Origin of the sequence: Aquipuribacter aurantiacus (genome assembly GCF_051216895.1) — a bacterium.
Classification (GTDB): Bacteria; Actinomycetota; Actinomycetes; order Actinomycetales; family JBBAYJ01; genus Aquipuribacter.
Map to the genome: position 1 here is coordinate 263360 of NZ_JBPKAO010000002.1, position 115343 is coordinate 378702.

Genomic DNA, 115343 nt, shown 5'->3' on the forward strand with positions numbered 1-115343 from the left:
CCTGGAACCGGGGGTGCTGCGGGTCGAGGCCGCCGACCCGGGCGCCGGGGTGAGCCTGGCCAGCGAGCTGCGGCTGGACCCCGCCGGGGTGCTGCAGGTCCGCCACACCCTCACCAACACCGGCCCGGACGTGCTCGACGTGGCCTCCCTGCTGGCCGTCGTGCCGCTGCCGGTGGCGGCCACCGAGACCCTCGACCTGACCGGGCGCTGGTGCCGGGAGCGCTCCCCGCAGCGGCTGCCCCTGGTCCACGGCGGCCGGGTCCGGGAGTCCCGACGCGGCCGGACCGGTCACGACGCGACCCTGCTGCTGCTGGCCGGTGAGACGGGGTTCGGCTTCGGTCACGGGGAGGTGGCGGCGGTCCACGTGGCCTGGAGCGGGGACCACGTGCACCTGGTGGACCGGCTGCCCGAGGGCGCCGGACGTCACGGCGGCGTGCTCGGCGGGGGCGAGCTGCTGCGGGCCGGGGAGGTCCGGCTGGGCGAGGGGGAGGCCTACACCGCCCCACCGGTGCTGTTCACCCACGCGGGCGACGGCCTCGACGGCGTCAGCGCCCGGATGCACGACCACGTCCGCGCCCGCGCGGCCCACCCGCGCACCGAGCGCCCGGTCACCCTCAACGTCTGGGAGGCCGTCTACTTCGACCACGACCACGAGCGGCTGGCGGCCCTCGTCGACGTCGCGGCCCGCCTCGGCGTGGAGCGCGTCGTGCTGGACGACGGCTGGTTCCTGGGTCGTCGGGACGACACGGCCGGGCTGGGGGACTGGGAGGTCGACCCCCAGGTCTGGCCCGGTGGCCTGCACCCGTTCGCCGACCGGGTCCGCGGTCACGGCATGCAGGTGGGGCTGTGGTTCGAGCCCGAGATGGTCAACGTCGACTCCGACCTCGTCCGGGCCCACCCCGACTGGCTGCTGGGGGCCCGGCCGGGCCCCGACGGCACCGGGGGCGGGACCCGGCCCTGGCGCACGCAGCAGGTGCTGGACCTCACACGCGCCGACGCCTACGACCACGTCCTGTCCCAGCTGGACGCCGTGATCACCGCCGAGCGGCCCGACTACCTGAAGTGGGACCACAACCGGGACCTGCACGAGGCGCTGGACGCCGACGGCTCGCCCGCCGTCCACCGGCAGACCCGGGCCGCCTACCGGCTGATGGCCGAGCTGCAGGCCCGGCACCCGGGTCTGGAGATCGAGTCCTGCTCCTCCGGGGGCGCCCGCGTTGACCTGGGGGTGCTCGAGCACACCCAGCGGGTCTGGGCCAGCGACTGCAACGACGCGCTGGAGCGGCAGTCCATCCAGCGCTGGACCGCGATGCTGCTGCCGCCCGAGCTGGTGGGCACCCACGTCGGCCCGCCCCACTCGCACACCACCGGTCGGGTGGCCGACCTGGACCTGCGCTGCCTGACCGCGTTGTTCGGGCACGCCGGCATCGAGTGGGACGTGACGTCGTGCTCGGAGCAGGAGCTGGAGCGGCTGGCCGGCTGGATCGCCCTGCACAAGCGGCTGCGCCCGCTGCTGCACGCCGGGCGGACCGTCCGCACCGAGGAACGGGACGGGGCGTGGGCGCACGGGGTGGTGGCGCCCGACCGGCGTCACGCCGTCTTCGCCTTCGTCCGTCTCACGACGGGTGCCGACGTCGTGCCCGGCCTGCTGCGCCTGCCCGGCCTGGACCCCGCGACGCGGTACCGGGTCCGCGCGGTGGACGTGACCGGGCGCGAGGAGCTGCGCGTGCTGGGCTCGGGGATCAGCCTGCCGCCGTGGTGCGACGCCGACGGCGTCCTGCTCACCGGCGCCGCGCTGGCCCGCCACGGCCTGGCCATGCCGGTGCTCGACCCGGAGGCGGGGCTGCTGATCGAGGTCACCGCCGTCGGCTGACATGATGGTCGGGTGAGCCTCGCACCCTCTCCGGAGCCGGAGACCACCACCACGACGGGGCAGCGGCCCCGTGTCCTGTCGGGCATGCAGCCCACCTCGGACTCGCTGCACCTGGGCAACTACCTGGGCGCGCTGGTGCAGTGGGTGGCGCTGCAGGACACGCACGAGGCGTTCTACTGCGTCGTGGACCTGCACGCGATCACCGTGGAGACCGACCCGGCCGTGCTGCGGGAGCGGACCCGCCGGACGGCGGCGCAGTACCTGGCGGCCGGGGTCGACCCCACCCGCAGCACGCTGTTCGTGCAGAGCCACGTGCCCGAGCACGCGCAGCTGGCCTGGGTGCTGGGCTGCATGACCGGCTTCGGCGAGGCCAGCCGGATGACGCAGTTCAAGGACAAGTCGGCCCGGGGCAGCAACGTCAGCGTGGGCCTGTTCACCTACCCCGTGCTGCAGGCGGCCGACATCCTGCTGTACGGCGCCGACCGCGTCCCGGTGGGCGAGGACCAGCGCCAGCACCTGGAGCTGACCCGGGACCTGGCCCAGCGCTTCAACGCCCGCCACGGCGACACCCTCGTCGTGCCGGAGCCCCACATCGTGTCCGGCACGGCCAAGATCATGGACCTGCAGGACCCCACGTCGAAGATGAGCAAGTCGGCGGCCTCGCCGACCGGGCTGATCGACCTGCTCGACGAGGAGAAGGTGGTCGTGAAGCGGATCCGCTCCGCCGTCACCGACACCGAGCGGGAGATCCGCTTCGACCGCGAGGCCAAGCCGGGGGTGTCGAACCTGCTGGCCGTCCTGGCCGCCTTCACCGGCACCACCCCGGAGGCGGCCGCCGCCGGGTACGAGGGCAAGGGCTACGGCGACCTGAAGGCCGACGTGGCCGAGGCGGTGCTCGACGGGCTGCGCCCGTTCCGCACCCGGGCCCACGAGCTGCTGGACGACCCCGCCGAGCTGGACCGCGTCCTGGCCGACGGGGCCACCCGGGCCCGGGCCGTCGCCTCGGGCACGCTCGCCCGCGTCTACGACCGGGTCGGGTTCCTGCCGGCCCGGCCGGTCTGAGGTCCCCGTGACCGCCTCCTGGGACGACGCGGTCCTCGACGCGGACGGCCTCGAGCACGCCGAGAGCGTGACGCTGGGCGTGGCCGTCGCCGTCCCCGAGCCGTTCGCGACCGCGCTCCGGGACAGCCGCGCCGCCACCGGTGACCCCGTGGCCCTGGCCGTGCCGCCCCACGTCACGATCGTCCCGCCCGTGGTCGTCGACCCCGCCGCCGTGCCCGACATCGTCGAGCACGTCCGGCGCGTCGTCGCAGAGGTGCCGCGGTTCGCGGTGGTGCTGTCCGGCACCGACACGTTCCGGCCCGTCTCCGACGTCGTCTTCGTCCGGGTCGTGGACGGCGCGCAGGCCTGCGACCGGCTGCAGCAGCGCGTGCGCACCGGCCCGCTCGGACGACGGCTGGGCTTCCCGTACCACCCGCACGTCACGGTGGCCCACGACGTCCCGGCCGACGCGATGGACCGGGTGCAGGGCGACCTGTCCGGCTTCCACGCCGCGTTCGACGTCGACGAGGTCGCCGTGTTCCGCTGCGACTCCGACGGGGTGTGGCGCTCGCTGGCCCCGGCCCCGCTGGCCGGCGCGCCCGCGCCGGTGGAGCAGCTGCGGTGAGCGGGTCGACGGTCGCCGCCGAGCAGGCGGACCCGACGTCCCGGGGTCTCGGGGCCAGGCTGAAGGGCCTCCTCGGGTGGGTGATGCGGAGCCGGCCGTACCGCGCGAACGAGCGGCTCGGGCAGGCCCGCGGCGGCATCCTGGCCGCAGGCATCGCGTTCTACGGCGTCTTCTCGCTCTTCCCGCTGCTGACCCTCGGCTTCACGGCCATGGGCCTGTGGCTGGGCAACAACGTGGCCGTGCAGCAGCAGCTCATCGAGTTCGTCGAGACGTCGCTGCCCGGTCTGGTCGGCGAGGGCGACAGCGCCATCGTCGCCCCGGACACGCTGCTGGCGGGCGCCACCGACACCACGGTGCTCGGCATCTCGGCGGTCGTCGGCGTCCTCACCCTGCTCTACACCGGTCTGGGCTGGATCGCCGCGCTGCGCGAGGGGATCCGCGGGGTGTTCCGGCTGCCCACCATGCGCCTGGACCCGGTGCGGGCCAAGCTGTTCGACCTGGCGGTCATGCTCAGCCTGGGCTCGCTCATCGTCGCGTCGGCGCTGGCCAACGTGGCCGCCCAGTCCTTCACCGAGCAGCTCCTGGACCTGCTGGGCCTGGACCGGACGCCGGTGGGCAACGTCGTGGTCAGCGCCGTGGTGCTCACCGGGGCCGTGCTGCTCAACACCGCCCTGTTCACCATGCTGTACCGGGTGCTGGCCCACACCGACGCCCGGCTGCGCTCCGTCGTCCCGGGCGCGTTGCTGGCCGCTCTGGGCGTGGCTGCGCTGCAGCTGGCCGTCGGCGCGGTGCTCGGCAACGTCGGGGCCAACGCCGGGTTCCTGGCCAGCGCCGCCATCCCGATCCTCACGCTGTTCGTGTGGCTCAACCTCAACGCCCGCGTGATGCTGTTCGGTGCGGCCTGGGTGGCCGTCGGTCGTCACCCGGACCCCCCGGTGCTCGACGACGAGGTGCCGCCGCGCGTCCCGCTGCCCCGACCGAGCCCGCCCGTGCTGCCGCGGCGCTGGTCCGACCGGGCGCTGCTCGGCGCCGGTGTGGTGCTGGGCGCGACCGCCCTGGGCATCGTCCGGGTGGCCAACGGCGCGGCCAAGGCCGCCGGGGACGGCGTCCGCACCCTCGTCCGCGGCGACTGACCGACAGACCGGCAGACCGTCCGCGGCGCCCGTCCGCGGCGCTCCGCTCGCGGTTCACCGCACGCGCCGCTCCGCCCCCAGGGCTCCGTCCGCGGCGCCGCCCGGACCTCGCGGGCGCTGGCCGGCCGTACCGGCCAGCGACACGACACGCGGCCTCGACGGCCACAACCCCCGCCGAGCGCCTCGAGCGTCGCTCGTCGGTACCGCCGACGTCGCCGGTCCCGGCGGTGTCTTGTGCGCCGGTGGCGGCCCGAGGGCATCGCGCCGCTGCGCCGCGCTGCGCCGCGCTGCCCCGCGCTGCCCCGCGCCGCGCTGCCCCGCGCTGCCCCGCGCTGCCCCGCGCTGCCCCGCCTCGCCCCGCGCCGCGCCCCCCGAGCTGGGCCCCTCGAGCTGGGCGCTAGACGTCCTCGCCACGGCGCCGCGCGCCGGTGAGCCGGGCCAGGGCGACCGAGGGCCCCACGAACCGGCTGGGGCGCGAGCGGCCCCGCGGGTGCGTCGGCTCGACCGGCTGCCCGTCGGCGCCGGTCTCGACGGCGACGGGGACCCGGGCCGGCTCGCGGTCCCACAGCCGTCGCAGCCGCCGGAGCCGGCGGGCCGCGAGGTCGCCCAGCACCACGCCGGACGCCAGTGCGGTGACGATGCCGATGGCGCCCAGCACGGTCGCGATGCCCACCGCGGTGTCACCCTGCACGATCCGGAACATCCCCCGGTACAGCGCGAGCCCCGGCAGCAGCGGCATGAAGCCCGCCACCGCCGGCACCAGGGCCGGGACGTCGTAGCGACCGGCCACCACGACGGCCACCGTGCCCGCGACCACGGCGGCCGCGGCCGTGGCGTACAGCGGCTGCACCCCCAGGGCCGCTCCGCCGGCGAACACCAGGCCCGACGTGGTGCCGATGGCGGCGGCGGGCACCAGCAGGCGGGGCGGTGCGTACACGCTGAGCAGGAAGAAGGCGCTGGCCAGGGCCCCGCCCGTCAGGCGCATCCACAGCGGGGCGACGCCCGGCTCCGCGGATATCTCGCGCAGCGGCACCCCGAGCGGGACGGCCACCGCCAGCACCAGCCCCACGCCGCTCGCGATGCCGGCGAGCAGCACGAACACCTCGACGACCCGACCGGCCGCGGTCACCACGTACCCGGCCAGCGCGTCCTGCACCGCCGACAGCATGGCCACCGAGGGCAGCAGCGCCACGATGCCTCCCGCCACCACCAGGGACGGCCGGACCGGCAGGCCGACCGCGTAGGCGCCCGTCGCGACCGCGGTCACCAGCGCCGCGCCGGCCGCGTTGCCGAAGAACACGGGCAGACCCCGGCTGCTCGTCCACCGGCCGACCACGAGCACCACGTAGGTGACCGCCCCGGCCAGCAGGATCCCCAGCGGGCCGCCGCCCAGCAGCAGCACCACGGCGCCGGCCAGCGCGGCGGACCCGGCCTCGGCGGTGCGCCGACCGTACGGGTAGTCCAGGTCGCGGATCCGGGCCATCCCGGCCATGGCCGCCGACACCGACACCCCGCCGTTGACGAGCTGTCCCAGCAACCGGTGCACCCGGATGAGCCGGGTGTAGTCGAGGTCCCGCTGCAGCACCATCCGGCGCCGGGTCCAGGGCTGGGTGTCCCGGTCGGCCGCCCACGTCACCGACAGGGACGTGAAGTTCACGTCGACGTCGATGTCCCGCAGCCCGGCGGCCAGCGCCACGGCCTGCATGGTCGCCGCCGCGTCCGCGGACCCCGCGCCCGCCGCCAGGACCTCCTCGCCCGCGTCCAGCGCCAGGTACAGGATCCGGCCGATGTCGTCCCCGGGCGGGGTGGCAGCAGTCATCGGCCCCAGCGTGTCAGACCGAGGGGGGTGGTCCGTCCTGCCCGACCCGGCCGGCGCGTCCTCTCGCCGCCAGCACGGCCGCCGTGGCGGCCAGCGCGAGCACCGCGCCCAGCACCCCGAGCTGCAGCAGCAGGCCCGAGGAGGCCCCGGCGGTCGTCGCGGCCTGCTCCGGTGCGGACCGTCGACCCGTGATGGCGGCGAGGGGGTCCGTGGTCGGGGCCGTGCCCGTCCCGTCCTCGTCGCCGCCGGCGCCCGGCTCGACCGCGCCCGGCTCGACCGGGTCCGCCGAGGGAGCCGGGTCGGCCGAGGGAGCCGGGGACGACGACGGGGCCGGGGAGGCCTGCGCGTCGCCCGCGTCCTGGCGGGAGCGCGAGACCTGCGGCAGCTCGCCGGGCACGGCCAGCGTCCCCACCGACCCGCCCACGCCCCCGGTGGCGAACGCCCAGTCCAGCAGGGTGGCGGACTGGCGCCAGGCGCCGCTCTGGGCCCGCATCACGGTGGCCACGTACCGGCGCCCGTCCCGCTCGGCGGTGCCGACGTAGGCGCCGCCCGCGGCCCGGGTGAACCCGCTCTTGAGCCCGGTGGCCCCGTCGTAGTTGCGCAGCAGCCGGGACGAGGTCTGGATCTCGTAGGTCTCCCGCGCGGGGTCGCCCACCGTGCCGGAGGCGGGGAAGTCGTAGCGCAGGGTCGCCGCGGGGCCGGCGACGCGGGGCTCGGCCAGGGCGGCGCGGGCCAGGACGGCCAGGTCGTGCGCCGTGCTCACCTGGCCGTCGGCGTCGAGGCCGTTGGTGGTCCGCGGCACGGTGCTCCAGGCGCCCACCGCCCGTGCGACCTGCGTCATCCGGTCCAGGGCGACCTGCGGGCCGACGAGCTCGCCCAGCGCGACCGCGGCGTCGTTGCCGCTGCTCAGCATCAGCCCGTGGGCCAGGTCCTCCACGGTGTACTCCGAGCCCTGGACCAGACCGACCCGGCTCCCCACCGCCTGCGCGGACGCCGGCCCGGCGGTGTGCACCGTGGCCGGGTCGAGACCGGGCAGCAGGGCGAGCGCCGTCAGGACCTTGATGGTCGACGCCGGGGCGAACGGCACGTGGGCGTTGCAGGCGGCCAGCACCTCACCGGTGTCCAGGTCCGCGACGAGCCAGGACGTCACCGGGACCGGCGGGGGAGCGGGGACGCCGGCCGGGACGAGCAGCCCGGGCCCGGACAGCTCGTCCCCGGCCACCGCGTCGCTGGGGGCCGGCAGCGGGGCGCGCGGCGCGTCGGGCTCGTCGGCCGCGTCCCCCAGCGGCAGCTGGGCGGCGGGGCACGGCTCCACGACGGGCGGGACCACGGCGGCCGCCGACGCGGTACCCGGCAGCACGGAGCCGCCGACGCACACGGCGACGGCGGCCAGGCACGCACCCACCCGGCGGGCGGTGGTGCGGTCGGGCGACCTCACGAGGAGCGGCTCACACGCTGCGCGCGATGAGCGCCCGCTTGACCTCCTGGATCGCCTTCGTGACCTCGATGCCGCGAGGGCACGCCTCGGTGCAGTTGAAGGTGGTCCGGCAGCGCCAGACGCCCTCCTTGGAGTTGAGGATCTCCAGGCGCAGGTCGGACCCGGCGTCGCGGCTGTCGAAGATGAACCGGTGCGCGCCGACGATGGCCTGCGGGCCGAAGTACTGCCCGTCGGTCCAGAACACGGGGCACGAGCTGGTGCAGGCCGCGCACATGATGCACTTGGTGGTGTCGTCGAACCGGTCGCGGTCGGCCTGGGACTGCACCCGCTCGCGCGTCGGCTCGGCCCCGGTGGTGATGAGGAACGGCATGACCTCGCGGTAGGCCGCGAAGAACGGCTCCATGTCGACGACGAGGTCCTTCTCCACCGGCAGGCCCTTGATCGGCTCGACCGTGATGGGCTTGGCCGGGTTGAGGTCCTTGAGCAGCGTCTTGCAGGCCAGGCGGTTGCGGCCGTTGATGCGCATGGCGTCGGAGCCGCAGATGCCGTGGGCGCAGGAGCGACGGAACGTCAGGGACCCGTCGGTGTCCCACTTGATCTTGTGCAGCGCGTCCAGCAGCCGGTCGGTGCCGTAGGCCGTGACCGTGTACTCCTCCCAGTGCGCCTCCTCGTCGCGCTCCGGGTCGTAGCGGCGGATCTTGAGCGTGACGTCGAAGCTCGGGATCGCGTCGGCACCGGCGGAGTCGGTGCGCTCGGCCGTGCCGGTGCTCTGCGCGGTGTCGTCGCGCCGTTCGGTGTCGGAGGAGGCCAGGCCGTTCGTGTCGCCGGCCGAGGTCTCGGTGGTCGTCATCAGTACTTGCGCTCCATCGGCTCGTATCGGGTCTGCACCACGGGCTTGTAACCGAGGCGGATCTTCGCAGCACCGGTGTCGTCCACGTCGCGGTAGGCCATCGTGTGCTGCATGAAGTTGACGTCGTCGCGCGTGGGGTAGTCCTCGCGGAAGTGGCCCCCGCGGGACTCGTTGCGGGCCTTGGCGCTGGCGACGAGGACCTCGGCGAGCTCCAGCAGGAACCCGAGCTCGACGGCCTCGAGCAGGTCGGTGTTGAACCGCTTGCCCTTGTCCATCACGCCGACGCGGGTGTAGCGCTCCTTGAGCCGGGCGATGTCGACCTCGGCCTGCTTGAGCGTGCCCTCGGTCCGGTACACCTGGGCGTTGGCGTCCATCGTCTCCTGCAGCGCGGTGCGGATCGCCGCCACGTTCTCGGTGGGGGCACCGTCGGAGCCGCGGCTGCGCAGCTCCTCCAGCATCGTCACCACGGTCGCCTCGGGCGCCTCGGGCAGGTCCACCAGGTCGGCGGTCTGCGCGTACTCCGCCGCGGCGATGCCGGCGCGCTTGCCGAACACGTTGATGTCCAGCAGCGAGTTGGTGCCGAGCCGGTTGGCCCCGTGCACCGACACGCACGCCACCTCGCCGGCCGCGTACAGCCCGCCCACGGTGGTGTCGTTGTCGGCCAGGACCTCGGTGGCGACGTTGGTCGGCACCCCGCCCATGGCGTAGTGCGCCGTCGGGTACACCGGGACCGGCTCGGTGTAGGGCTCGACGCCCAGGTAGGTGCGGGCGAACTCGGTGATGTCCGGCAGCTTGGCGTCGATGTGCGCCGGCTCCAGGTGGGTGAGGTCGAGCAGCACGTAGTCCTTGTTGGGGCCGGCACCGCGACCCTCGCGGACCTCGGTGGACATGGCCCGGGCGACCATGTCGCGCGGGGCCAGGTCCTTGATCGTCGGGGCGTAGCGCTCCATGAAGCGCTCGCCCTCGCTGTTGCGGAGGATGCCGCCCTCGCCGCGCGCGGCCTCGCTCAGCAGGATGCCGAGCCCGGCCAGGCCGGTGGGGTGAAACTGGTAGAACTCCATGTCCTCCAGCGGCAGGCCCCGGCGCCACGCCACACCCATGCCGTCACCGGTGAGGGTGTGCGCGTTGGAGGTGGTCTTGAACACCTTGCCGAAGCCACCCGTGGCCAGCACGACGGACTTGGCGTGCACGACGTGGATGGTCCCGGTCGCGAGCTCGTAGGCCACGACGCCGCTGGCGTGGCGGCGGCCGTCGGCGCCGTCGCTCATCAGCAGGTCGAGGACGTAGAACTCGTTGAAGAACTCGACCTCGTGCTTGACGCACTGCTGGTACAGCGTCTGAAGGATCATGTGGCCGGTGCGGTCGGCGGCGAAGCAGCTGCGGCGCACGGCGGCCTCGCCGTGGTTGCGGGTGTGCCCGCCGAAGCGGCGCTGGTCGATCCGGCCCTCGGGGGTGCGGTTGAAGGGCAGCCCCATCTTCTCCAGGTCGAGGACGGCGTCGATGGCCTCCTTGCACATCACCTCGGCCGCGTCCTGGTCGACGAGGTAGTCGCCGCCCTTGACGGTGTCGAAGGTGTGCCACTCCCAGTTGTCCTCCTCGACGTTGGCCAGGGCGGCGCACATGCCGCCCTGAGCCGCGCCGGTGTGGGAGCGGGTCGGGTAGAGCTTGGTGAGCACGGCGGTGCGGGACCGCTTGCCTGCCTCGAGGGCGGCGCGCATGCCCGCACCTCCGGCGCCGACGATGACGACGTCGAAGCGGTGGTGCTCCACCTTGGCGCCCGTCCGGGCGGTCCTGGGGGCGGGGGTCGGGGTGCTCATGGGTGCTCCTCCTCGTGCCGTGCTCAGCAGCTGCGTGGTCGACAGCCGTTCCGGGTGCGGCCGGGACTCAGCCGGTGCAGACCGACAGCGTCGACGCGGGGTCGATGCAGGGGTCGAAGGTGGTGATGGTGTACGTGCCGATCACGAGGGTCACCAGGACCCCGACGACCAGCGCGCCGGTCAGCCACAGCCGCGTGGAGTCCTTCTCGGAGTAGTCGGCGATGATCGTCCGCATCCCGTTGCCGCCGTGGATGAGCGCCAGCCACAGCATGGCCAGGTCCCACAGCTGCCAGAACGGGCTGGCCCACTTGCCGGCGACGAACGCGAAGTCGATCTGCTTGATGCCCTCGCCCAGCACCAGGTTGACGAACAGGTGCCCGGTGACGAGGACGACGAGGACGACGCCCGACAGGCGCATGAACACCCAGCCGTACAGCTCGCCGTTGCCGCTGCGCGGGGCACGGGAGCGGGGGGCCACCAGGGCCGGGGCGGTGTTGGCCATCAGAAGTCTCCGAACACGAAGCCGAGGTGGCGGATCGTGAAGGGGACCATGAGGACCACCCACACCCCGATCACGCCGTAGAGCATCTGCTTGTGGAACCGCGGCCCGTTGCGCCAGAAGTCGACGAGGATCACGCGCAGCCCGTTGAGGGCGTGGAACAGGAACGCCCCGACCAGCCCCAGCTCGGCCAGTCCCACGACCGGGTTCTGGTACGTCGCCATGACCGTGTCGTAGGCCTCGGGGGAGATCCGTACGAGGCCGGTGTCGAGGACGTGCACCAGCAGGAAGAAGAAGAGCACGACGCCGGTGATGCGGTGCAGCACCCACGACCACATGCCCTCGTTGCCCCGGTACAGCGTCCCCTGGGGCCTCTTGCGGCCCGTGGGGGCGTTGACGGCGGTGGACGCCACTGTGCGGTCCTTCCTGCAGTCCGTGTCACGGTCACCGGACAGGCGCCCCGGAGCGGGGGGCCGGGGTGCACCGACCCCGCCAGCATACGTGCGACCTGCGGCGGACGACGGATCGGGCCGACGTCGCGTGGGTCACAACGTCACGGGGCGTGACCCCCGACGGGGCCGGGGGCGTGACCGGGGGCGTGACGGGGGGCGTGACGGGGGGCGTGGCCTCAGCGGGCGAAGAGGTCGGGACCGGCCACGGTCGACAGGTCGAGCACCGTGCGCCGCGGGGTGCCCGGGTGCGCCCGCACGGCCTCGTCGTAGTAGCCGAGCAGCTGGGAGCAGACCGCGTCCCAGGAGCGCGACAGCACGGCCCGGCGTCCGGCCTCCCCCATCTTCTCCCGCAGCGCGGCGTCGCGGACCAGCACACCGACCTGGCGGCGCATGGCCTTGTCGTCCTCGCCGCCGTATCGGTAGCCGGTGATGCCGTGCTGGACGATGTCGCGGGGACCGCCGACGTCCGGGGCCACCACGGGCAGCCGGGTGGCCATGGCCTCCTGGAGCGTCTGGCCGAACGTCTCCTCGGTGCCCGTGTGGACGAATACGTCCAGCGCCGCGTAGGCGTCGGACAGGTCGTCGCCGTCCAGGTGCCCCAGGAACGTGGCCGGCAGGCCCGCGTCGGCCAGGTGCCGTTCCAGCCCGGCCCGGCTGGGGCCGTCGCCCCCGACCACGAGCCGGATGCCGGGCATCCCGGCCAGCGCGGCCAGCCGCTCGACCCGCTTCTCGGGGAACAGCCGGCCGATGTAGCCGACGACGACCTCGCCGTCGGGGGACAGCCGGCGCCGCAGCGCCTGGGCCGAGGCGGTGTCCCGCCGGGCGGGGGCGAAGCGCTCGGTGTCCACCCCGCGGCCCCACAGCCGGACCCGGGGGACCCGGTGCGCGCGCAGGTCCGCCGCCGCCGCGCGCGAGGGCGCCAGGGTCATGTCGGCCATCTCGTGGACCCGGCGCACCCAGCGCCACACCCCGCGGGAGGCCATCTTGAACCCGTGCCGGGCCGCGAAGCCGGCCATGTCGGTCTGGTAGACCGCGACCGTGGGCAGGTCGAGCCGCTCGCAGGCCGTCAGCCCGTACGCGCCCAGGACGAACGGGGCCGCGACGTGGACGACGTCGGGCCGGAAGTCCTCCAGCGCCTGGGTGACGTGGGCGGTGGGGAGGCCGACGGGGAACTGCCGGTAGCTGAACGCCGTGACCTCGCGCACCGGCGCCCCGGCGTAGGACTCCGGGGCGGGACCCGGGCAGATGACGAGGCCGTCGTGGCCGTTGCGCTCCAGGTGCTCCAGCACGCGGCAGACGCTGTTGGTCACCCCGTTGACGGTGGGGAGGAAGGACTCCGCCACCACAGCGACCCGCATGCGCGCCACTGTAGTGCCCCCACCGTTACCGTCCGGGGCATGAATCGCTGGCGTCCCGCAGACCCGTCCGAGCGTCTGCCCGGCTTCCACGCCGTCGTCCCCGCAGGTGGTGCGGGCACCCGTTTGTGGCCGCTGTCGCGCTCGGCGCGCCCGAAGTTCCTGCACGACCTGACCGGGTCCGGGCGCACCCTGATCCAGGCCACGTGGGACCGGCTGGTGCCGCTGGCGGGCGAGGACGGCATGGTCGTGGTGACCGGCGCCCAGCACGCGGTCGCCGTGGCCCGGCAGCTGCCGGGGCTGCACGACGAGGACCTGGTCGTCGAGCCCGCCCCCCGCAACTCCGCGGCCGCCATCGGCCTGGCGGCCGCGGTGCTGGCCGTCCGCGACCCCGACGCCGTGCTGGGCTCGTTCGCCGCGGACCACGTCATCACCGACGACCGCGCGTTCCGGGCCGCCGTCACCGAGGCCGTCGCGGCGGCCCGCGAGGGCTGGCTGGTGACCATCGGGATCGACCCCACGGCCCCGTCGACGGGGTTCGGCTACATCCACCCCGGCGAGGACCTCCCGGTCGCGGGCGCACCGTCGTTGCGGCGGGTGGAGCAGTTCGTCGAGAAACCCGACGAGGACACCGCCCGCTCCTACGTGGAGGCGGGCTGGCGCTGGAACGCCGGCATGTTCGTGGTGCGGGCGCAGGTGCTGATGGACCTGCTGGCCGAGCACGAGCCCGCCCTGGCCGCCGGGCTGCAGCGGATCGCCGCCGCCTGGGGCGGGGAGGACCGCGAGGAGGTGCTGGCCTCGACCTGGCCCAGCCTGCCGTCGGTCCCGATTGACACCGCGGTGGCCGAGCCCGCGGCCGCCGCGGGGCGGGTGGCCGTGGTGCCCGGCCCGTTCCGCTGGGACGACGTGGGCGACTGGACCTCCCTGGGCGACCTGCTCGCCTCGGACCTGGCCCAGACCGTGCCCGCGGGCGACGGCGCCGACGGCCTGCGCGTCCTGGGGGACGCGAGCAAGGTGGTGGGCAACGACGCGACCGGGGTCGTGGTGCCGAACGGGGGACGGCTCGTGGTCGTCGCCGGGATCCAGGACGTGGTCGTCGTCGACACCCTCGACGCGGTCCTGGTCACCACGCGCGAGCGCGCCCAGGAGGTCAAGCACATCGTCGACATCCTCAAGCGGGAGGGCCGCAGCGACCTGGTGTGAGGAGGGCGACGGCGCCACGACGACCCCGATGCCGCGCGGGCGACCTACGATCGCCCGCATGACGACGGAGTCGACGACAGGGTCCGAGACCGAGTCCGGCCTGCCCCTGCCGGCGGTGGCGACCGCCGCCGACGTCGCCGCCGGGCTCGACGAGCGCCTGGGGGAGCCGGGCCGGTTCCCCTACACCCGCGGTGTCCACCCCGGGATGTACACGACCCGGCCGTGGACGATGCGGCAGTACGCCGGGTTCGGCAGCGCGGCGGAGTCCAACGCGCGCTACCACCAGCTCGTCGCGGCGGGCACGGGCGGGCTGAGCGTCGCCTTCGACCTGCCCACCCAGATGGGACTGGACTCCGACGACCCCCTGGCCGGCGGCGAGGTGGGCAAGGTCGGCGTGGCGATCGACTCCCTCGACGACATGCGCACGCTGTTCGACGGGCTGCCGCTGGACGAGGTGTCGACCTCGATGACCATCAACGCCCCGGCCTCGGTCCTCCTGCTGCTCTACCAGCTCGTCGCGGAGGAGAACGGCATCGACCCCGCCCGGCTGCGGGGGACGGTGCAGAACGACGTCCTCAAGGAGTACATCGCCCGCGGGACGTACATCTTCCCGCCCGCGCCGTCGCTGCGGCTGGTCAGCGACACCTTCGCCTACTGCGCCGAGCACCTGCCCAGCTGGAACACCATCTCGGTCTCCGGCTACCACATGGCCGAGGCCGGGGCCACGCCCGCGCAGGAGGTCGCGTTCACCCTGAGCGACGGCATCGCCTACCTGGAGGCGGCGCAGGCCGCCGGCCTGGCCGTGGAGCAGGTGGCGCCCCGGTTGTCGTTCTTCTTCGTGGCCCGCACCACGCTGCTGGAGGAGGTCGCCAAGTTCCGCGCCGCCCGCCGCGTCTGGGCCCACGTCGTGCGCGACCGGTTCGGCTGCGACGACCCGCGCTCGCAGATGCTGCGCTTCCACACCCAGACCGCCGGGGTGCAGCTGACCGCCCAGCAGCCGGAGGTCAACCTGGTGCGGGTCGCCCTGCAGGCGCTCGGCGCGGTGCTGGGCGGGACCCAGAGCCTGCACACCAACTCCTACGACGAGGCGATCGCCCTGCCGACGGAGAAGGCGGCCCGCCTCGCGCTGCGGACCCAGCAGGTCATCGCGTTCGAGACCGACGTCACCCAGGTGGTCGACCCGTTCGCCGGGTCCTACGCCGTGGAGGCGATGACCGACGCGCTGCAGGCCGAGGTCGAGCGGCTGATGGCGGCCGTCGAGGAGCGCGGGGGAGCGGTGGACGCCATCGAGGCCGGCTTCCAGAAGGGCGAGATCGAGCGCTCGGCGTACTCGTTCGCGCAGCAGGTCGACGACGGCTCCCGGGTGGTGGTCGGGGTCAACCGGTTCCGGACCGAGACCGAGGAGCCGTACGAGCCGCTGCGGCCCGACCCCGACCTCGAGCGGGCGCAGGTGCAGCGCCTCGCCGACCTGCGGGCGCGTCGTGACGGCGACGCGGTCGAGCGGGCCCTGGCCGACCTGCGCCGGGCCGCCGCCGGTACCGACAACGTCCTGGTCCCGATGAAGGTCGCCCTCGCGGCCCTCGCCACCGTCGGTGAGGTCTGCGGCGTCCTGCGTGACCAGTGGGGCCGGTACGAGCCGTCAGAGCGCTTCTGACCCTTCGTGACCTTCGTGCCCCCGCGGGCGGTACCGGCCCGCACCCGCGCTGACCTGCTGCTCCGGGGGCATCACGGGATCGTCACGACCTGGTCACGACCTGACGGGACCGTCGTGGTGCGACCGGCCCGACAGGTATGTTCCCCCTCGACCGTGCGGGGGCCCATCGGCTGCCGTCACCGGCACCACCCGACGGTCCATCGGCCCCACCATCAGGAGGAAATTGTGAAGCAGTGGACGCGTGTGACCGCGGTCCTGGGTCTGTCGGCCCTCGCCCTAGCGGCGTGCGGCGAGGCGCCCGACGAGGCAGCCCCCGCCGCGAGCGACGCGGCGGGCGCGGGCGGCAGCGAGGCCGCGGCCGAGCCGATGGACTTCACGGGCTGCATGGTCACCGACGCCGGCGGCGTCGACGACCGGTCCTTCAACGAGGCCGCCGACCGTGGTCTGACCCAGGCCGTCGACGAGCTCGGCATCGAGAAGAACGTCGTCGAGTCCGCCTCGGAGACCGACTACACCCCCAACGTCGAGCAGCTCGTCGCCGGCGAGTGCGACCTGATCGTCGGTGTCGGCTTCCTGCTGGCGGGCGCGATCGGCGAGGCCGCCACGGCCAACCCGGAGGAGACCTTCGCGCTCATCGACTCCACGCTCGAGGAGCCCGCGGACAACGTCAAGCCGCTGCTGTTCAACACGGCCGAGGCCGCGTTCCTGGGTGGCTACCTGGCCGCCGGCATGAGCGAGAGCGGCACGGTCGCCACCTTCGGCGGCATCCCGATCCCGCCCGTCACCATCTTCATGGACGGCTTCGTCGACGGCGTGGCCTACCACAACGAGGAGAAGGGGACCGACGTCCAGGTCCTCGGCTGGGACAAGGAGTCCCAGGAGGGCACCTTCACCGGTGACTTCGAGAACCAGGCCAACGGCCAGACCACCACGGAGAACTTCATCTCCCAGGGCGCGGACATCATCCTGCCCGTCGCCGGGCCGGTCGGCCTGGGTGCGGCTGCGGCCGCCGAGGCCGCCGACGGCGTCAACCTGATCTGGGTCGACTCCGACGGCTACGAGTCCGCCTCGCAGTACGGCTCGCTGTTCATCTCCTCGGTGCTCAAGAACATCGACGCCGCGGTCTTCACGACCACGCAGGAGACCATCGACGGCGCGTTCACCAGCGAGCCCTACGTCGGCACCCTCGAGAACGGTGGCGTCGGGCTGGCCCCGTTCCACGACTTCGAGGAGACCGTCCCGCAGGAGCTCAAGGACGAGCTCACCGCGATCCAGGAGGGCATCGTCTCCGGCGACGTCGTCGTGGAGTCGCCGGCGTCCCCGTGACGTCGACTCGTTGACACGGCTCCAGCTGCGGGGGCGTACCGGTCCGGTGCGCCCCCGCAGTACGTTCTGAGCAGGTACCCACACGAGGAGGTGGCGGTGAAGCTCGAGCTCCAGGGCATCACCAAGCGGTTCGGTTCCTTCACCGCCAACGACGGCATCGACCTGGTGGTCGAACCCGGCGAGATCCACGCCCTGCTGGGCGAGAACGGCGCCGGCAAGTCGACCCTGATGAACGTGCTGTTCGGCCTGCTGCGCGCCGACGAGGGCCGCGTGCTCGTCGACGGTGAGCCCGTCGCGTTCACCGGGCCCCGCGACGCCATGGCCGCCGGCATCGGGATGGTCCACCAGCACTTCATGCTCGTCCCCGTCTTCACGGTGGCCGAGAACGTCGTCCTGGGTGACGAGCCGGTCAAGGGCGGCGGGTTCCTCGACCGCGCCGGGGCCGCGGAGCGCGTCCGGGAGACGGCGGCGCGCTTCGGCTTCCACCTGGACCCGGACGCCCTGGTGGGCGACCTCCCGGTCGGCGTGCAGCAGCGGGTCGAGATCGTCAAGGCGCTGGTCCGTGACGCCGAGGTCCTCATCCTCGACGAGCCGACCGCCGTCCTGACGCCGCAGGAGACCGACGAGCTCCTGACGATCATGCGTGAGCTGGCCGACTCCGGGAAGGCCATCGTCTTCATCACGCACAAGCTGCGCGAGGTCAAGGCCGTCGCCGACCGGATCACCGTGATCCGCCGCGGCAAGGTGGTCGGCACCGCCGAGCCGTCCGCGTCGGCCACCGAGCTCGCCTCGCTCATGGTCGGGCGCGCCGTCGACCTGACCGTCGACAAGCAGGACCAGGAGCCGGGCGAGGTCCGCTTCAGCGTGCGGGGACTCACCCTGGTGGAGGACTCCGGCGTCACCAGCCTGGCCGGGGTCGACCTGGACGTGCGCAGCGGCGAGATCGTCGCGCTCGCCGGGGTCCAGGGCAACGGCCAGACCGAGCTCACCGAGGTCGTCCTCGGCCTGCACCGACCGACCACGGGCTCGGTGATGCTGGACGGGCAGGAGCTGGGCGGCCGCTCGGTCCGGCAGGTGCTCGACGCCGGGGTCGGGTTCGTGCCGGAGGACCGGTCGACCGACGGCCTGATCGGCGGCTTCACCGTCGCCGAGAACCTCGTCCTGGACCTGTTCCACGACGCGCCCTACGGCTCGGGCCTGTCCTACCGGCCCGCGGCCGTCGCCGAGAACGCGCACCACCGCATCGAGGAGTTCGACATCCGGGCCGGCGGGCCCGAGTCCTCCGCCGGGTCGCTGTCGGGCGGCAACCAGCAGAAGGTCGTCCTGGCCCGGGAGATGTCCCGCCCGTTGCGCCTGCTGATCGCCAGCCAGCCCACCCGGGGCCTGGACGTCGGGTCGATCGAGTTCGTCCACAGCCGGATCGTGCGGGAGCGGGACAACGGCACCGCCGTGCTCATCGTGTCGACCGAGCTGGACGAGGTCGTCGCCCTGGCCGACCGGATCGCGGTCATGTACTCCGGCCGGATCGTGGGCGTCGTCCCGTCCGACACCCCGCGCGAGGTCCTGGGGCTGATGATGGCCGGGATGAGCGCCGAGGAAGCCGCCCACGCGCACCGCAGCGAGACCGGGCACCTGCCCGTCCCCGGCGAGGTCCCGCCGGAGGCCGTCAGCGGTCCCGACGCCGCACCGTCCGGAGGAGAGCGATGAGCGCACCCGTCGTCGAGAAGCCGGCGCCCACCCCGCAGCCGGACTCCGCGCCCCCGCCCGCCACGAGCTTCTGGCGCTCGACCGTCCTGCCGTCGCTGCTGTCGGTGGTGATGGCGCTGGTCGTCGGCGCCGTCCTGATCGCGTTCAGCGACGACGACGTCCGGGCGGCGGCGCAGTACTTCTTCCAGCGACCGACCGACACCTTCGTCGCGATCTGGCAGAGCGTCACGCAGGCCTACGGCGCCCTGTTCCGCGGTTCGATCATCAACCTGTCGGCCGACAGCGTGGCCGGGGTGCTCGGCCCCCTGGCCAACACCCTGCTCTTCGCCACGCCGCTGATCGCCGGCGGCCTCGCGGTGGCCATCCCGTTCCGGGCCGGCATGTTCAACATCGGCACCGAGGGACAGATCACCGTGGCCGCGGTGTTCGCGGCCTACGTCGGCTTCGCGTTCGACCTGCCGCCCGTGGTGCACCTGGTCGCGGCCGTCCTGGCCGGGCTGCTCGGCGGTGCGCTGTGGGGATCCATCCCCGGTGTGCTCAAGGCGACCACCGGCGCGCACGAGGTCATCACCACGATCATGCTCAACTACGTCGCCCGGTTCGGGATCCTGTTCGCGCTGGGGACCACGTACTTCCAGCGCGAGGGCCGGGCCGACCCCATCAGCCCCCCCATCGCCGACACCGCGGCCCTGCCCGCCCTGCTGCCGTTCGGCCGCCTCAACTGGGCCTTCGTCATCGCGCTGATCGCGGCCGCGCTGGCCTGGTGGCTCATCAACCGCAGCACGGTCGGGTTCCGGCTGCGGGCCGTGGGCGCCAACCCCGAGGCCGCCCGCACGGCCGGGATGTCCGTGCCCCGCACGTACATCACGGCCATGGTCCTGGCCGGGACGTTCGCCGGCGTCGCCGGTGTCTCGCAGGTCCTGGGCAGCGAGAAGGTCCTCACCTCGGGGATCAGCGCCGGTCTGGGCTTCGACGCCATCACGGTGGCCCTGCTGGGCCGGGCCAACCCGCTCGGTGTCGTCGCCGCCGGCCTGCTGTTCGGCGGGCTCAAGGCCGGTGGCCTCACCATGCAGGCCACCACGGGCACCTCGCTGGACATCGTCGTCGTCCTCCAGGCCCTCATCGTGCTGTTCATCGCGGCGCCGGCACTCATCTCGGCCGTGTTCCGCCTCAAGTCCACCGGCGCAGGCGTCGGCCAGCTCTCGAAGGGGTGGAACGGATGAGCGCGACCGCCACCGCTCCCGCACCGCGCGCCGACGCCCCGCAGGGCCCGCCCGTCGTCGCCCCGCGCCGCTCGTGGCGCCAACCGGTGGTGCTGTGGGTGATGGGCCTGCTGGCCCTGCTCGGCTTCGGGCTGGGTTCGCCGGCCGGGACCACGAGCGGGTTCCGGCTCTCCGTCGATTCCCAGGCCATCCAGCTGCCCGCGATCGTCGTGCCGACGCAGACGACGGCCCTGCTGCTGTCCGTCCTGGGCCTGGCCACGGCCGGGGTCGTCACCTGGCTCGTGGCCTCCCGACGTCCGGTGTCGACGTGGTGGTCGGTGGCCTTCGGCGTCTCGTTCGCGCTGGCGTTCCTGGTGTGGGCCATCGCCGACAACGAGATCTCGTTCGTCAGCCTGCTCCAGGGCTCGTTGTTCCTGGCCACCCCGCTGGTGTTCGGCGCCCTGGGTGGCGTGCTGTGCGAGCGCGCGGGCGTCATCAACATCTCGATCGAGGGGCAGCTGCTGGCCGGGGCGTTCGCGTCGGCCGTCGTGGCCAGCCTCACCGGCAACCTCTACGTGGGTCTGCTCGCCGCCCCGGTGGCCGGGCTCTTCTTCGGCTGGCTGCTCGCGGTGTTCTCGATCCGCTACCTCGTCGACCAGATCGTGCTCGGGGTCGTGCTCAACGTCCTGGTGATCGGGCTGACGAGCTTCCTGTACGGCCAGGTGCTGGTGAGCAACGCCGACGTCTGGAACCAGCCCGGCCGCTTCTCGCGCATCCCCGTGCCGGGGCTGGTGGAGATCCCGGTCCTGGGGCCGGTGCTCTTCAACCAGTCGATCATCGTCTACCTGATGTACGTGGCCGTGGCCGTGCTGCACGTGATGCTCTTCCGCAGCCGCTGGGGCCTTCGGGTCCGGGCCGTGGGCGAGCACCCCAAGGCCGCCGACACCGCCGGCATCGACGTCAACAAGGTGCGCTACCGCAACGTCCTCATGGGTGGCGCGATGGCCGGCCTGGGCGGGGCGTTCTTCACGCTGGGCTCGGTCGGGGCGTTCGGCGAGGAGATGACGGCCGGGCAGGGGTTCATCGCCCTGGCGGCCCTGATCTTCGGCCGGTGGTCCCCGATCGGTGCGCTGGTGGCGGCCCTGATCTTCGGCTTCGCGCTCAACCTGCAGTCGATCCTGTCCATCATCGGCACGCCCATCCCGGGCGAGCTCCTGCTGATGGCGCCGTACCTGGTGACGATCTTCGCCGTGGCCGGGGTGGTGGGCAAGGTGCGCGCTCCCGCCGCCGACGGCGTGCCGTACAAGCCATGAGCAGCGACGAGGTGACGCCCGAGGTCGACTGGCCGCGGCTTCGGCGGGCCGCGGTCGACGTCATGCGGCGGGCCTACGCGCCGTACAGCGAGTTCAGCGTCGGCGCGGCCGGGCTGGTCGACGACGGCCGGGTCGTCGTCGGGTGCAACGTGGAGAACGCCGCCTACGGGGTCACGCTGTGCGCGGAGTGCGGCCTGGTCTCCTCGCTGCACGCCACCGGTGGCGGCCGCCTCGTCGCGGTCAGCGTGGTCGACGCGACGGAGGGGCCGTGCCCGCCGTGCGGGCGCTGCCGCCAGCTGCTGTGGGAGGCGGGTGGGCCGGACTGCCTGCTGGACACCGGGGACGGCTCCCGTCCGGTCCCGATGACCGAGGTGCTCCCCGGGGCGTTCGTCCTGCCCGAGGCCGGCTCCGGGGCCAGCAGCGGGTCCGGGTTCCCCGGCACGACCGCGGGCTGAGACCCGGACGGGTTTCTCAGGTGGGACGACGGGTCCGTCGGGTGGGACGCAGCGCGTCGGTCGTGGGACCCTGCCGGGCGTGACGACACCGACCGAGGCGTACGACGCCGTCGACATCATCCGGACCAAGCGTGACGGGGGGGTGCTCAGCGCCCCGCAGATCGACTGGGTGATCGACGCGTACACCCGGGGCGCCGTGGCCGACGAGCAGATGTCCGCCCTGGCCATGGCGATCCTGCTGCGCGGCATGGACCGCGACGAGATCTCCCGCTGGACGACGGCGATGATCGCCTCGGGCGAGCGGATGGACTTCACCGACCTGCCCCGGCCGAGCGTCGACAAGCACTCCACGGGCGGGGTGGGCGACAAGATCACGCTGCCGCTGGCACCGTTGGTCGCCGCCTGCGGGGCCGCGGTGCCGCAGCTGTCGGGACGCGGTCTCGGCCACACGGGCGGCACGCTGGACAAGCTGGAGTCGATCCCCGGCTGGCAGGCCGGGCTCGACAACGACCGGATGCGTCAGATCCTCGTCGACGTGGGCGCCGTCATCTGCGCGGCAGGCTCAGGCCTTGCGCCTGCCGACCGTAAGCTCTACGCCTTGCGTGATGTCACGGGCACGGTGGAGGCGGTCCCGCTCATCGCCAGCTCGATCATGAGCAAGAAGATCGCCGAGGGCACCGGCGGCCTGGTCCTGGACGTCAAGGTCGGCAGCGGCGCGTTCATGAAGACCGTCGAGGACGCCCGGACCCTGGCCGGCACCATGGTCGGCCTCGGGGCCGACGCGGGGGTGCCCACCGTCGCCCTCCTCACCGACATGTCCACCCCGCTCGGCCTGACCGTCGGCAACGCGCTCGAGGTCCGTGAGTCGGTCGAGGTGCTCGCGGGTGGCGGGCCGGCCGACGTGGTCGACCTCACCCTGGCCCTGGCCCGGGAGATGCTCGCGCTGGCCGGCATCGACACCGACCCCGCGGACGCGCTGGCCGACGGCCGGGCGATGGACTCCTGGAAGGCCATGATCCGGGCCCAGGGCGGGGACCCGGACGCGGCGCTGCCGACCGCGCGCGAGACCCACGTGGTCACCGCCGGGACGGACGGCGTCCTCACCCGGCTCGACGCCCTGTCGGTCGGGGTCGCCTCGTGGCGGCTGGGGGCCGGTCGCGCCCGCAAGGAGGACGTGGTGCAGGACGGTGCCGGCATCGAGCTGCACGCCAAGCCCGGCGACACCGTCCGGGCCGGCGAGCCGCTCATGACCCTGCACACCGACACCGCTGAGCGGTTCGCCCGGGCGCTGGAGTCGCTCGAGGGGTCCTACGACGTCGTCCCCGGTGGCACCGCGGACACCCGAGACGTGGTGCTGGAACGGGTCGACCGCCCGCTCGCCTGACTGCGGCGCCGGTCGACGCGGGGCGGCGCGGGAGCCCGGCACGGTCCTCACCGGGACCGGCCGGGGTACTACCGTGACCGGGTGACTGCCTCCGCTGCCCCCGTCGACCTCGCCGCCGCCCCCAAGGTCCTGCTCCACGACCACCTGGACGGCGGTCTGCGCCCGGCCACGCTCGTGGAGCTGGCCGACGGCATCGGCCACGCGCTGCCCAGCACCGACCCCGACGAGCTGGCGGCCTGGTTCGTCGCGTCGGCCGAGTCCGGCTCGCTGGTGCGCTACCTGGAGACGTTCGCCCACACGGTCGCCGTCCTGCAGACCGCCGAGGCCGTCGAGCGGGTCGCCGCCGAGGCCGTCCTCGACCTGGCCGCCGACGGGGTGGTCCACGCCGAGATCCGGTACGCGCCCGAGCTGTGCACCTCCGGCGGGCTGTCCCTGGAGGCCGTGGTCGAGGCCGGGCAGGCCGGTTTCGCCCGCGGGGTCCGCGAGGCGGCCGCAGCCGGGCACCGGATCAGCGTCGGCACCCTGATCGACGCCATGCGCCAGACCGACAACCACGTCGCCGCGGCGCGGCTCGCCGTGCGGTACCGCGACTCCGGCGTGGTCGGCTTCGACATCGCCGGTCCCGAGGCGGGCTTCCCCGCCAGCCGTCAGGCCGAGGCGTTCGACCTGCTGCGCGCCGAGCACGTCCCGTTCACCGTGCACGCGGGCGAGGCCGCCGGCCTGGACAGCGTGGAGGACGCCCTGTCGGTGGGTGCGCTGCGCCTGGGCCACGGCGTCCGGGTCGCCGACGACGTCGTCGCCGCGGACGCCCCGGGCGGCACCCCGCAGCTGGGCCGGGTCGCGACCTGGATCCGTGACCGCCGCATCCCGCTCGAGGCCAGCCCCACGTCCAACGTGCAGACCGGCGCCGCCCCGAGCATCGCCGCCCACCCGTCGACCCTGCTCAAGGACCTCGGCTTCGCGGTCACCGTCAACACCGACAACCGGCTGGTGTCCGGGACGACGATGACCAAGGAGATGACCCTGCTGCGGGAGCAGGCCGGCTGGAGCGACGCCGACCTGGCCCTGGCCAGCGTCGCCGCGGCGGAGGCCACGTTCCTGCCCCTGCCGGTGCGCGAGGAGCTCGTGCTGCGCGTCCGCGACGGCTGGGCGGCCCTGGCCGGCTGAGCCCTCGCGCCGCCGGCGGAGGGCACCACGCCCGTCGGTCGCATCACGGTCGCCCCTGCGCGTGGTCCGGGGTCCTGCCGCAGGCGATCTCGACGGCGACCGCCGGGACGTGCTGCTCCTCGCCGTCCGGGGCCGAGGGGACGGGGTCGGCGGTGAACCGGGCGGACAGGCCCGACGCCGACACCTCGACCCGGCCCTGCTGCTCGACCTGCTCGTAGGGGGACCCCGGTCCCTGCTGGAACGACCCGGTCATGACGGCGTCCAGCACCCGGTCGCCGTCGGTGCCCGGGGCGCCGGCCGTCGCCCCGGGCGCGGTGACGACGTCCAGGACGGTCCACACGAGCCCGTCGTCGTCCCCGGCCGCGGTCACCGCTCCCGTGCCCAGGCCAGCCCGCCACGAGGCGCCCCCGGACCAGCCGCACGTGCCGGCGTCCGTCGCGGTCCGCGCGGACGAGCCGCGGCCCGCCGCGTCGACGAGCAGCGTGACCGGACGTGTCCGGTACGCCTCGGGCTCGTCGACCGGCACGTGGGCCCGGGTCGACGCGTCCGCGACCAGGGCCTCGTCACCGGGATCGGACAGGGCGCGGTCGAGGGCACCGCAGGCGGAGGTGAGGGCCCCCAGGGCCAGGGCCACGACGGCGGTGAGCGCTCGGGTCCCGGTGCTCACGCCCCCGTCCACCCTGGTCGCTCGTCGTCGGTGCACTGCTCGTGCCCCCCAGGTGCGTCCGTGTCCCACGGTTCCCCCTCCACGCCCTCGCGACCCCCCACGGGCCGTCCCCCTCCGGGACGCTACCTCGGCCCCGCCCCACCACGGTGGAGCGGGGCCGGCGCCCGGTGTGCCGCCCTCAGCCGAGCCGGCGCACCGCTACGCCGTGCGGGTCGGCGCGCTCCACGCCGTCCACCACGTTGCTGATCCCCACCTGGGTGCGGACCACCGGCTGGGCGCCGTCGTCCCGGGCTTCCAGGACGAGGAGACCGGGGGCGTCGCCGACCGCCGCGTGGGCGCCGCTGAGCGGGTTCGGGCCCCGCGTGGCCACGTAGACGGCGCGCCCGTCCGGCGAGACGTCCGCGATGTCGGCCGCGGGGGTGGCCGAGCGGTCGGTGCGCAGGTCGACGGTCGTGACCGGGGCGGCGTCCTCGCCCCGCCACACCTGCACGACGTGCGCGGCCCGGTCGAAGCCCCAGACGTGCTCGCCGACCGTGGCGACGCCGTGGGCGTCGCGGGGGCCGCGGGTGTCGCGGTCGACGACCTGCACGGCCGGGGTGCCGGGCGGGTTGTCGGCGGAGTAGGTGTCCCGGTCGCCGACGGGGACCCGGTAGTGGAACCAGCCGCCCAGGTTGTTCGGGTTGCTGCCGCCGTTGCCGTAGACCCAGCCCGCCGACTCGGTGAAGCCGCAGCCGTCGCGGGCCACCTCGGTCGCGGGCCACTCGCCGACGACCGTCATCGGGGTCGCGTACGGGTCGACGGTGAGCAGCCCGCCACCGCGGAGCGAGACGTAGGCCGGGAACCCGGTGGAGGGCACGAACGGGCAGATCGGGGCGTTGTCGGGCCGGACCCGGGGGTCGTCGGGCGTCTGCAGCGGGACGCCGTTGGGCGTCGACCCGGCGGTGAGGTCGAGGGTGGCCTCGGGCTCGGCCCGGAACACGCCCCGGGCGTAGTCGGTGCTGATCCGCTCGAGCTTCTTGCCGTTCTGGTTGGCCACGACGACGTAGCGGTCGTCGGGGGTGGGGACGGAGGCGTGGGCCTGCCGGGCACCCCCGGCCCCGACCTCGGAGCGGAAGCACGCCAGCGCGCGTCGTCGCTCGGCGTCGAGGATGACCGTGTGGCCGCTGACCACGAAGGCCAGGACCGCGTGGGTGTCGTCGGCGGCGAAGGAGAGCATGTGGGGGCGCACGGGGTAGGACCCGGTCGAGGTCAGGCACAGCTCGGCCGTCTGCCCCGACAGGTCGACGACCTGGGCCCGGGCGATGCCCGACCGGCCGCGGAGCGCGTCGCCGCGGTAGACGTGCAGCCGCCCGCCGTACCCGGCGCCGGCCGGGGTGCGGGCGGTGTCGGACTGGTCGACGAGCCAGACCTCGTGGCGCGAGCCGGCGGGGACCTGACGGAACGCGCTGCTGACGGCGGGCGTCGCCCGGTCGGCCTGCGGGGGGAGGTACATCCCCTCGTAGGTGCGGTGGCCGCCGCCGTGCCCGGACGGGCCGGAGGCGCTGGCGGGGACGAGGACGACCGACACGGCGACCACGGCACCGAGCAGCAGCGAGGCCGCGGCCACGAGGTCCCGGGACAGGCGTGGGCGGGGCGGACGAGCGGGGGCAGGGGGCGGCGGGGTCACGGCGGGGCTCCTGACGGGGTGGCTGGGTACCTGACGCACGCCTCGCGGACCGCGGGCGTGGGGGCGCTGCTGGTCCCGCTCGCCGGTCGGACCGGTCGAGCGGACGTGGTCAGCCCTGGCGACAGGAGGTGTCGAAGAGGTACAGCCGACGGCTCACCCAGAACGGGTCGAGCATCACGTCGGTCTGCGGCACGGGACGATTGATACCCCGACGCGGGCCGCGACCACAAGACCCGGTCCGCCTGTCGGACGGTCGGGTGCCTCATGGGGGGTCGTCGACGAAGCGGAAGCGCACCCGCGCCTCGTCCATGGGGACCGCGTACGTCGACCCCGAGCTGGACCACCGTTCCGGCACGAGGAACAGCCGGCCGTCGCCCTCGGCCAGCAGCCGCAGCCCCCGGTACCGGTACCGGTAGGTCTGCTCCACCTGGGTCGGGAACGTCGACTCCACGACGGCCTCGTCGCCGGGGAACAGCGGGTCGGTGGTGTCGACCACGACGGCGGGGAGCGTGGTCAGGTCCCTGGCCAGGGTCTTGGCGGCCCCCGTGCCGGACCACTGGGCCAGGGTCGCCGTGGTCCAGAACACCGACGCGACGACCACGACGACCAGGAGCACGACGACCGTCCGCCCGGGACCCGCCGGCCCGCCCGCCCAGCCCCGGACGAGGGCGAGCAGGCCCGCGCCGACGCCGAGCAGGACGGGGACGACCAGCGGGTAGGGCGGCCACGAGCCCAGCCACGAGAAACCGAGCAGCAGCAGGACGCCGGCGGCGGTGAGCAGGGCGCCGGCCCAGGTGACGGCGTGCCGGGTCCTGCGTGCGGTGTCGCCGGAGACCGCGCCGAGCCGGCGACGGAGCACGCCGTTGCCCCAGGTCAGGGCGGCCGCACCGAGCAGCAGGACCAGCGCGGGGACCAGCAGCGGCTGCGGGGCCCGCATGACGAAGTCCTGCGTGCTGAACCCGAGGGTGTCGACGTCCACCCCGAAGTACCGGAACTGCGCCCGGGCCGAGACGTAGCCGAAGTAGAACAGCACGGCGCTGACCAGGGTGGCCGGCGCCACGACGCTGCCGGCGAGGCTCCAGACGTGCGCCAGCGTGGACCCGGTGGCCACCGCCGGGTGCTGCCCGGGCGGGGGCCCGTGGGCCTGGTGCTGCTCGTGGGCCTGGTGCCTCCCGTGGCCCGGGGGCCCGTCGGTCGGCGGCCCGTCGGTCGGGGGCCCGGGGGTGCCGGGCCCGCCGGGTGCCGGTCCGCCGTCGTCCACGGACGCTCAGCCGGTGCTGTCGACGGTCGGCCGGTCCTGGTCCGGCTGCTCGCCGGCGGGCTGCTCGTCGTCCGGCTGCTCGTCGTCGGGCTGGTCCTCGGCCGGCTGGACGTCGGTCGGGGGCCCGTCCCCGGTCGGTGCGACGTCGGCGGGCTCCCCGGAGCCCTCCGGGAACGGCGCGGAGATCGACGTCCACGCCTGGGCGAGGGCGATGTCGACCGCGTCGCACGTGGCCCGGTCCGGGCAGAGCAGCCGACCCTCCAGGCGGACGCGGAGCTGCTCGGCGCCCGGCGGCGGCTCGACCCTGAGGACGCACGCGACGGTCTCCCCGGCGGCGAAGGTCGCGCCCTCGCACACCGGCCCGCCGTCGCAGGCGGTGCCGAGCACCCTGGCGCCGGCCTCCTGCACGTGGACCGTGACCACCTGCACCTGCACGCCCGCCGGGACCGGGTCGCCGAACAGGGGCTTGCACCAGGCGCCGTCGACGACAGACCCCGCGTTCTCGCCCACCGGGAGGCCCGCCAGCTCGACGCTCACCTGGCCCGCACCCCCTGCCGCGGGCGGCTCGGGCCCGCCCTCCTCCTCGGCCGGGGGTGGGCCGCCCTCCTCCACGCGCGGGCCCTCGCCGGACGCCTCGTCCCCGCCCTCGTCCCCGCCGTCCCCACCGGCGGCTGCGTCCGTCGTCGCCGGGCCCGGGCCCGGGGCGACCTGGGACGCCGCGTCGTCGGGCACGGGGCCGTCACCCGAGCACCCGGCGAGCACCGTGACGGCCAGCAGGACAGCAGCGGCCACGGCGTGCGATCGGGGCGGTAGCAGCATGGTCGTCTCCCGGTGGGCGGTCCTGCCGGCAGGAGGAGCCCCGGGTGCACCTGATACCCGGCCGCGGTGCCCCGCGAGCCCCGGGACCCGGTCGGGGCGTGGCCTCGACGAGCCGTCCGGCGACGGCTCAGGCCGGTCGGACGACCTGGGCCAGGTGGGCCGCGACGCTCGTCTCGACCTGCGCCTTGGTGGCCGGTCGCATGCCCTGCCGGCGCCACCGCCGCAGCAGCACCGGCTCCGCGCGCGCCAGGGCGAGACCCCGGCGCAGCAGCGTCAGCGGGGGCTTGCGGCGACCGGCGAGGTCACGGGCCAGACGCCGCACGAACGTGACGGGCGGGTGCGACCGCAGGTGCACCGCGTCCAGCAGCAGGCCGGAGTCCCGCAGCTGACCGACGATCTCGGGCGCGAACAGCCCCTCGGCGACGACCACGCCACCGTCGCCGGTGAGCGAGACCGGCCGGGAGCCGGTGATGCTGGAGGTGGGGATGTCGTAGACGGGCACCTCGCAGCGGCCCGACGTGCACAGCCGCTGCAGGGCGTCGTGGGCGGCCTCGGCGTGCCAGGAGGCGGGGTCGTCCCAGTCGACGATGCCACCCCACGCGGGCAGGCCCGGGTCGGTGCCCTCGCGGTAGAAGTCGTCCAGCTGGACGACCGTGACCTCGGGGTGGCGGTGCCGCAGCCGCTCGACGAGCGTCGACTTGCCCGACCCGCTGGCCCCGGCCAGCAGCAGCACCTGGGCCCGGACCGGTGCGTCCGGTGGTGACGGCGGGTTCATCGGCCCTTCGGGTGCCAGACGGTCTTGGTCTCCATGAACGTCAGCATCCGGCGCGGGTCGGGGACCGGGGTCCAGTCCGGCTCGGCACCGTCGGGCAGGTCCTCCGGGCGCAGGACGCGGGTCAGGGTGTCCGACGCCGCTGCCTCGAGGTCCCCCCAGGTGGGCTCGGTCAGCGCCGCCGCCCCCGTGAGGTCGATGGCGTCCACGTCACGGTGCGAGGCCAGCCAGGGCCCCAGCTCGGCGGCCGAGCCGGTGAGCAGGTTGACCACCCCGCCGGGGAGGTCGGAGGTGGCGAGCACCTCGCCGAGGGCGACCGCCGGCAGCGGGCGGTCGAAGGAGGTGACGACCACGCAGGTGTTGCCGGTGGCGATCACCGGGGCGACGACGCTGGTCAGGCCCAGCAACGAGGAACCCTGCGGCGCCAGGACGGCGACGACGCCGGTCGGCTCGGGCACCGACAGGTTGAAGTACGGGCCCGCGACGGGGTTGGCGTTGCCCGCGACCTGGCTGATCTTGTCCGTCCAGCCGGCGTACCAGACCCACCGGTCCACGGCCGCGGTCACCTGCTGGTGCGCGTCCTCCAGGCTCACGCCCTCGGCGTCGGCGATCAGCTCGACGAACTGCGCGGCGCGGCCCTCGAGCATCTCGGCCACCCGGTAGAGGACCTGCCCCCGGTTGTAGGCGGTCGCCCCGGACCACGCCGGGACCGCGGAGCGGGCGGCGACGACGGCGTCGCGGGCGTCCTTGCGCGAGGCCTGGGCCGCCTGGGCGAGCAGGGTGCCGTCGCCGGAGTGCACGGCGTACGTGCGGCCGGACTCGCTGCGGGGGAACTTCCCGCCGACGTACAGCTTGTACGTCTTGCGGACGTCGAGCCGGGGCGCGGCGGGCTCGGGGGTCTTCTTCTTCACGCTCTTCGAGCGGCCGGTGGTGGGGGTGCTCATCGGACGTAGGCCTCCAGACCGTGGCGGCCGCCCTCGCGGCCGTACCCGGACTCCTTGAACCCGCCGAACGGGCTGGTCGGGTCGAACTTGTTGAACGTGTTGGCCCACACCACACCGGCCTTGAGCCGGTCGGCGGTCCACAGGATCTTGGAGCCCTTGTCGGTCCAGACCCCGGCCGACAACCCGTACGGGGTGTTGTTGGCCTTGGCGACGGCCTCCTCGGGCGTGCGGAAGGTCAGCACCGACAGCACCGGGCCGAAGATCTCCTCCCGGGCCACGCGGTGGCTGGTCTGCACCCCGGTGAACAGGGTCGGGGTGAACCAGTAGCCCTTCTCGGGCAGCTCGCAGTCCAGGCTCCAGCGGGTGGCGCCCTCGTCCTCGCCGGCCTGCGCCAGCTCGGTGATGCGACCCAGCTGGGCGGCGGAGTTGATGGCGCCCAGGTCGGTGTTCTTGTCCATCGGGTCACCCACGCGCAGCGAGGCCAGGCGGCGCTTGAGCCGGTCGACGACCTCCTCGGCCACGGCCTCCTGGACCAGCAGCCGGGAGCCCGCGCAGCAGACGTGGCCCTGGTTGAAGAAGATCCCGTCGACGATGCCCTCGACGGTCGCGTCCATCGGGGCGTCGTCGTAGACGATGTTGGCTGCCTTGCCGCCCAGCTCCAGGGTGGCCTTCTTCCGGGTCCCGGCGATGCTGCGGGCGATGGCCCGGCCCACCCCGGTCGAACCGGTGAACGCGACCTTGTCGACGTCGTCGTGGGTGACCAGCTGCTGCCCGGTGTCACCGGCGCCGGTGATGATGTTGACCACGCCCGGCGGCAGGTCGGCCTCCTGGCAGATCTCGGCGAACAGCAGGGCCGACAGCGGCGTCGTCTCCGCCGGCTTGAGGACCACGGTGTTGCCGGTGGCCAGCGCCGGGGCGATCTTCCAGGCCAGCATGAGCAGCGGGAAGTTCCAGGGGATGACCTGGCCCACGACGCCGTGCGGCTGCGGGTCGGCGCCCAGCCCGGCCCACTGCAGCTTGTCCGCCCAGCCGGCGTAGTAGAAGAAGTGGTTCGCGACCAGGGGGATGTCGACGTCGCGGGTCTCGCGGATCGGCTTGCCGTTGTCCAGGGTCTCGACGACGGCGAGCTCGCGGGCACGCTCGGCGACCAGGCGGGCGATCCGGAACAGGTACTTGCCCCGCTCCGCCGGCGCCATCGGGCCCCAGACCCTGGTGTGCGCGCGGCGGGCGGCGGCCACGGCCCGGTCGACGTCGGCCTGCCCCGCGTGGGCGACCGTGGACAGCCGCTGCTCGGTGGCCGGGTTGACGGTGTCCAGGGTGCGTCCGTCCGCGGCGTCGCCGAACGCGCCGTCGACGAACAGGCCGTAGCGATCGGCGATCCGCGCGATGGACGCGGACTCCGGCGCGGGGGAGTAGCGGAACGGGGTGTCGGTCAGGTCGGTCAGGCTGCCCGTCCGGGTCAGGTCGGTCACTGGCGCTCCTGGAGGTGGTGGGGGACGAAGGGGGCGGCCGTCACGGTCAGTCGACGCTGACGTGGTCCGGGCCGGAGTAGGCGCCGGTGCGCGCCTTCTGCCGCTGCATGAGGACGTCGTTGAGCAGGCTGGAGGCGCCGAACCGGAACCGGTCCGGGTGCAGCCAGTCCGGGCCGAGGGTCTCCTGCACCATCACCAGGTAGCGCAGCGCGTCCTTGGCGGTGCGGATGCCGCCGGCCGGCTTCATGCCCACGACGTGGCCGGTGGCCAGGTGGAAGTCGCGGATGGCCTCGAGCATCACCAGCGTGACGGGCATGGTGGCCGCGGGGCTCACCTTGCCCGTGCTGGTCTTGATGGTGTCGGCCCCGGCGAGCATGGCCAGCCAGGAGGCACGGCGGACGTTGTCGTAGGTGGCGAGCTCGCCGGTCTCGAGGATGACCTTGAGCTTGGCGCGGGTGCCGTCGGTGCGGGCGCAGGCGGCCTTGACCGCGACGACGTCGTCGAACACCTGCAGCCAGCGCCCGGACAGGAAGGCCCCGCGGTCGATGACCATGTCGATCTCGTGGGCGCCGGCGGCGACCGCGTCGGCGGTGTCGGCGAGCCGGACGGCGCTGGAGGCCCGCCCGGACGGGAACGCGGTCGCGACGGCGGCGATCTTGACGCCCGGTCGCTGCCCCGGCGCGGGGGCGGAGCGCCACAGCGAGCCGGCCTGCTCCAGGCCGGCGGCGACCTCGGTCACCAGGTCGCCGTACACGCAGACGGCCGCGACGGGCGGGCAGTCGGTGGCCGGGTCGGGGTGGGCGGCCTTGGCGGCGAGGGTGCGGACCTTGCCGGGGGTGTCGGCCCCCTCCAGCGTCGTGAGGTCGATCATCGACACCACGGCGTCCAGGGCCCAGGCCTTGGCGTCGGTCTTGATCGAGCGGGTGCCGAACATGGCCGCCCGGGCGTTCGTGCCCACCTCGTCGACGCCCGGCAGCCCGCGCAGGAAGCGCCGCAGCCCGGCCTCGTCCACCCGGGGCCCGACCAGCGCGTCGACGGCAGCGCTGCCCGACCCGGCGGAGGCGGTGCCCGCCGTGCTGTCGGCGGGCGGAGCGGCGGGGGAGGCGAGGTCGGTCACGTCGAGAGCCTAACGCCGGGGCAGGATGGGGCGGTGACCTCGCAGCGACCGCCCGAGCCCGCCGGGACCGGCAGCGACGACCGCGTCGTCTTCCGGCCCGGTGCCGTCCGGCTGCTGGCGGCGGGCTGGTGGGTGCTCGCCGCGGTCCTGGCCGCCGACGTGCTGTGGCGGGGCCAGGGCAGCTCGGCGCTGCTCCTCGTGCCGTTGCTGGCGTTCTCGTGCGCGGTGGTCCACGCGCTGTTCTGGTACCCGGCGGTGGTCGTGGACGACGACGCCGTCGAGCTGGTCAACGTCCTGCGCCGGGTCAGGCTGCCGTGGCGCACGGTGGAGGACCTGGACACCCGCTGGGCCCTGACCATCGACTCCGGGCAGCGGCGCTGGACCTCGTGGGCGGCGCCGTCGTCGGGACGGCGGATCCGGCCGGTGTCCCGCCGCGAGACGCCGTGGGCCGAGCCGGGGGCCGAGGGGATCGCCGGCAGCCGGGCCCCGGGCAGCAGCGCGGGCGAGGCCGCCGTGCTGGTGGGGATCCGGTGGCAGGTGTGGCAGGACGACCCCGCCCGCGGGGGCGCGGCGCGCGCGACCGGGGCCGGGGCGGGGGCCGGGGGCGAGCCGCAGGTCGCCTGGAACGCACCCGTCCTCGCCGCGCTGGGCGGGACCGGGGTCCTCGCGCTGGTGGCCCTGCTGAGCGTCCTGGCCGGCTGAGCCCGCGACCGGGCCTGGTCGGGGGGGCGCCGCGTCGGGGCGTCGGTCCGGCTACCCCTGCTGCAGCAGCGCCCGGACCTGCTCCTGCAGGGCCGCCATCTGCTGCGCCGCCGCGACGCGGGCCGCCGGCAGGTCCTCCCCGGCGGGCACGACGACCTCCAGGTAGGCCTTGAGCTTGGGCTCGGTTCCGGAGGGGCGCACGACCACCCGGGCGGCCTCGCCGGCGCGCAGCCGCACGCCCGTGGTGGGTGGGAGCCCGTCGACACCCACGGACAGGTCCTCGACGGACTCCGTGGCCGCGCCGGCCAGGTCCGCGGGCGGCTGCTCCAGCAGGCGGGCGAGCACGGGTCCCACCACCGACATGTCGGCCAGGCGCAGCGTCACGGGGGCGGTGACGTGGACCCCGTGCCGCAGGGCCAGGTCGTCCAGGGCGTCCAGCAGGGTGCGCCCCGTCGCGCGCAGCCCGGCCGCGAGCTCGGCCACGAGCAGGGACGCCGTCAGGCCGTCCTTGTCCCGGACCACGGCGGGGGCGACGCAGTAGCCGATGGCCTCCTCGTAGCCCATCACCAGCCCGGGCGCCCGCGCGATCCACTTGAAGCCCGTGAGCGTGGCCCGCGAGCGGACGCCGTGGTGCTCGGCGACCCGGTGCAGCAGCGAGCCGGACACCAGCGAGGCCGCCAGCGTCACGGGCTCGTCGGCGTCGGGCGAGGTCGGCGCGGGAGCACGGGTCAGGACGTGCTCGGCCAGCAGGGCGCCCACGTCGTCGCCGGTCAGCTGCCGCCACCCGGCGGGGCTGTCGGCCGGCCCGCGGGCCGGGTCGGGCACCGCGACGCTGCAGCGGTCGGCGTCCGGGTCGAGCGCCAGGACGAGGTCGGCGCCGGAGCGCGCCGCCAGGCCCAGCGCCAGGTCGAGCGCACCCTGCTCCTCCGGGTTGGGGAACGGCACCGTCGGGAAGTCGGGGTCCGGGTCGGCCTGCTCGGCGACGGTGCTGACGTCGGTGAACCCGGCCCCGGTGAGCACCCGTCGCAGGACGTCGTCGCCCACGCCGTGCATGGCCGTGGTGACGACGCCCAGCTCGCGGGGGCCGGGGGGGAGCAGGCCGACGGCGGCGGCCACGTACCCGTCGACGAGGTCCTGGTCGGCCACCTGCCAGCCGGCGCTCGCGCGGGCCACGTCCTTCGCCGGCGGGGCGAGCTCGATGGCCGCGGCGATGCCGCTGTCCGCGGGCGGCACGATCTGCACGCCCGAGCCCGGGCCGGGCGACACCCGCCCGCCCAGGTAGACCTTGTAGCCGTTGTCGTCCTTGGGGTTGTGGCTGGCCGTCACCATGACGCCCGCGTCGGCACCCAGTCGCAGGACCGCGTGGGCCAGGACCGGGGTCGGCAGCGGCTCGGGGAGCAGGACGGCCCGGCAGCCCGCGGCCGTGACGACGGCGGCGGTGTCCTCGGCGAACCGGCGCGACCCGCGGCGGGCGTCGAACCCCACGACGACGAGCGGCGCGGCGTCGGGCTGGTCGGGCTCATCGGGCCGGCCGAGCTGGTCGAGGAGGTAGGCCGCCAGCCCGGCGGCCGCACGGACCACGACGGCGCGGTTCATCCGGTTGGGCCCGGGGCCCATCGCGCCGCGCAGACCCGCCGTGCCGAAGGCCAGGGCCCCGGTGAACGCGTCCCGGGCCGCCTCGAGCTCGTCGTCACCACCGGACGCGAGGGCACGGGCCCTGCCGGCGTCCTCGGCGTCGACGTCGTGCTCGGCCCACCGCAGGACGGCCTCCCGCAGCACGGTCGTGGCGTCGCCGGAGGTCCGGTCGCCGTCGGTCACGCGGCGGCCACGCGGTCGACCACGTCGGCCAGCAGGCGGCCGCAGCGCTCCGCGGCGTCCCGACCGGCCTGCAGGACCTCCTGGTGGTCCAGGGCCTCGCCGGTGGTCCCGGCCGCGAGGTTGGTCACCAGGGACAGCCCGAGCACCTCCAGGCCGAGCGCGCGGGCCGCGATGGTCTCCAGGGCCGTCGACATGCCGACGAGCTGGCCGCCCAGCACGCCCACCATGGCGACCTCGGCGGGGGTCTCGTACTGCGGGCCGTGCAGCTGGGCGTAGACGCCCTCGGGCAGGTCGGGGTCGACCTCGTGGGCCAGCGCACGCAACCGTTGGGAGTACGCGTCGGTCAGGTCGACGAACGTCGCCCCGCGCAGCGGGGTGGTGCCGGTCAGGTTGAGGTGGTCGCGCAGCAGCACCGCGGTCCCGGGCCCCCAGTCGGCGACCAGGCTGCCGCAGCCGTTGGTCAGCACGACGCTGCGGGCGCCGAGCGCGGCCGCGGTGCGCACGCCGTGGGCGACGGCGTCGGTGCCGTGCCCCTCGTACAGGTGCGTGCGGGCGGCGATCAGGAGCACGCGCCGACCCGTCGCGGTGCGGACCACCCGGAGCCGGCCGTGGTGGCCCGCGACCGCCGACGCCCGGAAGCCGGGCACCTCGTCGGCGGGCAGGTCGACGACGACCTCGCCGAGCAGCTCGGCCGCCTGGCCCCAGCCGGAGCCCAGGACGACGGCGGTGTCGACGGCGGGTGGCGCCTCGCCCCCGGCGTCCGGGGCCGGTGCGCCGGAGCGCTGCCGGACGACGTCGGCCGCCGCGGCGGCCGTCTCCTGCCAGGTGCCGGGCTGCCCGGTGGTCGTCTGCACGGCGCGAGACTAGCGCCGTGGTGCGACCATCGACCGTGACCACCACCGGGCGCCCGCGGCACGCGGCATTGGACGCCACCCGGGGGCTGGCCCTGCTCGGCAGCGCCGTGGGCACGGCGCTGCTCTGGTTGGGGGGGCGCCAGCTCGGGGCCGGCTACCGCCCGGTGGGCGGCTCGGACCTGGACCGCGTCGCGGACCTGGTGACGGCGCTGCTGGTCGACAACCGGGTCCTGGCCGTGTTCGCCCTGCTGCTGGGGCACGGTCTCGCGGTGCAGCTGCACCGGGCGCGACGGTCGGGCCCCGACCCCGACGTGGCCCACGACGCCGCATCGGCGGTGGCGTTGCGACGTGCCGCGGGCCTGGTCCTCCTGGGGGCGGCCCACGCGGCACTGGTGCTGGACGCCGACGTCCTGTCCACCCTCGGGGTCCTCCTGGTGCTCACGCTGCCGCTGGTCCGGGCGCGGACCCGGACCCACGTGGTGGTGGGGCTGCTCGTCGTGCCGGCCCTGCTGGTCCACGGGGTCGCCGACGGCCTGGGCGGCACGGTGGGCCTCCCGGACCCGCCGACCGACTACCTGCTGTCCGTGGTGGACCGCGTGGGGACCTGGCTGCTCGCGCTGGTCCTGCTGCCGTTCAGCCAGGTGGGGCTGCTGCTGGCCGTCGTCGCGGGGGTGCGGCTGGCGCGCGGTGGCTGGCTGCTCGAGCCCGACCTGCACCGGCGCGGGCTGCTGGTGCTGGGTGCGGTGTCCTCGGTCGTCGGGCTGCTGGGGGCGTGGCCGTACGCCCAGGTCGTCACGGCCGGCTTCCCCGTGGACGTCGCGGTGTCCGTGCCGGCGGGGGTGCTGTCGGCGGTCACGGGTCCGGCCGGGGCGCTGGGGGCGGTGTGCCTGGGCGTGCTGCTGGTGGACCGGCTCACCGGTCCCGGCACGGGCACCGTGATCGGCACCGGCGCGGCGGCGGCTCGGCGGCCGCTCGTCGCCCTCCGCGACGGCGTGGCCGCGACCGGTCGCTGCAGCCTGCCCGTCTACCTGGCCCACTCCGTCCTGCTGGCCGCCGTGCTCGCCCCGTGGGCGGGTGGGGCCGGCACGCGGTGGGGCAGCGCCGCGGTCGCCGCCCTGGCGGTCGGGCTGTGGGTGCTCACCGTGGTCGTCGCCGCCGTGGTCGTCGCCGCCGTGGCTCAGCACCGCGGTGACGCCCGGGGTGGTGACGCCCGGGGTGGTGACGCCCGGGGTGGTGACGCCCGGGGCGACGGCTCAGGGGGCGGGCGGGGCTACGGGCCGACGGACCGGCAGGGCCTCGCGCGCAGCTCGGCCACGTAGTCGGCCGGCGCGCCGCCGGCCTCCGCCGCGTCGGCGATCAGGCCGATCGTCATCGCGCTGGGCAGCCCCCCCTCGTAGGCCTGCAGCACGTAGACGAAGGCGGGCAGCTCGCCGTCGAGGGTGTGCACGCGCACCGTGATGCGGGCGTACAGGTCCGTGGACGCGCCCTCCCACTCGTCGAGCATGTGCTCGTCCTCGGGTGCGACCTCGTAGAGCACGACGTACACCGTGTCGGTCGGGGAGTCCGGGGACTCCACGACCGTGGCGAGCGGGCCGTCCCAGCCGTGCTCCTCGCCCCCGAAGGTGAGCCGCCAGCCGGGGAGCCAGCCCGAGTCCCGCATCGGCGAGCGCGGGGCGCGCTCCGCCATCCGCTCGGGGTCGAGGTTGCCCGCGTAGGCCGCGTACAGCACCCGCGGAGCCTAGCGGGCGGCCCGGCCCCCGGCGGGCCTGGAACACTGACGGACGTGACCGACATGCCGCACCGCCCTCAGCAGCGTCTCGTCGTCGTCGGAGGTGGGCCCGGAGGGTACGAGGCCGCCCTGGTGGCCGCCCAGCTGGGGGCCGACGTGACCGTCGTCGACACCGACGGGCTGGGGGGCTCCGCGGTGCTCACCGACTGCGTGCCGAGCAAGACCCTGATCGCCACCAGCGAGGTGATGACGCAGGTGGACGGCTCCGCGGAGCTCGGCGTCCGCTACGCCAGCACCCAGCAGTCCGGCGAGGTCGTCGGCGTCGACCTGCGGGTGGTCAACAACCGGGTCAAGCAGCTGGCCCACGCCCAGTCCGGGGACATCCGGACCGCGCTCGCCGCCGCCGGGGTGCGCCTCGTGGCCGGCCTGGGACGCCTCGTGGGTGGCGGCGTCGAGGTGACCGGCGACTCCGGGGTGAGGACGCTGCCCGCGGACGCGATCCTGCTGGCCCTCGGCGCGACGCCCCGTCGGCTGGAGTCGGCGATGCCCGACGGCGAGCGGATCCTGGACTGGCGGCAGCTGTACGACCTGCGCGAGCTGCCCGAACGGCTCGTGGTGGTCGGCTCCGGCGTGACGGGAGCCGAGTTCGCGTCGGCGTACCTGGCCCTGGGCAGCGAGGTCGTGCTCATCTCCAGCCGGGACCGGGTGCTGCCCGGCGAGGACGCCGACGCGGCCACGGTGCTCGAGGACGCGTTCCGCCGTCGCGGCATGAAGGTGCTGTCCCAGTCGCGCGCCGAGAACGTCCGCCGCGACGGCGCGGGCGTGGTCGTGACCCTGAGCGACGGGTCGACCGTCACCGGCAGCCACTGCCTGATGGCGGTCGGGTCGATCCCCAACACCGCGGGCATCGGCCTGGAGGAGGCGGGCGTCGAGCTGTCGCCGTCCGGGCACGTGGTCACCGACCGGGTGTCGCGCACGTCGGTCCCCGGCGTCTACGCGGCCGGCGACTGCACGGGTGTGCTGGCGCTGGCGTCGGTGGCGGCCATGCAGGGCCGCATCGCCATGCGGCACCTGCTGGGCGACAGCGTCCGACCGCTGTCGTTGAAGACCGTGTCCAGCAACATCTTCACCGCGCCCGAGATCGCGACCGTCGGCTGGACGCAGGCGCAGCTGGACTCGGGCGAGGCCCAGGGCGTGGCGGTCATGCTCCCGCTGGCGACCAACCCGCGGGCCAAGATGCAGGGCGTCACCGAGGGCTTCGTCAAGCTGTTCGCGCGCACCGGGTCGGGCACCGTGATCGGCGGGGTCGTCGTCGGCCCGCGGGCCAGCGAGCTGATCTTCCCCGTGACGCTGGCCGTGGAGCACCGCCTCACGGTCGACGACGTGGCGCGCTCGTTCACGGTCTACCCGAGCCTGTCGGGGTCGATCGCCGAGGCCGCCCGGCAGCTGCACCCCACGCCCCTCGCCTGACGCGGGCCGGTTCCGCCGCGACCCCGCGCGGCGCGAACCCGGCCCGCAGCACGCAGCAGGGCCCCTGCCCCGGCGTCACCGGTGCAGGGGCCCTGACGTGCGTGGGCGGGTGCCTCAGAACCTGACGTCGCGCAGGTAGTCGATGCCCGTCCGGGCGAACTCGAGCGGGTCCGCCGGCTGGTCGTTCTCGACGATGTACTCGATGACGCCGGACAGGCGCTGCTCGCTGAAGATGGACGGGAAGTCGATCGTGCCCTCACCCGGGTCGGCGAAGAACCCGACCTCGTCACGGTCCTTGACGTGGAACTGCATGAACCGGCGCGGGTCGCGACGGAACACCTCGACCGGGTCCTGGCCGCCGGTGACGGCCCAGTACAGGTCGAGCTGCATGTGGACCAGGCGGTCGTCGGTCTCGGTGAGCAGCACGTCGTAGGCCTGGACGCCGTTCTCCTCGACCTCGAACTCCAGCGCGTGGTTGTGGTAGCCGTAGCGGATGCCGTAGGCCTGGCAGGCCTCGCCGACCCGGTTGAGCCCGTCGGCCAGGACGCGCCACGGCTCGAGGGTGGTGTACGCCGCGTACGGGAAGTTGACGAAGCGGGCGCCCAGCGTGGCGGCCTCCTGGGCCACGGCCTCGGGGTTGCCCACGCCGCCGATGTGCGCGCTGGTCGCCCGCAGCCCGACCCGGTCGAGCATCGCGCGGTAGACCGCCGGGGACATCCCGTAGGTGCCGGCCGTCTCGACGTTGACGAAGCCCATCTCGGCGAGGGTCTCCAGCGCGACCTCGGCCGTCGTGGGGTTGGTCATGATGCTGCGCAGGCTGTACAGCTGGATGGAGATCGCACCGCGCGGCACCCCGTGGCGCCCACGGGTGGTGGCGGCCGCCGGGGAGGCGACGGCGCCGGCGGCGCCGAGCCCGCTGATGGCGGCGACGGTGGCGGCGCGCAGGAACGCGCGACGGTCCGGGGTCATGGTCATGAGGGTCAGCTCTCTGCCGTGCGGTCGGGCGCCGCTGGACCGGCCGTCGGTGACACCTGCGTCACCGACCGTCGACGCGAGTAGGAGGCAGGGCGCCCTCGCGACGACCGAGATGGACGCTATATGCCTTTCGTCGCATCGTCCACATCTTCCGCAGTCGACCGTCGGAAGTGGTGGACGGCCCCGGGGGCCGCTGCGCTCAGGCGATCTCGCAGACCACGGCGCCCGCGGTGACGGTGCCGCCGACGGTGACCACCAGGCCCCGGACGGTGCCCGAACGGTGGGCCAGGAGGGGCTGCTCCATCTTCATCGCCTCCAGCACGGCGACCAGGTCGCCCTCGGCGACGTCGTCGCCGTCGGCCACGACGACCTTGACGACGGTGGCCTGCATCGGGCTGGTCAGCGCCTCGCCGGACACCGCGGCGGCACCGGAGCCCTTGCGGCTGCGTCGGGGCGCGCGGCCGAGCCCTCCGGCCGCCGCGGCGGGGGCCACCGCGAGCGAGGCCGGCAGGACGAGCTCGACCCTGCGGCCGTCGACCTCCACCACCACGCGCTGGCGGGCCTCGGCCGGCTCGGCGGCGGCCGGGTCGGTGGGCGGCGTCCACGCGGGGATCGTGTTGTCGAACTCGGTCTCGATCCAGCGGGTGTGCACGACGAACGGCTGGTCGGCCGCCTCCGGCGCGAACGCGGGGTCGGACACCACGGCGCGGTGGAACGGCAGCACGGTGGGCAGGCCCTCGACCACGAACTCGGCCAGCGCGCGCCGGGAGCGCTCGAGCGCCTGCTGCCGGGTGGCCCCGGTGACGACCAGCTTGGCCAGCATCGAGTCGAAGCCGCCGTCGACCACGCTGCCGGCGACGACGCCGGAGTCCAGGCGCACACCGGGCCCGCTGGGCGGCTGCCAGACGTCGACCGGACCGGGCTGGGGGAGGAACCCGCGACCGGCGTCCTCGCCGTTGATGCGGAACTCGATCGAGTGCCCGCGGACCTCCGGGTCGTCGTAGCCCAGCGCCTCGCCCGCGGCGATCCGCAGCTGCTCGCGGACCAGGTCGATGCCGGTGACCTCCTCGGACACGCAGTGCTCGACCTGGAGCCGGGTGTTCACCTCGAGGAAGCTGATGGTGCCGTCCTGGCCGACGAGGAACTCGCAGGTGCCGGCGCCGACGTAGCCGGCCTCGCGGAGGATGGCCTTGCTGGAGGCGTACAGCTGCTCGATCTGCGCGTCGGTGAGGAACGGCGCGGGGGCCTCCTCGACGAGCTTCTGGTGACGCCGCTGCAGCGAGCAGTCGCGGGTGGACACCACGACCACGGCGCCGTGGCTGTCGGCCAGGCACTGCGTCTCCACGTGCCGGGGCCGGTCCAGGTACCGCTCGACGAAGCACTCGCCCCGACCGAACGCCCCGACCGCCTCGCGGGTGGCCGACTCGAACAGCTCTGGCACCTCCTCCAGCGTCCGCGCGACCTTGAGGCCGCGCCCGCCGCCGCCGAAGGCCGCCTTGATGGCGACGGGCAGGCCGTGCTCCCGGGCGAACGCGAGCACCTCGTCGGCGTCGGCCACGGGGTCGGCGGTGCCGGCGACCAGGGGGGCACCGGCGCGGGCCGCGATGTGTCGGGCCGACACCTTGTCGCCCAGGTCGCGGATGGCCTGCGGGGGCGGGCCGATCCAGGTCAGGCCGGCGTCGATCACGGCCTGCGCGAAGTCGGCGTTCTCGGCCAGGAAGCCGTAGCCGGGGTGCACGGCGTCGGCGTCGGCCTTGGCCGCCACGGCCAGCAGCTTGGCGATGTCGAGGTAGGTCTCGGCCGACGTGGAGCCGCCGAGCGCGAACGCCTCGTCCGCGGCGCGCACGTGGACCGCGTCCGCGTCGGGGTCGGCGTACACGGCCACGGAGCGCAGCCCGTGGTCGGCGCACGCCCGGGCGACCCGGACGGCGATCTCGCCTCGGTTCGCGATCAGGACGGTGCGCAGCGGGCGGGGGGACTCGGCGGAGGTGGACATCGTCGTAGACATCGCTGGGGAGCCTAGTCCTCACCGGGAGCGGGACCGCCCTCGCACCGTCCGGCGCGGCCCCGCGGGTCGCCGGGACCGTCACGGCCAGGGGGGCCGGGGACGACCTCACCCGGGCCGGAGCCGGCTCGGGGGGTCAGCCCCGGAGCAGGTCGACCGCCTGCCGGGCGATCTCGCCCTCCTCGTCGGTCGGCACCACGAGGGCCGCGACCGGGCTGTCGTCGGTGCTCACCGGCTGGACCGGCCCGCCGTCACGGAGGACCCCCTCGTTGCGGTCGGGGTCCATCCGGACGCCGAGCACGTCGAGCCCCAGCAGGACGCTCGCCCGTATCCCCGTGTCGTGCTCACCCACCCCTGCGGTCAGCACGACCGCGTCCAGACCGCCGAGGGCGACGGCGTAGGCCCCGACGTAGGCCCGGATCCGGTAGGCGTACAGCTCGAGCGCCTCGGCCGCGGCGACGTCCCCGGCCTCGGCGAGGCGCCGGACGTCGCGCAGGTCGGACTCCCCGGTGAGGCCCAGCAGCCCGGAGGACCGGTTGAGCTGTTCCTCCACCACGTCCCCGGCCAGGTCGGCGACCCGGTGCAGGTGCCCGGCCAGGGCCGGGTCCACGTCACCGCTGCGGGTGCCCATCACCAGGCCCGCCAGCGGGGTCAGCCCCATCGAGGTGTCGATGCTGCGTCCGCCCAGGACCGCGCACGCGCTGGCGCCGTTGCCCAGGTGCAGCACGACCACCCGCGACGCCGAGGGCTCGACGTCGCGCTCGGCCTGCAGCCACGCCGCGGCCGTGCGCGACACGTACGCGTGCGACGTGCCGTGGAACCCGTAGCGACGTACCCCGTGGTCCTCGCGCCACTCCCGGGGGACGGCGTAGGTCCGGGCCACGGCGGGCAGGTCGGCGTGGAACGCCGTGTCGAAGACGGCCACGTGGGGCACGTCGCCGAAGCGCTCCTGCGCCGCGCGGATGCCGGCCACGTTGACGGGGTTGTGCAGCGGGGCCAGGACCGACAGCCGGTCGACCTCCGTCAGCACGTCCTCGTCGACGACGACCGGGCCGGAGAACGACTCACCGCCGTGCACCACCCGGTGGCCGACGGCCTGCAGCGACGCCCGGACGTCGGGGCCGTGCTCGTCGAAGGCGTTCGCGACCGCGGCCAGGGCCTGGGTGTGGTCGTCGGCGTCGACGGCCGACTCGTGGGTCCCGCCGTCCACCACGTGGCGCAGGGTCGCGGAGCTCGAGCCGACCCGCTCGACCACCCCGTGGGCGAGCACCGTCGCCGGGCCGTCGCCGTGCGGCTCGACCAGCGCGTACTTGACCGACGACGAGCCGGCGTTGATGACGAGCACGGTCATGAGGACTCCTCGGCGGCGCGTACCTGCGCCTGGACGGCGGTGACGGCCACCGTGGTGGCGATGTCGTCGACGGTGGCACCCCGGGACAGGTCGTTGACGGGTTTGTTGAGGCCCTGCAGCACGGGGCCGACCGCGGTCGCCCCCGCCGAGCGCTGCACGGCCTTGTAGGTGTTGTTGCCGGTGTTGAGGTCGGGGAACACCAGCACGGTCGCGCGACCGGCGACGTCCGAGCCGGGCAGCTTGCTGGCCGCCACGGCCGGGTCCACGGCCGCGTCGTACTGCAGCGGCCCCTCGACGAGCAGGTCGGGGCGTCGCTCGCGGACCAGCGCGGTGGCCTCGCGCACCCGGTCGACGTCGGCGCCGCTGCCGGAGCTGCCGGTGGAGTACGACAGCATCGCGACGCGGGCCTGGACGCCGAACGCCTCGGCCGTCCCGGCGGAGCTGATGGCGATGTCCGCCAGCTGCTCGGCGTCGGGGCTGGGCACCACGGCGCAGTCGCCGTAGACCAGCACCTTGTCCGGCAGCAGCATGAAGAACACGCTCGACACCACCGAGGTGTCGGGACGGGTGCGGATGATCTCGAACGCCGGACGGATGGTGTGGGCCGTGGTGTGCACGGCGCCGGACACCATGCCGTCGGCCTCGTCCAGGTGCACCATCAGGGTGCCGAAGTACGACACGTCCGCGACGGTGTCGTGGGCCATCGCCGGCGTGACGCCACGGTGGGCACGGAGCCCGGCGTAGACCTCGGCGTAGCGGTCGCGGCGCTCGTCGGTGGCCGGGTCGACGACCTCGGCCGCGCTGATGTCGGCCCCGGCCGCCGCGGCGGCGACCGCGACCTCGTCGACGTCGCCGAGCAGCACGACGTCGGCCACCCCGAGCCGCAGCACCCTGGCTGCCGCACGCAGCACGCGCAGGTCGGTGCCCTCGGGCAGCACGATCCGACGGCGGTCGGCCTTGGCGCGCTCGTACAGGTCGTGGGTGAACATCACGGGGGTCACGATGTCGGTGGGGGACAGCGCGAGCCGGTCCAACCACGCCTCGGCCGGCACGTGCTCGGCCGCCAGGTGCAGGGCCGCCTCGATCTTGCGGTGCGAGCCGGCCCGCATCCGCCCACGCAGACCGGCCGCGACCGTGGCGACCTCGAACGTGGAGGCCTGGGCCAGCACGACCGGGGGGGCGGGGCTGAACCCGGCCATCAGGCGGGCGGTCACCGGGTCGGGGGCGAACCCGCCGGTCAGCACCAGCCCGCACGGGCTGGGGAACGTGTCCGCCCGTGCCGCGGCCAGGGTGCCCACCAGCACGTCGGAGCGGTCGCCGGGGACGATCACCACGGCCTGGTCGAGGAGCCGCTCGAGCATGTGGGGCAGCGTCATGGCGGCCACCATCACGTCCACGGCTGCCCGGTCCAGGTCCTCGTCGGCCCCGCTCAGCAGGCGCGCACCGACCGCGTCGGCGATCTGGCGCAGCGTGGGCGCGGCCAGCAGCGGCAGCTCCGGCACGACCGCGACGGGGACGTCGAGCTCACGGGAGGCGACGACGTCGTCGGCCACCGCCCGGACCGCGTCCAGGTCCCCGGGGTCGCAGCGGTTCGCCACCAGACCGATGACCGGGGTGTGCCGGGCGAGCAGCGAGTCCAGCGCGTGCTCTGCCGCGGCGCGCACGGCCTCGACCGGGCGCACGCCGTCGCGGTCGCGACCGGTGACCACGGCGACGACCGGGGCCGCCAGGTCCTGGGCCAGGTCGATGTTGCGGGCCAGCTCGCTGGCGGCGCCGACGTCGGTGAAGTCGCTGCCGACCACGAGCACCGCGTCGTGCTCGGCCGCCAACCGGCGGAAGCGCCCCACGATGGTGGCGCGGGTGGCGTCCGGGTCGGCGTGGTGCTCGTCGTAGGTCACGCCCACGCAGTCGCTCGCGGCGGGCCGCGAGCCCTCGGGCAGGCGGGACAGCAGCAGGTCGACGATGAAGTCGCTCTCGCCGTCGCGGGTGACCGGGCGGAAGACCGCCGGGCGGGGGACGCGTCGGGCCATGGCGTCGAAGAGGGCGAGCGCCAGCGCGGACTTGCCGCTGTCGGCCTCGGTGCTCATGAGGAACAGGGCGCTGGACATGCCCCCACGCTAACGACTGGCGCGCCGAGGGGGTCGGATCGTGCGGTCCTGGCGCCCGTGACGGTCCCGTCCGGCCTCCGCGGGCACGGTCGGGGTGCAGGGGGCGGGAGGCAGGGGGGCCGGTTAGGCTCCCTGGCGGAGCGGCCACCACCCCTCGGCCGTCCAGGAGGAGCGACCGATGACGTTCGCGCTTGCAGATCACCACGAGGATCTGCGTGCAGTCGTCCGAGACTTCGCAGCGGCCGAGATCGCGCCGCACATCGCGAAGTGGGACGAGACCCACCACTTCCCTGCCCACCTCGTCCCCAAGATGGGTGAGCTGGGCCTGTTCGGGCTCGTCGTGCCCGAGGCCTACGGCGGCGCCGGCGGTGACTTCACCAGCCTGTGCGTCGCGATCGAGGAGCTGGGCTACGTCGACCAGTCCGCCGGCATCACGCTGAGCGCGGGCGTCGGCCTGGGCATCAACCCGATCCTCACCTACGGCACCGACGCGCAGCGCGAGCGGTGGCTGCCCGACCTGGTCGAGGGGCGGGCCCTGGCCGCCTTCGGCCTGACCGAGCCCGAGGCCGGCTCCGACGCGGGTGCCACGCGCACCAAGGCGCAGCTGGTCGACGGCGAGTGGGTCGTCGACGGGGCCAAGAGCTACATCACGAACTCCGGCACCGAGCTGACCAGTGTGGTCACGGTGACCGCGCGCACGGGCACCCGCGAGGACGGCAGCGCCGAGATCAGCGCCATCACGATCCCGGCCGGCACCGAGGGGTTCGTGGTCGAGCAGGCGTACCGCAAGCTCGGCTGGAACTCCTCCGACACCCACGGCCTGGCCTTCAAGGGCTGCCGCGTGCCCGAGGACCACCTGCTCGGCGAGCGGGGGGCGGGGTTCAAGCAGTTCCTCGCCATCCTCGACGACGGCCGGATCGCCATCAGCGCCCTGGCGCTCGGGTCCGCCCGCGCCTGCCTGGACCTGGCGACCGAGTACGCGAAGACCCGCGTCGCCTTCGGCTCGCCCATCGGTCGCAACCAGGGTGTCGCCTTCCCGCTGGCGGACCTGTCGGTGGCGGTCGAGGCAGGCCACCTGCTGACCTACCGGGCCGCGTGGCTCAAGGACGAGCAGAGCGCCGGCCGCGCCACGGCCAAGCAGGTCAAGGCCGCTGCGGCCAAGGCCAAGCTGTACACCTCGACCGTGGCGATGGACGCCGCGCGGGTCGCGACCCAGGTGTTCGGCGGCGCAGGCTTCATGGAGGAGTACCCGGTGGCCAGGTTCTACCGCGACGCCAAGATCCTCGAGATCGGGGAGGGCACCAGCGAGGTCCAGCGCCTCGTGCTGGCCCGCGGCCTCGGCCTCCCCGTGGCATGAGCGGGGGACACGACCGCCCGACCACCCCGCCGGCCCTCGTCCCCGTGGCCGGCTTCTCCGACTGGCTCGCCCAGGCCGACGCGGCGACCGCCGCCCCCGACGACAAGGGGGCGGCGCGCCTGGCCGCGGCGGGCAAGCTCGCCGTCCGCGAACGGGTCGACCTGCTGTGCGACGCCGGGTCGTTCGTCGAGGACGGGCGGCTGGCCAACGCGGTCGCCACGGTGGCCGAGCGCGAGGCGGGCGGCAGCGGTCTGCCCGCCGACGGCGTGGTCACCGGGCGCGGCGCGGTCGACGGCCGTCCCGTGGTCGTGGTGGCCAACGACCCCACGGTCAAGGCGGGGTCCTGGGGCGCGAGGACCGTGGAGAAGATGGTCCGCGCCACGGAGACCGCGCTGCGCGAGGAGCTGCCGATCGTCTGGCTGGTCGACTCCGCCGGGGCCCGCATCACCGACCAGGTCGAGCTGTTCCCGGGCCGGCGCGGCGCGGGTCGGATCTTCCACAACCAGGTGGCCCTGTCCGGCCGGGTGCCCCAGGTCTGCTGCCTGTTCGGTCCGTCCGCGGCGGGCGGGGCGTACGTGCCGTCGTTCTGCGACATCGTGATCATGGTCGAGGGCAACGCCAGCATGTACCTGGGCTCGCCCCGGATGGCCGAGATGGTCGTCGGTGAGAAGGTGGACCTGGAGCAGATGGGCGGCGCCCGGATGCACTGCACGGTGTCCGGGTGCGGCGACGTGCTCGCCTCCGACGACGCCGACGCCGTCGAGCAGGCCCGCCTGTACCTGTCCTACCTCCCTCGCACCTGGCGCGAGGACCCGCCCACCTACGCCCCCGAGCCGCCGGTGCGCCCGCTCGTGACCGGGGACGTGCCGGCGCGGGAGTCCGAGCCGTTCGACGTGCACGGCGTCATCGACGCGCTCGTCGACGGGGACAGCTTCTTCGAGGTGAAGCAGCTGTTCGCCCCCGAGCTCGTCGTCGGGTTCGGACGGCTCGAGGGCCGGAGCGTCGGCATCGTGGCCAACAACAGCGCCGTCAAGGGCGGGGTGCTGTTCGGCGACAGCGCCGACAAGGCGGCGCGCTTCATCCTGCTGTGCGACGCGTTCAACGTGCCGCTGGTCTACCTGGCCGACGTCCCCGGCTTCATGATCGGCAGCGACGTCGAACGCGCCGGCATCATCCGCCACGGCGCCAAGATGGTGGCGGCGGTGTCCGAGGCGACGGTGCCGCAGGTCAGCGTGGTGCTGCGCAAGGCCTACGGGGCCGGGCTGTACGCCATGGCCGGGCCGGGGTTCGCCCCCAACGCCTGCGTCGCGCTGCCGACGGCGGCCATCGCCGTGATGGGCCCGGAGGCCGCGGTCAACGCCGTGTACGCCAACCGGATCGCGGCCATCGAGGACGAGGCGGAGCGCGAGGCCTTCGTCGCCCGCAAGCGGGCGGAGTACCTGGCCGACGTCGACCTGCGCCGGCTCGCGTCCGACCTGGTCATCGACGCCGTGGTGCAGCCGGAGGACCTGCGCGACGACCTGGTCCGGCGGCTGCGGTACGCCTCGCGGACCCGACGGGAGTTCTCGGACCGTCGCCACGCCGTCTGGCCGGTCTGAGGGCGGTCAGCCGGCCGCGGCGTAGGTCGGCGCCCCCGCCCATGACTTCCGGGCGTGCCTGCGGTGGGGACCGCATGACGTTCTCGTACGTGCTCGCCGGCTCGGTCGTCTCCGACCTGGCCACCGCCGCACCCCGGTACCTGTCGCTGTTCGGCCGCCCGAGTGGCGGGTGCGGGCCTGGACCACGATGGCCCTGAGCCCGGGGGCGGGGCCCGTCTGCTCCGGCTGGTCGACCCCGACGGCAACAGCGCCGTCCTGCTGGGGGCGTAGCGGCAGGCCGGAGCGGTGATCGGGGAGGGCTCGCGTCGCTCAGGCTGCGCGGCGGGTGCGTCGGGCGCGCTGGTGCCAGGCGGGTCTGGGTTGTCGTAGCGGGTCGACGAAGCGTGGCGGTGTGACCCAGACCTGGCCCTCGTGGTCCACCGAGACGGCCCAAGTGCCGGCGTGGACGGCAGTGTGGTGCGCCGGGCACATGAGGCAGAGGTTGCCGACGTCGGTGGGGCCGCCGTCCGCCCAGTGGGTGACGTGGTGGGCGTCGCAGGTGGTGGGTGGGGCGGTGCAGCCGGGGATGACGCAGCCACCGTCGCGGACGGCGAGGGCGCGGCGCTGGGCGAGGGTGGCGAGCCGGACGGCGCGTCCGAGGTCGAGGGGGGCCTCGGCGGGGGACAGGAGCACGCGTTGCAGGACGGCGTCGCAGGCGAGGGTCCTCGCGGCCCAGGTCGGGATGGGGCCGCCGCCCTCGATCTCGGGGAGACCGACGAGGGCGGGGCCGTCGTCCTGCGTGCCGGGGCGGAAGGCCTGCTGTCGGTGCTGCTGGGTCTGCTCCAGCTGTTGGAGCTGGTCCAGGGTCAGGGTGAGGACGACGCGGGGTCGTTCGCCGCGGTGCGGTGCTTCGACGCCGAGGGCGACCTGGAGGAGGTGTCCGAGGGCGTCGGCACGGCGCTGGCGGGGTTGGCGGCGGTCGGGTTGCCCGGGGGCGGCGCAGTCCGCGCCCCAGCCGTCGGTCTGCTCGCCGCGGAGCAGGCCCAGGTCGGGGTTCTCGCCCGTGGTGGTGCCGGCGGTGTCGGGCGCGGACCAGCGTTGCAGGGCGGTGCGTAGGGCGGCGCCGGTGACGGGGTCGAGCTGGAACTTGCCGGTGGTCATGCCGGTGGCGTCGGTGGTGAGGTCGAGGAAGCGTCGTTCGAAGGACCTCTCGTCGAGGCGGTCTGCGCGGTCGGGGACCAGGGATGCGAGCAGGTGCTTGGCGGCGACGTCCACGTCGGTGGGTGTGCCGCCCCCGGCGGCGAGCAGCAGGTAGGAGACGGCTTCCTCGGCGAAGCCGGGCTGCTTCTGGACGGTGGTGGGGATCGTGTCGAGGCAGCGGACGGCGGCGTCGACGTGGTGGCGGGACACGGTGCCCCGGGCCAGCAGGACCCCGAACGGGTGCAGGGGCGCCTCCGGTGCGGTGGCGCGGGCGGCGGCGACGTCCTGGCGGGCCTGCCCGGCGCTCAACAGGCACGCGGTGCGGAGGAACCCCTCGGGCGTGGTGGCGACGGGGGAGGCCTCGGCCACGCCGCGGGTGTCGACCTCACGGACCAGGCGCAGGTGGGTCTCCTCCAGCGCGGCCCGGACCCGCGCGAGGTCACCCACTGCGGCCAGCACGGTCCGGTCCGTGCTCTGCCAGACGACGTCGTCGCCGAGCTGGGACCGCAGGTGCGACACGGCGTCCCTGACGGCCTCGATCGCCTGCAGCAGCGGCGGGTCGGAGACGTCCGTCCGGTCGTCTGCTGCCTCGCCGGCCCCCCAGGTCATGCCGGCAGTCTATCGAACAGGTGTTCGAGCCACAACCCCTGACCAGCAGGTTCCCGAGGCTATCGACGTCCCTGCACCACGGCCTCGAGCTCGTCCGACGTGGCGGTCATGCCCGTCGCGGCCCGGGCGACCTCGTCGGAGACCTGGGTGGTCCGCACGGCCAGGTCGGCCACGGCGTCCACCTCGGCCGCGATCCGGTCGGACGCGTGCGCGATGCGCGCGGCGGCCTCGGCGACATGGGCCATGGCGGTGGACTGCTCGGACAGGGCGGCGTCCACGGCCCGCTGGCTGTCGCTGAGCTCGTGCGTCCCCTCGGCCTGCTCGTGCGTGGCGGACGTGATGACCTGCTGCAGCTCGCGGATCCGGCCGACGGTCTCCTGGATGCGGGCCATGGAGTCCTTGGCCTCGAGCATCTCGGCCCGCATCGCCTCGACGCTGCTCTGGATGCTCAGGCTGGCCGAGCCCGACTGCTCGGCGAGCTGCTTGACGTCGGTGGCGACGACGGCGAACCCGCGGCCTGCCTCACCGGCCCGGGCGGCCTCGATACCGGCGTTCAGGGCCAGCAGCTTGGTCTGGGCGGCGATGCCGGAGATCGCGTCGACGCTGGCCGCCACCTGGTCCCCGGCGCGGTCGAGCCGGTCGACGACCTCGCTGGTGGCGCGGGCGGCGGCGTCTGCCGCCTCGGCGATCGTGCTGACCTCCACCGCGGAGCGGCGGACCTCCTCGACGTTGCTCGACAGGCGTCGGACCACGTCGGCCAGCGGGGTGCGGGCGCGGGTGATCTCGGCGTTGGCGCTGGTGAGCTCCTCGACGGCAGCCGCGGTGGCCTCGGCGTCGCCGCGCACCTCGCCCGCGGAGCCGGACACGGTACGGGCCCGGTCGGCGGTGTCCCGGGCGGCCCCGGCCAGGTCGCGGCTGGCCCCGGTCATGCCGCCGCGGTGAGGCGCGCCGGCAGCCGCGGCCCGACCGGCCGCGCCGTCCTCCCCGTGGGCCAGGCGAGCCACGGCACGGGCCGCCTCGGCGACCGGGCGGGTGGCGCGGCCGGCCAGGTGGGCGCCCACGCCGACGGCCACCAACGCCGACACCAGGGCGGCCAGCGCGACGGCGACGAACGTCTGCCGCTGGACGGCCGCGAGGCGCTGCGCCGTGGCCGCGAAGTCGTCGTGGCTGACGACGCTGACCACGGTCCAGTCCCACGGCTCGTAGTAGGAGTACCCCACGGTCACGGTCTCGGTCGCGTCGGCGGCGGCCTCGGCGGGCCGTTCGAGCGTCACCACACCGGCCTCGCCCGGCTCCAGCCCGGGGGCCTGCTCGAGCACGGGGGCCAGCCAGGGGCGGCCGTCGGCGTCGAGCTCCGACTCCAGCGCCGACGTCCCGACGAGCGCGGTGTCCGCGGCCAGGTCGTAGACCCCGGCCCGCGTCCCGGCCGTCCCGACGACGAACGTCTCGCCCTGCTCGCCCAGGGCCGCGGACAGGACGGCGTCGGACAGCTCGGGCACCGCCTGCTGCTGGATGCCGACGTACAGCGCACCCACGACCTCGCCGTCCTGGAGGATCGGCTGGTACGCGGACTCGAACCACGCGTTCACCACGAAGGCGTTGCCGAGGTAGGTCTCACCGCCCAGCAGGGACGCCACGACGGCGTTGGGTGCGCCGTCCGCGCCGACGGCGGGGATGTAGGTCCCGATGGCGCGCGTGTCGTCCGCGGTGCGCACGCTGGTGGCCACCCGCAGCATGTCGCCCTCGTCGTTCATCCGCTGGAACACCGTGACGGTGGCGCCGGTCAGGTCGAACACGTCGTCGATCAGCGGCACCCGGTCGTCGAAGCTGGTCGTGGCCTGCAGCCACGTGTCACCCAGGAGCAGCTGGGGCAGCTCGACCGCGGTCTCCTCCCGCGACAGCTGGTCGACCGCCGTCCACGGCACCGGCGTGGTCCCGATGCTGACGCCGCCGGAGCGGGCCAGCTGGTCGTCGGCGACACCGAGCGCCGTCCCGATCTCGCCGCTGGTCTTGCGACCGACCGCGCTGACCGTGCCGTACAGGGCCTCCGCGCTGGCCTGCGCGCGCTCGACGATGAAGGCCTCGCCCTCCTGGACGGCGACGTCGGACGCCCTCGCGGACTGCGTGACGGTCACCGCCGCCACGGAACCGGTCGACACCGCCACCGACACCAGGCAGATGACGACGACACGGGAGCGGAGGGAACGACGACGGGCGGGTCGGGAGGCCATTGCCCAGGGATCGGCCGAAGCGGACCGGGACCTTAGACCGGCCCGTCCGCCTGCCACATGTCGCTCCAGCGGACGCCGACCTGGCCCAGCAGCCGACGCAGCGTGGGCAGCCCGACGCCCACCACGGCGTGCGGGTCCCCTTCCACGCCGTCCACGTACGCGCCGCCAAGGCCGTCGAGCGTGAACGCGCCCGCGACCCGCAGCGGCTCGCCCGTGGCCACGTACGCCTCGACCTCGTGGTCGTCGAGGTCGGCGAACCTGACCCCGGTGCTGCTGAGCTCGCCCACGCTCGCGCCGCTGCCGCCGTCCTCCGGTGCGCGGGTGTCGACCAGCCAGTGCCCCGTCCGCAGCACCCCCTGCCGCCCCCGCATCGCCCGCCAGCGGCGGACGGCGTCCGCGGCGTCCGAGGGACGTCCGTAGGCCACGCCGTCCAGGTCGAGGACGGAGTCGCAGCCGAGGACGAGCACACCGTCGACGTGACGGGCCACGTCCTCCGCCTTGGCCCGGGCCAGCAGGATCGCCACGTCGCTCGGGTCGTCGACCCCGTAGGCCGCGACGACGGCGTCCTCGTCGACCTCGCTCACCCGGACCTCGGGGGCGACGCCCGCCGCGCGCAGGGTGGCCAGGCGCGCGGGGGAGCGCGACGCCAGCAGCAGCGTCGGGGCCCCGCTCACGCGCTCAGCGCCCGGCGCAGCGTGTCGAGGCCGACCGAGCCCAGGTCCAGGGCGCGGCGGTGCCAGGCGACCAGGTCGAACCCGGCGCCCTCGCGGGCCTGGGCCTCCTCGCGCAGCTGGAGCCAGACCCGCTCGCCGACCTTGTACGAGGGGGCCTGGCCGGGGTGGCCCAGGTAGCGGTCGAGCTCGAAGCGCAGCGTCGCCTCGGGCTCGGGCACGTTGGCACTGAGGTACGCCCACGCCTTGTCGTAGGTCCAGCTGCCGCCCCCGGCCGACGCCGGCGCCTCGAAGCCGCAGTGCACCCCGATGTCGAGCACGACGCGGACGGAGCGGAGCAGCTGCGAGGCGACCAGGCCGAGCCGGTCGCCCGGGTCGTCGAGGTGGCCCAGCTCGGCCATCAGCTGCTCGGCGTACAGCGCCCACCCCTCGCCGTGGCCGGACACCCACACCCCCAGGCGGCGGTAGCGGTTGAGCTCGGCGCTGCGCAGCACCGTCTGCCCCAGCTGCAGGTGGTGCCCCGGGACGCCCTCGTGGTAGACGGTGGTCCGCTGCTGCCAGGTGCTGAACGAGGTCATGCCCTTGGGCACCGACCACCACATCGACCCCGCGCGCGACAGGTCCTCGCTGGGTGCGGTGTAGTACACGACGCCGGTGCTGGTCGGGGCGATGCGGCAGTCCAGGGTGCGGATGGCGTCAGGCACGTCGAAGTGCGTGCCGGCCAGGGCGGTCACCGCCTCGTCGGACGTCTGCTGCATCCAGTCGCGGAACGCGGCGGCGCCGTGCACCAGCCGGGCGGGGTCGCGCTCGAGCGCCTCCGCGGCCTCCTCGACCGTGGCCGCGCCCAGGGTTCGGGCGATGGCCGTCCCCTCGGCGCGCAGCCGCTCGACCTCGGCCACGCCCCAGGCGTAGGTCTCGCGGAGGTCGACCTCGGTGCCCAGGTAGTACTGCAGGCGCAGGGCGTACCGCTCCTCGCCGACGGCGTCGACGTCGGTCGCCGCGTCCAGCAGGTCCCCGCGCAGCGCGGCCGCCAGGTCGGCGTAGGCCTGCGAGGCGCCCACGGCGGCGGAGTCGAGCTCGTCGAGCAGCTCCTCGGGAAGGGGCTCGACGGCGTCCTCGACGGCGTCGGTGCTCCCCCCACCCACCCGGGCGCGGGTCGCCGTGGCGAGGAAGAAGCCCTCCGGTCCGACGTTGTCGTCGCACTGCGCGGCGCAGGCGAGGACCTGACGGCGGGCGGCGGGCCGGCCCTCCGCGGCCGAGGTGCGCAGCGCCGACAGGTAGCCGGCGACGGCGTCGGGCACCGCGCGGAGCCGTTCGGCGACCACGGCCCAGTCCGCGTCGTCGTCGGTCGGCATCAGGTCGAACACCTCGCGGATGCCCTGCACCGGGGACCCGAGCACGTCCAGCGCCCGGGCGCGCTCACCGGTGGTCGCCATCCGGATCTCGACCTCGGCGCGCTCCCGCAGCACGTCGGCGGTCACCACGTCCGTCGCGTCGGTGGCCACCAGCCGGTCGAGGCGGCTCAGGACGTCGCGGAACAACGCCGTCCGCTCGGCGATGCCGGTGACCGAGTGGTCGGTCAGGCGGTGGTCGTGCCCGGCCAGCCCGGACTGGGTCGCGGACTCCGGGTCCAGGGCCGCGTACGCGTCGAGGAGCTCCTCGGCCAGGGTGTCGACGGGGGTCGGGGTACGGGTCGGGTCACTCACCCGCGCAAGGTAGCCGACGTCCTGCCCCAGCCCCCGACGGGTGGGCCACCGGCCCGGCGCACGAGGGTCGACGGTGCCCCCCACGTCCCGCGGGCCGGCCCGCCGCCCGGGCCGGCACCCTGCTGGGTACCGGCCCGGGCGAGCAGGACGGACACGACCGCGGCCAGCTCGCCCGCGTCGGGCCGCCCGGAGACGACCTGCACCACGGGCGGCGAGACGTCGGAGGGGCTGCTCCCGGTCACGCCCCGGCGGGGGGCTGGGAGGACTTGAGCGCGGCGAGGCGGGACTCGACCTCGATGGTCGTGCCGGCGTCCTCGAGCTCCGCGAACTGGTTGTCGAGGCTGGACGCGGCCAGCTCGGCGTTGCCCAGGGCGCGGGCCTCCTCGCGGCGGATCTTGTCCTCGAAGCGGCTGAGCTCGCTGGTCGGGTCGGCGAGGTTGATGCTCTTGATCGAGTCGTGCATCTGGTTCTGCGCCGTGGCGATCTTCTGCCGCGAGACGAGCTGGTCCCGCTTGGACTTGAGCTCGGTGAGCTTGCCCTTCATGCCGTCCAGGCCGACGCGCAGCTTGTCGACGACGGCCTGCTGCGACGTGATCTGCGTCGACAGGCCGGACGCGTCGCCCTCGGCCTTGATCTGCCGCTCGATGGCGATCTTGGCCAGGTTGTCCAGGCGGTCGGCCTCGCCGGCGTTGCCCTGCGTGCGCAGCTGGTCGGCCCGGCCGCTCGCGGCGATGGCCTTGCTGCCCCAGTCGCGGGCGGCGGCGGCGTCCTCGTCGCGGTCGGCCTCCATCAGGCGGAGGTTGCCGATGGTCTGCGCGACGGCCTGCTCGGCCTCGGTGATGTTGGCCGTGTAGTCGCGGATCATCTGGTCGAGCATCTTCTGCGGGTCCTCCGCGTTGTCGATGATCGAGTTGATGTTGGCCCGGGCCAGCTGCGAGATGCGACCGAAGATGGACTGCTGGGACATGTGCTCTCCTCCGTGTGGGTGTGACCTGACGTGCCGTACCCGTTCCTGGTGCCGGTGATCGTGTCGCCTCAGAAGTCGCCGCCGAAGCCGCCGCCCCCGCCGAACCCGCCGCCGAAGCCGCCGCCGAACCCGCCGCCGCCGAAGCCGCCGCCCCCACCGCCGCCGCCCCAGCTGCCGCCCCCGCCGCCCCCGCCGAGCACGCTGCCCAGCAGGACGCCGAGAGCCATGCCGCCGACGTCCACGCCGCCGCGCCGCTGCCCACCGGCGAACGGGCCGCGGTAGTCGTCGTCGGGGTCGGAGTAGCGGTCGACCTCGCGACGCGCCTCGAGCAGGGCCTGGTCGGCCTCGGCGTCCGCGGCCCGCGCGGCCTGCAGCGCCTCGACCGGGTCGGCCTGGCCCCGCTGCTCGGCGACGGTCAGCATCTGCCGGGCGTACGCGGCCCGGGTGCGGGGACCGTTGCCCACGGCCCCTCGACGGGTCGCGATGAAGCGTTCGACCTCCTCGACGTCGGCGCGGGCGGCCGCGATCGCGTGCTGGAGCGCACCCTGGGCCTGGGCCCGGGTGCGACCGGCCTCCGAGATGGCCTCCAGGGCCTTGTCGAGCCCGCTGTCGGCCGCCTCGACGCGGCGCAGGACGCCCAGCGGATCGCCGCCGGCCCCGCGCGTCAGGTGCGCCTCGGCCTCGGCCACCGCGGCGCGGGCGCGCCCGGCCGCACCGGCCAGGTCGTCGTTGCCGCCGCGACCCAGCACGGCGTCGGCCTGGGCCAGGTCGGCGCGCAGGTCGGCGGTGGCGCCCGGCAGCTGGACGACGGCCTCGTGCAGGTGCCGCTCGATGTCCTGCACGGCCTGCGCCTGGTCCTCGGCCCGGGCCAGGGCGGCCTCGGCCTCGTGCGCGGCGAGCGCTCCCTCGCCCGCGGTGCCGGCGGCCACCTGGTCGCGCGCCTGGGCGAGTCGCTGGTCGGCGAAGTCGGCGAGCTCCCGCGCGTGACGGATGTTGTCGCGCACCGGCTCGACGGCCGCGGGGGCGTAGGTGGTCGACAGGCCGGTCAAGGTCCGCTCGGCGGCGTCGATCCGCGTGCGGACGGTGCCGGTGCGGGTGCCGAGAGCCGGCAGCAGCGTGGGCAGCGACCGCTCCAGGTCGCGCAGCCGCGTCATGGACTCGGCCTGCGCCTGCAGGGCCTCGTCGGCCTCCTGGGTGCGGCTCAGCACCGCCACGAGCAGACGACGCCTCTCGACCTCGGGCACCTCGCCCGCGGACATCCGTTCGTCCAGCTGGTGGCGGGCCGAGAACGCCTCGGTCAGCGCCGCCTTGGCGGTGCCCAGGGCCTTCTGGAACTCCTCGGTCCCGTCCTCGCCGAACTGGGCGCGCGCGAAGGCGAGCTCCTGCTCGGACTCCCGCAGCGCCTCGTCGCCGGCGAGCAGCGCCGAGCCGGCCCGCTGCTCCAGCTCGGGCGTCGGCAGGGTCTCCCAGCCGCTCTGGCCGCGGCGCTGGGCCACCTCGTGCGCGGGCAGGGCGGGCTTGCGCCGGTTCGCCATCGCGAGCAGCCCGAGGATCACCACGAACCCGACGACCCCGATGACCAGGAACACCAGGAGGGTGCCGAACCCGCTGCCGCCGCCGTCGTCCGGCTGCTGCTGGACCGGGGCCCCGGGCGCACCGCCGTCGGCCTGCACGACCTCGACGAGCTGGTCGGCGGTGGCGACCACGGCACCGTCCCAGTCGTCGGCGGCCAGCTGCTCGGTCAGGGCGGTCTGGACCGACTGGACCTCGGGCAGGTTGAGCGACGACGGCGGCTCGAAGTAGTACTCCCGGTCGTCGACCGCGACGGCGAGGACGGCGTCGGCGCCGCTGAAGCCCGACAGGCTCCCGGTCTCCGCCACCCAGTCCTGGCTGTCGACGCCGTCGAAGGTGTCGACGTAGACGACGTACAGCTCGACGTCCGTCTCCTCGCCGACCCGGGCCACCGCGGCCTCGGCGGCCGGGACGTTTAGGACGCCGGCCGAGTCCGTCACGGGTCCGGTCAGCGGCGACGGCGGTTCTGCGGGTATCCCCCGAAATGCACTCACGCGTCAGATCCTCCCAGCACGACGTGCCAACGTCCCTGGGGGTGCCCGTAGTGCCCGGGACCCCCCGGGTGGTCCTCTCGACGTCCCCCGGCGTCGGTCATCACAGCGGGATGTTGCCGTGCTTCTTGGGCGGCAGGGTCTCCCGCTTGTGCCGCAGCAGCCGCAGCGCCTTGGTGATCTCGACCCGGGTCCGCGACGGCTCGATGACGGCGTCGACGTACCCGCGCTCCGCCGCGACGTAGGGGTTGGCCAGGGTGTCCTCGTACTCGGTGATCTTCTGCGCGCGCACCGCGTCGACGTCCTCGCCCGCCGCGGCGGCCTCGGCCAGCACGTTGCGGTAGAGGATGTTGGCCGCGCCCTGCGCCCCCATGACCGCGATCTGGGCCGTGGGCCAGGCCAGGTTGAGGTCGGCGCCCAGGTGCTTGGAGCCCATGACGCAGTAGGCCCCGCCGTAGGCCTTGCGCGTGATGACGGTGAGCAGCGGCACGGTCGCCTCGGCGTAGGCGTACAGCAGCTTGGCGCCGCGGCGGATGATGCCGTTCCACTCCTGGTCGGTGCCCGGCAGGAACCCCGGCACGTCCACGAAGGTGAGCACGGGCACGTTGAACGCGTCGCAGGTCCGCACGAACCGGGCGGCCTTCTCGCTGGCGTCGATGTCCAGGGTGCCGGCCAGCTGCATCGGCTGGTTGGCCACGATTCCCACCGGGTGCCCGTCGACCCGGGCGAACCCGCACAGGATGTTGGGCGCGAACAGCGGCTGCGTCTCCAGGAAGTGCCCGTCGTCCACGACCGTCTCGATGACGGTGTGCATGTCGTAGGGCTGGTTGGCCGAGTCCGGGATCAGCGTGTCCAGGACCAGGTCCTCCTCGCGCGCCTCGGTCGCGGCGGGGTCGTCGGCGGGCTCGGCGACCGGCGGGGTCTCGAGGTTGTTGGCCGGCAGGAACGACAGCAGGTCCTTGACGTACTCGATCGCGTCGTCCTCGTCGCTGCCCATGTAGTGCGCGTTGCCGGAGCGGCTGTTGTGGGTGCGCGCCCCGCCCAGCTCCTCCATGGCCACGTCCTCGCCGGTCACCGTCTTGATGACGTCCGGGCCGGTGATGAACATGTGCGAGGTCTGGTCGACCATGACGGTGAAGTCGGTGATCGCGGGGGAGTAGACCGCGCCGCCGGCGCAGGGCCCGAGCACGAGGCTGATCTGCGGCACGACGCCCGAGGCGTGGACGTTGCGCCGGAAGATCTCGGCGTACAGGCCGAGCGCCACGACGCCCTCCTGGATGCGGGCGCCGCCGGAGTCGTTGATGCCGACCACGGGGCAGCCGACCCGGGCGGCCAGGTCCATCACCTTGACGATCTTCTCGCCGAAGACCTGCCCCAGGCTGCCGCCGAACACCGTGAAGTCCTGCGCGAACACGCACACCTGCCGGCCGTCGACCGTGCCGTACCCGGTGACGACGCCGTCGCCGTAGGGCCGGTTGGCCTCCATGCCGAACGTGGTGCTGCGGTGCCGGGCGAGCTCGTCGAGCTCGGTGAACGAACCGGGGTCCAGCAGCGCGTCGATGCGCTCCCGGGCCGTCTTCTTGCCCTTGGCGTGCTGCTTGTCCACCGCCCGGGCGGATCCGGCGTGCACGGCCTCGTCGGTCCGTCGTCGCAGGTCCGCGAGCTTGCCCGCGGTGGTGTGGATGTCCGGGGCGTCGGTGGCCGGACCGTCGGTGGTCGGGCCCGTGGTGGTGGCTTCGTCGCGCTGCACGAGGACGGAGCCTAGCGAGCCCGACCCGCCCCGGCGGCGCCTCCAGGTGCTCACCCCCGGCGTCGGGGCCCGGCTGCGGCGGTACGGTGCCCGCCATGGGTTGGCCGGTGCAGGTGGTGGGGACCACCGGCTCCACCAACTCCGACCTGGCGGCGCGCGCCCGGGCGGGGGAACGCGGTCCCGCGGTGCTGGCGGCCCGCGCCCAGACCGCGGGTCGGGGTCGGCTGGGCCGTCGGTGGCAGAGCCCGCCCGGTGCCTCGCTGGCGGTGTCGGTGCTGTGGTCGCCGCCCGCACCCCAGTCCGCGTGGACCTGGGTGCCCATGGTCGTCGGCCTCGGGGTGCTGGACGGTCTGGCCGGGTTGGGTGTCCAGGCGCGTCTCAAGTGGCCCAACGACGTCGTGGTCGTGACGGAGGAAACGGCGGTCGGGGCCGACGGACCGGACGCCCCGGACGAGGTCGCAGGTGCCCCCGACGCCGTCGTGGGAGCCCTGTCCGGCCTGGCCAAGCTGGCCGGGATCCTCGTCGACGTGGTCACCGGTCCGACCGGGCCCGTCGTCGTGGCCGGCGTCGGGGTCAACCTCCTGCCCCCCGACCTGCCCCCCGACCTGCCGCCCGACCTGCCGCCGGACGCGCCGGCGCCCCCGGGGCCCACGCCCCGGGCGGCGTCGCTGCAGCAGCTCCTGCCGGCCGGGTCGGCACCGACGGGCCAGGAGGGCGGCTTCGAGCGGGCCCTGGTCGCCGTCGTCGCCGGCCTGGAGCACCGGCTCACGGGCTGGGGCGAGGACCCCGACGGCCCGTCGACCCGGGCCGACTACGTCGCGGCCTGCAGCACGCTGGGGCGTCAGGTGCGGGTGAGCACCCCCGCCGGTCCCCGGGACGGTCGGGGGGGGGGGGTANCTTCGAGCGGGCCCTGGTCGCCGTCGTCGCCGGCCTGGAGCACCGGCTCACGGGCTGGGGCGAGGACCCCGACGGCCCGTCGACCCGGGCCGACTACGTCGCGGCCTGCAGCACGCTGGGGCGTCAGGTGCGGGTGAGCACCCCCGCCGGTCCCCGGGACGGTCGGGCGGTCGACGTCGACCGCAGCGGGGCGCTGGTCCTCGACACCGCCGACGGCCCGGTCACCGTGTCCGCGGGCGACGTGGAGCACGTCCGGTGAGCGCCGCGACGCAACCGGGGCGGGACCCGTCGAGCCAGCGTCTGACCCCCCGCGAGGCCGCCCGCGCCGCCGGGGTCTCGCAGCTCAGCGCGCGCAAGCTGTTCCGGGCCCTCGGCTACGCGGACTCCGAGGACCTGCCCGCGGTGGGCGGGGCCGAGCTGCAGGCGCTGCGGATGGCCTCGGGCCTGGTCCGGGACGGGGTGCTGGACGAGCAGACCGTCCTCAACCTGAGCCGCGCCGTGGGGCGGTCGATGGACCGGCTGGCCACCTGGCAGGTGGAGACCGTGGCCGAGCGGGTCGACGGCGACCGGGACGCCACCGTGGAGCTGCTGCGCCGGGCCGCCCCGAACCTGGAGGAGCTGGTGGTGCTGGTCTGGCGACGGCTGCTCGACGACGCCGTCGACCGGGTCCTGGTCCCGGCGGGCGAGGTGTTCGAGCGGGCCGTGGGCTTCGCCGACGTCGTGGGCTGGACCCAGGTCGTGCAGAGCCTGGACGAGCCCGAGCTGGCCGACCTGGTCCGCCGTTTCGGCGACGTGGCCGGCGACGCGATCGCCGACCACGGCGGCCGGGTGATCAAGACGGTCGGCGACGAGGTGATGTTCTCCGCCCGCAGCCCCGGCGACGCCGCGCTCACGGCCCTGGACCTGACCACGGCGTTCGTGGACGACCCGCTGGTGCCCGGGGTGCGCGTCGGGTTCGCCCACGGGCCGGTCGTGGCCCGCCTGGGCGACCTGTTCGGCACCACGGTCAACCTGGCCGCCCGCGTCTCGCGGCTGGCCGGGGCCGGGGAGGTGCTGACCGACGCGACGACCGCGGGGCTCCTGACCGGGACGCAGGGGCTCCGGCTGCGCACGCTGGGCACCCGGCAGGTCCGAGGCGTCGGCACGGTGCCCCTGGTGTCGGTCGAGTCGCCCTCGCGCCGCGAGGGCGGCGCCGGGTACGCCCCGGGCGAGCACGGATGACGACCGCACGACCGACCAGCAGCAGACGGAGGAAGCAGTGAGCGAGCAGTGGGTCCGACTCGTGGACGAGGACGAGCACGGGCACGTGGTGTCCCTGGTCCTGGACCGGCCCGGGGCCCGGAACGCCATCTCGGTCGAGATGGCCCGTCAGGTCGCGGCGGCGACGACCGAGCTGTCGGGCCGGGCCGGCCTGCGGGCCGTCGTGCTGCGGTCCAGCCGCGACGACGCGTTCTGCGTGGGGGCCGACCTCAAGGAGCGCCGGGACGCCACCGAGGCCGACCTGCTGGGCGCCCGGGCCACCAACCGGGCCTGCTACGGCGGTGTCCTGGGCCTGCCCGTGCCGGTCGTAGCCGCGGTCACCGGCTACGCGCTGGGCGGGGGCTGCGAGCTGGCGCTGTCGTGCGACCTGCTGGTCGGGGACGCCGCGACCGTCATCGGCCTGCCCGAGGTCGGGGTGGGGCTGATCCCCGGCGGCGGTGGCACGCAGCTGGCCGTCCGGCGCCTCGGCAGCGGCCGGGCCGCGGACCTGGTCCTCACGGGGCGACGGGTCGACGGGACGGAGGCCTACCGGATGGGCCTGCTGGACCGGCTCGCCGAGCCCGGTCAGGTCGACCCCGTGGCCCTCGAGCTGGCCCGGACGATGGCGACGCGTTCGCCCACGTCGGTCCGCGCCGCCAAGGCGGCGATGCGGGCCGGGGCCGACCTGCCGCTGGCCGAGGGCCTCGAGGTCGAGGACGCCGCCTGGCGCGGTGTCGTGCCCGGGCCGGACCGGGTCGAGGGCATCGCCGCGTTCGTCGACAAGCGGGACCCGCGCTGGGTGGACCCTCAGCCGTCCTGAGGTCGCGGCGCGGGCGGCGAGGTGACGGCCACCGCGTCGACGGTGCCCGCGTCGTCCCCGGCGCCGGTCGGGGGCAGGGTGCGGTTCTCGTTGAACACCACCGTGCGGTACATGAGGAACCGGAACAGCGTCCCCATGGCCAGACCGACGACGTTGGCCGCGATGTTGTCCGCGACCGGCGACGTCAGGCCGAGGACGTAGCGGGACACCGCCAGCGGCACCAGCGCGAGCAGCAGGCCTCCCACGTTGACCACGACGAACAGGAACAGCTCCCGCGGGACCGCCGAGCGGCGTCGTCGGCGGAACGTCCACCACCGGTTGCCCATCCAGGCGACCATCGTGGCCACCGCGACCGAGATCACCTTGGCCGTCAGGGGCTTGCCGTCCAGCACCGGGTCGTCGCCCACGTGCAGCAGCAGGTTGAACACGCCCAGGTCGACGACGTAGGCGACGGCGCCGACGACGCCGAACTTGAGGCCTTCGCGCACGACGAGGGCAAGGGCGCCGTGGATCGCGGCGTAGAGACGACGCACCGCACCACCGTACGGGACGGCTGCGTAGGCTCCTGCCGTGCCGCGACCAGACGACTCCACCGGACCAGGCTTCCCCACCGTCACCGTGCTGGGCGGAGGCCAGCTCGCCCGCATGATGGTGCCGCCCGCCGTGGCGCTCGGCGTGCACCTGCGGGTGCTGGCCGACAACGGTGACGACAGCGCCGCGCAGGTCGCGACCACGGTGCTGGGAGCGGCGGGCGACGTGGAGTCGGTGCTGACCGCGGCGAGCGGGGCCGAGGTGGTGACGTTCGACCACGAGCACGTGCCCGCGGACGTCCTGGCCGCGCTGGAGGCCACCGGGACCGCGGTCCGGCCCGGCCCGGCCGCGCTGCACCACGCGCAGGACAAGCTGCAGATGCGTCGGGCGCTGACCGACCTGGGTCTGCCGGTGCCGTCGTGGGCGGAGGTGGCCGACGTCGACGCCCTGCGGGCCTTCGCCGCCGACCACGGCGGCCGGGCCGTGCTCAAGACGCCGCGCGGCGGCTACGACGGCAAGGGTGTCCTCGTGGTGGGACCGTCCCCGGCCGAGGGGGCCGACGACCGGTGGGCCACCGCTGCGTCCTGGTTCGACCGGGCCGGCGGGGCGCCGCTGCTGGCCGAGGAGGTCGTCCCCTTCGTCCGCGAGCTGGCCGTGCTGGTGGCACGCAGCCCGTCCGGGCAGGTGGCGATCTGGCCCGTGGCGCAGACGCTGCAGGTCGACGGGGTGTGCCGGGAGGTCGTCGCCCCCGCCCCCGGCCTGGACGACGACCTGGCCGGGGACGCCGCGACCACCGCGGCGACGATCGCCGGCGCGCTGGACGTCACGGGCGTGATGGCCGTCGAGGGCTTCGAGGTGGCGGTCCCCGGCCGGGCCCCGCGCTTCGTCGTCAACGAGCTGGCGATGCGCCCGCACAACTCCGGGCACTGGACCATCGACGGATCGGTCACCAGCCAGTTCGAGCAGCACCTGCGGGCCGTCCTCGACCTGCCGCTGGGTGACGTCCGGGCCCGGGCCCCGTGGACGGTCATGGTGAACGTCCTGGGCGGGGACCACCCGGACCTGTACCGGTCCTACCTGCACGTCATGGCCCACGACCCGGGCGTCAAGGTGCACCTGTACGGCAAGTCGGTCCGGCCCGGTCGCAAGATCGGCCACGTCACCGTCCACGGCGACGACCTGGACGACCTGCTGGAACGGGCCCGTCACGCCGCCGACTACATCTGCGGGACGATCACGGCATGAGCGTGGACGAGGGACTGCCCGTGGTCGGTGTCGTCATGGGGTCCGACTCCGACTGGCGGGTGATGTCGGCCGCGTCCGACGCCCTGACCGAGTTCGGGGTCGCGCACGAGGTGGACGTCGTCTCGGCCCACCGGATGCCCCACGACATGGTGGCCTGGGGCGCCGAGGCGGCCGGGCGCGGCCTGCGCGTCGTCGTCGCCGGGGCGGGCGGGGCGGCGCACCTGCCGGGGATGCTCGCCTCGGTGACCGAGCTGCCCGTGATCGGGGTGCCGGTGCCGCTGGCCCACCTGGACGGCCTGGACTCGCTGCTGTCCATCGTGCAGATGCCGGCCGGGGTCCCCGTGGCCACGGTCGGCGTCGGCGCGGCCCGCAACGCCGGGCTGCTGGCCGTCCGGGTGCTCGCGGCGGGCGAGGGGCCCGAGGCGCTGCGGCTGCGGGAGGCCCTGGTCGAGCACGCGGAGGCGCTCCGCCGCTCGGCCGGCGACAAGGGGCAGCGGCTGCGCGAGCAGGTCCGCGCGGCCCGCGAGGGCTGAGCGGACCCAGGAGGGCGGACCTCAGCCCGCGGCCTCCTCCGTCCACCGCTCGACGAGGACGGCGACGGTCTCGGTGTCGTCCTCGCGCAGCGCGGACCACAGCTGCTCGGAGCGCTCGGCGTCCCACTCCACGGCCGACCCGTTCGGCGTCCGCAGGTCCGGGTCGCTGACCGGCACGGTCAGCTGGACGCCGTCCGGACCGGTGACCGCCCGCATCGCGAGCAGGAACCGCCCCAGCCCGAGGGGGCCGGAGTCCTCGTCGACGGTCAGCGCGCGACCGCCCTCCCGCGCCGCGGGGAAGGACCGGCGCGGGTCGAGCAGCACCGCGGGTGAGCTCGCCCGCTCCACGATCGCCCCCAGCAGCTGCCGCTGCCGCTGGACGCGGGCCAGGTCGCCCGTCGCGTCGGTCTTGCGGGTCCGGACCAGGCCCAGCGCGTCCTGCCCGTCGAGGGTCTGCGACCCCGCCGGCAGGTCGATGTCGGCCAGCGGGTCCTCGATGGCCTCGGGCAGGTCGACCTCGACCCCGCCGACCGCGTCGACGATGGCGGAGAAGCCCCCGAACCCGGTCTCGACGTACCCGTCGATCCCGATCCCGGTGGCCTGCTCCACCGTGGACACCAGCAGCTCCGGACCGCCGAACGCGTAGGAGGCGTTGAGCTTGTTCTCGCCGTTGCCGGGGATCTCCAGGTAGCTGTCGCGGGGCAGGCTGACCATCACGGTGGGTCCGCCGCCGGCGGGGGAGTGCAGCAGCAGGATCGTGTCGGTCCGGCTCCCCGTGGTGTCGGTCGAGGCCTGACCGTCCTCGTCGACGGACTCCTCGCGGGAGTCGCTGCCCACCAGCAGGAACGTGGTGCCCGGCGTGCCCCCGGCCGTGATGAGCCCGGGGATCTTGCCCACGTTGGTCCACGCGGTCCAGCCCAGCGCCAGCGGGTAGGCCACCAGCAGCGCGACGAGGACGACGACGACCGCCAGCACGCCCCGGCCCCGACGGCGGCGACGCGGGGGTCGGGCCCCGGGGCGGCGCGACCCGTCGGCGCCCGGCCCGCGGGGCGGCCCCTGCCCGGCGCCTGCACGTCCGCGCGGCGGGCCCGAGCGAGGCGGGGTCCCCGCGGGGCGGGCCGGGCGGGGCTGCTGCGTGGTGCGGGGCGGCTGGGTGGTGCGGGGCTGCTGCGTGGTGCGGGGCTGCTGCGTGCCGGCCGCGGCGTACCGCGCCGTGGCCTGGTCCGACCCTCCCGGAGACCGGGGCGGACGACGCATCACCCGGGTGGCGTCCGGCGCTGCCTCGGTGGACCCGTCGGTTCCGGGCCGGCCCAGCCGTGGGACGGCGGGACGACCGGTCAGCGGCGAGCGCAGCGGCGTGGGCCGCCGCATCTGGGTCGTCGGGTCGTCATCACGGTAGGGCGAGTCGGGCACCCGGACACGGTAGAGCGCTCGGGAGGGTGGTGGTGCCCGAGCCCGGGGCGAGTCGGACCCGTCCGGGGCCGGGCACCGTCCGGGTCAGGCGCGCGGACGACCCATGGCGCGGTAGGTCCACCCGGCCGCCCGCCAGGCCGCGGGGTCCAGGGCGTTGCGGCCGTCGAGGATGCGTCGGTTGCGGACCTGCTTGCCCGTCTCCTCGGGGTCCAGGGCCAGGAACTCGGCCCACTCGGTGAGCATGAGGACCACGTCGGCCCCCTCGATGGTGTCGGCCACGTCCTCGCCGAAGCGCAGGTCCGGCCAGACCTTGCGCGCGTTCTCCATCGCCTGGGGGTCGTACACCGTGACGTGGGCGCCCTGCAGCCGCAGCTGGGCCGACACGCTCAGCGCGGGGGAGTCGCGGATGTCGTCGCTGTTGGGCTTGAAGGCCGCCCCCAGCACGGCGACGCGGCGCCCGAGCAGGGAGCCCTCGCACACCTCGCGGGTCATCTCGACCATGCGCTGGCGGCGGCGCATGTTGATGTCGTCGACCTCGCGCAGGAACGTCAGGGCCTGGTCGGCGCCGAGCTCGCCCGCGCGGGCCATGAAGGCCCGGATGTCCTTGGGCAGGCAGCCCCCGCCGAAGCCGACGCCGGCGTTGAGGAACTTGCGGCCGATGCGGGCGTCGTGGCCGATCGCGTCGGCGAGCGCCACGACGTCGGCGTCCACCTTCTCGCAGACCTCGGCCATGGCGTTGATGAAGGAGATCTTGGTGGCGAGGAAGGAGTTGGCCGCGACCTTGACCAGCTCGGCGGTCGCGTAGTCGGTGGTGACCAGCGGGGTGCCGGTGCCCAGCGGTGTGGCATAGATCTCGTCCAGCAGCGCCTTGGCGGTCTCGCCGGGGGCGCCCTCGGGCAGGCCGTACACGAAGCGGTCGGGGGTCAGCGTGTCCTTGACGGCGAAGCCCTCGCGCAGGAACTCCGGGTTCCAGGCCAGGACGGCCTCGACCCCGGGGGACACCAGCTCGGCCACCCGCTCGGCGAGCCGGGCCGCGGTCCCGACGGGGACGGTGGACTTCCCGACCACCAGGGCGGGGGCCTCCGCCGTGCCCGTGAGGTGGGGGGCGAGCGCGTCGACGGCCGCGTCGACGTAGCGCAGGTCGGCGGCGTACTCGCCCTTGCGCTGCGGGGTGCCCACGCAGACGAAGTGGACCCGCGCCCCCGACGCCTCGGCCATGTCCGTGGTGAACCGGAGCCGGCCGGTGGGCATGACCTTCTGCAGCAGCTCCGGCAGGCCGGGCTCGTAGAACGGCGCCCTGCCCTCGCGGAGGAGGGCGACCTTGGCCTCGTCCACGTCGATGCCGACCACCTCGTGACCCAGCTCGGCCATGCAGGCGGCGTGGACAGCACCGAGATAACCGCAACCGATCACAGAGATACGCACGACGGAGGACGCTACCGCCCGTGGGGGCCGGCACCACGCGGCGCCCGGCCGCCCGGGAGCGGCACGCCCGGACCCGACCCCGTCGGACCTGCCCCGTCACCACGGGGTTACCGGTCGGTAACCCTGCGGTGGCCCGACGCGTACGATGCCCCCGTGAGCAACGACGCCTTCACCCTGACCGACGACCAGCGTGACCTCGTCGAGGCGGTCCGCGCGGTCGCCACCGACAAGATCGCCCCCTACGCGGCGGACGTGGACCGCGACGCCCGGTTCCCGCAGGAGGCCAACGACGCCCTGGTCGCCGCCGACTTCCACGCCCCGCACGTGCCCGAGGAGTACGACGGCGTGGGGGCCGGCGCCCTGGAGGTCTGCCTGGTCATCGAGGAGGTCGCCCGGGTCTGCGCCTCCAGCTCCCTGATCCCGGCGGTCAACAAGCTCGGGTCGATGCCGGTGCTGCTGGGTGGCTCGCACGACATCAAGGCCCGGTACCTGCCGCGCCTGGCCGCCGGGGAGGGCTTCAGCTACGGCCTGTCCGAGCGCGAGGCCGGGTCCGACACCGCGTCGATGCGCACGCGCGCCCGCCGCGACGGCGACGACTGGGTGCTGGACGGCCAGAAGTCCTGGATCACCAACGCCGGCGTCAGCGAGTTCTACACCGTGATGGCCGTGACCGACCCCGACGCGGGCAACAAGGGGATCAGCGCGTTCGTCGTGGAGAAGGGTGACGAGGGGCTCACCTTCGGCGCCAAGGAGAAGAAGCTCGGCATCAAGGGCTCGCCCACCCGCGAGATGATCTTCGAGCGCTGCCGCATCCCGGGCGACCGCATGGTCGGCGAGCCCGGCGAGGGGCTGAAGATCGCGCTCCGGACCCTGGACCACACCCGGATCACGATCGGCGCGCAGGCCGTCGGCATCGCCCAGGGGGCGCTGGACTACGCCCGCGACTACGTCAAGGAGCGCCGGCAGTTCGGCAAGGCCGTCGCGGAGTTCCAGGGCATCCAGTTCATGCTCGCCGACATGGCGATGCAGCTCGAGGCCGCCCGCCAGCTGGTCTACGTGGCCGCCGCGAGGAGCGAGCGCGGCGACGCCGACCTGACGTTCTTCGGCGCCGCGGCCAAGTGCTTCGCCTCCGACGTGGCCATGGCCGTCACCACCGACGCCGTGCAGCTGCTGGGCGGCGCCGGGTACGTCAGCGACCACCCGGTGGAGCGGATGATGCGCGACGCCAAGATCACGCAGATCTACGAGGGCACCAACCAGATCCAGCGGCTGGTGATGGGCCGGCAGGTCCTCAAGGGCTGAGGCGCAGGTCCCCGGGGTCGAGGCGCCGCGCGGCCGGGCGTACCAGGGGTCTGCCGGCCCGGGCCGGTAACCTGCCCCTGAGTGCGTGCGCCCAGCCGCACGCCTGATCCCCTGACCCTCACCACGGAGGCGCCACGTGACCGTCCCCCCCGCCGGCGGCCGAGGCCGGTACGAGTGGGTCGACGTCGCCAAGGCCCTCTCGATCGTGCTCGTCGTCGCGTACCACGTCGGGGTCCAGGCCCGGGGGACCGTGCTGGCCGGGGTGAGCTCGCCCTGGGTCACGACGTGGCTGGACCTGAACGCGGTGCTCACCCCCGTCCGGATGCCGCTGTTCTTCCTGGTCTCGGGCCTGCTGGCCGCCGGTGCCGTGCGACGGCCGTGGGGGGCCGCGCTACGAGGCCGGCTGTCGCACCAGCTGTGGCCGTACGCGCTGTGGACCGTGCCCTTCGGTCTGGTCTGGGTGTACGCGGTCTTCCCGACCGACAAGCGGTCGTGGTTCTCCTACAACCTGGAGATGCTGCCGCTGGGCGGGCTGGCCTACTGGTACCTGTACGCGCTGGCCCTGTTCTTCGTCGTGGCCAAGCTCGGGCGCCGGGCCCCAGGGGTGGTGCTGGTGGTGTCGGGCGCGCTGCTGCTGAACACCAGCACGCTGGCGGGGCTGCTGGGGACGGGGGAGACCCAGTCGCACCTGGTGAACGTGACCCGCTGGTCGGTCTTCGGGTTCTGGTTCTTCCTCGGCTGCTACGCCCGCCCGCTGGTCGTGCAGGTCGCGGCGGCCAGCACCCCGGTGACGAGCCTCGTGGCGGCCCTCGTGTTCGGGTGGAGCGTCACCGGGCTCTACTTCCGCGGCGAGATCGTCGGCACCATGCCCGTGGTCACCCTGCTGGGCCTGGTGACCGGTGTCCTGGTGAGCGTGCAGCTGGCCCGGCTGCCGCTGGTCGCCCGGCTGGGCTCCGTCGTGGGCAGCAGGACCCTGGTGGTGTACCTGGTGCACCCGTTCGTGATCCAGCTGAGCACGGTGCTGATGGTCGCGACCGGCGGGAGCCCCCTGATCGGCGCGCCGCTGCCCGTGCAGGCGGTCTGGATCCCGTTCTGGACGGTGAGCCTGGTCGCGGCCGCGGTCGGGTTCGACGTCCTGTGCCGCCGGGTCGGGCCGCGCTGGCTGCTGGACCCCCCGGGGTGGCTCGTGGGCCGGGAGCGCGGTCGCGGGGCCGGTCCGACGGTCGGGGCGCAGGGCCCGGACGTCGCGGCCGCTCCCGGTCCCACGGTGGGTCCGGCCCGTCCCGCAGGACCCCCGGACGGTGCACCGGAGGGGCCGCCCGCCACGATCCCGGTGAGCGCGCCCGGGGTGCGCTCGCGGGCCTAGGCTCCTGCCTCGTGCCCACGTCAGCGTCTCCCGCCCGCCGCGCCCTCGTCACCGGCATCACCGGCCAGGACGGCATGTACCTCGCCGAGCTCCTGCTGTCCAAGGGGTACGAGGTGTTCGGGCTGGTCCGGGGCCAGAACAACCCGAAGGCGGCCGTCCTGGCCGCCGAGGTGCCCGGCGTCCAGCAGCTGACGGGCGACCTCACGGACCTGTCCAGCCTGCTCCGGGCGCTGGAGTCCTCGCGCCCGGACGAGGTCTACAACCTGGGCGCCATCAGCTACGTCGCCTACTCCTGGCAGAACGCCCACCTGACGACCGAGGTCACGGCCCAGGGTGTGCTCAACATGCTGGAGGCCGTGCGGCTGCACTCCGGGTCCGACGTCGGCCGGGTGCGGTTCTACCAGGCGTCCAGCTCGGAGATGTTCGGTCGGGTGCAGGAGGTCCCCCAGCGGGAGACCACCCTGCTGTGGCCGCGCTCGCCGTACGGCGTGGCCAAGGTGTTCGGGCACTACATGACCATCAACTACCGCGAGTCCTACGGCATGCACGCCTCGAGCGGGATCCTGTTCAACCACGAGTCGCCGCGGCGGGGGCCGGAGTTCGTGACCCGCAAGGTGACGCAGGCCGTGGCCCGGATCGCGCTCGGTCGTCAGGACGTCATCACGCTGGGCAACCTGGAGGCCCGGCGCGACTGGGGCTTCGCCGGGGACTACGTCGACGCGATGTGGCGCATGCTGCAGCAGGACGAGGCCGACGACTACGTGGTGGCCACCGGGGAGGCCCACTCCATCCGGGACCTCCTGGACGTCGCGTTCGCCCACGTCGGCGTCGACGACTGGTCGGACCGCGTGGTGCAGGACCCGGCGTTCTTCCGCCCCGCCGAGGTGGACATGCTCATCGGCGACCCGTCCAAGGCGCAGGAGCGGCTCGGCTGGAAGCCGACCGTCGGCTTCGGCGAGCTGGTCCGGATGATGGTCGACAGCGACCTGGCCGAGCAGCGCCGGCTGCCGGCCTGAGCGACGTGTCGGGACGCGCCCTCGTCACCGGGGTCACCGGGCAGGACGGCAGCTACCTGGCCGAACGCCTGCTCGCCGACGGCTGGCAGGTGCACGGCCTCGTGCGCTCGCCCGACGAGCGGGTCGTCCCCGGGGTGCAGGTGCACCACGGCGACCTCGCTTCCGCCTCGACGTTCGCCGACCTGCTGCCCGCGGTCCGTCCGGACGTCGTGTTCCACCTGGCGGGGATGTCGTCGGTGGCCACGTCCTGGGCCCAGGCGGGCACCAGCGCGGAGGTGACGGGGACCTCGGTCGCGAGGTTGCTGGAGGCCTGCTTCCCGGGCGGCACCGGCGACGGGCCGAGGGTGGTGCTCGCCTCGAGCGCCGAGGTGTTCGGAGCGGCCACCACCTCACCGCAGGACGAGCGGACCCCGGTCCGGCCGAGCTCGCCCTACGGGGCCGCCAAGGCGTTCGCCCTGCACCTGGGCGGCGTCTACCGGCAGGCGGGCCACCACGTGGGCGCCGCCGTGCTCTACAACCACGAGTCGCCCCGACGCCCGGCGACCTTCGTCACCCGCAAGATCACCTCCACCGTCGCCGCCATCGTCGCCGGGACGGCGGACGAGCTGCGGGTCGGCAACCTGGACGCACGGCGGGACTGGGGCTGGGCGCCGGACCACGTCGACGCCATGGTCCGGATGGCGCGGGCCGAGCGGCCCGACGACTACGTGGTCGCGACGGGGGAGGGCCACAGCGTCCGCGAGTTCGTGGCCGCGGCGTTCGCGGCGGCCGGCGTGACCGGGTGGGAGCACCTGGTGCACGTCGACCCCCGGTTCGTGCGGCCCGTCGACGCGGTCGAGCTGGTGGGCGACGCGAGCCGGATCCGACGTGCCCTGGGCTGGCGACCGACGGTGGAGTTCACGGAGGTGGTCGCCCGGATGGTGCGGGCCGACCTGGCCCTCACCGGGCAGGACGGCACCCGGCAGGGTGGCCCGGGCTGAGTCAGCCCGGGTCCTGCGGGAGCCCCGCCAGGTAGGTGCCGTACCCGCTGCTGGCGGTGGCGGCGGCCAGGGCCAGCAGCTGGTCGGTGCTGATCAGGCCCCGACGCCAGGCGACCTCCTCGGGACAGCCGATCTTCAGGCCCTGCCGCTGCTCGATGGTGCGCACGTAGTTGCCCGCGTCGAGCAACGAGTCGAAGGTCCCCGTGTCCAGCCAGGCCGTGCCGCGCGGCAGCACCTCGACGTGCAGCCGGCCGCGGTCCAGGTAGTGGCGGTTGACGTCGGTGATCTCGTACTCGCCCCGGGCGGACGGCTCGAGCGCGGCCGCGATCTCGACGACCTCGTGGTCGTAGAAGTACAGCCCGGGCACGGCGTAGCTGGACCGTGGCTGCGACGGCTTCTCGTCCAGGTGCGTGGCCCGGCCGTCGGCGTCGAAGGTGACGATGCCGTAGCGCTGCGGGTCCGCGACCCGGTAGGCGAACACGGCGGCCCCGTCGACGTCGCCGAACCGGGTCAGCTGCGAGCCCAGCCCGGGGCCGTAGAAGATGTTGTCGCCCAGCACGAGGGCCACCGACGAGCCGGCCACGAAGTCGGCCCCGATGACGAAGGCCTGCGCGAGCCCGCGCGGCTCCGGCTGCGTGGCGTAGGTGATCGACAGGCCCCACTGCGTCCCGTCGCCCAGCAGGCGCCGGAACTGCTCGCCGTCGTGCGGGGTGGTGATCACCAGCACGTCGTCGACGCCCGCCAGCATGAGCGTGGTGAGCGGGTAGTAGATCATCGGCTTGTCGTACACGGGGACGAGCTGCTTGCTCACCGACCTGGTGAGCGGGTGCAGCCGCGTCCCCGTTCCGCCGGCCAGGATGATCCCTCTCACTGTCCTAGTGTGTCAGCCGGCCCCCGTCAGACAGGGAGAGTTCATGCGACTGCTCGTCACCGGTGGCGCCGGTTTCATCGGCAGCCACTACGTCCGCAGCGTCCTGCAGGGGGCCTACGACGGCTACGAGCCCGACGAGGTCGTCGTGCTCGACGCGCTCACCTACGCCGGCAACCGGGCCAACCTCGACCCGGTGGCCGCCGACCCGCGGCTGCGGCTGGAGGTGGCCGACGTCCGGGACCCCGTCGCCGTCGACGCCCTGGTGGCGCGGGCCGACCACGTCGTCCACCTGGCGGCGGAGTCGCACGTGGACCGCTCGATCGGGGGGGCCGCCGACTTCGTGCAGACCAACGTGGTCGGCACGCAGGTGCTGCTCGACGCCGCGCTGCGCCACGAGGTCGAGCGGTTCGTCCACGTCTCGACCGACGAGGTGTACGGCTCCATCCCCACCGGATCCTGGTCGGAGGAGCAGCCGCTGCAGCCCAACAGCCCGTACTCCGCGTCCAAGGCGGGCAGCGACCTGATCGCGCGCGCCTACCACCGCACCCACCAGCTGCCGGTCTGCATCACCCGCTGCAGCAACAACTACGGGCCCTACCAGTTCCCCGAGAAGGTCATCCCGCTGTTCGTCACCAACCTGCTCGACGGGGGCACGGTGCCGCTGTACGGGGACGGGCTCAACGTCCGGGACTGGTTGCACGTGGACGACCACTGCCGCGGCATCCAGCTGGTGCTGCAGGGGGGTCGGGCGGGGGAGGTGTACAACATCGGCGGCGGCACGGAGCTGACGAACCGCGGTCTCACCGAGCGGCTGCTGGCCGCGACCGGCCGGGACTGGGACGCCGTCGTGCCGGTCGAGGACCGCAAGGGGCACGACCGGCGCTACTCCGTCGACATCGCGAAGATCCGCGAGGAGCTCGGCTACCAGCCGCGGGTCCGCTTCGACGAGGGGCTGGCCGGCACCGTGCGCTGGTACGCCGACCACCGCGCCTGGTGGGAGCCGCTGAAGCAGCGCGCCGGTCTGGGGACCTGATGCAGGTCCGACCGCTCGGCGTCCCCGGCGCCCTCGAGGTGACGCCGCGCCTGCACGGCGACCCGCGCGGCATGTTCCTGGAGTGGTTCCGCGACGACGCGTTCACCGAGGCCGTGGGGCACCGGTTCGACCTGCGCCAGGCCAACTGCTCGGTGTCCGCGGCGGGGGCGCTGCGCGGGATCCACTTCGCCGACGTGCCGCCGGGGCAGGCCAAGTACGTCACGTGCCTGGCCGGGGCCGTGCTGGACGTGGTGGTCGACCTGCGCGTGGGCAGCCCCACGTTCGGGACCTGGGACCAGGTGCTGCTCGACGACGTCGATCGGCGGGCGGTGTACGTGGCCGAGGGGCTGGGCCATGCGTTCCTGAGCCTCGCCGACGGCTCCACCGTCGCCTACCTGTGCTCCGCGCCGTACACCCCGGGGGCCGAGCACGAGGTGCACCCGCTGGACCCCGACCTGGCCGTGGACTGGCCCACGACCGGCCGGGACGGCTCCGACCTCCGGGTGGAGCTGTCCGCCAAGGACGCGGCCGCACCGTCGCTTCAGGAGGCGGTGGCGTCGGGGCTGCTGCCGCGCTGGGCCGGCTGAGACCCGTCCGGGTCGGGACCGGTGCGCGTCCGGGGCGCGGGCACGCCGTGGCGGAGCACCCCCGTCGAGGCGGCCGCCAGCCCGAGGTCGGCGACCGTGAGGGCCACCCGCGACACGAGGGCGACGGACAGCGCCGCCGACACCCCGACGAGCGGCCCCAGGGCGGCCACCAGCACGGCCTCCCGCGCCCCGACCCCGGCCGGGGCGGCGAAGGTCAGGAACCCGACGACCCAGGCGAGCGCGTAGCCCCCCACGGCCAGCGGCAGGGCGTCGACCCCCGCCCCCAGGGGCCGCAGCAGCAGCCAGGTGGCGGTCCCGTAGCAGACCCACGCCAGCAGCATCAGCGCCACGGCCCGCCCCGTGGCGGCCCAGCCGGGGGACGCCGTGGCCAGCGCCGGGCGCCAGCGCGCCAGCGCGTGCAGCAGCCGCCCCAGCACCGGGGGCAGGAGCACGACGACCCCTCCCACCACGACGGGGACGACGAGCCAGCCCCACTGCGAGGCCAGCGTCGCCCCGACCCCGACGGCCCCGACCACGGCGCCCGTCACGGTGTGCAGCAGCAGGAACAGGGTCGCCGCCCCCACCATGGCCGGGCGCGGGACCCCGTAGCGGGCCGCCAGCACGGCCTGGGCGAGCACCGGCCACAGCGACCCGGGCACGTACTTGCCGGCCTGCGTGACGTAGAAGACGCGGTGCGCCGTCGACGTGGTCGGGCCGGTGCCGCCGAGGGCACGCAGCCAGACCCGCCAGCACTCCCCGGTGGCGACGACGCCCGCCGTGGTCAGCAGCAGGCACGCGGTCGCCGGCCCCCAGCCGATCGTCGCCAGGGCGGTGGACACCTCGTCCCAGCGGGCCGCGACCACGACGACGCCCAGCACGAGGACGCCGAGGCCGACCGCCACCGACAGCACGGTCAGCAGCCGGGCCCGGCCCGTCCGCGCCCCGGCCCCTGCCGCCGCCCCGGACCCGGCGTCCGGGCCGGTCGGCGGCAGCCGGTTCACCCGCCCAGCGCGGCGGGGTCCCGCGACAGCAGGACCGTCTCGCGGGGGAGGGGCTGGCAGGGGGTGGCCCCGCGGGTGCGGCGGACGTGCCAGCCGAGTCGGGCGGCGGAGTCCACGGCCGGTCGGTAGCGCGACCGCTGGGCGTCGTCCAGCAGGACCAGGCCGCCCGGGGCGACCCGGTCCAGCACGTGCAGCAGGACGTCGGCGCGGGCCCGGCCGTCGACGAGGACCAGGTCGAACTGGCCCTCCACCTCGTCGATGGCGTGGACGTAGCCGGAGAAGTCGAGGCCACGGCCGCTGGGGGCGCCCGAGGCGACCAGCGGACGCTCGGTGCTGGGCACGGCCGGGACGTGCACGGCCGGGGTGCACCGCAGGCCGGGGGTGCCGGCCAGCAGCTCCCGGACGCGGACCGCCCAGCCGGCCTCGTGCTCGACGGCGTCCACCGAGCCGGCGCGTCGGGCGAGCCACAGCGTGCTGGCCCCGGAGCCGTACTCGAAGACCCGGGCCCGGCCGTCGAGGCGGCCGAGGAAGTCCTCGACGGCGTCGACCGCCTGGTAGGTCCACCACGGCAGGTCCATCCGGACCAGGTCCTCGGCGTTGTGCACGGCCAGCAGCGTGCGCAGGTGGGCCGACACGGTGCGGGGGTTGCGGGCGACCTGCCGGTCCCACGCGTTGAGCAGCCGGGTCCGGTCGAGGCCGCGCCGGGTCCGGGTCATGACCCCCAGGTAGACGTCCCGCAGCAGACCCTGGTCCCTCGACATGCACTCTCCGTCTCCGGCGGGCCCGTCCGGCCCCACCGGTCGAAAGGGTAGTCGGGCGGCCCCGGTGCTCCGGCCCGAGCAGACCCCGTCAGCGCCGGGCGCTCGGGTACACGTCGCCGGCCTTCTGCCGGGCCGCCCACGCGCTCGCCACCATGTCGTGCAGGTCGTGGCGCATCGCCCAGCCGAGGTCGCGGGCGGCCGCGGCGCCGTCGGCGACGATCCGGGCCGGGTCGCCGGGGCGGCGCGGTGAGACCTCGGGGGTGAAGTCGATGCCGGTGACGTCGCGGATGGTGTCCATGATCTCGCGGACGGAGCTCCCCTCGCCGCTGCCGAGGTTGTAGACGGGCTCCAGGGACCTGCCGCCGGCCAGGTGCTGCGCGGCCGCGACGTGGGCGTCGGCGAGGTCGCTGACGTGGATGTAGTCCCGCACGCAGGTGCCGTCGGGCGTCGCGTAGTCGTCACCGTTGATGCGCGGGGTCCCGCCCCGGTACAGCAGGTCGAACACCACCGGGAAGAGGTTGTGCGGGCTGGCGTCGTACAGGTCGTCCGAGGCGGAGCCCACCACGTTGAAGTACCGCAGGGACGTGTGCCGCAGCCCGTTCGCCGTCGCGCAGTCGCGCAGCAGCCACTCGCCGACCAGCTTGGTCTCGCCGTAGGGGCTCTCCGGCCGCGTCGGGGTGGACTCGGTCACCACGTCGGTGCCGGGGGTCCCGTAGGTGGCGGCGCTGGAGGAGAAGACGACCTGGTCGACGCCGGCCTCCTCCATCGCCTGGAGCAGGTTCACGGTCGTGGTGACGTTCTGCTCGTAGGTGTGCAGCGGGCGCGACACCGACACCCCGGCGTACTTGAACCCGGCCACGTGGATGACGCCCTGCACCTGGTGCTCGTGCAGCGTGGCCGAGATGGCATCCCGGTCGACGAGGCTCGCCCGCACGAACGGGACGTCGTCGGGGACGAACTGCGCGAACCCCGAGGACAGGTCGTCGATCACGACCGGCTGCAGGTCCGCCTCCGCCAGGGCCCGCACGACGTGCGACCCGATGTACCCCGCTCCGCCCGTGACCAGCCAGCTCATGTCGTCGAGCCTGGCACGGGGACGGCCCCGAGGTCCTCCGGCACCCGGACCGGGGCGCCCGTCGCGGCGACGACGGCCTCGACCGTGACCCCCGGCGCCAGCTCCCGCAGCACGAACCCGCCGGCGGGGTCGCCGCGGTCCACGTCCAGCACGGCCAGGTCGGTGATCACCCGGTCCACCACCCCGCGCCCGGTCAGCGGGAGGGTGCAGTCGACGACGAGCTTGGCCGAGCCGTCCTTGGCGACGTGCTCCATGATCACCACGACCCGGCGGGCCCCGTGGACCAGGTCCATCGCGCCGCCCATGCCCTTGACCATCTTGCCCGGGACCATCCAGTTGGCGATGTCGCCGGCCGGCGACACCTGCATGGCCCCGAGCAGGGCGATGTCGATCTTGCCGCCGCGGATCATGGCGAAGCTGGCCGCGGAGTCGAAGTAGCTCGCGCCCGGGAGCACCGTCACGGTCTCCTTGCCGGCGTTGATCAGGTCGGGGTCCACCTGCTCGGCGTCGGGGTAGGGCCCCACGCCGAGGATGCCGTTCTCGCTCTGCAGCACCACCTCGATGCCGGCCGGGACGTAGCTGGCGACCAGGGTGGGCAGACCGATGCCGAGGTTGACGTAGTCGCCGTCGCCGAGCTCCTGCGCGGCGCGGGCGGCCATCTGGTGGCGGGTGAGGCCCGTGGGCGGGGCCGGGGTCTCGCTCATGAGGCGTCCTGTCGGAGGGTGCGGCGCTCGACGAGCTTGTCGCGGGCCTGGTCGGCGGTCAGCACCACCACCCGGTGCACGAAGGCCCCGGGCAGGTGGACGTGGTCGGGGTCGATGTCACCGGGCTCGACGAGCTCCTCGACCTCGGCCACGCACAGCCGCCCGGACATCGCCACCAGCGGGTTGAAGTTGCGGGCGGAGGCGTGGAACTGCAGGTTGCCCAGCCGGTCGCCGCGGGCGGCGCGCACCAGGGCGACGTCGGCCACGACGGCCGTCTCCAGGACGTGGTCCACGGGGTCGCCGTCGGGGTCGGCCGTGGCCGGGAACCGCTCGACCCGCTTGGGCGGGGACGACACCGCGACGGACCCGTCGGCGGCGTACCGCCACGGCAGGCCGCCCTCGGCGACGACCGTCCCGACGCCGGTCCGCGTGAAGAAGGCCGGGATCCCGGACCCGCCGGCCCGCAGCCGCTCGGCCAGCGTCCCCTGCGGGGTCAGCTCGACCTCGAGCTCGCCCGACAGGTACTGCCTGGCGAACTCCTTGTTCTCCCCGACGTAGCTGGCCACGACGCGGCGGACCCGGCCGGCCTCGAGCAGCAGCCCGAGCCCGGCGCCGTCGACGCCGCAGTTGTTGGACACGACCTCGAGGTCGCGGGTGCCGGCGTCGAGGACGGCCTGGATGAGGACCCGAGGGATGCCGCAGAGCCCGAAGCCGCCCACGGCGACGGTGGCCCCGTCACGCAGGTCGGCGACGGCGGTGCGGGCGTCGGGGACGACGATGTCCATGTGCGGAACCTATCTACTTGTTGCGCTCGGCGTGCAGCTCGACGGCGGTGGTCCCGCCCGTCGCGACCCGGTGGAGCATGTCGTGCAGGGTCGTGGCGAACCGCTCGGGCGAGTACAGCTCTCGCGCCGTGACGCCGAAGCGGCGTCCGGTCGCCTCGAGCTGGTCCAGGTCGGTGAGCACGTCGTCCAGGCGCGCCCGCCACCTCGGCGCGTCCTGCGAGGTCACCAGCCAGCCGGTCTCGCCGTCGACCACGGCGTCGGGGATGCCCTCGATGTCGGCCGCGAGGACCGGCAGGTCCCGCACCGCCGCCTCCACGTTGACCAGCCCGAACCCCTCCATGTCGCCGTACACGTGGATGTTGGGCTGCACGAACAGGTCCGCCCCGCGCAGCAGCAGCTCACGGTCGGCGCTGCTGACCCGGCCCAGCAGCCGCACCCTGTCCTGCAGGCCCTTGCTGCGCGCCACCCGGCGGATCCGGTCCTCGGCGGGCCCGGCCCCCGCCACCAGGTGCACGACGTCGCGGCGGGCGTGCGGCAGGACCTGCGCGACGAACCAGGCGACGCCCTTGCGACGGACCAACCGCCCCAGGGTGAGCAGGACGGCCGTGTCCGGGCCCACCCCCAGGCGCTCCCGCAGCTCGGCCCGGGCCTGCCGGCGCGAGGCCATGTCCGGGGGCGGCTCGACCGACAGCCGCAGCACCGTCAGGTGCTCCTCCTCGACCCCGGCGGCCCGGACGGCCGTGGCGGTGGCGTTGCTGATGGCGATGATGAGCGGGGCCGCCCGCAGGTGGCGCACCACGACCTTGCGGTAGACGGAGGAGTCGAAGGTGACGTCCAGGCCCATCACCATCGTGGCGTGCGGCAGGTGGAACAGCCGCAGCAGCTTGGTCGCGACCGCGTTCATCAGGGCGTCGCCCAGCAGCACCACGTCCGGGCGGTCGGTGCGGATGACCCGGGCCATCCGCCACAGCGTCAGCGGCAGCCACCACCAGGACGCCCAGTCGCTGCGGACGTTGCGCAGCAGCGTGACACGGGAGCCGCCGGCCAGCAGGGCGTCGTAGGTGTCCTTGGCCAGGGTCTCCATCCCGCCGGTCTGCGGCGGGAACTTGCGGGTGACGAACAGCACGTGCACCCGGTGAACGTACTGGGCCCACGCCCCGGTCTGCCGCCGGAGCACCGGGCGGGGCCGGTGCCGGGTCGGTGGGGCCGGCGGGGGGCCGGACGGCGATAGCCTGCGCACCATGGACGTCCTCGTCACCGGCGCTGCCGGCATGCTCGGCACGGACGTGGTGACGGCGCTGCTGGAGGCCGACCACGAGGTGACCGGTCTGGGGCGCGAGGACCTGGACGTGACCGACCGCGACGCCGTGAGCGCCTCGGTGGCCGGCCACGACGTCGTGGTCAACTGCGCCGCCTGGACCGCCGTCGACGACGCGGAGACCCACGAGGACGCCGCGTTCGCCGTCAACGCGACCGGGGCGGGCCTGCTGGCCGAGGCCTGCGCCGCGTCGGGGGCCCGGCTCGTGCACCTGTCGACCGACTACGTCGTGGGGGGCGAGCCGGCCGGTACGCCCGTGCCCTCCGACGCGCCGCTCAGCCCGGTCGGGGCCTACGGCCGCACGAAGGCCGCGGGGGAGCGGGCGGTCCTCGCCTCCGGCGCCGACGCGCTCGTGCTCCGCACGGCGTGGCTGTACGGCGCGCACGGTCCCTGCTTCCCCAGGACCATCGCCCGCCTGTCCCGCGAGCAGGACGTGCTGCAGGTGGTGGACGACCAGCTCGGCCAGCCCACCTGGACCGTCGACGTCGCCGACCTGGCCGTCCGGCTGCTCGCGGCCGGCGCCCCTGCCGGCACCTACCACGCGACGTCGGCGGGCTGGACGTCCTGGTACGAGCTGGCGATGGAGGTCGTCCGCACCGTGGGCCGCGACCCCGACATGGTCGACCCGATCAGCAGCGTGGAGCTCGCACGCCCGGCGCCGCGCCCCGCGTGGTCGGTGCTGTCGCACGACTCGCTCAAGGCCGTCGGCGTCGCGCCGATCGGGCCGTGGCGGCTGCGCTGGGCCGAGGCCGCCGACCACGTCCTCGCCGAGGGCTGAGGGCGGCCCGCTCAGCCCTGGTCGACGTCCGTCCGGTCCACGTTCTCCTGCTCGCGCACGCGCTCGAGCGCGCTCGCGGCCAGGCCGGTGTGCAGCACCACCGACCCGCCCGAGGCCCACACGGTGGCGACCTGCGTCGGCGTGGCACCCGGGCCGAGCAGGGTCCGTCCCGTCGCGCCGAGCCGCAGCCGGAGGACCGTCGCCGGGCCGGGGGACGGCAGCCGGTCCGGGAAGCCGGACACCTCGGCGCCGTAGTCGACGGCACCGGGCGGGAGCTCCGCGACAGGGCGGGGCAGCGCGGCCGCCGCGACCACCACGGCCACCCCGGCGGCGGGTGCCGTCGAGCCCTCGGGGACGACCACGACGTCGGGCCGGTCCCGGCCGGCGTCCGAGGCCGCGGCGGCGTCCGGGCCCACCTGCGCCCCCAGGAACCAGGTCGCCAGCCAGAAGACGGGGGCCCGCCAGTCCGGACCGAGCAGGACCTGGACGGTGGAGCCCGGTTCGACGTCCGCCTCCTCGCCCAGCAGGTGGGCGGTCTTGGCCACCCACTGCGCGAGCCCCGACCCGGTCAGCTCGACCCGGGCGTCGTCGCCGCCGTACCAGGTCAGCCGGGGCCGTGGGTCCTGCTGCAGGGTCCGGACCAACCGGGCGACGTCCACGTCGGCGGGGCCGTGGGCGGGTGCGGGCGGGCCCGTTGCGATCTGCACGCGACCACGGTGGCACACCGCCCCTGACCGCGTCGGAGCACCCAGGTCCGGCGGATACCCTGGCCGGGCCATGAACGATGCCAGCGCCTCCACCGTCCCGGCCCCGACCGGGCCCCAGCCGTCCTCGACGGCACCCTCGTCGACCCCGGCCCCGACGCTCGTCCTGCGCGAGGCGGTCGCCGTCGCCCCGCGGCTCACCGCCACCGTGGTGCTGCCCTGCTACAACGAGCAGGACCACGTCCTGGCCGAGGTGGAGCGCATCACCCGGGCCATGGACGCCGACGGCATGACCTACGAGCTGCTCGTCATCGACGACGCCTCGACCGACGCCACGCTGCAGGTCCTCAAGGACGCCCAGCACCTGTACCCGAAGATGCGGCTGATGCCGTTCCGGCGCAACGGCGGCGCCGGCACGGCCCGGCGGATCGGCACCCGCGAGGCCCTCGGCGACATCGTGGTGTGGACCGACGCCGACATGACCTACCCCAACGAGCGCATCCCCGAGTTCGTCCGGATGCTGCTCGAGGACCCCACCTTCGACCACGTCGTCGGGGCCCGGCTCACCGAGGAGGGCACCCACAAGTGGGCCCGGATGCCCGCCAAGTGGGCCATCCGCAAGTTCGCCGAGGTGCTGACGAAGCAGAAGATCCCGGACCTCAACTCCGGTCTGCGGGCGTTCCGGCGCGACGTGTCGCTGCCGTACCTGCGGCTGCTGCCGCCCGGGTTCTCGTGCGTGACCACGCTGACCATCTCGTTCCTGTCCAACCAGCACGACATCCGTTACGAGCCCATCACGTACGGCAAGCGTGCCGGGGTGTCCAAGTTCAAGTTCTTCAAGGACGCCTACCGCTACATCCTGCAGATCCTGCGGATGGTCATGTACTTCGACCCGCTCCGGATCCTGCTGCCCATCTCGCTCACGCTGCTGCTCGTCGGCTCCGCCAAGCTGGTGTACGACCAGTTCCAGGCGCTGTTCTCCCTCGCCGACAACACCGTCCTGCTCCTGGTGACGGGCCTCCTCATCGGCATGATGGGGTTGCTGGCGGACCTCATCGTGAGGTCCCGGGACAGCTCCTGACCCGAGCCCGCCTCGCCGAGCGGGGGCAGCAGCTGGCGAGGTCCAAGGGCTTCCGTTACGGGTTCATGCTGGTCACCGTCGTGCTGGCGGGCGTGGCGCTGGCCCTGGACGGCGAGGAGTTCCTCGAGGGGGTCCGGCGGCTCGGCCCGACCAGCCTGGTGCTCGCGCTCGTGTGCACGGTGGCCAACATCCTGCTGTCCGGCGTGGCCTGGCGCTCCGTCCTGGCCGACCTGGGCAGCACCCTGTCGCTGCGGGCGGCCGGGCACGTGTTCCTGGTCGGGCAGCTGGGCAAGTACCTGCCCGGGAGCCTGTGGCACGTGGTCGCCCAGGTCGAGCTGGCCGCCGACCACGGCGTCTCCCGCCGCCGGTCGGCCTCGGCGACCGTCGTGCACGTCGTCATCGTGTTCGCCACCGCCCTGCTGCTCGGGGTGTCGGGCTTCGCGCTCGTGCCCGACCTGCTGCCCGGCGGGTACACCTGGCTCGCCCTGGGTGTCCTGCCGCTGCTGGTGCTGCTGTGGCCGCCCGTGCTCAACCGGGTGCTGCGCCGCGTCCTCGCGCTCGCACGGCGGCCCATGCTGGAGCACACCATCAGCTACGCCGGGGCGTTCCGGACGACGGGCTGGGCGGTGGCGTCCTGGCTGGCGATCGGCGCGCAGACCCTGGTCCTGGTGTCCCGGGTCGGCGACATCGCCCTGTCACCCCGCCTGGTCGTGCTGAGCGTGACCGCGTTCGCGCTGGCCTGGTGCGTCGGGTTCGTCACCTTCGTCAGCCCCGCGGGCGCCGGCGCGCGCGAGGCGGCGCTGGTGCTGATGCTGTCCGGGGTGATGTCGCCGGGGCGGGCCCTGCTGGTCGCGGTCGTCTCCCGGGTCCTGATGACGACCGCGGACCTGGGTCTGGCCGGGATCGCCCTGCTGCTGGAGCGGGGCCGGACGAAGCGGGTCCGGGACGCGACGCGCGAGGGGACGGGCGGGTCGTCCGGCGGGTCGTCCGGCGGGTCGGACGGCGAGGCGGCACCGGCATGAGCCGCTCGCGGCCATGAGGGCGGTACGGCCATGAGCGGTGCGGCCATGAGCGGTGCGGCTGGGGGTGGTGCGACCAGGACCTGGCGGCCCGGGCGTCCGGTGGACCTGCCCGGGACCCTGGGCACGCTGTCGCGCGGCCGGGGCGACCCCACGCACCGGTGGGAGGGGCCCACGGTGCTGTGGCGGGCCACCCGGACCCCCCTGGGCCCCGGGCTGCTGCGGCTGCAGGCCCGGGCCGCCGACGGCCTCGTCGAGGCGCAGGCCTGGGGGCAGGGGGCGGACTGGCTGCTCGACGGGGTGCCGGACCTCCTCGGCGGACGTGACGACGACCCCGTCGAGGGCTGGGGCGGCTTCCGGCCGCGTCCGGAGCACCCGTTGCTGGTGGACGCCTGGCGCAGCCGTCCGGGGGTGCGGACGCCCCGCAGCCGGGCCGTGCTGGAGGCGCTGGTCTGCGCGGCCGTGGAGCAGGTGGTCACGGGCAAGGAGGCCCGACGGTCCCTGCGCGAGCTGGTCCTGCGTCACGGCGAGCCCGCCCCGGGGTCACCGGCCGCGACCGGGGGACCGGCCGCCGGGATGATGGTGCCGCCGTCGCCGCAGGGCTGGGCCCGCGTGCCCAGCTGGGAGTGGCTGCGCACCGGGGTGGAGGGCCGTCGCAGCGCCGTGGTGATGCGCGCGTCAGCCGTCGCCGGGCGGCTGGAGGGGACGTTGTCCCGGCCCGTGCAGGACGTGGAGACCGTCCTGCGGACCCTGCCCGGCGTGGGTCGCTGGACGGCGGCCGAGGTCCGGCAGCGGGCCCACGGCGACCCCGACGCGTTCAGCTTCGACGACTACCACGTGGCCAAGAACGTGTCGTGGGCGCTGACCGGCGAGGTGCTGGACGACGACGGCTGCGCCGAGGTGATCGCCTGCTACGCCGGCCACCGCTACCGGGTGCAGCGCCTGCTCGAGGTCGCCGGCCGGGTGCGCCCGCGCCGCGGTCCCAAGATGACGCTGCCCACCCACACCCCGTCCGCGACGTCCGGCCGCTCGTAGGCGGCCCGGGTCGGGTCAGGTGGGGTGGACGTGGAGGGTGACGACGTCCCGGTCGGGCGGGCCGCCGGTGGCGGTGGTCGGGGCCGGTCCCACCGTGGTGGCCAACCGCTCGGCCCTCGCGTAGACCGCGACCCGCTCCGCGACCCGTGCGGCCGCGACCACCGGGCCCACGACCTCGACGAGGGCCCCGGCACCATCCGCGCCCGCGCCGACCGCGCCGTCCGTCGTGACGGTCGGGTCGGCCAGGCGCACGCGCACCGCGGCCAGGTCGACGTCGCCGACGCAGCCGTGGCGGACGACCTCGACCGCGCGGCGCAGCACGGCCGCCCGGTCGCCGTCGGGCACCGCGGGCGCGGGCTCGACGTCCGGCGTCCCGGGCGGGCAGCCCAGCGCCGCGCGGACGGACTCCACCGTGCCGGTGGCGAACCAGTCGGCGGTGTCGAAGCGCACCAGGCCGGCCGCGCCCGGGCCGTCCTCGCGGGTCACCAGGTGCCCGCAGCCTCGAACCAGGGCCGCGGGCACCCCGTCGGCCTTGCCCTTGACCAGCTCCGCCGCCGCCGCCAGCTCGTCGGCCACCGCACGCACCGTCACCTGCAGCGGGACGCCGTCGGCGTCGACGCCGCCCCGCAGGTCGTCGGTGGGCCGCAGCCCCGCGCACCCCAGGGCGAAGTCCGTCTGCCCGACCCGCCACGGCCGCCCGGACGTGTCCGTCAGCAGCACGGCCGGTCGGGACCCGGTCAGCGCGCCCAGCGCGTCCCGCAGCCGGGTGGCCTGGGCGTCGGGGTCGTGGGGGAGGACCAGGACCCGTCCGTGCGCCTCGGGGCCCGTGTTGGACGCGTCGACGCCCGCGGCGGCCATCACGGGCCCGGCTGCGGCCCGCACGATCCTCGTCACCCCGTTGGGGGTCCGTCGCTCCGCCACCACGCCGCGCGACTCCGCGAGGACGGCGCTGTCACGGTCGGCCCGCCACAGGCCGAGCGACTTGGCGAGCACCTTGCTGCTGACCACCAGGACGTCCTCGTCGCCGGGGGCGTGACCGGCCCGCTCGCAGGCGGCCAGCAGGAGCCCGGCCAGGTCGTCCCCGGTCCGGACCTCTCCGACGCCCCGCAGCGGCAGCACCGCAAGGCCGTCCACCGGTGCGCTCGTCACGCGACGTCCGTCCCGGCGAGCTCCAGCGCGAGGTCCAGGGCGGTCCCCGCGAGCCGCGCGGCGCCGTCGACGTCGCGCATCAGCAGGTCGGTGGCCACCACCCGTGCCCCCGTCGCGCCGCGGTCAGCACGCCCAGGACCGCCAGACGCGCCAGGACCACCAGGACCGGCGACGCCGTCGGGGGCGTCCACGTGGTCGACCAGCCAGCCGTCCAGGACGTCCTCCAGCAGCCCGGCCACCCCCGCCGCGGTGCAGGGCACGTCCAGCGCCGCCAGGCACTGCGCGGCCATCCCCCGGACGGTGGTGCCGCCGATCACCGGGCTGACCCCGACCACCGGCGCCCGGGTGCCCCGCAGCACGTCGCGGACGCCGGGAACCGACAGGACCGGGCCCAGGGACACCACCGGGTTGCTGGGCGGCAGCAGCACGACGTCGGCGTGGCGCAGCGCGTCCAGCACCCCCGGCGCCGGCACGGCGCGGTCCAGGCCCAGCAGCGGGAAGCCGTGCGCGGGGACGCCGGCCCGCATCCGGACCCACCACTCCTGCAGGTGCACGGCGCGGCGGTCCGGGTCCTCCACCAGCACGTGCGTCTCGACCGGCTGCTCGGTCATGGGCAGCAGCCGCACCCCCGGCTGCCAGCGTCGGCACAACGCCTCGGTGACCGCGGCGAGGCCGTACCCGGCCCCGAGCATCTGGGTGCGGACGAGGTGCGTGGCGACGTCGCGGTCGCCCAGGGTGAACCAGTCCGGACCCGCGCCGTAGGCCGCCAGCTCCTCCGCGACGGTCGAGGTCTCGTCACGACGGCCCCAGCCCTGCTCCTCGTGGACCGCGCCGCCGAGGGTGTACATCACGGTGTCCAGGTCCGGGCAGACGCGCAGCCCGTGCAACGTGATGTCGTCGCCGGTGTTGGCGACCACGGTGACCTCGTGGTCGACGTCGGGGGAGGTGACCCTCAGGTGCTGCAGCAGCCCGCGGAGGAACCTCGCCCCGCCGACGCCGCCCGACAGGGCCGCGATCCTCATCCGCACGCCCGCTCGAGGGCGGCCCGTCCGAGGGCGGCCCGTTCGCGGCGGGAGGACCCGGGCGTCGCGACGGGTGGGGGGCGGAGCGGGATCGGCATGGCGGCATTGTGTCGCGAGCCCGTCGCCGCCTCGTCCGCCCGGCCCCCGGCCGGCCCGGCTCCCGGGTCCGCCCGGCCGGCCTCGTCCGCCGGCTCTGGCCCGTCGGGCGAGCCGTCGCAGAGAGCGTCGGACCGGGCACTGGGAGTGAGTAGATGATCACGGATAGCACGGAGCGGCTTGACTTACGAAGGATGACACGCGTGTAATTCCACTGTCGTCGTTCTGTCCGGACCGGTCACCGGACCGGCGGGACCACGGCGGCCGGACGAGACACTGGGGCGAGGAGAACGTCATGGCACTGCCGATGCACACCCGAACGACGACCGAGGACGAGAACGAGCTGGCCCGACGCCGCACGCTCGGCGAGCTCGACGGAGCGCTGCGCGGCGCCGAGGCCCGCGCGCTGCCGCCGGAGCTGGTCCCGCTCGACGACGACGCCGACGACGAGGTCGACGGCCCCGAGGCGCTGGACGAGGGCGGCTGGGGCGACCTGACGGGGCTGGACCTGCCGCCGGGCGTGCTGGTCGAGGGCGGGGCCGTCGTGCTGCCGCTGCGGCCCGGCGGCCGCCCCCCGGCGCCGGACTGGAAGGACCGCGCCCTCTGCGCGGAGACCGACCCCGAGGCGTTCTTCCCCGAGAAGGGCGGGTCCACCCGGGAGGCCAAGAAGGTGTGCATCTCCTGCGACGTGCGAGCGGAGTGCCTCGACTTCGCCCTCGGCAACGACGAGCGCTTCGGCATCTGGGGTGGTCTGTCCGAGCGCGAGCGTCGCCGGCTGAAGAAGCACGTGATCTGAGCGTGCCCTCCCGCCTGCGGACGGTCTCATCCCTCAGGCTCGGGGCGTGAGCGTCGACGTCCAGGCCCCGACCGGTCCCGGAACCCCCTCGGGTGCCGGGCCACGGCCGGTCCGGGTGACCGCCGTCCTCGTGGTCCACGACGGGGCGGAGTGGCTGCCCCGCACCCTCGCCGCGCTCGCGGGCTCGGACCGTCGGCCGGACCTGGTGGTCGCGGTGGACGCGGGCTCGACCGACCGCAGCGTCGTGCTGCTCGACACCGCGGTCGGGTCCACCCCGAGCCACGTCGTGGACGCCGTGGTGACCGGCGGCCCCCGCGACGGCTTCGGGGTGTCGGTCGCCCGGGCCCTCGCGGTGGCCGACAACCTCCTCGCCGAGGCGGGCCCGTCGGGGTCGACCGACGGCGCGACCGGCCCCGCCCGCCGGGCGGAGGAGTGGGTGTGGCTGCTCCACGACGACAGCGCCCCGGAGCCCGACGCGCTGGACGAGCTGCTGGGGGTGGTCCGCGCCTCGCCGACCCTCGCCGTGGCCGGCTGCAAGCAGGTGGGGTGGGACGACCCCACCCGCCTCGTCGAGGTCGGGGCCACGGTCTCCAGCGGGGGCCGGCGCCTCACCGACGTCGCCGCCGGTGACATCGACCAGGGCCAGCACGACTCCCGCGGCGACGTGCTGCTGGTGTCCACCGCCGGGATGCTCCTGCGCCGCTCCGTCCTGGAGCACGTGGGCGGGTTCGACGACGCGATCCCGCTGGTGGGGGACGACGTCGACCTCTGCATGCGGGTCCGTCGCGCCGGGCACCGGGTCGCGGTCGTCCCCACCGCCAGGGTGCGGCACGTGGCCGCCCTCGAGCGGGGCGCCCGACCCGCCGACGCGCTGCACGGTGTGCTGGCCCGCCGGGTCGGCGCCTCGGCCCCGCGGGCCGGCGGTCGTGCGGGGGGCCTGGAGAGCGCCCGCCGTCGGCACTGGCTCCACGCCCGCCTGGTGCAGGCCCCCGCGCCGCTCCTGCCGCTGCTGTGGGTCTGGGTGCTGCTGGCCGCTCCCGTCCGCGCCCTCGTCTGGCTGCTGCGCGGCCGTCCCGGACGGGCGCTGGCCGAGCTGGACGCCGCGCTGCGGCTGGTCGCACGCGGCTGGCGAGTCGCCTCCTCGCGCTGGCGCTCCCGCCGCTCCCGCGTGGTCCCCGCCGCAGCCCTGCGCCCGCTGCAGCGCTCCCGCTCCCAGATGCTGCGGGAGGACCTCGACGGCTGGCGGGCCCGTCGGTCGTTGCGCAGCGAGGCCGACCCGGACGAGTCCGACGACGTCCCGCTGGAGGCCGTGGAGTCCGGGCCCGTCGACGAGGACCTCATCGACCTGGACCTGGGCGCCGGGGGACCGGTCCGCCGGCTGCTCGCCCACCCCCTCACCTACCTGGTGCCGCTCACGCTGCTGCTGGGCGTCGTCCCGGTGCTGCGGGACCTGCTGCGCCCGGTCGCGGTCGACACCGCCGGGGCCGAGGTCGTCGTCGCGGACCCCACGGCCGGGCTCACCGCCGTCGAGCTCGGCTCGCGCGCCCTCAGCGGTTGGCGCGACGTCGGGCTGGGCGTGGTCGGTGCGGCCGACCCCGCCACCGTCGTCTGGGCCGGCATCACGGCGGTCGTCTCGTTGCTGACCCGGCTGTCCCCGGACGGGGCCACCCTGGGCGACGCGCGCGACGTCGTGGTCCTCCTGGCCCCGCTGGTCGGGCTCCTGCTGTCCTACCCGGTGCTGCGGCGCCTGGTCCGCTCGCGCGCCGCCGCCGCGGCGGCCGCCACCACCTGGGCGCTGCTGCCGTGGACCGGCCTGCTGGGTCCGGTGCACGCGGGAGACCTCGTCGTGCACGTGCTGCTCCCGGTGCTGCTCGCCGCCCTGGTCGGCTGCCTGGGGCCCCGGCCCGTCCGCAGCGCGGCCGCCGCCGGGCTGCTGTCCGCGGTGGTGGTCGCGCTGGCCCCGGCCACCTGGCCCGTGCTCGTGGTCGTGGCCGTCCTGGCCGGTGTCGTCGGCGGGTCCCGCTGCCTCGCCCGCTGGCGGGCCTGCCTGCCGCTGCTGGCCGTCGCCACCCCCGCCCTGGTGTGGCTGTCCTGGCTGCCGTCCCTGCGTCGGGACTCGCGCGTGCTGCTGCTCGACCCCGCGGGGGTGGACCCGACCACGACGGCGCTGCCCAGCGCCGGCGAGCTGCTCCGGCCGGCCGTCCCGGTCACCGACCTGCTCCGGGGCCAGGTGTCCCCGGCGGACGACCTCGTCGGCGTGCTCGCGCTGCTGGTCCTGGCGCTGCTGGCCCTGGCCGGCGGGCTCGGTCTGCTGCTGTGCGTGGCGGCGCTCGCCCGGGCCCGCGTGCCCGCGGCGTGGTGCGCCCTGCTCGCCGCCGCCACGGCTGCCGTCGTGGGCGTGCTGGCCGCGGCCACCGCTGCCGCCACCGACGTCCCCGCCTCCGTGCCCGCGTCGGCCGCCGCCCTGGCCCTCGCCGTCGTCGTGGGGCTGCTGGTGCGCGACCTGCACGACCCCGACCGCCGGGAGCCGCGCCACGACGTCCGGGCCCGCCGGGTGCTGGCCGCGGGCGTGCGCGTCGCCGCCCCGGTGGTGGCGGCCTCCCTCGTGCTCGGCAGCCTGGCGGTCGGGGCTCTGGTCGACGCGGACCCGGCCGGCGAGGGCCTGCCCTCCCCGGCCCTCGTCGGGGCCCAGTCGCCGCAGGCGACCCGCACGCTGCTGCTGGACGCCGAGGGTGTCGACGTCGTCTCCGCCACCGGTGTGCTCGACAGCGTCGGGCGGACCGTCGGGACCACCGGCACCGGGCCCGTCGACGACGACGTCGTCTCCTGGGCGGTCACCGCCGGCCAGCCCGGTCCGGGCCAGGCCTCCGTCGCCACCACCCTGGCCCGGCCCGACCTGCCCGTGCGCCCCGGTGAGCGGCTCCTCGCCGACGCCGTCGCCTCCCTGCTCGGCGACGGGGCGGTGCCCGGGGACGAGGTCGCCGCGCAGCTGGCGCGTCTCGGCGTCGGCTGGGTCGTCGTCCGCGGCAGCGCCGACGTCGACATCGCCCTGGCGCAGCGGGCCGGGCTGGTCCGCACCTCCGTCGAGTCCGACCGCACCACCTGGCGGGTGGACAGCGCCACGACCGGTCCGGTGCCCTCACGCGCCCGGCTGGTGGGCGCCGACGGGGAGGAGCTCGGCCCGCTGGACCTGCGCGGCGCCCTGGGCAGCGTGCCGACCGGGACCGCGACGAGCCCCGCCGGCACGGGGGGCGACCCCGTCGCCGTCCAGGACGACGCAGCAGCCGCCGGCGGCACGGTGACGGTGCCCGACGGAGACCCGGGCCGGGTGCTCGTGCTCGCCGACAACGCCCGCACCGGTTGGCGGGCGACGGCGGACGGTGCGGTGCTGACCACCACCACGGTCGACGGCTGGGCGCAGGGCTTCCTGCTGCCCGCCGGCCCGGTCGAGGTCGAGCTCAGCGCCCCGATGTCCCCGCCCTCGGCCATCACGGTGTCGGCGGCGGTGGTGGCCGTGGTGCTCCTGCTGCTGCTGTGGCCGGGGCGTCGCCCCGGGCGGCCCCTGGACGGCGACCGTCGTCCCGCGCCGGCCGCGGCCTCACGCTCCGGCCGTGCCCTGCGACGGGCCGGGCGCACCACGACCGCGGTGGTGGGGGTGTCCGTCACGGCGCTCCTGCTGCTGCTGGCGACCGGCACCGGGTCCGGGCCCGGACCGCTCCAGGTCGACCGGCAGGTCCGGGCCGCGCTCGCCGCCACCGGCGCCGGGCAGGCGCTGGGTGACCGGCTGGCCGCCACCGTGGCCGGGCTGCCCGCCGCGGGCGACCCCGCGGTCGTCTCGCCCGCGGTCACGCTGGCCGCAGCCGGGTCCGTGGCCACCTGCGCGGCGGTCGGGGACGAGGCCGAGGACGTCGTGCCCGAGGCGGCCGCCGAGGGCGGCGCGGCCGTCCGTGGCCTGACCTGGCGGGCGGAGACCGACGGCGACCGCCGGGGGCTGCGGCTGTCGGCCTGCCCGTCGACCGCGCCCTCGTCGTGGGCCCTGCTCGGCGGCACCGCGGTCGGGCAGCAGGCCACCCTGCTGCTGACCAACCCCGGTGAGACCGGAGCGGTCGTGGACGTCCGGGTGGGCGGCGTGGACGGCCCGGTCGAGACGCCCTCGTCCACGGGGCTGCTCGTGGGGCCGGGCGGGCGGACCGAGGTGCGCCTGGACGCCCTGGCCCCCGACCTGACGGCCGTCCTGGCCCGGGTCGAGGCGCGGCAGGGCACGGTGGCCGTCAGCGCGACCGACACCGCCCTGGTCGGCCTCGTGCCCCAGGGCGGTGACACCCAGCCCGCGCAGGTCGTGCCGGCCGCCGAGCTGGTGGTGCCGGGCGTCCTGGTGCCCTCCGACGGCACGGCGCGGCTGCTGGTGGGCGCCGTGGGCGACACGCCGGCCGTGGTCCGGCTGCGAGCGGTCCCCGCCGACGGGGGTGAGCCGGTGGACCTCACCGGTCCCGACCTGCTCGTGGCTCCCGCCGGAGGTGTCGTCGAGGCGGACCTGTCCGGCCTCGCGCCCGGTGGCTGGGCCGTGCACGTCGCGGCGGACGCACCGGTGGTGGCGTCGGCCACGTGGACCCAGCAGCGCGCCGGCGAGCCCGCCGAGGGTCTCACCGGGGTGCCGGTCGACCGGGCGTGGGCCCAGGCCGTCCCCGCGGAACCGGCCTGGACGACACCTGTGAGGGTGCCGCTCGGGGCGCTGCTGGAGGCCTCGGCGGTCCCGGACGCGACCGTGTCCCTGGTCGGTCGGGGCGACGCGGCCGGCGAGGCCCGGCTGCAGGTGGTGGACGCGGACGGCCAGGAGCTCACCTCCGCCCCGGTGGTGCTGCCCGCAGGTGGAGCGCCGGTCGACGTGGCGCTGGTCGACCTGCTCGACGAGGTCGACCCGGCCGCGGTGGAGGCCCTCGTGGTGCGTTCCGCGACCGGGGTCCACATCGGGGTGCGCGCGTCGGTCGCGGACGGGGACGGGCCGCTGACCGCGGGCACGTCCGTCCCGGGCGCCCCGCCGGCCCCGGACGTCGTCCGGCTCGTCCGACGCTGAGGGGGTCCGGCGGCTGGGGCGTCAGCCCTCGTCGTCGGCGAGCGTGGGGTCGATGTCCTCCGGTGGCCGGGACAGCAGGGCGGCCACCTGCTCCACGACCACCTCGTGGACCAGGCGGGGCAGGTCGTCGTCGGCGCGGGCCTCCACGGGACGGCGGTAGACCACGAGCCTGGCCCGTCGGGCCCCCTCGACGGGGAACACCCGCCCCAGGGGGGCCACGCGCTCCTCCCACGGCGAGGGTTCGCTGGGCGGGACCAGCTCGACCGCGACGTCGACGTCGGCCAGGGCATCGCCCCACCGGGGCTCCAGCCGCGCCACGGCGTCCAGCACGAGGGCGTCGAAGCGCTCGGAGCGGGTCCGGGCGCCCGGCAGGTGCGCCGGCAGGAGAGGGCCGCGCACGCCGCGGCCGCGCCGGTCCCGCCGGCGGGGCGCCGACGTCGTGGCGGCGGGGGCGGGGTGGGACTCCTGCTCGGCCACCTCGCCACGGTAGTGCCGTCCCGGCACGCCGTCGCCGAGGTGGGCGCCGCGCGGGCTACGGTGGCCGACGTGAGATCCGGACGACGCTGCTCCCGTTCCGGCTGCGGTCAGGACTCGGTGGCCACCCTGACGTACGTCTACTCCGACTCCACCGCGGTCCTGGGCCCGTTGGCCACCTACGCCGAGCCCCACTCCTACGACCTGTGCGAGGCGCACGCCGCGAGGCTCACCGCCCCCCGCGGGTGGGAGGTCGTGCGGCTGGCCGTCGACGACCATGGTCCGACCGGGCCGAACCACGACGACCTGCTGGCGCTGGTCGAGGCGGTCCGTGAGTCCGCGCGGCCGCGGGCCGAGGTGCGCGGCCGCGCCGCGGCGGTCCCCGGCGGTCCCGAGGGCCCCGACGGCGGGCGGGGCGCGCGGGACGGTGAGGGGACCCCGGGGCGCACGGGGCGGCGGGAGCTCGGCCGACGCGGTCACCTCCGGGTCCTGGGCCCGGGCGACGACCGGACCTGAGGCGGCCGAGGTCGCGCCGCGCGTCCGTCCTGACCGGTTGGTCCGTCTGGTCCGTTCCGGGCCGGATGTCGGGACACGCCGGGGGGCTCAAGGTCTGACGTGGTGCGGTCGACACCTGGTGCAGCCCAGCCACCGAGGAGCCCACATGAACGCCGCCACCGTCACCCCCCGCCCCGCCGGCCCCGTCGCCGCCGTGATCCCGCGCCCGCGTCGCGCCCGGGCCGACGAGCACCTGCCGCTCGGGTCGCTGACCCAGCGCGAGCACCGCGCCACCGGCGGGTGCATCTCCTGCGGGAGCACGCGTCTGACCCGGTTGACCATGAACCTCACCGACGGCGGCAGCGTGGACTTCGTGTCCTGCCACCACTGTGAGCACCGTCGCTGGGAGGAGGCCGGTGTCGACGTCCCCGTCGCCGAGGTCCTCACCCGCACCGCCAAGCGCTGAGCGGACCGCCACCGCGACCGGCACCACCCGTACTGTGAGGGTCGTGCCGCACCCCTCCCCGCAGACCGTCCAGCACCCCCTCCAGCAGATCGTCAAGGCCTACGACATCCGCGGTCTGGTCGGTGAGCAGATCGACGCCGACACCTGCCGGGCCCTCGGGTCCGCGTTCGCCACGGAGGTCGTCCTGCCGGAGGCCGACGGTGAGCCGCGCCTGGCCGTCGGTCACGACATGCGGCCGTCCTCGCCCGAGCTGGCGGAGGCGTTCGCCGCGGGGGCCGCGGAGGCGGGCGCGGTCGTCGAGGTCGTCGGTCTGGCGTCCACCGACCAGCTGTACTTCGTGTCCGGCTCGCGCGACAGCGCGGGGGTCATGTTCACCGCCAGCCACAACCCGGCGGCCTACAACGGCCTCAAGCTGTGCCGGCGCGGCGCCCGGCCGGTCAGCCTGGACACCGGTCTGGCCCCGGTGCGGGACCGGGCGGTCGCGCTGCTCACCGGCGCGTCGCAGCCGGCGAGGTCGGCGGGCGGGTCCGTGTCGCGTCGCGACACCCTGGCCGGCTACGCCCTTCACCTTCGCTCGCTCGTGCACCTGGACGACATCCGGCCGCTGCGCGTGGTGGTCGACGCCGGCAACGGCATGGGCGGGCTCACCGTCCCCGCCGTGCTCGGTGACGCCGCGGGGCTGCCTGCCCTGCCGGTCCAGGTGGAACCGCTGTACTTCGAGCTCGACGGCACGTTCCCCAACCACGACGCGAACCCGCTCGACCTGAGCACGCTGGTGGACCTGCAGGCGGCCGTGCGGGCCTCCGGCGCCGACCTGGGCCTGGCCACCGACGGTGACGCGGACCGCTGCTTCGTCATCGACGAGAACGGCGACGTCGTCGACCCGAGCACCGTCACCGCGCTGGTGGCGGCCAACGAGGTCGCGCGCGCCCGCGCCGGCGGCGAGGCCGCTCCCACGGTGCTCTACAACCTGATCACCAGCCGTGCGGTCGCGGACGTCGTGGCGGACGCGGGCGGGCGCTCCGTGCGCACCCGGGTGGGCCACTCCTACATCAAGGCCGAGATGGCCGCGACGGGGGCCGTGTTCGGGGGCGAGCACTCCGCGCACTTCTACTTCCGCGACTTCTACGGAGCCGACTCGGGCATGCTCGCCGCGATGCACGTCCTCCAGGCGCTGGGTCGTTCGCCGGAGGGCACCACGCTGTCGCAGCTGGTGTCCTCCTACGTCCGCTACGCCCGCAGCGGCGAGATCAACTCGACGGTGACCGACGCGGCGGCCGCCACCCGCCGGGTGCTGGACGACGTGACCGCGGGGCCCGAGCCGGTCGAGCTGGACCACCTGGACGGGGTCACCGTGTCGGCCGTCGACGGCTCGTGGTGGTTCAACCTGCGTCCCAGCAACACCGAGCCGCTGCTGCGGCTCAACGTCGAGGCCGCCGACGAGGCGACGCTGGCCCGTGTGCGCGACCATGTGCTGTCCCTGGTCCGAGCCGAGGAGGCCTCCGAAGGATGAGCAGCACCGTAGACCCCTGGCTCCGCGAGATCCTGCGCTGCCCGGCCTGCCGCAGCACGCTGCTGGACGTCACCGACGCCGGCGGCGCGGCGGCGCTGCGGTGCGCGGCCGACGCGCCTGAGGGGTGCGGCCGGACGTACCGCTACGACCGGGGCGTGCCGGTGCTGCTGGTGGACGAGGGCGAGCTTCCCGGGCCGCCCGAGGCGGGCCCGGGGACCGGGGACGACCCGGAATGATCGACGAGGCGGTCCTGGACGACGTCGACGCCCTGGCCGGGCTCGACCGCGAGGGGTCGCTGCGGGTGCTGGCCTCGGCCGGGGCCCAGGTGCGCAACGTGCTGTCGCAGGAGCACGACCTGGACCGGGTCCGCGACGACGGTCGCCCCCGCTCGGTGCTGGTCGCCGGTCTGGGCGGCAGCGCCGTGGTCGGCGAGGTGGTCGCCGCCCTGGCCGGGGCCGGGTCGTCGGTACCGGTGCAACGCCGACGCGGCGGCCCGCTGCCGGGCTGGGTCGGGGCGCTGGACCTGGTGGTGGCGGTGTCGATGTCCGGCCGGGCACCCGAGCCGCTGCAGATCGCGGCCGAGGCGGGCCGCCGCGGCGCCCGCCTGGTGTCGGTCTGCCGGGAGGGCTCCCCGCTCGCCGACGTCACCGCCCGGGCGCGCGGCACGGTGCTGGCGGTGCCGCGCACGGGCGTGCCCGGTGTGCCGGCCGCGGGGTCCCGCACGGGACTGTGGTCGCTGCTGGCGCCGGTGCTGCTGGCCTGCGGGGCCGCCGACGTCCTCGACGTCGGCGCCGGCGACCTCGCCGCGGCGGCCGACCGGCTCGACGAGGAGGCCGAGACCTGCCGGCCGACCTCGGCGAGCTTCGTCAACCCCGCCAAGGTGCTCGCGCTCGAGCTGGACGGTGTCGTGCCCGTGGTCCTGAGCGACGGCGACGCCGCCGACGGGGCTGCGGCCCGCGTGGTGTCGATGCTGGCGCGGACGGCCCGGGTGCCGGCCGTCCGCGGTCGGCTGCCGGAGGACGCCGGCGACGTGGTGTCGCTGTTCGACGGGGCCTTCGCCGGCGGTCGTTCCGTCACCGGGTCGCCGGGGGCGGACCCGTTGTTCGCCGACCCGTTCATGGACGGCCCGGTGGGCCCGTCCCTGCGACTGCTGCTGCTGTCGGACACCGAGGACCCGCCCCACGCCGGCCCGGTCCGCGCGGTCGCCTCCCACGCGGGGGTCCGGGTCAGCGAGCTCGCCGCCCCTGCCGGGCGGCCGCTGGAGCGGCTCGCGTCGCTGGTGGCCCGCACCGACTTCGCCGCCACCTACCTGGCCCTGGGGGGAGGGATCGACCCGTCCCGCTCGCCGCACCTGGCCGACCTGCGTGAGGTGTGGGCGTCCGGGGACCAGGGCTCCGCCGCGGGGTAGGACCACGCCGCACGAGGCGTGCCAGCACCGCTGCGACCGCGGGCATCAGGTCGCCACGGCGGTCGGCTGCTGCATGTGGCGCCCGCGCCGCCGCTCGTGGGTGTCGGCGGGTTAACCTGGGACCCGCACGGCGTCGGTGATGCCGAGGGGCCCAGAGGGGTCACGCCGGGGCGAGGAGACACCTGACCGCGCTGCGCGCGAGCGACACGCGGTCCCAGACGTACGCGGCGACGCCGCGGGAAGGATCCACCCCATGTCCTCCATCACCCCTCCGGGCCGCGCAGCCGCGCTGGCCGCGAGCCACACCACCGCCGACGGCCGGGTCATCGACCACGCCGTGGCCGACCTGTCCCTGGCCGAGACCGGCCGTCACCAGCTGCGCCTGGCCGAGCACGAGATGCCCGGCCTGATGGCCCTGCGCGAGGAGTACGCCGGCAAGGCGCCCCTGGCCGGCGCCCGCATCACCGGTTCCCTGCACATGACCGTGCAGACCGCCGTCCTCATCGAGACCCTGGTCTCGCTCGGCGCCGACGTCCGCTGGGCGTCCTGCAACATCTTCTCCACCGACGACGCGGCCGCCGCGGCGATCGTGGTCGGGCCCGAGGGCACCCCCGAGGCGCCGACCGGCATCCCCGTCTACGCCTGGAAGGGCGAGACGCTCGAGGAGTACTGGTGGTGCACCGACTCCGTGCTCCGCTGGCCCGCCGACGCCTCCGGCTCGACCGGGCCGAACATGATCCTCGACGACGGCGGCGACGCCACGATGCTCGTGCACAAGGGCGTCGAGTTCGAGGGCGCAGGCGCCGTGCCCGCCACGACCGAGGACGACAACGAGGAGTACGCGGTCGTCCTGGAGACGCTGCGCGCCACGCTCGCCGCCGAGCCCGGCCGCTGGACCACGACGGCCGAGGGCATCAAGGGGGTCACCGAGGAGACCACCACCGGTGTCCTGCGGCTGTACGACCGGATGCGTGACGGCACCCTGCTGTTCACCGCGATCAACGTCAACGACTCGGTGACGAAGTCGAAGTTCGACAACAAGTACGGCACCCGCCACTCGATCATCGACGGCATCAACCGCGCCACCGACGTCCTCATCGGCGGCAAGGTGGCCGTGGTCTGCGGCTACGGCGACGTCGGCAAGGGCTCCGCGGAGTCCCTGCGCGGCCAGGGTGCCCGCGTCATCGTCACCGAGATCGACCCGATCAACGCCCTGCAGGCCGCGATGGACGGCTACCAGGTCGCGACGCTGGACGACGTCATCGGCTCCGCGGACATCGTCATCACCGCGACCGGCAACAAGGACGTCGTGACGGCCGAGCAGATCGGCCGGATGAAGAACAAGGCGATCCTGGGCAACATCGGCCACTTCGACAACGAGATCGACATGGCCGGCCTGGCCCGGACCCCCGGCATCACCCGGACCGAGATCAAGCCGCAGGTCCACGAGTGGACCTTCAGCGACGGCACCAGCGTGATCGTCCTGTCCGAGGGTCGCCTGCTCAACCTGGGCAACGCCACCGGCCACCCCAGCTTCGTGATGAGCAACTCCTTCACCAACCAGGTGATGGCGCAGATCGAGCTGTTCACGCGCGGCGACGAGTACCCCCTGGGCGTGCACGTCCTGCCCAAGGTGCTCGACGAGAAGGTGGCCCGCCTGCACCTGGACGCCCTCGGCGTCCGGCTCACCGAGCTCAGCAAGGCGCAGGCCGAGTACCTCGGCGTCGACGTCGCCGGCCCCTACAAGACCGACGCCTACCGCTACTGACCCACCCGCACCACCCGTTCCTCCACAACGACACCCTCCGTCGAGCTGCTCGACGGAGGGTGCCGTGGTGTCGACGGTGCTGCGACGCGGTGGGCCGGCTCAGCCGGTGTAGCTGGCGCGGGCGGTGACCGGGGTGGCGGTCCGTGCGCTCGGGACCGCTCGCCCCTCCTCGTCCTCGTCGCCGGTGAAGTCGAAGCAGGCCGCGGCCAGGTCCTCGACGAGGTCGGCGTACCCGTCGAGGCCGACGGCCCGCAGGTCCATCAGGTGGGCCGCCAGCTGCTGCGGGGTCTCGATGCCACGCCCCCCGCTCGCCACCTCCGTCCAGAGCTGGGAGACGCCGACGGTCTCGGCCAGCTCGGTCTGCAGGCCTCGCTGCTGCGACCGGACGGCGTCCGCGGCGTCGACCGCTTCGTCGAGCCCGTCGGCGGCCTCGTCGAGGGCGGCGGTGGCGGCGAGCAGGGTCGCCTGGGCGGCGGCGATGACGTCCGGGTCGCCGCCCTCCTGCGCGGTGGCGAGCTCCGCCTCGGCCGTGAGCACTGCCGCGTCGGCCACCGTCAGGGCCTCCTGGGCCTGCTCGAGGGCCTCGTCCGCGGCCGAGACGTCCACCTCGAGCCGCAGCAGGAGCTCCTCGACCTCGGTGACGCGCGTGGCCAGCTCCGCGGCCTGCGGCGCGACCGTGCCCGTCCGGTACGTCTCCACCGCGGCGCGTGCCTCCGTGCACCCCGACGTCTCGGCCACGGCCCCGCCGGGGACGGACGTGATGGTGGCCGGGACGGCCACGGCGGGCAGGGCGGCGACGGACACGAGCAGGCCTGCGGCGACGGTGCCGAGCAGGCCGGTGCGACGGACGTTCATGGTGTTCCCCCTGTGACGAGCGGTCGAGCGGCTCGCCCCGAGCCGCTGCCGCCAAGCCTGGCAGGTGGGAGGTGCAGGCCGTGCGGCGTTCGTGATCTCGGTTCGGTGACGATCAGCCCGCCGCCCGGTCGAGGGAGCGACGCGCCGCTCAGACCCCGCGCGCGTGCTCGGCCATGGCCCGCAGCCGCTGGAGCTGGGCCTGCTCCGACGCGATCCGCCGGCTGTCGCGGCCGCGGCGCTCGGCCAGCACCGCCGCGATGAACCGCTCCCGCGACGTGCCCGGCGGCGGCGGGGGCGACACGAGGCCGGACATGTCGGCCGCGAGCCGCTCGCCCAGCTGGTCGCGGGCCTGCGGCGACAGACCGTCCAGGCGGGACAGGAAGGACCGGGCGGCCAGGCTGAGCGGCCCGGGCAGCTGGCCCAGGTCGGCGGTCGCGGCCCAGCCGGCGAGCTCCGGCGGCATCTGGACCATGGGCGCGCTGAGCAGGGCGGTCCGCTCGTTGATGACGTAGGTGCCCGCGACCATGTCGCCCAGCCGCTTGGCGCGGTGGGTGCCGAGCACGAACGGCGCCGACAGGGCGCCGAACGCCAGGTAGATCTCGCCGAAACCCACCAGGGCCCGCGCGATCGCGTGCCGGCTCCGGATCGGTCCGCCGTCGTCGCGCACCGCGCGCAGGCCCAGGGCCAGCTTGCCCAGCGAACGGCCGTGGCTCAGCGTCTCCACCGTCGCCGGCAGGACCACCAGCACCAGCACCACGAGCGTCAGGCTGACGGCGGCGAACCCGGCGCCGTCCAGGGACATGACGAAGCCGCCGAGGGAGTAGAACAGCACGGCCAGGACGACGAGGTGGACGACCACGTCGATGAAGATGGCGAGCAGCCGGGTGCCCAGCCCCGCGGGCGGCAGCTCCAGCACGACGGCGTCCCCGGTCACCAGCATGCTCACGGCTGCAGGCTATCCGGGTGGCGCGCACGCCGTCGTGCCCACCGCCGCCCCGGCCCCGGACGGGCCCGTACTAGGGTCGCCGTCGTGGACGTCGACGCCTTCGTGCAGGCGCACTCGGGGGAGTGGGCACGGCTGGAGCAGCTCGTGAAGCGCGGTCGGCTCAGCGCCACCGAGGCCGACGAGCTCGTCTCGCTGTACCAGCGGGTCTCCACGCACCTGTCGGTGGTGCGCTCCTCCGCGCCGGACCCGTCGCTGGTGGCCCGGTTGTCCACGCTGGTCAACAAGGCCCGGCAGGCGGTCACCGGCTCGCGGGAGCCGGTGTGGCGCGACATCGCCCGGTTCTTCGTGCTGGAGTTCCCCGCCGCGCTGTACCGCAGCGGCCGGCTGACCATCCTGGTGGCGTTGTCGTTCGTGCTCATCGGCACGGCGTCCGGCTGGTGGGTCGCGGCCAACCCGGACGTGCAGGCCTCCCTGGCCTCCGACGCCGAGATCCGCCAGCTGTGCGAGGTCCGGTTCGAGTCGTACTACTCCGAGAACCCGGCCGCGTCCTTCGCCGGCCAGGTGTGGACCAACAACGTGTGGGTGGCGGCGCAGTCCATCGCCTTCGGCATCACCGGGGTGTTCCCCGTCTACGTCTTCGTGGTGAACGCGATCGGCGTCGGGTCCACCGGGGGCCTGATGGCCTCCTGCGACCGCCTCGACCTGTTCTTCGGCCTCATCACCCCGCACGGGTTGCTGGAGCTCACTGCGGTGTTCGTCGCGCTGGCCGCGGGGCTGCGGCTGTTCTGGGCCTGGATCGACCCGGGCCCCCGCTCCCGCCTGGACGCCCTGGGCCAGGAGGGCCGGGCCATGATCGGCATCGCCGTGGGCCTGATCCCGGTGCTGTTCCTGTCCGGCGTGGTGGAGGCCTACGTGACGCCGTCCCCGCTGCCGACGTGGGCGCGGATCGCCATCGGCTTCGTGGTGTGGGCCGCCTTCGTGGCCTACGTCGTGGTCCTGGGCCGCCGGGCCGTCCGGGCGGGTGAGACGGGCGACCTGCGCAAGGAGCTGCGCGGCGACCGGGACCTCGTCGCCGGCTGAGCCGGGCACGCCGCGAGGGCCTGTGGCCCGTCGCGGACCGGACGAGGGTCCGGCCGGCCCGGCGCACCTGACGCCTCAGAGGCGACCGGCGGCCTTCATGGCCAGGTAGCGGTCGGCCAGCGCCGGGGGCAACGACTCGGGGTCGCCGCGCACCACCTCGACGCCGAGCCGGTTCACCCAGCCCGTGACGGTCTCGGCGTCCAGCTGCGACCGGGTCGCGGCGGCGGCGTCGTACACCGCCGTCGCGTCGCCGCGACGGCCGGCCATCTCGGTCAGCTCGGGGTCGCCCACCGACGCGACGACCAGGGCGTGGCGCCGGCTGAGCTGCGCCAGGACCGGCAGCAGCCCGGAGTCCACGCTCCCGGCCTCCAGCGGCGTCAGCAGCACCACCAGGCTGCGTCGGCTCAGCCGACCGCGCACCTGGGCGGCCACCATGGACCAGTCCGACTCGACCAGGGCCGGGTCCACCGGCGCCATCACGTCGACCATCCGCTGGAGCAGGTCGGAGCGGGAGGCGCCCTCGACCCGGCCGACCACGCGCCGGTCGTGCAGCAGCAGGTCCACCCGGTCCCCGGCGCGCGAGGCCAGGGCGGCCAGCAGCAGCGCCGCGTCCATGGCGGCGTCGAGGCGGGGCTCGTCGCCCACGCGCGCCGCCGCGGTGCGACCGGCGTCGATGACGATCAGGACGCGGCGGTCGCGCTCCGGGCGCCAGGTGCGCACGACCACGGTCTGCCGGCGCGCCGTGGCCCGCCAGTCGATCGACCGGACGTCGTCGCCGTCCACGTACTCACGCAGGGAGTCGAACTCGGTGCCCTGCCCGCGCAGCTGCACGGCGGACTTGCCGTCGATCTCGCGCAGCTGGGCCAGGCGGCTCGGCAGGTGGCGGCGCGAGCGGAACGGCGGCAGCACGCGCAACCGACCGGGCAGGTCGAGGCTGCGCTGCCGGGCGGCCACCCCGAGCGGGCCCAGGCTGCGCACGGCCAGGCCGGGGCTCAACCGGTCGCCGCGTCGGGTGGGCACCAGCGCGGTGGTGACGCGCCGCCGCTCACCGGCCGGGACGGTGACCCGTTGGCGCGACGGGCTGGCGCCCGCCGAGGGCTGCCAGGCGTCACGGACCACGGCTCGCAGCCGTCGACGGCCGGGGTTCCCGATCACGACGCTGCTCGCGGTCGGCTCCTCCTGGCGGACCGACCCCAGCGGCTCGCGCTCGAGCACGAGGACGCGCGGGGACGCCGCCAGCAGCAGGTCGGCCACCACGACCACGACCAGGACAGCGAGCCACCCCAGCAGCGTGGTCCAGCCCGGGACCAGCACCACCGGCACCAGCCCGAGCAGCGCCAGCAGGACGGCGCGCCCGGTCACGGTCATGCCGGCGCCCTCCCGTCGGCCCTCATGTCGGCCCTCACGTCAGCCCGCTCACGTCAGCGCGGCACCGGGGTCGAGGCGAGGACCGAGTCCAGGACCGACTCCACCGAGACGCCCTCGAGCTCGGCCTCCGGGCGCAGCTGGACCCGGTGGCGCAGGGTCGCCCGCGCCATGGCCTTGACGTCGTCGGGCGTGACGTAGTCCCGCCCGGTCAACCAGGCCCAGGCCCGCGCGGTCGACATCAGGGCGGTCGAGCCGCGGGGGGACACGCCCAGCGACAGCGACGGGGAGCTGCGGGTGGCGCGGGCGATGTCGACGACGTACGCCATCACCTCGCGACCGACCTGCACGCGGGCCACCGCGGCCTGCCCGGCCCTCAGGTCCTCGGGCCCGGCGACCTGCTCCAGCCCGGCTGCGACGAGGTCCCGGGGGTCGAAGCCGTGGGCGTGGCGGTTGAGCACCTCGACCTCGGCGTCGCGCTCGGGCAGGGGCATGGTCAGCTTGAGCAGGAACCGGTCCAGCTGGGCCTCCGGCAGGGAGTACGTGCCCTCGTACTCCACCGGGTTCTGGGTGGCCGCGACGATGAACGGGTCGGGCAGCATGCGGGGCTTGCCGTCCACGCTGACCTGGCGCTCCTCCATGGCCTCCAGCAGCGAGGCCTGGGTCTTGGGCGGCGTCCGGTTGATCTCGTCCGCGAGCAGGATGTTGGTGAACACCGGGCCCTCGCGGAAGCTGAACTCGCCGGTCCGGCTGTCGTAGACCAGCGAGCCGGTGACGTCACCGGGCATCAGGTCGGGCGTGAACTGCACCCGGCTGGTCTCCAGCCGCAGCGCCGCCGACAGGGCGCGCACCGTCAGGGTCTTGGCGACACCGGGGACCCCCTCCAGCAGCACGTGGCCGCGGCACAGCAGCGCGATGACCAGGCCCGTGACCACGGCCTGCTGCCCGACCACCGCCTTGGCCACCTCGACGGGCACACGCTGCAGCGCGGCCCTCGGGTCGGTGGTCGGTGCGGAGCCCCAGGACGCGGGTGCGTCCGAGCTCGTGCGATCCGGCTCTTCGCTCACCGGTGGGTCACCTCTCGTTCGAGTCGGTCCAGGTCGTCCGCGAGCCTGACCAGGCCCGCGTCGTCGGTGGGAGCGGGACCGTCGAGCAGGAGCCCGACGGAGACGGGGTCGCGGCCGCTGGCCGCTGCGGCCAGCCGGGCGACGGTGGCGGGGTCGGAGACCGACCCGGTCGACAACCGGGTCGCCAGGCGCCCCGCGCAGGCGCGGCGCAGCACCTGGGCGCTGGTCGCCCGGGCGCCCGCGGCCCGGTACAGCCGGGCCCGGCCCTCGGTGGTCTCCGCGGAGCGGACCACGGCGGGCAGCCGCTCGGGGACCAGGCGACCGAGCCGGCGGAAGCGCCACAGCACGGCCACGGCGGCCACCACGAGCAGCTGGACGGCGCCCCAGCCCACCCAGCTGGGGAGCAGCTCGACGGCGCTGGGCCCGGCCTCGGAGCCGTCGTCCAGGGCCACGTCGAAGGGGTCGGCCCGGTACCAGAGCAGGGTGTCGTGGCGGCCCAGGCTCCGCAGCGCCAGCGCCGCGTTGCCCTCCTCGGCCAGCCACTGGTTCGTCAGCACGTCGGGCTGCCCGTGCACCACGACCCGGCGTCCCTGCTCGGGGTCGTCCACGACGGCGTAGGAGCCCGCGTCGGGGTTGGTGCCGGTCCCCGGGGCGTAGCAGACGGCGACGACGGCGGTCGGCGACACGGCCTCCCGCTCGACGCCTGGGACCGGCGCGGCGTCCGCGGCCACGTAGCGGCTGCCGCCGCCGCGCGCGTCGCCCGCCACCACGGCGTCGGGGTCGTCGCAGCCGGGGGCGGCGGTGTAGTCCGGCGACGCCCCGCCCAGGCTGAGCTCGGGGGCCAGCACCTGCAGGACCGGCAGCGGCGGGTCGACCAGCACCAGGTCCGCCCCGGTGCCCCGAAGCTCGCGCAGCTGGTCCGGCGCCAGCAACGAGGACTGGAGCACCAGCAGCGTCGTGCCCGGCGCCGCGGCCTCGACCACGTCCTGCAGCCCCGACCGCTCCTGGACGTCGACGCCCTCCCGGCCCAGGACCTGGGCGAGGGCGCGGGACCCGTCAGGCGCGGGGTTGTCCGGCGCCAGGGGGTCGCCGCTGCCCCGGGGGGTCAGGGCGACCGCCAGGGCCAGTCCCAGCAGCACCACGACGGCGATGCCCACCAGCGAGCGGTTGCGTCGCCACCAGAGGACGACGGGGCGCCGGGGACCGTCACCGCTCCCGTCGGGCCCGACCTCGCCGGGCGCGTCGCCCCCGCCGGGCTCCGCCGCGAACGCGAGGTCGGTGCGACCGTCCAGCCCCGTGCCGGAGCCCGTGGCGTCCCCGGGCGCGGGTCCCGTCGCCGTCGTCGGCCCGACGCTCACGGCGTGGCCGCAGCGGCGGTGAGCAGCCCCGCGGGTCGGCTCCGGGTGACGGCGTCGTCGGCCTCGACGGCGGCGGCGTAGCCCTGCTCGTCACCGGGGCGCTCGCCGTACGTCACGTCGTCGAAGGCCCTCGCCGCCCGCCGCAGCCCGTCCGCGGCATCGGGCATGAGCGCGCCGGCCTCGACCGCGACCTCGTCGGCCGTGCGTCCGGGGCGGACGTCCAGGACGACGCGTTCCTCCAGCGACCGGGCCGTGGCCCGGAACCGTTCCTGCACGGCCGCGGCCCAGCGGCCGTCGGCCGCCGCCTGCACCGAGGCGCTGCGGTGCTGCGCCGCGGTCATCGCGGTGGCCCCGAACACCCCGCCGTCGCTGCGGCGTCGCGTGCCGGCCCGACGCCGGAGGGGGCCGGCCAGCAGCAGCGCCAGGACCACCAGCGCGGCGAACAGGGCGATGGCCACGACGAGCCCCAGCCCGCCGGTGGCGGCCCCGGCGGCGGTGAGCAGCTCGTCGAGCCGCTCGAGCACCCACGTGATCGCCTGCTGCAGCAGGTTGGGCTGGGCCCGGACGTACGCCTGGTCGGTCAGCTCCTCCACCGCCCACCGGCGCGCGGTCTCGCGGTCGGGGTCCACGACCGCCGGGAGCAGGGAGGTCACGCCTGCTCGTCCTCCAGGGTGCGGGCCAGCGCCACGTCCAGGCCCTCGAGCCGGATGCGGCGGTCGACGTACAGCAGGGCGATGACCGCGGCGAGGAACGGCACGGACAGCACCAGGCCCACCGTGGTGCCCAGGCTGACCGCCCCCGCGTACACCGCGGCCCCCAGCAGCGGGTCGCTCTCGAGCAGGGTCAGGCCCAGTGCGCCGACGAAGGCGAACGGCGTGGCCAGCACCTGCGACACGATCGAGGTCAGGATCACCGTGAGGAACATCAGCAGCAGCGTCCACCAGAACGCGCCCCTGGTGAGCGTCCACGACCGCTTCACGGAGGCGACGATGCCGAGGCGCTCGACGACGATCAGCACGGGGACGAACAGCAGCTTCACGCCCAGCCAGACGGAGAGCACGAACACGCCGATCCCGAGGAGCACCAGGGCCGCGGCCCCGCCGGCGAACTCCTGCAGCACCAGCAGGACGATCCCGGGGGCCAGGGCGAGCGCGACCAGCAACGAGAGGCCGACCGACTGCAGCAGCGACCAGCCGATCAACGGCCAGACCCGGCCGCGGGCCCGGTGCCACAGCTGCCCGATGCTGAGCCGGCGGTCGACCACGCTCTGGGTGACCGACAGGATGAGCATCCCGGTCAGGACGATGACGGCGATGCTCTGCAGGAACCCGGTGGGGATGAGCGCCAGCAGGCTGCCACCGATGGCGAGCGCGTCGTCGTCGGTCAGCTCGGCCGTCGGGTCGGTGAACGCGGTCGTGCTGAACACGCCCACCAGGGGGAGGGCGACGAGGATGTTGGTGACGCCCAGCACCAGGGCCGACAGCCCGATCATCGCGCGCGGGTTGTGCCGGATGGCGCGGAACCCGCCGTCGAAGAAGTCGCCGAACCCGAGCGGCTTCAGGGCGATGATGCCGCGGCGGGTGAGCACGCTGCCGTAAGGCTGCTGCCCGGGGCCGGTCATCTGCCCCCAGCCCTGGGCCTGCGCGGGCTGACCGGGCTGCGCGGGCCGACCGGGCTGACCGGGCGCCGTGGACCCGCTGCCGGGCGCCGGGGCGCCGGGCGGCGGTCCCCAGCCGGAGGACGCGGCACCGGTCTCGGGGACGGACCAGCCGCTGCCGGGTCCGCCCGTCGGTGGTGTCGTCACAAGAGCAGTCCTCCCCGGTCGGTTCGCCGGCCGACCCGTCGGGCCCCACCGGAGGAGTCATCGTGCCACGAGCCTCGGCGGGTCTGGTCCCGCCACGGGACGGATGCCCCATGATGGAGCGATGCGAGGTCGAGTACTGGTGGTCGACGACGACCCCGCCCTGTCGGAGATGCTCGGCATCGTGCTGCGGGGCGAGGGCCTGGACGCGGTGTTCTGCGCCGACGGGTCCAAGGCGCTGGAGGAGTTCCGGCTGCGCAAGCCCGACGTCGTGCTGCTCGACGTCATGCTCCCCGGCCTGGACGGCATCAGCGTGGCCCAGCAGATCCGGGCGGAGTCCGGCACGCCGATCGTCATGCTGACGGCCCGCTCGGACACCGTGGACGTGGTCCTCGGGCTGGAGTCCGGCGCGGACGACTACGTGGTCAAGCCGTTCAAGCCCAAGGAGCTGGTCGCGCGGGTGCGGGCCCGGCTGCGCCGCACCGACTCCGTGACGCCCGAGGTGCTGCGCATCGGTGAGCTCGTCGTGGACGTGCCCGGGCACAGCGTCACCCGTGCGGGCGAGTCCGTGTCGCTGACCCCGCTGGAGTTCGACCTCCTGGTGGCGCTCGCGCGCAAGCCCTGGCAGGTGTTCAGCCGCGAGGCGCTGCTGGAGCAGGTCTGGGGCTACCAGCACGCCGCGGACACCCGTCTGGTCAACGTCCACGTCCAGCGGCTGCGGGCCAAGATCGAGCGCGACCCGGAGAACCCGCGGTTCGTGCTCACCGTGCGCGGCGTCGGCTACCGCGCGGGCTCGGCGGACGCCGGGACCACCACCTCCGACGGTGCGGCGCCGGGTGCACCGCTGCTCGAGGCACCGGTCGCCGTCGCTCCCGACCTGCCCCGACCGGGGAGCTGACGCTGCGCAGCCCCGTCGGCGGTCTCGCGAGCAGGTGGCGGCGGTCCCTGCAGGTCCGCGTCGTCCTGCTCACGGTGGCGCTCGGCACCATCGTCGTGGTCGCGCTCAGCCAGTTCGTCCTGCAGGACGTGGCGAGCGGGCTGGCCGAGCAGCGCCGGCAGTTCGCCCTCGTGGAGTCCCAGGCGCAGGTGGCCCGCGCCCAGGAGGCGTTCGACCAGGCCTCCGCGCAGGACGCCGAGGCCGAGCAGCTGCTGGTGGACGACCTGCTGCCTCGGCTGGAGGGCTCCGGGACCACCCGGCTGCGGGAGGTCGTGCTGCTGCGGGCCGCCGGCAACCAGCGCGCGGCCACGCTGCGGGAGACCTTCAGCGAGAGCCTGCTGCCCACCACCGTCACCGACGAGCTCCGCGACGCGGTCGCGGCCGACCCGGACCGCCAGCAGTCGCAGCTGCTGCAGGTCCGCTCCAGCTCCGAGGCCGACGACGGGTCGCCCGCCATCGCCGTCGGCTCGCGCGTGGTGCTGCCGTTGTCGGGGGAGTACGACCTGTTCCTGGTCTACCGCCTCGACACCGAGCAGCAGAACCTGCTGGTGGTGGAGCGCGCGTTCCTGCTGGGCCAGCTCGTGCTGGTGCTGCTGGTCGGCGGGATCGCGTGGCTCGTGACGCGGCTGGTGGTCGAACCCGTCCGCGAGGCGGCGGGGACGGCCCAGCGGCTTTCCGCCGGGGCCCTCGACGAGCGGATGCTCGAGCGGGGCGAGGACGACCTCGCGCTGCTGTCGCGCAGCTTCAACGCGATGGCCGACAGCCTGCAGCGGCAGATCGTGCAGCTGGAGGAGCTGTCGCAGCTGCAGCAGCGGTTCGTCAGCGACGTCAGCCACGAGCTGCGGACCCCGCTCACCACCATCCGGATGGCGGCGGACCTGCTGCACGACAAGCGGCACGAGTTCGACCCCGACACGGCCCGCAGCGTCGAGCTGCTGCAGGGTCAGATCGACCGGTTCGAGGCCCTGCTCGCGGACCTGCTCGAGGTGAGCCGCTTCGACGCCGGGGCCGCCGAGCTCGACGTCGAGGCGGTCGACGTCGTCGCGGTCGTGCGGCAGGCCGTCGACGTCTGCGCCCCGCTGGCCACCTCCCGCGGCGTCGGGCTGCGCACCGTGGGGCCGCAGCAGCCCGTGATGGGCCAGGTGGACCGGCGCCGGGTGGCCCGGGTCGTCCGCAACCTGGTGTCCAACGCCGTGGAGCACGCGGAGGGCAGCGACGTCACCGTCACCGTGGCCTCCGACGCGCAGTCGGTGGCCGTCGGGGTGCGCGACCACGGCATCGGTCTGGACAGCACGGAGCTGGAGCGGGTGTTCGACCGGTTCTGGCGCGCCGACCCGGCGAGGGCCCGCACGAGCGGCGGGACGGGGCTGGGCCTGGCCATCTCGCTGGAGGACGCCCGCCTGCACGGCGGTCGGATCGACGTCTGGGGCCGACCGGGGCAGGGCGCGCACTTCGTGCTCACCGTGCCCCGCCGCAACGGGGCCGACCCGGGCGAGGGCCCCCTCCGGGCCCGTCCGGACGTCCCGGTCGACGACCACGGCCCTGGTCCGGGTCCCCGCCAGCCGCACGCCGTGGGGCACCCCTCCTCCATCCCCGTCCCGCCGCCCGACGTCCTGGCCTCGGCGCCGTCCCCGACCACCGAGGTGGTCCGGTGACGGCGGAGCACCGGGACGACCGGCGCCGGCGCCGAGGGCTGCCCGTCGTGCTGGCCGGCCTCGTGGCGGCGCTGCTGACGTTGAGCGGGTGCGTGTCGATCCCCTCCTCGGGGCGCGTGGAGGCGGGCGGGGACGTGGACCAGCAGGGCGCCCGCTCCGCGTTGCGGGTGACGGCAGCCGGACCGGCGGCCGGCGCCGACGAGCGGCAGCTGGTCGAGGGGTTCCTGGCCGCCGTGGCGGGGCTGGACGACTTCACGGTGGCGCGCGAGTTCCTCGCGCCGGGGGCCGGGTCGTGGCGACCGACCGAGCGCACCGTGGTCTACGAGAACCTGCTGACGTTCGGCCCGGTGGTCGGCGACGGGGACGCGGTCTCGATCTCGGTGCGGGCCAGCGTGGTCGGCCGGATCGACGAGTCCGGGCGGTACACCGAGCAGCGACCCGCCGTGGAGGAGCTCCCGTTCGACCTGGTCCGGGTGGGCGGTGAGTGGCGCATCGCGGCCCTGCCCCCCGGGGTGCTGGTCAGCGAGGTGGACCGCGACCGGGTGCTCACCGCGTTCGGCGTGTACTTCACCGACCCCACCGAGACCTACCTGGTCCCGGACGTCCGCTGGTTCCCCCAGCTCTCGTCGTCGGCCACGTCGCTGACGAGGGCGCTGCTCGCCGGGCCCAGCGCGCCGTACCTGGGGGCACTGGAGTCCGCCGCGCCCGCCGGGACCAGGCTCGACCTGTCCAGCGTGCAGGTCGAGAACGGCGTCGCGACGGTCGACCTCACCGACGAGGTGCTGCTGGCCGACGTCCGGTCCCGTGCGGTGCTGCTGGCCCAGCTGCGGCAGACGTTGCGCGCGGTGCCGGGGGTCTCCAGCGTGCGGATGACCGTGGACGGCGTCCAGGTGGAGGACCCCGACGGCGGCGACACCCTGGGCTCCCCGACCCTCGTGGTCGACCCGGGGGTGGACTCCCGACCGCTGGTGCTGGCGCCGGCGACCGAGCCCGACGCGGACCCTGCCGACGTGGACCCTGCCGACGCGGACGCCGCGGGTGCCGGCAGCGAGCCTGAGGCCGCGGCCCCGGTGGACGCGACGGCGGGGGCGACGGCGCCCGCAGGTGACGTCGTCGCCGAGGGCGGGGGCGAGGTCGCCCCGCCGGACGTGGCCCCGGGTGTCGCGGTGGAGCTGGACGCGAGCGGACGGCCGTTGGCCCCGGCCGGTTCGTCGGTGCTGCGGCTGGACCTGGACGGCGCGTCCCCGCTGGCGGGAACCGAGGGCGTGGCCGAGCAGGTGCGGACCGGCCTGGCCGTCGCGCAGGACGGCGACTCGGTGGCCGGGCTGGACGCCACCCGGGGGTCGTTGTGGGTGCAGCAACCCGGCGCCGCCGCCGTCGAGCTGGTCACCGGACGCGACCTCACCACCCCCTCGTTCGACCCGCCGGGGCAGTCCTGGGTGTGGACGGTCAGCCAGGGCGACCCCGCCGGTGACGAGGTGCCCCAGGTGCTCGCCGCGGCCGCGGCCGTGGTCCCGGTGGAGGCCCGCTGGCTCGGGGCGGGCGACGAGGTGCGGGCGCTGCGCGTCAGCCGGGACGGCACGCGGGTGCTGGTGGTGCTGGCCCGGGCGGACGGCGCCGTGCAGGTCCAGGTCCGCGGGGTGCGCCGCGACGCGACGACGGGCCGACCGCTGTCCCTGTCCCAGGCGGCCTTCGACGTCGCGCCCGAGCTCGCCGACGCGGTCGACGCCTCCTGGGTCAGCGACGACGAGGTGGTGGTGCTCGGGCGCACCGGCGAGGAGCCGCTGCGCCCGGTGGTCGTGCAGGTGGGCGGGCTCACCGAGCCCCTGGCCCCGACCCCCGGTGCGGTGTCGGTGACCGCCGCGCTCGGCGAGCGGACGGTGGTGGTGGGCACGGCCGACGGCACGGTGCTGCGTCGCTCGGGCAGCCTGTGGCTCGACGGGCCGTTCGGCGTGTCCCCGGCGCACGGCGGCTGACCCCGTCCACAGGCCGGCCGCGGCGCCCGGCCGGCCGGCCGGGGGAGCGGTCATGCTCGGTCTCGTGACGACGCAGGGCGCGACCCCTCGCCGACGGGGTCGGACGTGGGGCGGCCTGCTGGTCCCGCTGAGCTGCCCGGGCTGCGGTGCGGTGGACGAGGTGGTCTGCCCCGCCTGCCGCGACCGGCTGCTCCGCGGTCCGCTGCTGCGGCGCCCGCTGGCCGACGGCACCACGGTGGTCGCGTCGGCGGCGTGGCGGGGCCCGGCCCGGCGTCTGGTCGTGGCGGCCAAGGAGTCCGGCCGGCGTGACGTGGGCGTCGTCCTGGCCCGGGCCGTGGCCCGCGCCGTGGTCGAGGTCGCCTGGGGTCCGGGGACGGGTCCCCACGACCCGCCCCTGCTGCTCGTCGCCCCTCCGGTGCGCCTGGTGTCGGTGCTGCGCCGGGGCGCCCGACCCACCCCGGACCTGGCGGAGGACGCGGCACGGCTGCTGCGCGCCGCCGGTGCGCAGGTGCAGGCGGTCCAGCTGCTGCGCCACACCCGTGCGGTGGCCGACCAGGGGGGCCTGGACCGCGAGGAGCGGGCCGACAACCTGGCCGGCGCCTTCGAGACCAGCTCGCGCCGGATCGGGTCGGCGGGGGTCAGGCGGTCGAGCGCGGTCGTCGTCGTCGACGACGTGGTGACGACCGGGGCCACGGTGCAGGCGGTCGCGGCAGCGCTGCGGGAGGGCGGTCTGAAGGTGCTGGGGGCCGGTGTCGTGGCGTCCGCGTGAGTGATCACACACCCCCCGACTTCCACCTGAGAGTCGAGCAGGACTAACGTTCCGTCATGGAGCAGGCCGCGGTCCCCGAGGGGCCGCGGCCTTCTGCGTCAGCGACGACGGAGGAGGTGGTGCTGCGGCCCTGACGGCGTGGTCGCGTGAGCTCGCGACCTGCGGGGACCACCACCCTGACCTGCACGGACCTCGTGCAGCCGAACGAAGGCAACTGATCTCAGGAGGTTCCATGGACGTCACCGTGACCGCCCGGCACACCACAGTGCCCGACCGGTTCCGTCGCCACCTCGAGGAGAAGGTCGAGAAGGTCGAGCAGCTGTGTCCGCAGTGCCACCGCATAGACGCGGTGGTCAGCGAGGAGAAGAACCCTCGGCAGACGTCGGCGGCCCACCGGATCGAGCTCACCGTCCACAGCAGGGGACCCGTCGTCAGGGGTGAGGCGAACGCGGCAGACCCGTACGCGGCCCTCGACCTGGCCCTGGCCAAGCTGTACGAACGGCTCAGGCGTGCGCGCGACCGGCGCAAGGTGCATCACGGTAGGCACGCCCCGGAGTCCCTCACGCACGCCAGTGCCCGCTGGGAGGGGATGGACCTCGAGGCGCCGCGCGAGCTGCTCCCCGACGGCACCGGCCTGAACGGCACGCCCGACATGGCGACGACGCCGACCCAGCCCGTGGGTGACGTCGACGCGGCCCCCGACCCCGGGGCCGAGGACGTCGACCCGCTGGACGGCTCGCCCGTCGAGATCCGCGAGAAGGTCCACCCGGCCGTCCCGATGACGGTCGAGCAGGCGCTGTACGAGATGGAGCTCGTCGGCCACGACTTCTACCTCTTCGTCGACGCCGCGGACGGCCGCCCCAGCGCCATGTACCGCCGCAAGGGCTGGAGCTACGGCGTCATCCGGCTCAGCGAGGACGCCGGCACCGCCGGGGAGGACGACCGCGACCCCGACGTCCCGGTCGTCGCCCGGGCGGGCTGACGCGACGTCCGGCCGGGTCCCGCGCGACGGGGCCCGGCCGGGCACGCGCCGTCGGTGCCGACGGCCACACTCGTCCGCGTGACGCCGACGACGCCGACCGTGCCGCCCGGTCAGACCCTGACCCAGGACCAAGCCGTCCGCCTCGCGCTCTCCGCGACGGGTCTGACCGGTTCACCGGGCCCGGGCCCGGGCACGGACCGCGGTCACGTCCGCCGGCTCGTCGGGCGGCTCGGGGCGTTGCAGATCGACTCGGTCAACGTGCTGGCCCGGGCGCACCTGCTGCCGGTCCGGTCGCGGCTGGGTGACTACGACCGCCGGGTCCTCGACCGGGCCACGTCGACCGGCCCGGGACGTCGTCCGGTGGCGTGGGAGTACTGGGGCCACGAGGCGTCGTTCGTCGGGGCCGAGGCGCTGTCGGCCCTGCGGTGGCGGATGCGCGAGGCCGAGGCGGGCGCCTGGTCGGGGATGGTCGAGGTCGCGCGGCGGCGTCCCGAGCTGCTGGACGCCGTCGTCGACGTCCTGGCCGACGGGCCCCTGACCGCCCGGCAGCTCCAGCAGCACCTCGAGCCGGGTCACACCCGGCGCACGGACCACTGGG

100 protein-coding genes (1 of these 100 cut by a window edge) are annotated in these 115343 nt (G+C 75.1%); 49 read left to right on the forward strand and 51 right to left on the reverse strand.

Going from position 1 to position 115343, the window contains the following annotated elements:
- The 4 genes from ACR80Q_RS04035 to ACR80Q_RS04050 all read left to right on the forward strand — a co-directional run.
- A partial coding sequence (locus ACR80Q_RS04035) for an alpha-galactosidase (protein ID WP_435376264.1) occupies nt 1–1873 on the forward strand: 1873 nt, incomplete at its 5' end.
- A gap of 12 nt (nt 1874–1885) precedes the next feature.
- A complete protein-coding gene (trpS, locus tag ACR80Q_RS04040; protein ID WP_435376265.1) occupies nt 1886–2935 on the forward strand; it encodes a tryptophan--tRNA ligase in 1050 nt (349 codons plus the stop codon).
- Nucleotides 2936–2942: 7 nt separating this feature from the next.
- Entirely contained in the window at nt 2943–3539 is a 597-nt protein-coding gene (locus ACR80Q_RS04045) for a 2'-5' RNA ligase family protein (protein ID WP_435376266.1), read from the forward strand.
- Nucleotides 3536–4672: a YihY/virulence factor BrkB family protein gene (locus ACR80Q_RS04050; RefSeq protein ID WP_435376267.1), complete on the forward strand. Its 1137-nt coding sequence runs from the start codon at nt 3536–3538 to the stop codon at nt 4670–4672. The genes ACR80Q_RS04045 and ACR80Q_RS04050 overlap by 4 nt, the downstream gene beginning before the upstream one ends.
- 397 nt (nt 4673–5069) lie before the next feature.
- On the opposite strand, the gene ACR80Q_RS04055 is transcribed toward ACR80Q_RS04050, so the two are convergent.
- From ACR80Q_RS04055 to ACR80Q_RS04085, 7 genes are all read right to left on the reverse strand, one after another.
- Entirely contained in the window at nt 5070–6491 is a 1422-nt protein-coding gene (locus ACR80Q_RS04055; protein ID WP_435376268.1) for a threonine/serine exporter family protein, read from the reverse strand.
- 13 nt (nt 6492–6504) lie between these two features.
- Nucleotides 6505–7929 (reverse strand): D-alanyl-D-alanine carboxypeptidase family protein, encoded by a 1425-nt coding sequence (locus ACR80Q_RS04060; RefSeq protein ID WP_435376269.1) that lies wholly within the window; start codon nt 7927–7929, stop codon nt 6505–6507.
- A gap of 10 nt (nt 7930–7939) precedes the next feature.
- Entirely contained in the window at nt 7940–8779 is an 840-nt protein-coding gene (locus ACR80Q_RS04065) for a succinate dehydrogenase iron-sulfur subunit (RefSeq protein ID WP_435376270.1), read from the reverse strand.
- Complete coding sequence (sdhA, locus tag ACR80Q_RS04070) at nt 8779–10596, reverse strand: succinate dehydrogenase flavoprotein subunit (RefSeq protein WP_435376271.1); 1818 nt, start codon at nt 10594–10596, stop codon at nt 8779–8781. Before sdhA ends, ACR80Q_RS04065 begins: the two co-directional genes overlap by 1 nt.
- 67 nt (nt 10597–10663) lie before the next feature.
- Nucleotides 10664–11098 carry a succinate dehydrogenase hydrophobic membrane anchor subunit gene (locus tag ACR80Q_RS04075; protein WP_435376272.1) on the reverse strand — a complete coding sequence of 145 codons (435 nt, stop codon included), beginning with the start codon at nt 11096–11098 and terminating at the stop codon, nt 10664–10666.
- The gene (gene sdhC / locus ACR80Q_RS04080) at nt 11098–11508 is read right to left on the reverse strand and encodes a succinate dehydrogenase, cytochrome b556 subunit (RefSeq protein WP_435376273.1); all 411 of its coding nucleotides are present in this window, start codon (nt 11506–11508) and stop codon (nt 11098–11100) included. The genes ACR80Q_RS04075 and sdhC overlap by 1 nt, the downstream gene beginning before the upstream one ends.
- A 215-nt stretch (nt 11509–11723) precedes the next feature.
- On the reverse strand, nt 11724–12905 hold the full coding sequence (locus ACR80Q_RS04085; protein ID WP_435376274.1) for a glycosyltransferase family 4 protein: 1182 nt from the start codon (nt 12903–12905) through the stop codon (nt 11724–11726).
- Nucleotides 12906–12944: 39 nt separating this feature from the next.
- Between ACR80Q_RS04085 and ACR80Q_RS04090 the strand changes: the two genes are divergently transcribed.
- The 9 genes from ACR80Q_RS04090 to ACR80Q_RS04130 all read left to right on the forward strand — a co-directional run bounded on the left by ACR80Q_RS04090 (nt 12945) and on the right by ACR80Q_RS04130 (nt 24313).
- Complete coding sequence (locus ACR80Q_RS04090; RefSeq protein WP_435376275.1) at nt 12945–14105, forward strand: mannose-1-phosphate guanylyltransferase; 1161 nt, start codon at nt 12945–12947, stop codon at nt 14103–14105.
- A gap of 58 nt (nt 14106–14163) precedes the next feature.
- Nucleotides 14164–15759 (forward strand): acyl-CoA mutase large subunit family protein, encoded by a 1596-nt coding sequence (locus ACR80Q_RS04095; protein ID WP_435376276.1) that lies wholly within the window; start codon nt 14164–14166, stop codon nt 15757–15759.
- 225 nt (nt 15760–15984) lie between these two features.
- The gene (locus tag ACR80Q_RS04100) at nt 15985–17085 is read left to right on the forward strand and encodes a BMP family lipoprotein (RefSeq protein ID WP_435376277.1); all 1101 of its coding nucleotides are present in this window, start codon (nt 15985–15987) and stop codon (nt 17083–17085) included.
- 96 nt (nt 17086–17181) lie between these two features.
- Nucleotides 17182–18792 carry an ABC transporter ATP-binding protein gene (locus ACR80Q_RS04105; protein ID WP_435376278.1) on the forward strand — a complete coding sequence of 537 codons (1611 nt, stop codon included), beginning with the start codon at nt 17182–17184 and terminating at the stop codon, nt 18790–18792.
- Entirely contained in the window at nt 18789–20015 is a 1227-nt protein-coding gene (locus tag ACR80Q_RS04110) for an ABC transporter permease (protein WP_435376279.1), read from the forward strand. The genes ACR80Q_RS04105 and ACR80Q_RS04110 overlap by 4 nt, the downstream gene beginning before the upstream one ends.
- Nucleotides 20012–21307 (forward strand): ABC transporter permease, encoded by a 1296-nt coding sequence (locus tag ACR80Q_RS04115; RefSeq protein WP_435376280.1) that lies wholly within the window; start codon nt 20012–20014, stop codon nt 21305–21307. Before ACR80Q_RS04110 ends, ACR80Q_RS04115 begins: the two co-directional genes overlap by 4 nt.
- Nucleotides 21304–21762, forward strand: coding sequence for a cytidine deaminase (locus ACR80Q_RS04120; RefSeq protein WP_435376281.1), 459 nt, complete (start codon nt 21304–21306; stop codon nt 21760–21762). The genes ACR80Q_RS04115 and ACR80Q_RS04120 overlap by 4 nt, the downstream gene beginning before the upstream one ends.
- A gap of 79 nt (nt 21763–21841) precedes the next feature.
- Nucleotides 21842–23146 carry a thymidine phosphorylase gene (locus ACR80Q_RS04125; protein WP_435376282.1) on the forward strand — a complete coding sequence of 435 codons (1305 nt, stop codon included), beginning with the start codon at nt 21842–21844 and terminating at the stop codon, nt 23144–23146.
- Between the two features lie 81 nt (nt 23147–23227).
- Nucleotides 23228–24313, forward strand: a complete 1086-nt coding sequence (locus ACR80Q_RS04130) for an adenosine deaminase (protein ID WP_435376283.1) — start codon at nt 23228–23230, stop codon at nt 24311–24313.
- Nucleotides 24314–24356: 43 nt separating this feature from the next.
- On the opposite strand, the gene ACR80Q_RS04135 is transcribed toward ACR80Q_RS04130, so the two are convergent.
- The 8 genes from ACR80Q_RS04135 to deoC form a co-directional block, all read right to left on the reverse strand.
- Nucleotides 24357–24980: a hypothetical protein gene (locus tag ACR80Q_RS04135; RefSeq protein ID WP_435376284.1), complete on the reverse strand. Its 624-nt coding sequence runs from the start codon at nt 24978–24980 to the stop codon at nt 24357–24359.
- A 178-nt stretch (nt 24981–25158) separates the two neighbouring features.
- Nucleotides 25159–26646 (reverse strand): hypothetical protein, encoded by a 1488-nt coding sequence (locus tag ACR80Q_RS04140; protein ID WP_435376285.1) that lies wholly within the window; start codon nt 26644–26646, stop codon nt 25159–25161.
- Between the two features lie 262 nt (nt 26647–26908).
- Nucleotides 26909–27757 (reverse strand): hypothetical protein, encoded by an 849-nt coding sequence (locus ACR80Q_RS04145; RefSeq protein WP_435376286.1) that lies wholly within the window; start codon nt 27755–27757, stop codon nt 26909–26911.
- Between the two features lie 156 nt (nt 27758–27913).
- The gene (locus ACR80Q_RS04150) at nt 27914–28726 is read right to left on the reverse strand and encodes a hypothetical protein (RefSeq protein WP_435376287.1); all 813 of its coding nucleotides are present in this window, start codon (nt 28724–28726) and stop codon (nt 27914–27916) included.
- Between the two features lie 127 nt (nt 28727–28853).
- On the reverse strand, nt 28854–29501 hold the full coding sequence (locus tag ACR80Q_RS04155; RefSeq protein ID WP_435376288.1) for a uridine kinase family protein: 648 nt from the start codon (nt 29499–29501) through the stop codon (nt 28854–28856).
- The gene (locus ACR80Q_RS04160; protein WP_435376289.1) at nt 29498–30442 is read right to left on the reverse strand and encodes an aldehyde dehydrogenase family protein; all 945 of its coding nucleotides are present in this window, start codon (nt 30440–30442) and stop codon (nt 29498–29500) included. Before ACR80Q_RS04160 ends, ACR80Q_RS04155 begins: the two co-directional genes overlap by 4 nt.
- The gene (locus tag ACR80Q_RS04165) at nt 30439–31914 is read right to left on the reverse strand and encodes an aldehyde dehydrogenase family protein (protein WP_435376290.1); all 1476 of its coding nucleotides are present in this window, start codon (nt 31912–31914) and stop codon (nt 30439–30441) included. The genes ACR80Q_RS04160 and ACR80Q_RS04165 overlap by 4 nt, the downstream gene beginning before the upstream one ends.
- A 46-nt stretch (nt 31915–31960) precedes the next feature.
- Nucleotides 31961–32941 carry a deoxyribose-phosphate aldolase gene (deoC, locus tag ACR80Q_RS04170; RefSeq protein WP_435376440.1) on the reverse strand — a complete coding sequence of 327 codons (981 nt, stop codon included), beginning with the start codon at nt 32939–32941 and terminating at the stop codon, nt 31961–31963.
- Between the two features lie 123 nt (nt 32942–33064).
- On the opposite strand from deoC, the gene ACR80Q_RS04175 reads away from it, so the two are divergent.
- A complete protein-coding gene (locus ACR80Q_RS04175) occupies nt 33065–33733 on the forward strand; it encodes a hypothetical protein (RefSeq protein ID WP_435376291.1) in 669 nt (222 codons plus the stop codon).
- Between the two features lie 51 nt (nt 33734–33784).
- Here the strand turns inward: ACR80Q_RS04175 and ACR80Q_RS04180 are convergent, their stop codons facing one another.
- On the reverse strand, nt 33785–35551 hold the full coding sequence (locus ACR80Q_RS04180) for a phospho-sugar mutase (RefSeq protein ID WP_435376292.1): 1767 nt from the start codon (nt 35549–35551) through the stop codon (nt 33785–33787).
- Nucleotides 35548–36405 (reverse strand): purine-nucleoside phosphorylase, encoded by an 858-nt coding sequence (locus ACR80Q_RS04185; RefSeq protein WP_435376293.1) that lies wholly within the window; start codon nt 36403–36405, stop codon nt 35548–35550. The genes ACR80Q_RS04180 and ACR80Q_RS04185 overlap by 4 nt, the downstream gene beginning before the upstream one ends.
- Before the next feature lie 35 nt (nt 36406–36440).
- Here ACR80Q_RS04185 and ACR80Q_RS04190 point away from each other — a divergent pair, with 35 nt between their 5' ends.
- A complete protein-coding gene (locus ACR80Q_RS04190) occupies nt 36441–37724 on the forward strand; it encodes a DUF418 domain-containing protein (protein ID WP_435376294.1) in 1284 nt (427 codons plus the stop codon).
- Here ACR80Q_RS04190 and ACR80Q_RS04195 read toward each other — a convergent pair.
- A complete protein-coding gene (locus ACR80Q_RS04195) occupies nt 37676–38134 on the reverse strand; it encodes a gamma-glutamylcyclotransferase (RefSeq protein WP_435376295.1) in 459 nt (152 codons plus the stop codon). The genes ACR80Q_RS04190 and ACR80Q_RS04195 overlap by 49 nt on opposite strands.
- 63 nt (nt 38135–38197) lie before the next feature.
- Between ACR80Q_RS04195 and ACR80Q_RS04200 the strand changes: the two genes are divergently transcribed.
- Nucleotides 38198–39604 carry an NAD(P)H-quinone dehydrogenase gene (locus ACR80Q_RS04200; RefSeq protein WP_435376441.1) on the forward strand — a complete coding sequence of 469 codons (1407 nt, stop codon included), beginning with the start codon at nt 38198–38200 and terminating at the stop codon, nt 39602–39604.
- A 114-nt stretch (nt 39605–39718) separates the two neighbouring features.
- Here the strand turns inward: ACR80Q_RS04200 and ACR80Q_RS04205 are convergent, their stop codons facing one another.
- The 4 genes from ACR80Q_RS04205 to pta all read right to left on the reverse strand — a co-directional run bounded on the left by ACR80Q_RS04205 (nt 39719) and on the right by pta (nt 46043).
- Nucleotides 39719–40573 carry a sugar phosphate isomerase/epimerase family protein gene (locus tag ACR80Q_RS04205; protein ID WP_435376296.1) on the reverse strand — a complete coding sequence of 285 codons (855 nt, stop codon included), beginning with the start codon at nt 40571–40573 and terminating at the stop codon, nt 39719–39721.
- A 205-nt stretch (nt 40574–40778) separates the two neighbouring features.
- Nucleotides 40779–42587, reverse strand: coding sequence for an acetyl/propionyl/methylcrotonyl-CoA carboxylase subunit alpha (locus ACR80Q_RS04210; RefSeq protein ID WP_435376297.1), 1809 nt, complete (start codon nt 42585–42587; stop codon nt 40779–40781).
- A gap of 133 nt (nt 42588–42720) precedes the next feature.
- Nucleotides 42721–43935: an acetate/propionate family kinase gene (locus tag ACR80Q_RS04215; RefSeq protein ID WP_435376298.1), complete on the reverse strand. Its 1215-nt coding sequence runs from the start codon at nt 43933–43935 to the stop codon at nt 42721–42723.
- A complete protein-coding gene (gene pta / locus ACR80Q_RS04220) occupies nt 43932–46043 on the reverse strand; it encodes a phosphate acetyltransferase (protein ID WP_435376299.1) in 2112 nt (703 codons plus the stop codon). Before pta ends, ACR80Q_RS04215 begins: the two co-directional genes overlap by 4 nt.
- A 178-nt stretch (nt 46044–46221) precedes the next feature.
- Here pta and ACR80Q_RS04225 point away from each other — a divergent pair, with 178 nt between their 5' ends.
- Both ACR80Q_RS04225 and ACR80Q_RS04230 read left to right on the forward strand, forming a co-directional pair.
- A complete protein-coding gene (locus tag ACR80Q_RS04225; RefSeq protein WP_435376300.1) occupies nt 46222–47400 on the forward strand; it encodes an acyl-CoA dehydrogenase family protein in 1179 nt (392 codons plus the stop codon).
- Complete coding sequence (locus tag ACR80Q_RS04230) at nt 47397–48998, forward strand: acyl-CoA carboxylase subunit beta (protein ID WP_435376301.1); 1602 nt, start codon at nt 47397–47399, stop codon at nt 48996–48998. The genes ACR80Q_RS04225 and ACR80Q_RS04230 overlap by 4 nt, the downstream gene beginning before the upstream one ends.
- A 309-nt stretch (nt 48999–49307) precedes the next feature.
- Here the strand turns inward: ACR80Q_RS04230 and ACR80Q_RS04235 are convergent, their stop codons facing one another.
- From ACR80Q_RS04235 to ACR80Q_RS04270, 8 genes are all read right to left on the reverse strand, one after another.
- Nucleotides 49308–50786 (reverse strand): HNH endonuclease signature motif containing protein, encoded by a 1479-nt coding sequence (locus ACR80Q_RS04235; protein WP_435376302.1) that lies wholly within the window; start codon nt 50784–50786, stop codon nt 49308–49310.
- Nucleotides 50787–50845: 59 nt separating this feature from the next.
- A complete protein-coding gene (locus ACR80Q_RS04240) occupies nt 50846–53017 on the reverse strand; it encodes a methyl-accepting chemotaxis protein (RefSeq protein ID WP_435376303.1) in 2172 nt (723 codons plus the stop codon).
- 32 nt (nt 53018–53049) lie between these two features.
- Nucleotides 53050–53691, reverse strand: coding sequence for a Maf family protein (locus tag ACR80Q_RS04245; RefSeq protein ID WP_435376304.1), 642 nt, complete (start codon nt 53689–53691; stop codon nt 53050–53052).
- A complete protein-coding gene (locus ACR80Q_RS04250; RefSeq protein ID WP_435376305.1) occupies nt 53688–55394 on the reverse strand; it encodes a DUF885 domain-containing protein in 1707 nt (568 codons plus the stop codon). Before ACR80Q_RS04250 ends, ACR80Q_RS04245 begins: the two co-directional genes overlap by 4 nt.
- Nucleotides 55391–55636 carry an acyl-CoA carboxylase epsilon subunit gene (locus ACR80Q_RS04255; RefSeq protein ID WP_435376306.1) on the reverse strand — a complete coding sequence of 82 codons (246 nt, stop codon included), beginning with the start codon at nt 55634–55636 and terminating at the stop codon, nt 55391–55393. Before ACR80Q_RS04255 ends, ACR80Q_RS04250 begins: the two co-directional genes overlap by 4 nt.
- Nucleotides 55633–56361, reverse strand: a complete 729-nt coding sequence (locus ACR80Q_RS04260) for a PspA/IM30 family protein (protein WP_435376307.1) — start codon at nt 56359–56361, stop codon at nt 55633–55635. The genes ACR80Q_RS04255 and ACR80Q_RS04260 overlap by 4 nt, the downstream gene beginning before the upstream one ends.
- Before the next feature lie 68 nt (nt 56362–56429).
- Complete coding sequence (locus ACR80Q_RS04265) at nt 56430–58373, reverse strand: TPM domain-containing protein (RefSeq protein WP_435376308.1); 1944 nt, start codon at nt 58371–58373, stop codon at nt 56430–56432.
- Between the two features lie 154 nt (nt 58374–58527).
- Nucleotides 58528–60174, reverse strand: a complete 1647-nt coding sequence (locus tag ACR80Q_RS04270) for an acyl-CoA carboxylase subunit beta (protein ID WP_435376309.1) — start codon at nt 60172–60174, stop codon at nt 58528–58530.
- A gap of 95 nt (nt 60175–60269) precedes the next feature.
- On the opposite strand from ACR80Q_RS04270, the gene ACR80Q_RS04275 reads away from it, so the two are divergent.
- From ACR80Q_RS04275 to ACR80Q_RS04290, 4 genes are read left to right on the forward strand one after another with little or no spacing between them, the layout of a single operon-like run.
- A complete protein-coding gene (locus tag ACR80Q_RS04275; RefSeq protein ID WP_435376310.1) occupies nt 60270–61208 on the forward strand; it encodes a biotin--[acetyl-CoA-carboxylase] ligase in 939 nt (312 codons plus the stop codon).
- Nucleotides 61205–61330 carry a biotin protein ligase-related protein gene (locus ACR80Q_RS04280; protein ID WP_435376311.1) on the forward strand — a complete coding sequence of 42 codons (126 nt, stop codon included), beginning with the start codon at nt 61205–61207 and terminating at the stop codon, nt 61328–61330. Before ACR80Q_RS04275 ends, ACR80Q_RS04280 begins: the two co-directional genes overlap by 4 nt.
- Entirely contained in the window at nt 61327–62292 is a 966-nt protein-coding gene (locus tag ACR80Q_RS04285; RefSeq protein ID WP_435376312.1) for an adenylate/guanylate cyclase domain-containing protein, read from the forward strand. Before ACR80Q_RS04280 ends, ACR80Q_RS04285 begins: the two co-directional genes overlap by 4 nt.
- 37 nt (nt 62293–62329) lie before the next feature.
- Nucleotides 62330–63130 (forward strand): enoyl-CoA hydratase/isomerase family protein, encoded by an 801-nt coding sequence (locus ACR80Q_RS04290; protein ID WP_435376313.1) that lies wholly within the window; start codon nt 62330–62332, stop codon nt 63128–63130.
- Here the strand turns inward: ACR80Q_RS04290 and ACR80Q_RS04295 are convergent.
- Nucleotides 63118–63663, reverse strand: a complete 546-nt coding sequence (locus tag ACR80Q_RS04295) for a GtrA family protein (RefSeq protein WP_435376314.1) — start codon at nt 63661–63663, stop codon at nt 63118–63120. The genes ACR80Q_RS04290 and ACR80Q_RS04295 overlap by 13 nt on opposite strands.
- A gap of 37 nt (nt 63664–63700) precedes the next feature.
- Here ACR80Q_RS04295 and ACR80Q_RS04300 point away from each other — a divergent pair, with 37 nt between their 5' ends.
- Entirely contained in the window at nt 63701–64906 is a 1206-nt protein-coding gene (locus ACR80Q_RS04300; protein WP_435376315.1) for a 5-(carboxyamino)imidazole ribonucleotide synthase, read from the forward strand.
- Nucleotides 64903–65439: a 5-(carboxyamino)imidazole ribonucleotide mutase gene (gene purE, locus ACR80Q_RS04305; RefSeq protein WP_435376316.1), complete on the forward strand. Its 537-nt coding sequence runs from the start codon at nt 64903–64905 to the stop codon at nt 65437–65439. The genes ACR80Q_RS04300 and purE overlap by 4 nt, the downstream gene beginning before the upstream one ends.
- A gap of 21 nt (nt 65440–65460) precedes the next feature.
- On the opposite strand, the gene ACR80Q_RS04310 is transcribed toward purE, so the two are convergent.
- The gene (locus ACR80Q_RS04310; protein ID WP_435376317.1) at nt 65461–66852 is read right to left on the reverse strand and encodes an LCP family protein; all 1392 of its coding nucleotides are present in this window, start codon (nt 66850–66852) and stop codon (nt 65461–65463) included.
- An 84-nt stretch (nt 66853–66936) separates the two neighbouring features.
- Entirely contained in the window at nt 66937–68277 is a 1341-nt protein-coding gene (locus ACR80Q_RS04315; RefSeq protein WP_435376318.1) for a UDP-glucose dehydrogenase family protein, read from the reverse strand.
- Nucleotides 68278–68430: 153 nt separating this feature from the next.
- Between ACR80Q_RS04315 and ACR80Q_RS04320 the strand changes: the two genes are divergently transcribed.
- The 4 genes from ACR80Q_RS04320 (at nt 68431) to ACR80Q_RS04335 (ending at nt 72941) form a co-directional block, all read left to right on the forward strand.
- Complete coding sequence (locus ACR80Q_RS04320; protein WP_435376319.1) at nt 68431–69579, forward strand: acyl-CoA dehydrogenase family protein; 1149 nt, start codon at nt 68431–68433, stop codon at nt 69577–69579.
- A gap of 136 nt (nt 69580–69715) precedes the next feature.
- Nucleotides 69716–70945, forward strand: coding sequence for an acyltransferase family protein (locus tag ACR80Q_RS04325; RefSeq protein WP_435376320.1), 1230 nt, complete (start codon nt 69716–69718; stop codon nt 70943–70945).
- 11 nt (nt 70946–70956) lie between these two features.
- A complete protein-coding gene (locus ACR80Q_RS04330) occupies nt 70957–71961 on the forward strand; it encodes a GDP-mannose 4,6-dehydratase (RefSeq protein ID WP_435376321.1) in 1005 nt (334 codons plus the stop codon).
- 5 nt (nt 71962–71966) lie between these two features.
- Nucleotides 71967–72941: a GDP-mannose 4,6-dehydratase gene (locus ACR80Q_RS04335; RefSeq protein ID WP_435376322.1), complete on the forward strand. Its 975-nt coding sequence runs from the start codon at nt 71967–71969 to the stop codon at nt 72939–72941.
- 1 nt (nt 72942) lies between these two features.
- On the opposite strand, the gene rfbA is transcribed toward ACR80Q_RS04335, so the two are convergent.
- Nucleotides 72943–73812, reverse strand: a complete 870-nt coding sequence (gene rfbA / locus ACR80Q_RS04340; RefSeq protein ID WP_435376323.1) for a glucose-1-phosphate thymidylyltransferase RfbA — start codon at nt 73810–73812, stop codon at nt 72943–72945.
- A gap of 43 nt (nt 73813–73855) precedes the next feature.
- Here rfbA and rfbB point away from each other — a divergent pair, with 43 nt between their 5' ends.
- A complete protein-coding gene (gene rfbB / locus ACR80Q_RS04345; RefSeq protein WP_435376324.1) occupies nt 73856–74845 on the forward strand; it encodes a dTDP-glucose 4,6-dehydratase in 990 nt (329 codons plus the stop codon).
- Nucleotides 74845–75432, forward strand: a complete 588-nt coding sequence (locus tag ACR80Q_RS04350; RefSeq protein WP_435376325.1) for a dTDP-4-dehydrorhamnose 3,5-epimerase family protein — start codon at nt 74845–74847, stop codon at nt 75430–75432. Before rfbB ends, ACR80Q_RS04350 begins: the two co-directional genes overlap by 1 nt.
- On the opposite strand, the gene ACR80Q_RS04355 is transcribed toward ACR80Q_RS04350, so the two are convergent.
- The 6 genes from ACR80Q_RS04355 to ACR80Q_RS04380 form a co-directional block, all read right to left on the reverse strand.
- Nucleotides 75387–76433 carry a lysylphosphatidylglycerol synthase domain-containing protein gene (locus tag ACR80Q_RS04355; RefSeq protein ID WP_435376326.1) on the reverse strand — a complete coding sequence of 349 codons (1047 nt, stop codon included), beginning with the start codon at nt 76431–76433 and terminating at the stop codon, nt 75387–75389. The two genes, ACR80Q_RS04350 and ACR80Q_RS04355, sit on opposite strands and share 46 nt — an antisense overlap.
- Nucleotides 76430–77194 (reverse strand): O-methyltransferase, encoded by a 765-nt coding sequence (locus ACR80Q_RS04360; RefSeq protein WP_435376327.1) that lies wholly within the window; start codon nt 77192–77194, stop codon nt 76430–76432. Before ACR80Q_RS04360 ends, ACR80Q_RS04355 begins: the two co-directional genes overlap by 4 nt.
- Nucleotides 77195–77282: 88 nt before the next feature.
- Nucleotides 77283–78269 (reverse strand): UDP-glucose 4-epimerase GalE, encoded by a 987-nt coding sequence (galE, locus tag ACR80Q_RS04365; RefSeq protein WP_435376328.1) that lies wholly within the window; start codon nt 78267–78269, stop codon nt 77283–77285.
- The gene (locus ACR80Q_RS04370) at nt 78266–78973 is read right to left on the reverse strand and encodes a 3-oxoacid CoA-transferase subunit B (protein ID WP_435376329.1); all 708 of its coding nucleotides are present in this window, start codon (nt 78971–78973) and stop codon (nt 78266–78268) included. Before ACR80Q_RS04370 ends, galE begins: the two co-directional genes overlap by 4 nt.
- Complete coding sequence (locus tag ACR80Q_RS04375; RefSeq protein WP_435376330.1) at nt 78970–79758, reverse strand: CoA transferase subunit A; 789 nt, start codon at nt 79756–79758, stop codon at nt 78970–78972. Before ACR80Q_RS04375 ends, ACR80Q_RS04370 begins: the two co-directional genes overlap by 4 nt.
- Before the next feature lie 13 nt (nt 79759–79771).
- Nucleotides 79772–80890, reverse strand: coding sequence for a glycosyltransferase family 4 protein (locus ACR80Q_RS04380; protein WP_435376332.1), 1119 nt, complete (start codon nt 80888–80890; stop codon nt 79772–79774).
- 109 nt (nt 80891–80999) lie between these two features.
- On the opposite strand from ACR80Q_RS04380, the gene rfbD reads away from it, so the two are divergent.
- Nucleotides 81000–81854, forward strand: coding sequence for a dTDP-4-dehydrorhamnose reductase (gene rfbD / locus ACR80Q_RS04385; protein WP_435376333.1), 855 nt, complete (start codon nt 81000–81002; stop codon nt 81852–81854).
- An 11-nt stretch (nt 81855–81865) separates the two neighbouring features.
- Here the strand turns inward: rfbD and ACR80Q_RS04390 are convergent, their stop codons facing one another.
- A complete protein-coding gene (locus ACR80Q_RS04390; RefSeq protein WP_435376334.1) occupies nt 81866–82561 on the reverse strand; it encodes a TIGR03089 family protein in 696 nt (231 codons plus the stop codon).
- Between the two features lie 70 nt (nt 82562–82631).
- Between ACR80Q_RS04390 and ACR80Q_RS04395 the strand changes: the two genes are divergently transcribed.
- The 3 genes from ACR80Q_RS04395 (at nt 82632) to ACR80Q_RS04405 (ending at nt 85693) form a co-directional block, all read left to right on the forward strand.
- Nucleotides 82632–83639, forward strand: coding sequence for a glycosyltransferase family 2 protein (locus tag ACR80Q_RS04395; protein ID WP_435376335.1), 1008 nt, complete (start codon nt 82632–82634; stop codon nt 83637–83639).
- A 65-nt stretch (nt 83640–83704) separates the two neighbouring features.
- Nucleotides 83705–84661 (forward strand): lysylphosphatidylglycerol synthase domain-containing protein, encoded by a 957-nt coding sequence (locus ACR80Q_RS04400; RefSeq protein ID WP_435376336.1) that lies wholly within the window; start codon nt 83705–83707, stop codon nt 84659–84661.
- A 45-nt stretch (nt 84662–84706) separates the two neighbouring features.
- Nucleotides 84707–85693, forward strand: a complete 987-nt coding sequence (locus ACR80Q_RS04405) for a DNA-3-methyladenine glycosylase family protein (RefSeq protein WP_435376337.1) — start codon at nt 84707–84709, stop codon at nt 85691–85693.
- A gap of 15 nt (nt 85694–85708) precedes the next feature.
- Here the strand turns inward: ACR80Q_RS04405 and ACR80Q_RS04410 are convergent, their stop codons facing one another.
- Both ACR80Q_RS04410 and cofD read right to left on the reverse strand, forming a co-directional pair.
- A complete protein-coding gene (locus ACR80Q_RS04410; protein WP_435376338.1) occupies nt 85709–86842 on the reverse strand; it encodes a coenzyme F420-0:L-glutamate ligase in 1134 nt (377 codons plus the stop codon).
- The gene (gene cofD, locus ACR80Q_RS04415) at nt 86839–87864 is read right to left on the reverse strand and encodes a 2-phospho-L-lactate transferase (RefSeq protein WP_435376339.1); all 1026 of its coding nucleotides are present in this window, start codon (nt 87862–87864) and stop codon (nt 86839–86841) included. Before cofD ends, ACR80Q_RS04410 begins: the two co-directional genes overlap by 4 nt.
- Before the next feature lie 640 nt (nt 87865–88504).
- Here cofD and ACR80Q_RS04420 point away from each other — a divergent pair.
- Together ACR80Q_RS04420 and ACR80Q_RS04425 are read left to right on the forward strand one after the other, a co-directional pair.
- Nucleotides 88505–88756 carry a WhiB family transcriptional regulator gene (locus ACR80Q_RS04420; RefSeq protein WP_435376442.1) on the forward strand — a complete coding sequence of 84 codons (252 nt, stop codon included), beginning with the start codon at nt 88505–88507 and terminating at the stop codon, nt 88754–88756.
- A gap of 46 nt (nt 88757–88802) precedes the next feature.
- On the forward strand, nt 88803–93830 hold the full coding sequence (locus ACR80Q_RS04425) for a DUF5719 family protein (RefSeq protein ID WP_435376340.1): 5028 nt from the start codon (nt 88803–88805) through the stop codon (nt 93828–93830).
- Nucleotides 93831–93851: 21 nt separating this feature from the next.
- On the opposite strand, the gene ACR80Q_RS04430 is transcribed toward ACR80Q_RS04425, so the two are convergent.
- On the reverse strand, nt 93852–94307 hold the full coding sequence (locus tag ACR80Q_RS04430) for a metallopeptidase family protein (RefSeq protein WP_435376341.1): 456 nt from the start codon (nt 94305–94307) through the stop codon (nt 93852–93854).
- Between the two features lie 69 nt (nt 94308–94376).
- Between ACR80Q_RS04430 and ACR80Q_RS04435 the strand changes: the two genes are divergently transcribed.
- The 6 genes from ACR80Q_RS04435 to ahcY all read left to right on the forward strand — a co-directional run bounded on the left by ACR80Q_RS04435 (nt 94377) and on the right by ahcY (nt 99954).
- Nucleotides 94377–94820 (forward strand): DUF3499 domain-containing protein, encoded by a 444-nt coding sequence (locus tag ACR80Q_RS04435; RefSeq protein WP_435376342.1) that lies wholly within the window; start codon nt 94377–94379, stop codon nt 94818–94820.
- 145 nt (nt 94821–94965) lie between these two features.
- Nucleotides 94966–95265 (forward strand): hypothetical protein, encoded by a 300-nt coding sequence (locus ACR80Q_RS04440; RefSeq protein WP_435376343.1) that lies wholly within the window; start codon nt 94966–94968, stop codon nt 95263–95265.
- Between the two features lie 34 nt (nt 95266–95299).
- Entirely contained in the window at nt 95300–96778 is a 1479-nt protein-coding gene (locus tag ACR80Q_RS04445) for a phosphomannomutase/phosphoglucomutase (RefSeq protein WP_435376344.1), read from the forward strand.
- Nucleotides 96775–97014, forward strand: coding sequence for a Trm112 family protein (locus tag ACR80Q_RS04450; RefSeq protein ID WP_435376345.1), 240 nt, complete (start codon nt 96775–96777; stop codon nt 97012–97014). The genes ACR80Q_RS04445 and ACR80Q_RS04450 overlap by 4 nt, the downstream gene beginning before the upstream one ends.
- Nucleotides 97011–98186: an SIS domain-containing protein gene (locus tag ACR80Q_RS04455; protein ID WP_435376346.1), complete on the forward strand. Its 1176-nt coding sequence runs from the start codon at nt 97011–97013 to the stop codon at nt 98184–98186. Before ACR80Q_RS04450 ends, ACR80Q_RS04455 begins: the two co-directional genes overlap by 4 nt.
- A gap of 253 nt (nt 98187–98439) precedes the next feature.
- Entirely contained in the window at nt 98440–99954 is a 1515-nt protein-coding gene (gene ahcY, locus ACR80Q_RS04460; RefSeq protein ID WP_435376347.1) for an adenosylhomocysteinase, read from the forward strand.
- A gap of 99 nt (nt 99955–100053) precedes the next feature.
- On the opposite strand, the gene ACR80Q_RS04465 is transcribed toward ahcY, so the two are convergent.
- Together ACR80Q_RS04465 and ACR80Q_RS04470 are read right to left on the reverse strand one after the other, a co-directional pair.
- The gene (locus tag ACR80Q_RS04465; RefSeq protein WP_435376348.1) at nt 100054–100809 is read right to left on the reverse strand and encodes a hypothetical protein; all 756 of its coding nucleotides are present in this window, start codon (nt 100807–100809) and stop codon (nt 100054–100056) included.
- 148 nt (nt 100810–100957) lie between these two features.
- A complete protein-coding gene (locus ACR80Q_RS04470) occupies nt 100958–101749 on the reverse strand; it encodes an RDD family protein (RefSeq protein ID WP_435376443.1) in 792 nt (263 codons plus the stop codon).
- A 90-nt stretch (nt 101750–101839) separates the two neighbouring features.
- On the opposite strand from ACR80Q_RS04470, the gene ACR80Q_RS04475 reads away from it, so the two are divergent.
- Nucleotides 101840–102835: a stage II sporulation protein M gene (locus ACR80Q_RS04475; protein WP_435376349.1), complete on the forward strand. Its 996-nt coding sequence runs from the start codon at nt 101840–101842 to the stop codon at nt 102833–102835.
- A 75-nt stretch (nt 102836–102910) separates the two neighbouring features.
- Here the strand turns inward: ACR80Q_RS04475 and ACR80Q_RS04480 are convergent, their stop codons facing one another.
- Genes ACR80Q_RS04480 through ACR80Q_RS04500 form a run of 5 tightly spaced genes read right to left on the reverse strand, consistent with a single transcriptional unit; the run spans nt 102911 to nt 108429 of the window.
- A complete protein-coding gene (locus ACR80Q_RS04480; protein ID WP_435376350.1) occupies nt 102911–104203 on the reverse strand; it encodes a DUF58 domain-containing protein in 1293 nt (430 codons plus the stop codon).
- 53 nt (nt 104204–104256) lie between these two features.
- Nucleotides 104257–105267 (reverse strand): AAA family ATPase, encoded by a 1011-nt coding sequence (locus ACR80Q_RS04485; RefSeq protein WP_435376351.1) that lies wholly within the window; start codon nt 105265–105267, stop codon nt 104257–104259.
- A complete protein-coding gene (locus ACR80Q_RS04490) occupies nt 105264–106625 on the reverse strand; it encodes a DUF4350 domain-containing protein (protein WP_435376352.1) in 1362 nt (453 codons plus the stop codon). Before ACR80Q_RS04490 ends, ACR80Q_RS04485 begins: the two co-directional genes overlap by 4 nt.
- Complete coding sequence (locus tag ACR80Q_RS04495; RefSeq protein WP_435376353.1) at nt 106622–107278, reverse strand: DUF4129 domain-containing protein; 657 nt, start codon at nt 107276–107278, stop codon at nt 106622–106624. The genes ACR80Q_RS04490 and ACR80Q_RS04495 overlap by 4 nt, the downstream gene beginning before the upstream one ends.
- Nucleotides 107275–108429, reverse strand: coding sequence for a DUF7847 domain-containing protein (locus ACR80Q_RS04500; RefSeq protein WP_435376354.1), 1155 nt, complete (start codon nt 108427–108429; stop codon nt 107275–107277). The genes ACR80Q_RS04495 and ACR80Q_RS04500 overlap by 4 nt, the downstream gene beginning before the upstream one ends.
- 121 nt (nt 108430–108550) lie before the next feature.
- Between ACR80Q_RS04500 and mtrA the strand changes: the two genes are divergently transcribed.
- From mtrA to ACR80Q_RS04530, 6 genes are all read left to right on the forward strand, one after another.
- The gene (gene mtrA / locus ACR80Q_RS04505; protein ID WP_435376355.1) at nt 108551–109324 is read left to right on the forward strand and encodes an MtrAB system response regulator MtrA; all 774 of its coding nucleotides are present in this window, start codon (nt 108551–108553) and stop codon (nt 109322–109324) included.
- Between the two features lie 74 nt (nt 109325–109398).
- Entirely contained in the window at nt 109399–111018 is a 1620-nt protein-coding gene (gene mtrB / locus ACR80Q_RS04510) for an MtrAB system histidine kinase MtrB (RefSeq protein ID WP_435376356.1), read from the forward strand.
- Nucleotides 111015–112994, forward strand: a complete 1980-nt coding sequence (locus ACR80Q_RS04515; protein WP_435376357.1) for an LpqB family beta-propeller domain-containing protein — start codon at nt 111015–111017, stop codon at nt 112992–112994. The genes mtrB and ACR80Q_RS04515 overlap by 4 nt, the downstream gene beginning before the upstream one ends.
- Before the next feature lie 64 nt (nt 112995–113058).
- Nucleotides 113059–113763, forward strand: coding sequence for a ComF family protein (locus tag ACR80Q_RS04520; protein WP_435376359.1), 705 nt, complete (start codon nt 113059–113061; stop codon nt 113761–113763).
- A 232-nt stretch (nt 113764–113995) separates the two neighbouring features.
- On the forward strand, nt 113996–114745 hold the full coding sequence (gene hpf / locus ACR80Q_RS04525) for a ribosome hibernation-promoting factor, HPF/YfiA family (protein WP_435376360.1): 750 nt from the start codon (nt 113996–113998) through the stop codon (nt 114743–114745).
- 78 nt (nt 114746–114823) lie between these two features.
- Nucleotides 114824–115343: the 5' end (the start) of a winged helix-turn-helix domain-containing protein gene (locus tag ACR80Q_RS04530; protein ID WP_435376361.1), read on the forward strand. It continues 785 nt past the right edge of the window; 520 of the gene's 1305 nt are visible here — the first part of the coding sequence; its start codon is at nt 114824–114826; the stop codon falls past the right edge of the window.

Excerpts from the sequence above, each read along its gene's own strand:
- ACR80Q_RS04400 (WP_435376336.1), top strand. The coding sequence starts at position 83,705 with ATGCTGGTCACCGTCGTGCTGGCGGGCGTGGCGCTGGCCCTGGACGGC.
- rfbB (WP_435376324.1), top strand. The coding sequence starts at position 73,856 with ATGCGACTGCTCGTCACCGGTGGCGCCGGTTTCATCGGCAGCCACTAC.
- ACR80Q_RS04440 (WP_435376343.1), top strand. The coding sequence starts at position 94,966 with ATGAACGCCGCCACCGTCACCCCCCGCCCCGCCGGCCCCGTCGCCGCC.
- hpf (WP_435376360.1), top strand. The coding sequence starts at position 113,996 with ATGGACGTCACCGTGACCGCCCGGCACACCACAGTGCCCGACCGGTTC.
- ACR80Q_RS04395 (WP_435376335.1), top strand. The coding sequence starts at position 82,632 with ATGAACGATGCCAGCGCCTCCACCGTCCCGGCCCCGACCGGGCCCCAG.
- ACR80Q_RS04210 (WP_435376297.1), bottom strand. The coding sequence starts at position 42,587 with ATGTCTACGACGATGTCCACCTCCGCCGAGTCCCCCCGCCCGCTGCGC.
- ACR80Q_RS04240 (WP_435376303.1), bottom strand. The coding sequence starts at position 53,017 with ATGGCCTCCCGACCCGCCCGTCGTCGTTCCCTCCGCTCCCGTGTCGTC.
- ACR80Q_RS04075 (WP_435376272.1), bottom strand. The coding sequence starts at position 11,098 with ATGGCCAACACCGCCCCGGCCCTGGTGGCCCCCCGCTCCCGTGCCCCG.
- ACR80Q_RS04370 (WP_435376329.1), bottom strand. The coding sequence starts at position 78,973 with ATGAGCGAGACCCCGGCCCCGCCCACGGGCCTCACCCGCCACCAGATG.
- ACR80Q_RS04375 (WP_435376330.1), bottom strand. The coding sequence starts at position 79,758 with ATGGACATCGTCGTCCCCGACGCCCGCACCGCCGTCGCCGACCTGCGT.
- ACR80Q_RS04200 (WP_435376441.1), top strand. The coding sequence starts at position 38,198 with ATGCCGCACCGCCCTCAGCAGCGTCTCGTCGTCGTCGGAGGTGGGCCC.
- ACR80Q_RS04465 (WP_435376348.1), bottom strand. The coding sequence starts at position 100,809 with ATGAACGTCCGTCGCACCGGCCTGCTCGGCACCGTCGCCGCAGGCCTG.
- ACR80Q_RS04090 (WP_435376275.1), top strand. The coding sequence starts at position 12,945 with ATGAATCGCTGGCGTCCCGCAGACCCGTCCGAGCGTCTGCCCGGCTTC.
- ACR80Q_RS04085 (WP_435376274.1), bottom strand. The coding sequence starts at position 12,905 with ATGCGGGTCGCTGTGGTGGCGGAGTCCTTCCTCCCCACCGTCAACGGG.
- ACR80Q_RS04110 (WP_435376279.1), top strand. The coding sequence starts at position 18,789 with ATGAGCGCACCCGTCGTCGAGAAGCCGGCGCCCACCCCGCAGCCGGAC.
- sdhA (WP_435376271.1), bottom strand. The coding sequence starts at position 10,596 with ATGAGCACCCCGACCCCCGCCCCCAGGACCGCCCGGACGGGCGCCAAG.
- pta (WP_435376299.1), bottom strand. The coding sequence starts at position 46,043 with ATGTCCAGCGCCCTGTTCCTCATGAGCACCGAGGCCGACAGCGGCAAG.
- ACR80Q_RS04470 (WP_435376443.1), bottom strand. The coding sequence starts at position 101,749 with ATGCTGGTGACCGGGGACGCCGTCGTGCTGGAGCTGCCGCCCGCGGGG.
- ACR80Q_RS04120 (WP_435376281.1), top strand. The coding sequence starts at position 21,304 with ATGAGCAGCGACGAGGTGACGCCCGAGGTCGACTGGCCGCGGCTTCGG.
- ACR80Q_RS04055 (WP_435376268.1), bottom strand. The coding sequence starts at position 6,491 with ATGACTGCTGCCACCCCGCCCGGGGACGACATCGGCCGGATCCTGTAC.
- ACR80Q_RS04455 (WP_435376346.1), top strand. The coding sequence starts at position 97,011 with ATGATCGACGAGGCGGTCCTGGACGACGTCGACGCCCTGGCCGGGCTC.
- purE (WP_435376316.1), top strand. The coding sequence starts at position 64,903 with ATGAGCGTGGACGAGGGACTGCCCGTGGTCGGTGTCGTCATGGGGTCC.
- ACR80Q_RS04405 (WP_435376337.1), top strand. The coding sequence starts at position 84,707 with ATGAGCGGTGCGGCTGGGGGTGGTGCGACCAGGACCTGGCGGCCCGGG.
- ACR80Q_RS04150 (WP_435376287.1), bottom strand. The coding sequence starts at position 28,726 with ATGCTGCTACCGCCCCGATCGCACGCCGTGGCCGCTGCTGTCCTGCTG.
- rfbD (WP_435376333.1), top strand. The coding sequence starts at position 81,000 with ATGGACGTCCTCGTCACCGGCGCTGCCGGCATGCTCGGCACGGACGTG.
- galE (WP_435376328.1), bottom strand. The coding sequence starts at position 78,269 with ATGAGCTGGCTGGTCACGGGCGGAGCGGGGTACATCGGGTCGCACGTC.
- ACR80Q_RS04115 (WP_435376280.1), top strand. The coding sequence starts at position 20,012 with ATGAGCGCGACCGCCACCGCTCCCGCACCGCGCGCCGACGCCCCGCAG.
- ACR80Q_RS04350 (WP_435376325.1), top strand. The coding sequence starts at position 74,845 with ATGCAGGTCCGACCGCTCGGCGTCCCCGGCGCCCTCGAGGTGACGCCG.
- cofD (WP_435376339.1), bottom strand. The coding sequence starts at position 87,864 with ATGAGGATCGCGGCCCTGTCGGGCGGCGTCGGCGGGGCGAGGTTCCTC.
- ACR80Q_RS04205 (WP_435376296.1), bottom strand. The coding sequence starts at position 40,573 with ATGACCCCGGACCGTCGCGCGTTCCTGCGCGCCGCCACCGTCGCCGCC.
- ACR80Q_RS04230 (WP_435376301.1), top strand. The coding sequence starts at position 47,397 with ATGAGCGGGGGACACGACCGCCCGACCACCCCGCCGGCCCTCGTCCCC.
- ACR80Q_RS04160 (WP_435376289.1), bottom strand. The coding sequence starts at position 30,442 with ATGAGCACCCCCACCACCGGCCGCTCGAAGAGCGTGAAGAAGAAGACC.
- ACR80Q_RS04065 (WP_435376270.1), bottom strand. The coding sequence starts at position 8,779 with ATGACGACCACCGAGACCTCGGCCGGCGACACGAACGGCCTGGCCTCC.
- ACR80Q_RS04480 (WP_435376350.1), bottom strand. The coding sequence starts at position 104,203 with ATGACCGTGACCGGGCGCGCCGTCCTGCTGGCGCTGCTCGGGCTGGTG.
- ACR80Q_RS04260 (WP_435376307.1), bottom strand. The coding sequence starts at position 56,361 with ATGTCCCAGCAGTCCATCTTCGGTCGCATCTCGCAGCTGGCCCGGGCC.
- ACR80Q_RS04360 (WP_435376327.1), bottom strand. The coding sequence starts at position 77,194 with ATGTCGAGGGACCAGGGTCTGCTGCGGGACGTCTACCTGGGGGTCATG.
- ACR80Q_RS04235 (WP_435376302.1), bottom strand. The coding sequence starts at position 50,786 with ATGACCTGGGGGGCCGGCGAGGCAGCAGACGACCGGACGGACGTCTCC.
- ACR80Q_RS04450 (WP_435376345.1), top strand. The coding sequence starts at position 96,775 with ATGAGCAGCACCGTAGACCCCTGGCTCCGCGAGATCCTGCGCTGCCCG.
- ACR80Q_RS04225 (WP_435376300.1), top strand. The coding sequence starts at position 46,222 with ATGACGTTCGCGCTTGCAGATCACCACGAGGATCTGCGTGCAGTCGTC.
- mtrA (WP_435376355.1), top strand. The coding sequence starts at position 108,551 with ATGCGAGGTCGAGTACTGGTGGTCGACGACGACCCCGCCCTGTCGGAG.
- ahcY (WP_435376347.1), top strand. The coding sequence starts at position 98,440 with ATGTCCTCCATCACCCCTCCGGGCCGCGCAGCCGCGCTGGCCGCGAGC.
- ACR80Q_RS04095 (WP_435376276.1), top strand. The coding sequence starts at position 14,164 with ATGACGACGGAGTCGACGACAGGGTCCGAGACCGAGTCCGGCCTGCCC.
- ACR80Q_RS04215 (WP_435376298.1), bottom strand. The coding sequence starts at position 43,935 with ATGACCGTGCTCGTCATCAACGCCGGCTCGTCGTCGGTCAAGTACGCG.
- ACR80Q_RS04155 (WP_435376288.1), bottom strand. The coding sequence starts at position 29,501 with ATGAACCCGCCGTCACCACCGGACGCACCGGTCCGGGCCCAGGTGCTG.